Source organism: Acinetobacter terrae (assembly GCF_013004375.1).
GTDB classification, from domain to species: Bacteria; Pseudomonadota; Gammaproteobacteria; order Pseudomonadales; family Moraxellaceae; genus Acinetobacter; species Acinetobacter terrae.
The window spans coordinates 230,686-346,028 of the sequence record NZ_JABERI010000001.1; the positions used below are offsets into that span (position 1 = coordinate 230,686).

General features: G+C 41.8%; 100 protein-coding genes, 4 tRNA genes, 1 pseudogene and 1 riboswitch (2 of these 106 only partly in view). Of the genes and pseudogenes, 58 read left to right on the plus strand and 47 right to left on the minus strand.

Annotated features, from left to right (window positions below; genetic code table 11):
• The 3 genes from glyQ to HLH14_RS01085 form a co-directional block, all read left to right on the plus strand.
• Window positions 1-382 carry the 3' portion of a glycine--tRNA ligase subunit alpha gene (gene glyQ, locus HLH14_RS01075; protein WP_086193011.1) on the plus strand. 608 nt of this gene lie to the left of the window's left edge, so the window shows 382 of its 990 coding nt (coding positions 609-990); its start codon lies off the left edge, out of view; it ends in the stop codon at window positions 380-382.
• Complete coding sequence (glyS, locus tag HLH14_RS01080; protein ID WP_171532470.1) at window positions 382-2,451, plus strand: glycine--tRNA ligase subunit beta; 2,070 nt, start codon at window positions 382-384, stop codon at window positions 2,449-2,451. The genes glyQ and glyS overlap by 1 nt, the downstream gene beginning before the upstream one ends.
• A 70-nt stretch (window positions 2,452-2,521) precedes the next feature.
• Window positions 2,522-3,367 carry an OST-HTH/LOTUS domain-containing protein gene (locus HLH14_RS01085; protein WP_171532471.1) on the plus strand — a complete coding sequence of 282 codons (846 nt, stop codon included), beginning with the start codon at window positions 2,522-2,524 and terminating at the stop codon, window positions 3,365-3,367.
• On the opposite strand, the gene HLH14_RS01090 is transcribed toward HLH14_RS01085, so the two are convergent.
• Window positions 3,324-4,146, minus strand: a protein-coding gene (locus HLH14_RS01090; protein WP_171532472.1) for an IS5 family transposase whose coding sequence is annotated in 2 segments (ribosomal slippage) — window positions 3,324-3,764 and window positions 3,766-4,146 — 822 coding nt in all. Because the reading frame shifts where the segments join, the coding sequence is not laid out codon by codon here. The two genes, HLH14_RS01085 and HLH14_RS01090, sit on opposite strands and share 44 nt — an antisense overlap.
• A gap of 407 nt (window positions 4,147-4,553) precedes the next feature.
• Here HLH14_RS01090 and HLH14_RS01095 point away from each other — a divergent pair.
• Together HLH14_RS01095 and HLH14_RS01100 are read left to right on the plus strand one after the other, a co-directional pair.
• Window positions 4,554-4,943, plus strand: a complete 390-nt coding sequence (locus HLH14_RS01095; RefSeq protein WP_067722215.1) for a hypothetical protein — start codon at window positions 4,554-4,556, stop codon at window positions 4,941-4,943.
• 229 nt (window positions 4,944-5,172) lie between these two features.
• Window positions 5,173-5,676, plus strand: coding sequence for a hypothetical protein (locus HLH14_RS01100; protein ID WP_067722218.1), 504 nt, complete (start codon window positions 5,173-5,175; stop codon window positions 5,674-5,676).
• Window positions 5,677-5,738: 62 nt separating this feature from the next.
• On the opposite strand, the gene HLH14_RS01105 is transcribed toward HLH14_RS01100, so the two are convergent.
• On the minus strand, window positions 5,739-6,692 hold the full coding sequence (locus HLH14_RS01105) for a 2-hydroxyacid dehydrogenase (RefSeq protein ID WP_171532511.1): 954 nt from the start codon (window positions 6,690-6,692) through the stop codon (window positions 5,739-5,741).
• Window positions 6,693-7,164: 472 nt separating this feature from the next.
• On the minus strand, window positions 7,165-8,436 hold the full coding sequence (locus HLH14_RS01110) for a hypothetical protein (RefSeq protein ID WP_171532512.1): 1,272 nt from the start codon (window positions 8,434-8,436) through the stop codon (window positions 7,165-7,167).
• 123 nt (window positions 8,437-8,559) lie between these two features.
• Between HLH14_RS01110 and HLH14_RS01115 the strand changes: the two genes are divergently transcribed.
• Together HLH14_RS01115 and HLH14_RS01120 are read left to right on the plus strand one after the other, a co-directional pair.
• Window positions 8,560-9,336, plus strand: coding sequence for a class I SAM-dependent methyltransferase (locus HLH14_RS01115; protein WP_171532473.1), 777 nt, complete (start codon window positions 8,560-8,562; stop codon window positions 9,334-9,336).
• A gap of 15 nt (window positions 9,337-9,351) precedes the next feature.
• Window positions 9,352-9,951 carry a hypothetical protein gene (locus tag HLH14_RS01120; protein ID WP_171532474.1) on the plus strand — a complete coding sequence of 200 codons (600 nt, stop codon included), beginning with the start codon at window positions 9,352-9,354 and terminating at the stop codon, window positions 9,949-9,951.
• Here the strand turns inward: HLH14_RS01120 and HLH14_RS01125 are convergent.
• From HLH14_RS01125 to HLH14_RS01135, 3 genes and pseudogenes are all read right to left on the minus strand, one after another.
• Window positions 9,947-10,116 (minus strand): annotated as a pseudogene (locus HLH14_RS01125) (GFA family protein); the annotation flags it as partial. The gene HLH14_RS01120 and the pseudogene HLH14_RS01125 sit on opposite strands and share 5 nt — an antisense overlap.
• A gap of 65 nt (window positions 10,117-10,181) precedes the next feature.
• The gene (locus HLH14_RS01130; RefSeq protein ID WP_171532475.1) at window positions 10,182-11,384 is read right to left on the minus strand and encodes a TIGR03862 family flavoprotein; all 1,203 of its coding nucleotides are present in this window, start codon (window positions 11,382-11,384) and stop codon (window positions 10,182-10,184) included.
• A 7-nt stretch (window positions 11,385-11,391) separates the two neighbouring features.
• Entirely contained in the window at window positions 11,392-12,066 is a 675-nt protein-coding gene (locus HLH14_RS01135) for a class I SAM-dependent methyltransferase (RefSeq protein WP_171532513.1), read from the minus strand.
• A gap of 85 nt (window positions 12,067-12,151) precedes the next feature.
• On the opposite strand from HLH14_RS01135, the gene HLH14_RS01140 reads away from it, so the two are divergent.
• A complete protein-coding gene (locus tag HLH14_RS01140) occupies window positions 12,152-12,337 on the plus strand; it encodes a DNA gyrase inhibitor YacG (protein ID WP_171532476.1) in 186 nt (61 codons plus the stop codon).
• Between the two features lie 442 nt (window positions 12,338-12,779).
• Here HLH14_RS01140 and HLH14_RS01145 read toward each other — a convergent pair whose 3' ends face one another.
• The 5 genes from HLH14_RS01145 to HLH14_RS01165 all read right to left on the minus strand — a co-directional run bounded on the left by HLH14_RS01145 (window position 12,780) and on the right by HLH14_RS01165 (window position 17,217).
• Entirely contained in the window at window positions 12,780-13,424 is a 645-nt protein-coding gene (locus HLH14_RS01145; protein WP_171532477.1) for an MBL fold metallo-hydrolase, read from the minus strand.
• A 21-nt stretch (window positions 13,425-13,445) separates the two neighbouring features.
• On the minus strand, window positions 13,446-14,459 hold the full coding sequence (hemH, locus tag HLH14_RS01150; protein WP_171532514.1) for a ferrochelatase: 1,014 nt from the start codon (window positions 14,457-14,459) through the stop codon (window positions 13,446-13,448).
• 65 nt (window positions 14,460-14,524) lie between these two features.
• Complete coding sequence (locus HLH14_RS01155; protein WP_171532478.1) at window positions 14,525-15,553, minus strand: DUF4062 domain-containing protein; 1,029 nt, start codon at window positions 15,551-15,553, stop codon at window positions 14,525-14,527.
• A 131-nt stretch (window positions 15,554-15,684) separates the two neighbouring features.
• A complete protein-coding gene (gene murI, locus HLH14_RS01160; RefSeq protein ID WP_171532479.1) occupies window positions 15,685-16,557 on the minus strand; it encodes a glutamate racemase in 873 nt (290 codons plus the stop codon).
• A gap of 48 nt (window positions 16,558-16,605) precedes the next feature.
• Window positions 16,606-17,217 carry a DUF1285 domain-containing protein gene (locus tag HLH14_RS01165; protein ID WP_171532480.1) on the minus strand — a complete coding sequence of 204 codons (612 nt, stop codon included), beginning with the start codon at window positions 17,215-17,217 and terminating at the stop codon, window positions 16,606-16,608.
• Window positions 17,218-17,405: 188 nt separating this feature from the next.
• Between HLH14_RS01165 and HLH14_RS01170 the strand changes: the two genes are divergently transcribed.
• On the plus strand, window positions 17,406-19,118 hold the full coding sequence (locus HLH14_RS01170; RefSeq protein ID WP_171532481.1) for an electron transfer flavoprotein-ubiquinone oxidoreductase: 1,713 nt from the start codon (window positions 17,406-17,408) through the stop codon (window positions 19,116-19,118).
• Window positions 19,119-19,191: 73 nt separating this feature from the next.
• Here the strand turns inward: HLH14_RS01170 and tusA are convergent, their stop codons facing one another.
• Window positions 19,192-19,449: a sulfurtransferase TusA gene (tusA, locus tag HLH14_RS01175; protein WP_004649978.1), complete on the minus strand. Its 258-nt coding sequence runs from the start codon at window positions 19,447-19,449 to the stop codon at window positions 19,192-19,194.
• Between the two features lie 202 nt (window positions 19,450-19,651).
• Between tusA and HLH14_RS01180 the strand changes: the two genes are divergently transcribed.
• Both HLH14_RS01180 and lnt read left to right on the plus strand, forming a co-directional pair.
• Window positions 19,652-20,491: an HlyC/CorC family transporter gene (locus tag HLH14_RS01180; RefSeq protein WP_067722248.1), complete on the plus strand. Its 840-nt coding sequence runs from the start codon at window positions 19,652-19,654 to the stop codon at window positions 20,489-20,491.
• Window positions 20,488-22,047 carry an apolipoprotein N-acyltransferase gene (gene lnt, locus HLH14_RS01185; RefSeq protein ID WP_171532482.1) on the plus strand — a complete coding sequence of 520 codons (1,560 nt, stop codon included), beginning with the start codon at window positions 20,488-20,490 and terminating at the stop codon, window positions 22,045-22,047. Before HLH14_RS01180 ends, lnt begins: the two co-directional genes overlap by 4 nt.
• A 158-nt stretch (window positions 22,048-22,205) precedes the next feature.
• Here lnt and HLH14_RS01190 read toward each other — a convergent pair whose 3' ends face one another.
• The 3 genes from HLH14_RS01190 to gspF all read right to left on the minus strand — a co-directional run bounded on the left by HLH14_RS01190 (window position 22,206) and on the right by gspF (window position 24,506).
• Complete coding sequence (locus tag HLH14_RS01190) at window positions 22,206-22,541, minus strand: hypothetical protein (protein WP_067722253.1); 336 nt, start codon at window positions 22,539-22,541, stop codon at window positions 22,206-22,208.
• A gap of 281 nt (window positions 22,542-22,822) precedes the next feature.
• Complete coding sequence (gene gspG / locus HLH14_RS01195; protein ID WP_171532483.1) at window positions 22,823-23,260, minus strand: type II secretion system major pseudopilin GspG; 438 nt, start codon at window positions 23,258-23,260, stop codon at window positions 22,823-22,825.
• A 40-nt stretch (window positions 23,261-23,300) separates the two neighbouring features.
• Entirely contained in the window at window positions 23,301-24,506 is a 1,206-nt protein-coding gene (gene gspF, locus HLH14_RS01200; protein WP_171532484.1) for a type II secretion system inner membrane protein GspF, read from the minus strand.
• 152 nt (window positions 24,507-24,658) lie between these two features.
• On the opposite strand from gspF, the gene HLH14_RS01205 reads away from it, so the two are divergent.
• The 9 genes from HLH14_RS01205 to HLH14_RS01245 all read left to right on the plus strand — a co-directional run bounded on the left by HLH14_RS01205 (window position 24,659) and on the right by HLH14_RS01245 (window position 33,544).
• Entirely contained in the window at window positions 24,659-26,881 is a 2,223-nt protein-coding gene (locus tag HLH14_RS01205; protein ID WP_171532485.1) for a primosomal protein N', read from the plus strand.
• A 59-nt stretch (window positions 26,882-26,940) separates the two neighbouring features.
• The gene (locus HLH14_RS01210) at window positions 26,941-28,782 is read left to right on the plus strand and encodes a monovalent cation:proton antiporter-2 (CPA2) family protein (protein ID WP_171532486.1); all 1,842 of its coding nucleotides are present in this window, start codon (window positions 26,941-26,943) and stop codon (window positions 28,780-28,782) included.
• Window positions 28,783-28,832: 50 nt separating this feature from the next.
• Entirely contained in the window at window positions 28,833-29,708 is an 876-nt protein-coding gene (hslO, locus tag HLH14_RS01215) for an Hsp33 family molecular chaperone HslO (protein WP_171532487.1), read from the plus strand.
• A 216-nt stretch (window positions 29,709-29,924) separates the two neighbouring features.
• Entirely contained in the window at window positions 29,925-30,353 is a 429-nt protein-coding gene (locus HLH14_RS01220) for a DUF2147 domain-containing protein (protein ID WP_171532488.1), read from the plus strand.
• Between the two features lie 250 nt (window positions 30,354-30,603).
• Window positions 30,604-31,065 carry a DUF2147 domain-containing protein gene (locus tag HLH14_RS01225; RefSeq protein WP_086193037.1) on the plus strand — a complete coding sequence of 154 codons (462 nt, stop codon included), beginning with the start codon at window positions 30,604-30,606 and terminating at the stop codon, window positions 31,063-31,065.
• A gap of 185 nt (window positions 31,066-31,250) precedes the next feature.
• Window positions 31,251-31,718, plus strand: coding sequence for a DUF2147 domain-containing protein (locus HLH14_RS01230; protein WP_067722269.1), 468 nt, complete (start codon window positions 31,251-31,253; stop codon window positions 31,716-31,718).
• Between the two features lie 144 nt (window positions 31,719-31,862).
• The gene (locus tag HLH14_RS01235; RefSeq protein ID WP_171532489.1) at window positions 31,863-32,831 is read left to right on the plus strand and encodes a DnaJ C-terminal domain-containing protein; all 969 of its coding nucleotides are present in this window, start codon (window positions 31,863-31,865) and stop codon (window positions 32,829-32,831) included.
• A 10-nt stretch (window positions 32,832-32,841) separates the two neighbouring features.
• Window positions 32,842-33,180, plus strand: coding sequence for a chaperone modulator CbpM (locus HLH14_RS01240; protein ID WP_131287777.1), 339 nt, complete (start codon window positions 32,842-32,844; stop codon window positions 33,178-33,180).
• A gap of 97 nt (window positions 33,181-33,277) precedes the next feature.
• Window positions 33,278-33,544, plus strand: coding sequence for a YdcH family protein (locus tag HLH14_RS01245; protein WP_171532490.1), 267 nt, complete (start codon window positions 33,278-33,280; stop codon window positions 33,542-33,544).
• Between the two features lie 126 nt (window positions 33,545-33,670).
• Here HLH14_RS01245 and HLH14_RS01250 read toward each other — a convergent pair whose 3' ends face one another.
• The 6 genes from HLH14_RS01250 to HLH14_RS01275 all read right to left on the minus strand — a co-directional run bounded on the left by HLH14_RS01250 (window position 33,671) and on the right by HLH14_RS01275 (window position 47,991).
• Window positions 33,671-34,906: a magnesium transporter CorA family protein gene (locus tag HLH14_RS01250; protein ID WP_171532491.1), complete on the minus strand. Its 1,236-nt coding sequence runs from the start codon at window positions 34,904-34,906 to the stop codon at window positions 33,671-33,673.
• 257 nt (window positions 34,907-35,163) lie between these two features.
• Window positions 35,164-37,251: a polyribonucleotide nucleotidyltransferase gene (gene pnp / locus HLH14_RS01255; RefSeq protein ID WP_171532515.1), complete on the minus strand. Its 2,088-nt coding sequence runs from the start codon at window positions 37,249-37,251 to the stop codon at window positions 35,164-35,166.
• Window positions 37,252-37,504: 253 nt separating this feature from the next.
• On the minus strand, window positions 37,505-37,774 hold the full coding sequence (gene rpsO, locus HLH14_RS01260) for a 30S ribosomal protein S15 (protein ID WP_067722305.1): 270 nt from the start codon (window positions 37,772-37,774) through the stop codon (window positions 37,505-37,507).
• Window positions 37,775-38,772: 998 nt separating this feature from the next.
• A complete protein-coding gene (gene recD / locus HLH14_RS01265) occupies window positions 38,773-40,527 on the minus strand; it encodes an exodeoxyribonuclease V subunit alpha (RefSeq protein WP_171458614.1) in 1,755 nt (584 codons plus the stop codon).
• A 63-nt stretch (window positions 40,528-40,590) separates the two neighbouring features.
• Entirely contained in the window at window positions 40,591-44,292 is a 3,702-nt protein-coding gene (locus HLH14_RS01270; protein WP_171532492.1) for a UvrD-helicase domain-containing protein, read from the minus strand.
• Window positions 44,293-44,298: 6 nt separating this feature from the next.
• On the minus strand, window positions 44,299-47,991 hold the full coding sequence (locus tag HLH14_RS01275) for an exodeoxyribonuclease V subunit gamma (RefSeq protein ID WP_171532493.1): 3,693 nt from the start codon (window positions 47,989-47,991) through the stop codon (window positions 44,299-44,301).
• A gap of 182 nt (window positions 47,992-48,173) precedes the next feature.
• Here HLH14_RS01275 and HLH14_RS01280 point away from each other — a divergent pair, with 182 nt between their 5' ends.
• A complete protein-coding gene (locus HLH14_RS01280; RefSeq protein ID WP_067722313.1) occupies window positions 48,174-48,680 on the plus strand; it encodes a hypothetical protein in 507 nt (168 codons plus the stop codon).
• A gap of 53 nt (window positions 48,681-48,733) precedes the next feature.
• On the opposite strand, the gene pap is transcribed toward HLH14_RS01280, so the two are convergent.
• Window positions 48,734-50,152 (minus strand): polyphosphate:AMP phosphotransferase, encoded by a 1,419-nt coding sequence (gene pap / locus HLH14_RS01285; RefSeq protein WP_171532494.1) that lies wholly within the window; start codon window positions 50,150-50,152, stop codon window positions 48,734-48,736.
• Window positions 50,153-50,359: 207 nt separating this feature from the next.
• On the opposite strand from pap, the gene HLH14_RS01290 reads away from it, so the two are divergent.
• The 16 genes from HLH14_RS01290 (at window position 50,360) to HLH14_RS01365 (ending at window position 69,409) form a co-directional block, all read left to right on the plus strand.
• Entirely contained in the window at window positions 50,360-51,064 is a 705-nt protein-coding gene (locus HLH14_RS01290) for an FFLEELY motif protein (protein ID WP_067722332.1), read from the plus strand.
• 167 nt (window positions 51,065-51,231) lie between these two features.
• A complete protein-coding gene (ubiE, locus tag HLH14_RS01295) occupies window positions 51,232-52,176 on the plus strand; it encodes a bifunctional demethylmenaquinone methyltransferase/2-methoxy-6-polyprenyl-1,4-benzoquinol methylase UbiE (RefSeq protein ID WP_067722334.1) in 945 nt (314 codons plus the stop codon).
• Between the two features lie 11 nt (window positions 52,177-52,187).
• A complete protein-coding gene (locus tag HLH14_RS01300) occupies window positions 52,188-52,850 on the plus strand; it encodes a ubiquinone biosynthesis accessory factor UbiJ (protein WP_067722336.1) in 663 nt (220 codons plus the stop codon).
• A 12-nt stretch (window positions 52,851-52,862) separates the two neighbouring features.
• A complete protein-coding gene (locus HLH14_RS01305) occupies window positions 52,863-54,482 on the plus strand; it encodes an ABC1 kinase family protein (RefSeq protein WP_171532495.1) in 1,620 nt (539 codons plus the stop codon).
• Window positions 54,483-54,947: 465 nt separating this feature from the next.
• A complete protein-coding gene (locus HLH14_RS01310; protein ID WP_067722340.1) occupies window positions 54,948-56,459 on the plus strand; it encodes a hypothetical protein in 1,512 nt (503 codons plus the stop codon).
• A gap of 70 nt (window positions 56,460-56,529) precedes the next feature.
• Entirely contained in the window at window positions 56,530-57,633 is a 1,104-nt protein-coding gene (locus HLH14_RS01315) for a hypothetical protein (RefSeq protein ID WP_067722342.1), read from the plus strand.
• A gap of 134 nt (window positions 57,634-57,767) precedes the next feature.
• Entirely contained in the window at window positions 57,768-58,847 is a 1,080-nt protein-coding gene (locus tag HLH14_RS01320; RefSeq protein WP_067722344.1) for a patatin-like phospholipase domain-containing protein, read from the plus strand.
• 261 nt (window positions 58,848-59,108) lie between these two features.
• On the plus strand, window positions 59,109-59,900 hold the full coding sequence (gene hisIE, locus HLH14_RS01325) for a bifunctional phosphoribosyl-AMP cyclohydrolase/phosphoribosyl-ATP diphosphatase HisIE (RefSeq protein ID WP_067722346.1): 792 nt from the start codon (window positions 59,109-59,111) through the stop codon (window positions 59,898-59,900).
• A gap of 10 nt (window positions 59,901-59,910) precedes the next feature.
• A complete protein-coding gene (locus HLH14_RS01330; protein WP_067722522.1) occupies window positions 59,911-61,416 on the plus strand; it encodes a UvrD-helicase domain-containing protein in 1,506 nt (501 codons plus the stop codon).
• A gap of 29 nt (window positions 61,417-61,445) precedes the next feature.
• Entirely contained in the window at window positions 61,446-62,813 is a 1,368-nt protein-coding gene (locus HLH14_RS01335) for an ATP-binding protein (RefSeq protein ID WP_171532496.1), read from the plus strand.
• A 371-nt stretch (window positions 62,814-63,184) separates the two neighbouring features.
• Window positions 63,185-66,025: a monovalent cation/H+ antiporter subunit A gene (locus tag HLH14_RS01340; RefSeq protein ID WP_171532497.1), complete on the plus strand. Its 2,841-nt coding sequence runs from the start codon at window positions 63,185-63,187 to the stop codon at window positions 66,023-66,025.
• Between the two features lies 1 nt (window position 66,026).
• Complete coding sequence (locus tag HLH14_RS01345) at window positions 66,027-66,392, plus strand: Na+/H+ antiporter subunit C (RefSeq protein ID WP_086193053.1); 366 nt, start codon at window positions 66,027-66,029, stop codon at window positions 66,390-66,392.
• Complete coding sequence (locus HLH14_RS01350) at window positions 66,392-68,200, plus strand: monovalent cation/H+ antiporter subunit D (protein ID WP_171532498.1); 1,809 nt, start codon at window positions 66,392-66,394, stop codon at window positions 68,198-68,200. Before HLH14_RS01345 ends, HLH14_RS01350 begins: the two co-directional genes overlap by 1 nt.
• Before the next feature lie 2 nt (window positions 68,201-68,202).
• On the plus strand, window positions 68,203-68,724 hold the full coding sequence (locus tag HLH14_RS01355; RefSeq protein WP_171532499.1) for a Na+/H+ antiporter subunit E: 522 nt from the start codon (window positions 68,203-68,205) through the stop codon (window positions 68,722-68,724).
• Complete coding sequence (locus tag HLH14_RS01360; RefSeq protein ID WP_171532500.1) at window positions 68,721-68,996, plus strand: monovalent cation/H+ antiporter subunit F; 276 nt, start codon at window positions 68,721-68,723, stop codon at window positions 68,994-68,996. Before HLH14_RS01355 ends, HLH14_RS01360 begins: the two co-directional genes overlap by 4 nt.
• Window positions 68,997-69,007: 11 nt before the next feature.
• The gene (locus HLH14_RS01365; RefSeq protein WP_171532501.1) at window positions 69,008-69,409 is read left to right on the plus strand and encodes a Na+/H+ antiporter subunit G; all 402 of its coding nucleotides are present in this window, start codon (window positions 69,008-69,010) and stop codon (window positions 69,407-69,409) included.
• Window positions 69,410-69,550: 141 nt separating this feature from the next.
• On the opposite strand, the gene HLH14_RS01370 is transcribed toward HLH14_RS01365, so the two are convergent.
• From HLH14_RS01370 to tpiA, 10 genes are all read right to left on the minus strand, one after another.
• Window positions 69,551-69,955 (minus strand): ribosome-binding factor A, encoded by a 405-nt coding sequence (locus tag HLH14_RS01370; protein WP_171532502.1) that lies wholly within the window; start codon window positions 69,953-69,955, stop codon window positions 69,551-69,553.
• On the minus strand, window positions 69,955-72,660 hold the full coding sequence (gene infB / locus HLH14_RS01375) for a translation initiation factor IF-2 (RefSeq protein WP_067722364.1): 2,706 nt from the start codon (window positions 72,658-72,660) through the stop codon (window positions 69,955-69,957). Before infB ends, HLH14_RS01370 begins: the two co-directional genes overlap by 1 nt.
• Before the next feature lie 10 nt (window positions 72,661-72,670).
• Window positions 72,671-74,155, minus strand: coding sequence for a transcription termination factor NusA (gene nusA / locus HLH14_RS01380; RefSeq protein WP_067722366.1), 1,485 nt, complete (start codon window positions 74,153-74,155; stop codon window positions 72,671-72,673).
• 39 nt (window positions 74,156-74,194) lie between these two features.
• Window positions 74,195-74,719 (minus strand): ribosome maturation factor RimP, encoded by a 525-nt coding sequence (rimP, locus tag HLH14_RS01385; RefSeq protein ID WP_067722368.1) that lies wholly within the window; start codon window positions 74,717-74,719, stop codon window positions 74,195-74,197.
• Window positions 74,720-74,930: 211 nt separating this feature from the next.
• Window positions 74,931-75,007, minus strand: a tRNA-Met gene (locus HLH14_RS01390).
• A 92-nt stretch (window positions 75,008-75,099) separates the two neighbouring features.
• Window positions 75,100-75,176 (minus strand) — tRNA-Met (locus HLH14_RS01395).
• A gap of 74 nt (window positions 75,177-75,250) precedes the next feature.
• Window positions 75,251-75,327, minus strand: a tRNA-Met gene (locus HLH14_RS01400).
• Window positions 75,328-75,374: 47 nt separating this feature from the next.
• Window positions 75,375-75,459: transfer RNA gene (locus HLH14_RS01405), tRNA-Leu, on the minus strand.
• 53 nt (window positions 75,460-75,512) lie between these two features.
• Window positions 75,513-75,842 carry a preprotein translocase subunit SecG gene (gene secG, locus HLH14_RS01410; RefSeq protein ID WP_067722370.1) on the minus strand — a complete coding sequence of 110 codons (330 nt, stop codon included), beginning with the start codon at window positions 75,840-75,842 and terminating at the stop codon, window positions 75,513-75,515.
• Window positions 75,843-75,855: 13 nt separating this feature from the next.
• Complete coding sequence (gene tpiA, locus HLH14_RS01415) at window positions 75,856-76,647, minus strand: triose-phosphate isomerase (RefSeq protein ID WP_131270456.1); 792 nt, start codon at window positions 76,645-76,647, stop codon at window positions 75,856-75,858.
• A 280-nt stretch (window positions 76,648-76,927) separates the two neighbouring features.
• Here tpiA and pilB point away from each other — a divergent pair, with 280 nt between their 5' ends.
• The 4 genes from pilB to coaE are packed head-to-tail and all read left to right on the plus strand — an operon-like array spanning window position 76,928 to window position 81,386.
• Window positions 76,928-78,640 carry a type IV-A pilus assembly ATPase PilB gene (gene pilB, locus HLH14_RS01420; RefSeq protein ID WP_131270458.1) on the plus strand — a complete coding sequence of 571 codons (1,713 nt, stop codon included), beginning with the start codon at window positions 76,928-76,930 and terminating at the stop codon, window positions 78,638-78,640.
• A 29-nt stretch (window positions 78,641-78,669) separates the two neighbouring features.
• Window positions 78,670-79,896: a type II secretion system F family protein gene (locus HLH14_RS01425; protein ID WP_171532503.1), complete on the plus strand. Its 1,227-nt coding sequence runs from the start codon at window positions 78,670-78,672 to the stop codon at window positions 79,894-79,896.
• Window positions 79,896-80,756, plus strand: a complete 861-nt coding sequence (locus HLH14_RS16125) for a prepilin peptidase (RefSeq protein ID WP_067722378.1) — start codon at window positions 79,896-79,898, stop codon at window positions 80,754-80,756. The genes HLH14_RS01425 and HLH14_RS16125 overlap by 1 nt, the downstream gene beginning before the upstream one ends.
• A 15-nt stretch (window positions 80,757-80,771) precedes the next feature.
• The gene (gene coaE, locus HLH14_RS01435; RefSeq protein WP_067722380.1) at window positions 80,772-81,386 is read left to right on the plus strand and encodes a dephospho-CoA kinase; all 615 of its coding nucleotides are present in this window, start codon (window positions 80,772-80,774) and stop codon (window positions 81,384-81,386) included.
• Here the strand turns inward: coaE and HLH14_RS01440 are convergent.
• The 3 genes from HLH14_RS01440 to ppnP all read right to left on the minus strand — a co-directional run bounded on the left by HLH14_RS01440 (window position 81,383) and on the right by ppnP (window position 83,535).
• Window positions 81,383-82,300 (minus strand): DMT family transporter, encoded by a 918-nt coding sequence (locus HLH14_RS01440; protein ID WP_067722382.1) that lies wholly within the window; start codon window positions 82,298-82,300, stop codon window positions 81,383-81,385. The genes coaE and HLH14_RS01440 overlap by 4 nt on opposite strands.
• Window positions 82,301-82,331: 31 nt before the next feature.
• Window positions 82,332-83,081 (minus strand): 23S rRNA (guanosine(2251)-2'-O)-methyltransferase RlmB, encoded by a 750-nt coding sequence (rlmB, locus tag HLH14_RS01445; RefSeq protein ID WP_067722384.1) that lies wholly within the window; start codon window positions 83,079-83,081, stop codon window positions 82,332-82,334.
• 130 nt (window positions 83,082-83,211) lie between these two features.
• Entirely contained in the window at window positions 83,212-83,535 is a 324-nt protein-coding gene (gene ppnP, locus HLH14_RS01450) for a pyrimidine/purine nucleoside phosphorylase (RefSeq protein ID WP_067722386.1), read from the minus strand.
• 666 nt (window positions 83,536-84,201) lie between these two features.
• Here ppnP and recN point away from each other — a divergent pair.
• From recN to ruvX, 3 genes are all read left to right on the plus strand, one after another.
• Window positions 84,202-85,863: a DNA repair protein RecN gene (gene recN / locus HLH14_RS01455; protein ID WP_171532504.1), complete on the plus strand. Its 1,662-nt coding sequence runs from the start codon at window positions 84,202-84,204 to the stop codon at window positions 85,861-85,863.
• 120 nt (window positions 85,864-85,983) lie between these two features.
• Window positions 85,984-86,538 carry a YqgE/AlgH family protein gene (locus tag HLH14_RS01460; protein WP_067722388.1) on the plus strand — a complete coding sequence of 185 codons (555 nt, stop codon included), beginning with the start codon at window positions 85,984-85,986 and terminating at the stop codon, window positions 86,536-86,538.
• Complete coding sequence (gene ruvX, locus HLH14_RS01465; RefSeq protein WP_067722390.1) at window positions 86,531-86,974, plus strand: Holliday junction resolvase RuvX; 444 nt, start codon at window positions 86,531-86,533, stop codon at window positions 86,972-86,974. Before HLH14_RS01460 ends, ruvX begins: the two co-directional genes overlap by 8 nt.
• 80 nt (window positions 86,975-87,054) lie before the next feature.
• Here ruvX and HLH14_RS01470 read toward each other — a convergent pair whose 3' ends face one another.
• The 3 genes from HLH14_RS01470 to HLH14_RS01480 are packed head-to-tail and all read right to left on the minus strand — an operon-like array spanning window position 87,055 to window position 90,407.
• Complete coding sequence (locus HLH14_RS01470; protein ID WP_171532505.1) at window positions 87,055-88,062, minus strand: HlyD family secretion protein; 1,008 nt, start codon at window positions 88,060-88,062, stop codon at window positions 87,055-87,057.
• A gap of 48 nt (window positions 88,063-88,110) precedes the next feature.
• Window positions 88,111-88,317 (minus strand): DUF1656 domain-containing protein, encoded by a 207-nt coding sequence (locus HLH14_RS01475; RefSeq protein WP_067722394.1) that lies wholly within the window; start codon window positions 88,315-88,317, stop codon window positions 88,111-88,113.
• A 2-nt stretch (window positions 88,318-88,319) separates the two neighbouring features.
• The gene (locus HLH14_RS01480; RefSeq protein ID WP_067722396.1) at window positions 88,320-90,407 is read right to left on the minus strand and encodes an FUSC family protein; all 2,088 of its coding nucleotides are present in this window, start codon (window positions 90,405-90,407) and stop codon (window positions 88,320-88,322) included.
• Between the two features lie 479 nt (window positions 90,408-90,886).
• Between HLH14_RS01480 and HLH14_RS01485 the strand changes: the two genes are divergently transcribed.
• Entirely contained in the window at window positions 90,887-91,660 is a 774-nt protein-coding gene (locus HLH14_RS01485; RefSeq protein WP_067722398.1) for an IclR family transcriptional regulator, read from the plus strand.
• Between the two features lie 212 nt (window positions 91,661-91,872).
• Here the strand turns inward: HLH14_RS01485 and HLH14_RS01490 are convergent, their stop codons facing one another.
• Window positions 91,873-92,487 (minus strand): alpha-ketoglutarate-dependent dioxygenase AlkB family protein, encoded by a 615-nt coding sequence (locus tag HLH14_RS01490; protein WP_067722400.1) that lies wholly within the window; start codon window positions 92,485-92,487, stop codon window positions 91,873-91,875.
• A gap of 135 nt (window positions 92,488-92,622) precedes the next feature.
• Between HLH14_RS01490 and HLH14_RS01495 the strand changes: the two genes are divergently transcribed.
• Window positions 92,623-94,425 (plus strand): ABC transporter ATP-binding protein, encoded by a 1,803-nt coding sequence (locus tag HLH14_RS01495; RefSeq protein WP_171532506.1) that lies wholly within the window; start codon window positions 92,623-92,625, stop codon window positions 94,423-94,425.
• Between the two features lie 105 nt (window positions 94,426-94,530).
• On the opposite strand, the gene phoU is transcribed toward HLH14_RS01495, so the two are convergent.
• Window positions 94,531-95,250 carry a phosphate signaling complex protein PhoU gene (gene phoU / locus HLH14_RS01500; protein WP_067722404.1) on the minus strand — a complete coding sequence of 240 codons (720 nt, stop codon included), beginning with the start codon at window positions 95,248-95,250 and terminating at the stop codon, window positions 94,531-94,533.
• Window positions 95,251-95,345: 95 nt separating this feature from the next.
• The gene (abuO, locus tag HLH14_RS01505; protein WP_067722406.1) at window positions 95,346-96,698 is read right to left on the minus strand and encodes a multidrug efflux outer membrane protein AbuO; all 1,353 of its coding nucleotides are present in this window, start codon (window positions 96,696-96,698) and stop codon (window positions 95,346-95,348) included.
• 275 nt (window positions 96,699-96,973) lie between these two features.
• Here abuO and HLH14_RS01510 point away from each other — a divergent pair, with 275 nt between their 5' ends.
• The 7 genes from HLH14_RS01510 to HLH14_RS01540 all read left to right on the plus strand — a co-directional run bounded on the left by HLH14_RS01510 (window position 96,974) and on the right by HLH14_RS01540 (window position 103,727).
• Window positions 96,974-98,038: a hypothetical protein gene (locus tag HLH14_RS01510; protein ID WP_171255133.1), complete on the plus strand. Its 1,065-nt coding sequence runs from the start codon at window positions 96,974-96,976 to the stop codon at window positions 98,036-98,038.
• A gap of 90 nt (window positions 98,039-98,128) precedes the next feature.
• Window positions 98,129-98,257: riboswitch (TPP riboswitch) on the plus strand.
• A gap of 111 nt (window positions 98,258-98,368) precedes the next feature.
• A complete protein-coding gene (thiC, locus tag HLH14_RS01515; protein WP_086193071.1) occupies window positions 98,369-100,264 on the plus strand; it encodes a phosphomethylpyrimidine synthase ThiC in 1,896 nt (631 codons plus the stop codon).
• Between the two features lie 76 nt (window positions 100,265-100,340).
• A complete protein-coding gene (locus tag HLH14_RS01520; protein WP_086193072.1) occupies window positions 100,341-100,961 on the plus strand; it encodes an NUDIX domain-containing protein in 621 nt (206 codons plus the stop codon).
• 10 nt (window positions 100,962-100,971) lie between these two features.
• Window positions 100,972-101,781 (plus strand): 3',5'-cyclic-AMP phosphodiesterase, encoded by an 810-nt coding sequence (cpdA, locus tag HLH14_RS01525; RefSeq protein WP_086193073.1) that lies wholly within the window; start codon window positions 100,972-100,974, stop codon window positions 101,779-101,781.
• Window positions 101,782-101,990: 209 nt separating this feature from the next.
• On the plus strand, window positions 101,991-102,518 hold the full coding sequence (gene dksA / locus HLH14_RS01530; RefSeq protein ID WP_067722416.1) for an RNA polymerase-binding protein DksA: 528 nt from the start codon (window positions 101,991-101,993) through the stop codon (window positions 102,516-102,518).
• Between the two features lie 9 nt (window positions 102,519-102,527).
• Entirely contained in the window at window positions 102,528-103,442 is a 915-nt protein-coding gene (gene gluQRS / locus HLH14_RS01535; protein ID WP_171263045.1) for a tRNA glutamyl-Q(34) synthetase GluQRS, read from the plus strand.
• 51 nt (window positions 103,443-103,493) lie between these two features.
• A complete protein-coding gene (locus tag HLH14_RS01540; protein ID WP_086193075.1) occupies window positions 103,494-103,727 on the plus strand; it encodes a zinc ribbon domain-containing protein in 234 nt (77 codons plus the stop codon).
• A 15-nt stretch (window positions 103,728-103,742) separates the two neighbouring features.
• Here HLH14_RS01540 and ftsW read toward each other — a convergent pair whose 3' ends face one another.
• The 5 genes from ftsW to HLH14_RS01565 all read right to left on the minus strand — a co-directional run bounded on the left by ftsW (window position 103,743) and on the right by HLH14_RS01565 (window position 108,886).
• Window positions 103,743-104,939, minus strand: a complete 1,197-nt coding sequence (ftsW, locus tag HLH14_RS01545) for a putative lipid II flippase FtsW (protein WP_067722422.1) — start codon at window positions 104,937-104,939, stop codon at window positions 103,743-103,745.
• A gap of 21 nt (window positions 104,940-104,960) precedes the next feature.
• On the minus strand, window positions 104,961-106,307 hold the full coding sequence (murD, locus tag HLH14_RS01550) for a UDP-N-acetylmuramoyl-L-alanine--D-glutamate ligase (protein ID WP_131270476.1): 1,347 nt from the start codon (window positions 106,305-106,307) through the stop codon (window positions 104,961-104,963).
• Window positions 106,308-106,470: 163 nt separating this feature from the next.
• Window positions 106,471-106,722, minus strand: coding sequence for a DUF6587 family protein (locus HLH14_RS01555; RefSeq protein WP_086193077.1), 252 nt, complete (start codon window positions 106,720-106,722; stop codon window positions 106,471-106,473).
• Window positions 106,723-106,769: 47 nt separating this feature from the next.
• Window positions 106,770-108,626 (minus strand): ferrous iron transporter B, encoded by a 1,857-nt coding sequence (gene feoB / locus HLH14_RS01560; RefSeq protein WP_086193078.1) that lies wholly within the window; start codon window positions 108,624-108,626, stop codon window positions 106,770-106,772.
• Window positions 108,623-108,886 (minus strand): FeoA family protein, encoded by a 264-nt coding sequence (locus HLH14_RS01565; protein WP_131270598.1) that lies wholly within the window; start codon window positions 108,884-108,886, stop codon window positions 108,623-108,625. Before HLH14_RS01565 ends, feoB begins: the two co-directional genes overlap by 4 nt.
• Before the next feature lie 169 nt (window positions 108,887-109,055).
• On the opposite strand from HLH14_RS01565, the gene xerD reads away from it, so the two are divergent.
• From xerD to thrC, 4 genes are all read left to right on the plus strand, one after another.
• A complete protein-coding gene (gene xerD, locus HLH14_RS01570; protein ID WP_086193080.1) occupies window positions 109,056-109,973 on the plus strand; it encodes a site-specific tyrosine recombinase XerD in 918 nt (305 codons plus the stop codon).
• Window positions 109,974-110,081: 108 nt separating this feature from the next.
• Complete coding sequence (locus tag HLH14_RS01575; RefSeq protein ID WP_086193081.1) at window positions 110,082-110,897, plus strand: DsbC family protein; 816 nt, start codon at window positions 110,082-110,084, stop codon at window positions 110,895-110,897.
• 123 nt (window positions 110,898-111,020) lie between these two features.
• The gene (locus HLH14_RS01580) at window positions 111,021-112,325 is read left to right on the plus strand and encodes a homoserine dehydrogenase (protein ID WP_131270479.1); all 1,305 of its coding nucleotides are present in this window, start codon (window positions 111,021-111,023) and stop codon (window positions 112,323-112,325) included.
• A gap of 57 nt (window positions 112,326-112,382) precedes the next feature.
• Entirely contained in the window at window positions 112,383-113,522 is a 1,140-nt protein-coding gene (thrC, locus tag HLH14_RS01585; protein WP_171532507.1) for a threonine synthase, read from the plus strand.
• Between the two features lie 86 nt (window positions 113,523-113,608).
• On the opposite strand, the gene HLH14_RS01590 is transcribed toward thrC, so the two are convergent.
• Entirely contained in the window at window positions 113,609-114,661 is a 1,053-nt protein-coding gene (locus HLH14_RS01590; protein ID WP_143222497.1) for a serine hydrolase, read from the minus strand.
• 220 nt (window positions 114,662-114,881) lie between these two features.
• Between HLH14_RS01590 and gacA the strand changes: the two genes are divergently transcribed.
• Window positions 114,882-115,343, plus strand: the 5' portion of a protein-coding gene (gene gacA, locus HLH14_RS01595; protein ID WP_067722434.1) for a response regulator transcription factor GacA. The gene runs 174 nt beyond the window's last position; 462 of the gene's 636 nt are visible here — the first part of the coding sequence; its start codon is at window positions 114,882-114,884; its stop codon lies beyond the right edge, outside the window.

The window sequence follows — 115,343 nt, forward strand, 5'->3', positions numbered from 1 at the left end:
AAATGAAGTAGAACAATCGACTTATAACTTCGAATACGCCAACGTTGAAAAAATGTTTGAATTGTTCGACTTCTACGAAGCTGAAGCAACGCGTTTAATCGAAGCTGAACTTCCACTACCTGCATACGAACAAGTGATTAAAGCATCGCATAGCTTTAACTTGTTAGACGCACGTGGCGCGATTTCGGTGACTGAACGTCAGCGTTATATTTTACGTGTACGTACTTTGGCACGTTCAATTGCACAAAGTTATGTGGCAGCACGTGCGAAGCTTGGCTTCCCGATGGCTGAACCTGAATTACGTGATGAAGTTCTTGCGCAGTTAAAAGCACAAGTTGAAGCAGAAGCGGCTCAAGCAGAAAAAGCAGCGGAGAAGAAATAATGTCTAAACATACCGTATTGTTCGAATTGGGTTGTGAAGAACTTCCGCCAAAAAGCTTAAAAAAATTACGTGATGCACTGCAAGCTGAAACCGTTAAAGGCTTAAAAGATGCAGGCTTGGCTTTCGATGCCATCGAAGCGTATGCAGCACCTCGCCGTTTAGCATTGAAAATTGTCAATGTTGAAGGCGCACAAGCAGATACTCAAAAACGTTTTGATGGCCCTGCTAAACAAGCAGCCTTTGATGCTGAAGGTAACCCGACTAAAGCCCTTGAAGGTTTTATGCGTGGTCAAGGCATCACGGTTGATCAAGTATCAACTTTCCAAGCAGGTAAAGTTGAAAAGGTGTGCTACTTAAAAGACGTGAAAGGTCAAAGCCTTGATGTACTTTTACCGCAAATTTTACAAGCTGCGCTAGACAACCTTCCTATCGCAAAACGTATGCGTTCTGCTGCAAGCCGTACTGAATTCGTACGTCCGGTAAAATGGGTTGTATTGCTCAAAGACAACGATGTGGTTGATGCAACCATTCAAGATCACAAAGCGGGTAACGTGACTTATGGTCACCGTTTCCACGCGCCTGAAGCAATTACTTTAACCCATGCAGATGAATACTTAGCAAAACTCAAAGCAGCGCACGTTGTGGCGTCATTTGAAGAGCGTCAAGCAATCATTGATGGTCAAGTGAAAGCACTTGCAGATGAAGTGAATGCCATTGCGATCGTACCAAGTGACCTTCGTGACGAAGTGACTGCATTGGTTGAATGGCCTGTTGCACTTCGTGCAAGCTTCGAAGAACGCTTCCTTGCTGTTCCTCAAGAAGCACTCATCACCACCATGCAAGACAACCAAAAGTATTTCTGTTTGGTAAATGCAGACAACAAACTTCAACCGTACTTCATTACTGTGTCTAACATCGAGTCAAAAGACCCGACACAAATTATTGAAGGTAACGAGAAGGTTGTTCGTCCGCGTTTGTCTGATGCTGAATTCTTCTTCTTACAAGATCAAAAGCAACCGCTTGCATCGCGTAAAGAAAAATTAGCAAACATGGTGTTCCAGGCAGAATTGGGTACGCTTTGGAACAAGTCTGAACGTATCGCCAAACTGGCTGTAGCGCTTGCGCCAATCACTGGTGCAAAAGCTGAAGATGCTGAAAAAGCTGCACTTCTTGCGAAATGTGACTTAACTTCTGAGCTTGTGGGTGAATTCCCAGAACTTCAAGGGATCGCGGGTACTTACTACGCACGTCTTGAAGGTGAAAATGCTGAAGTTGCTGAATCTCTAGGTGAGCAATACTTACCTAAATTTGCAGGTGACGTTTTACCGAAAACCAAAACTGGTACAACCATTGCCCTTGCGGATCGTTTAGATACATTGACGGGTATTTTTGGTATCGGTCAAGCGCCTACAGGTTCTAAAGACCCGTTTGCACTGCGTCGTTCTGCGATTGGTATCTTACGCCTTGTGACTGAAAAAGAGCTTGATGTTTCAATCGAAGATTTGATCAAACTTGCTTTAGCGGCTTATGGCGATGTATTGAAAGATCACGACAAGACTTTGGCAGATGCAGTTGCATTCCTTGAAGGTCGTTACCGTGCGAAATACGAAGACCAAGGCGTTGCAGTTGATGTGATTCAAGCCGTTCAAGCGTTGTCTCCAAAATCACCACTTGATTTTGACAAGCGTGTAAATGCGGTCAATCACTTCCGCGCATTGCCTGAAGCTGCTGCACTTGCTGCTGCAAACAAACGTGTTGCGAATATTCTTGCAAAAGAAACAGCGCCTGAAGGTGCTGTGGTTGAAGCGAACTTGGTTGAAGATGCTGAGAAAGCATTGTTCGCTGAACTTGCGAAAATCACGCCTGTGGTTGAGCCGTTATTTGCTGCGAAAGATTACACTGCTGCGTTGTCTGCACTTGCTGCACTTCGTGTGCCTGTCGATGCGTTCTTTGACGGTGTAATGGTCATGGCTGACGATACTGACTTGAAAGCAAACCGTTTACGTATGCTTGCACAGCTTCGTGATTTGTTTACGAAAGTCGCTGATATTTCAGTGCTTCAGCATTAAGCCTTAATTGCTTGTAAATTAAAGAAGACCCCGCTATAAATGAGTGGGGTTTTCTTTTTTTGAAATTGATATGCATGAAAATTTAAGTCTTCTACAACAGCAGGTTTTTGAACTTATTGGTCGTTTAGTTTTAAATTATCAAGATATCGAAACACGTTTAAAAACCCTATTAGATGTGTCAAATAAGTCATTCCCTGTCAGAAAACAAAATGAAATCACTTCTATTTCTGCTTTTAGGAATCAAACCTTAGGCGGACTCAAGAATCACGCCTTACAGGATTTCTTTCGCAAGAATACTGAAACATATCAGGACTTACACCCTGAAATCCCTGATCATGTTCATTTTTCTACAAGTCTGACACTACAGCAGCAAAGCTGGGAACGCTTACAACAAGATTTTCATCAATTTGTAGAAAGACGAAATTTTCTAATTCATCATTTTTATTCAGAATATAGTTTAAATGATGAAATGAGCTGTACACGGGCTTTAAATAATTTACAGCATCATTATCAAGAGCAAATCCGTTTTATTGAGCAATTTAATAGTTATTGCACTGTTTTTGCTGAAGCAATGGATGAATATAAATGCTTTCTTGAATCACCTGTTGGACGAACAGCGTTTATATTTCCAGCAGATGAAATTTACCGACTCATTTGCAACCTCATTGAAAACAATAAAAAAAATGCAGGCTGGCTTTCACTCACTACAGCCCTTCAACAAATTGCAAAACAATTTCCTGACTGCCATTCGAAAATCAAACAAAAATATGGCTTTAAAAATCTTTCCGATCTAATTTTAAATAGTGGGTTATATCAACTAAAAATATTACCCACTCAAAATGGTGAAAAAATTAGATCTCTTGCGAAAGTCATTATTGCAAGTTTATCCGGTTTACGAGTGCAGCAATTAAGTTAATGCGTAAACCGAATCTTTTCCGTCTATTTCGATAGCGTTCACTTAATATTCTAAATCTTTTCAATTGACTATTAATGTGTTCGATCACAACTCGTATTTTCCCAATCATTTTATTGTACTTTTTCTCAACATCAAATAAGGGTAAATTCTTCTTTTTCTTTATTGGCATCAATAATTTAAAGCCATCTTGCTCTAATCCGTAGTACCCTAAATCGGTCATAACATATTCACAATGTTTGAATTTCTTAACCGTTTTTCTTGCCAATTTAATATCATGCTGACTGCCATTCGATATATCTAGCCCTATGATTTGTTTGCTGTTCGGATGATAGATCACTTGTGCTTTTAGCGTATGTTTCTTCTTTTTACCACTGTAGAACTTACTCTGATTTTTTTTTCGGACGTTCTATTGAACATTCTGTCGCATCAATAATGACCCAGTTAAAGTGTTCGTCTGCTGTGGTAATGCTTCGTTTTGGCAGAGTAAAACGTCTTGATTTCATCAATGCATCTTCAACCTTTTTAATGGTTCGATTCACATTACTTTCAGCGATATGGTAATTTGCTGCTAATTCCAGTTGAGTGCTGTAGTTCCGTAAGTAATTGAGAGTTAATAACAACTGATCCTCTATATCTAAAGTATGAGGACGACCTGATTTCTTTTTGAGTGATTCTGCTTTTTCTAAAACCTCTACCATTTCAGTAAAAACATGTCGAGGTACGCCAACCAAGCGTTTGAATTCAGAATCTGAAAAACGATTTAATTTCTGATATCTCATGAAATTTATATTGAGGTGGTTTTTACTTTCGCAAGAGGTCTATTTTATTTTGTTTAAATGATAAAGACATAACATTTATCAAAGAAGCATAATCTTTAATCCTTTTCATTTATCTCTAAAACTCCATTTATAGCTGAACCCTAATTTCTGCAAAGCAATCCATCAAACCATGACCATTGTGCTTTAGCAAAATGTGCCGGTTTAAATGAAGCTTTAAATCACTTAAAAACTCAATTACTCAGCTTACAAATATGGCATTATTTTTTCCAGTAAATCTTTTTCATATGCATTATTTATTTTTTCTGATTTTAAACTTAAGTAAATTGTTTTTGTAAAATCGTATCTCTAGTCAATTTCTCCCCAATTCCCTATACTCACCCTAACAACACTCAACAAGAAAGAATCATATGAAATTTAAAACACTTATTCTCTCTGGCTTCGCGTGCTTATCTCTTACTGCTTGTACTTCTGCACCAAAAATCCCGCAACTTGAAACCGGTGTATTACAAGAAGTTCAAAACCTGAAGGTCTATCCAGACACGGTCAATAACAAAGCCAAATTGACTAAAGTTATTGATAAATGCGTGATTGAATTTACCGGCAACCTAGAAGCAGGAAAATCAATAGAACATTGGTCATTTAAGGGTTTAACCCTTATTTCAGGTGGTTCTACAACATTCGCTCAAGACGGCTCAAGCACGGCAACAAATTTCGACCTGCATGCTCCAGACGTACAACACAATTTCCTTGCCTTACGCCACAACTTTCATAAAGACGCTTTAGCTCAATGTAACTAAGTGACCGAATACATTACCCGATTCATTTAATCAATCCCCCATCTTTCACCTGTAAAAGATGGGGGATTTTTTTGTTTCTCATCTTTCTAAAATACACAGCAAATGTATACAGATGTTGTAACGCTGTATTAATTTCGCCACATTTACACTTACTTAAAAAATTTACCATTACAATAAAAATAATGATGTAGAACCGAAACTACAGGCAAAAACAGGAATAAAACGTACAATGAAAAAGATGAAAACTGCATTAATTACGGGCGCAATTTTAGCTTCAACTCCACTTTTTGCTCAAACCACAACAGCAACCGAAACGGTGACTCAAACACAGAGTCAGGCTGCACCTTATGGTGACAACCCGAATATTTTTAAAGTGATTACCCACAAGGCTCAAGCCACGGTGCAAAACACGGCTGAAAAAGTTGATCATGCAGCGCAAAAAGGGATCGCGAAAGTAAAACCTAAAGTTGAAAATGCTTGGGAAGGAACTAAAGATTTTGCCAGTGAAAAATCAGTGATTGCGATAGAAAAAACTCAAAATGCTGCAGTAAAAGTGAATAAAAAACTGAATGAAACCAAAGATGGACTTATTGGCAGTCCAAATGACCAGCCTGCACCTATTGTTTCGCACCCTTTGAGTCAGTCATCGACAGGAGTCGAGTCTGCACCCGTTCAACAAGTACCGTCTACGCAAACACAGCCGGTACAAAATAATAGAACCACAAACTTATAATCAATATGCTCTCTCCCTTTTGGCAGAGGGCTAAATTGGGAGAAGACTAAAGTGAGAGTCGGTTAATTCACTTGTCGAATCGGCTGTCCGGCTTTAAATGCTTCAACATTGTCTAGCATCTGCTGCACAATACGTTGTCGTGCATCGACACTGCCCCACGCACTATGTGGGGTAATAATCAGGTTTGGAATATCATCCGCCAATAACACATTGCCATTCTTTGGTGGTTCAACCGTGAGAACATCGGTTGCAGCCCCTGCAATTTTGCCTTGGCGTAAAGCATCCGCAAGCGCTTGTTCATTAACTATACCACCACGGGCACAGTTAATTAAAAATGCCGTCGGTTTCATCGCATTGAAGGCTTGGGCATCTATCAAATCACGGGTATCTTCAGTTAATGGACAATGCAGACTGAGGAAATCAACTTGGGGCAGTAAATCCGCAAAAGGAATCCGACTGGCATCCGATGGACGATTAGGCAAAGATCCAACCAGTACTTTCATGCCAAATGCTTCAGCCAGCTTCGCAACAGCCTGTCCCAATTCACCATAACCTAGAATCCCTAAAATCTTGCCTTCCAGTTCAATAATAGGGAAATCTAGTAAACAAAATTGTGAGGCTTTATTCCATTCGCCCTGCTTTACGGCGCGGTCATATTTGAGCAATGAAGTGGCTAAAGCCAACATTAAAGCGAGTGTATGTTGAGCTACCGCAGAAGTGCCATAACCCTGACAATTACACACCACAATGCCCTGCGCACGCGCTTGAATCAGGTCAATATTGTTTGTCCCTGTTGCAGAAATTAAAATCAGTTTCAAATTCGGACATTGCTGAATCGTTGCGGCATCAATCACCACTTTATTACTGATGATGACATCTGCATGTTGTACACGTTCTAAAACCTGTGCTGGGTCAGTGCTTGGAAATAGGGCTAATTCATCAAAAGCCGCTTCGAGTGCACCAAAATCCAGATCATTTTTATCCAGTGATTCATAATCTAAAAATACGGCTTTCATCATGCATTCCTTGGCTGGTTTAGATAGGTACTGAAATTACTTCCCCAGATATTAAAAGCCAAATTTGCGTGCTTTTTCAACTAAATTTCGGTATGAGATATGAAAAAACCCACTATTTAGTGGGTTTATTAATATGGACTTGAATTGACTTCCGAATTTCACAAAATACATAGACAGCCAGGGCAAAAACCACAAGCAATCCCCCACCCATAATCATATATGTGGGATCTGTACTCTGGGCAAAAGCATAGGAAGGTATCGATATAGAGATGATGGTTAAAAGCACAGCCGGTATAAAATCACGTTTCATCCTTAAGCACCCTGTATTGTTTATTTGTTTATTCTTCAATATTTAGCAAATTTAACTTGCCTTATATTTTCTATCTTAGACCGATTAAAATATAAAGCAAGTGGTCAAAAATGAGACCAAAGTCGAGTTGGTTTTAAACAATAACAGAGTATTCAATAATGCTTAAGGCAGTTCTGGTTGAGTGACGAATTGGGCGGTTTCAGGCGTATCTTCAATAAAATCATGACTGCCAAATTCATTATTGCTTAAGTTTAATTGCTTATAACTGAGCAAATAAAAATCACTATATTTCTTGATCACAATGGGATGCATGCCCGCCGTTAAAGGCTCTTGCTCCTTAAACAACTTCATGACCTGTCGATCATTCATTGCCACAAGATAGCGTTCGTCATTTAAATTAATCTGCACCAGACCACTGCCCTTGGCAAAAATCGGGATCAGAAATTTATGATTTAACGCAATTGCACCGGCTGCATAGCTTTCAATTTTTTGGCTAATCACATTGAACACCAGACCATGACCGAAACAGTCCAATAAATGACTGCGATTTTCCTGTGGCAAATTCACCTGAATACCGAGTTTCAGTAAATCTTGCTGACTGACCTGCTTGTTGCTCAGTAATTCTCGCAGTAAATTCTGTTTCAACTTCGCATCAAAAAACTGGTTATCCAGCTGCAAATCATTGTTAATTAAAATTGAACCCAAGGCATTGCGGTGTCGCGGCAATAAATTTTCAATGACTTTACGATAATAGAACTTACTGTTCTTTTTGACCTGGCGGATTTTTTTATAGAAATAGCTTTCATCAAATTCATGCAATAAAAAGTCATACAGTAATTCTGAACTGGCCAACACAGCAATCGCATCATGGCCGGTAAAGGGTAACTTCAAAGTCCGAATTTGAGGCAAAACCTGTTCAAGTTTCAGATAGTGCGCGCGATCTTCCGGACAGTAAGGATCATAAACCACAATGTATTCACGCTCGGCCGAAACATCTTGAGGCCGCACTTGCATATTGGCATTTAGTTCCTCATGGAAAAACATGTTATAGCGCGGATCTTCCACATCTTCAGGATTAATTGAATACTGCGGCACCAGTGCAACCACACGTTTTAAATCGAGCAAATTGGAATACTTGATTGCGGCATAACCACCCATTGAACCGCCATAGCCAATCCGTGTTTTAAACGGCGCAATCAGCTCTTGAATCTCGGCAAACATCTGTTGCATTGAGCTTTCAGGAAACCACGATTTCTGCTTCGGCATAATACCAATCACATTAAAATCATGTTTATCCAGTGATTTTTCGGCATTAATCGACAGTCCCTTGGCACGGGTAATTAAATCGCCAAAAGAGAAAATCAGCTCATCCGATGAACCTTTTAGAAATATTGCACGAATTTGTTCGTCTTCAAAAATAATGTGTTTATCCATTTCCACACCGAAGCAAATCGGCCCTTGTTTTTTACGGTCAATAGAACAAATAGACACCTTGCCTATTTACGAAAAGCGACTATGTTATTTTATAGATGCCAAGAATATTAAAAAGCGCAAAATATGACACAATCACTCCATCCTGCCGCTCAAAAAGGCTTTAGTTCTGCTGCGGAACTCTATCAACAGGTTCGTCCCGATTATCCACAAGACATCGTGAACTGGCTGCAAGATCAGCTCCAACTTGGTGAAAAGTCACATGTCATCGATCTGGGTTCTGGCACTGGCAAATTCTTACCCTACTTACAACAAATTACTTCACACATCACCGCGATTGAACCGATTCAGGAAATGCTGGCACAGCTGCAACACGCCTATCCAGAGATTCAAACCCTGCAAGCCTCTAGCGAACACTTGCCTGTCACTGCAAATAGCATGGATGCCGTAATCTGCGCGCAATCCTTCCACTGGTTTGCCAATCTTGAGACTTTACAGCAAATTCATCAAGTCTTGAAACCCTCAGGACATTTGGCACTGATCTGGAATCAACGGGATATCCAAGTCGACTGGGTCAAGGCACTGGCAGATCTGATTGAACCTTTGGAGGGTAACACACCTCGTTATCATAGTGAAAAGTGGAAAGATGTGTTTGAGCAGCAATCGTTATTTCAGTTAGAAAATGTTCAGACTTTTCAGCAGCAGCATGTGGGTACAGTAGAAAATGTGGTGTCTAAACGTCTGCTTTCTACCAGTTTTATTGCAGCACTGCCTGAGCAAGAACAACAGCAATTAAAAGCCCTATTTGAACAGATTGTCTTCAGTTACACTGGTAAATATCCACAAGATGAAATCGCCTTCCCTTATATAACCCATGCCTATGATTTTATAAAAATTGATTAGAAATAAGGAATCATCATGAAAAAACTTCAACTGAAACAACTTGGTCTGCCTGTTTTATTATGTTCAAGCGTATTCCTGACTGGCTGTGATAACAGCAAAAATACAGCCACTCAAAATGATAAAATCCAACCTGAAGATAAAGTCATGCAGGAGTTGATTACCGAACCGGTCAAAGCGTTTGAGAAAACGCCAGATGATCAACATGATATTGCCTTACTCACCGACTTCGACACGCGCTTCACCCAAATGAGTGATGACATGGAAGATGAGCTGACCAAAATGCACGAGGAAGGCTCCTTAACCGATGAATTTGCGCATAATCGCAAACGTGACAATATTCGTTCGGCACTCAATATGCTGAAAGAACTGGACTTAAAAACCCAGCAAGGACGTTATATTCAAGGCTTAATTGCAGAATACTGGCAAACTCAAGCCAAACTGTATGATGAAAATAAAGATAACAAAACAGAGGAAATGAAAAATTCAGGTGATCGGGTTAAAGGTTTAGCTAATTTTTTACATGCCCAAGACCAGCTTGAACATTGGCAGTCACAATATCCAGAAATGAGCAAAACTAACACATTAAAAACTGAAGCAACTAAATCTGAGCCCTAAAATCAGCATTTTGAATTGGGGCGTTAGTAGCAAAAGCACTGCCATTGGCTTTACCACATCTTTGACAATGGCATTGCACGATTCGTCTATCTCACGCTGAATTTCATAGCATAAACCGCCACACAAACCACTTCCTGTAGAGGGTGTGGCTTCTGATACATGTATGCATTTTTATAATGGTTGAGTATTCACCCTAGCATGCGTCAAATCACAGTCCAAAATCTGTGCAATCATTTTTGTGCAGCAAGATAATCATGCACACCCTCACCTACAGCACGACCTGTGGCAAAACATGCAGTTAATAAATAACCGCCGGTAGGTGCATCCCAATCCAGCATCTCCCCACAACAAAACACATGCGGATTGGATTTCAACTGGAGTTGTTCAGACAAAACTTCTCGTTTGATGCCACCGGCACAGCTAATGGCTTCTTCAATTGGACGGAAGCCCTCTAAGGGAATGAGCAAATGTTTAATCTGCTGTGCCAAAGCCAGTGGATCATTCCATAGATCTTTAGCCACCAATTCACGCACCAGATTGGCTTTGGCATGATCTAAACCGGCTTTACGCCAGACATTACTTAAAGACTGCTTTTTGCTCGGTTGTAATTTTTGCGCGAGTTGCTCAACCGTCTGATCTGGAATTAAATCCAAATAGAGTTGCATGGCTTGACCATTTTTAACTTGCTGACGCAACGCACGACCCTGTTTATAGATCAAACCACTCTCTAAACCATAATGGCTAATCACAATATCACCCATGGTTTTGGCTTGATCACCCACCCAAGCTTCAACCCGTTTTAAAGGCTGACCAAATACCGGTTGCATAAACTTGGACCAAGCATGTTCCACGCCTGCATTACTGGCTTGAAAGGCTTCAATTTCATCCTGGGATAACCATTTCTGCCATGCCCCGTCACTGCCAAGTCTTGACCATGACACTGCACCACAGGCCATCACAATGGCATCAAACTGCTGAGTTTCAACCTGTTCTGTTACCAGGTTTTTAAACTTTAATTCGGAACTTCTTAAGTTCAGACATTGATGACGATAATGAAAAATCACACCATGTTCAACCAAGCGTTTTAACCAGGCACGAAGGAGTGGCGCAGCTTTCATTTCAACGGGAAAGACCCGACCGGATGAACCGATATAGGATTCTATCCCTAAACCTTTCATCCATTGTTGAATCCAGTTCGCATCCCACTGTTTTATCCAAGGGACAAGCCATTCTGCTTGATCATAGCGCTCTATAAATTGTGCTACAGGCTCGGCATGGGAAATATTTAAACCTGTTTTTCCAGCCATCAAAAACTTACGTGCAGCCGATGGTTTCTGTTCATAAACATGCACGTCATAGTCGTACTGGATTAAAACTTCCGCAGCCATCAGTCCCGCAGGACCTGCCCCAATAATTGCAACACGTTTTTTCATAGTAGACTTATTCAGCATCTTTTGGATCAGTTTCTAATGCAGTTTCGATCACCGCATTTTGACCTTGTAGCGGCATAAAATCATCAAAACGGGTGGTGTAGCCTTCTGGCTTGGTGATGATCAATTGTTGACACAACTCGCCGCGTTGCAAATATTTAATTTCAAAATGGGTACGTGCTGATGTACGTGGAATCACTTCTTTAACAAACGGTAATTTCCAGGTCTCAATCAGCTGTTGCTGCGCTTTTTCTATATATTCAGGAATATTACTCGCCAGAGTTACAGTTCCACCGACCTGTAAACGTGACAGTAAAAATTCAAAAAATGGCATATTCAACCAGCGCTGTGCCGGATTATGCGGTTCAGGATTGGGGTATAAAATAAAAAATTGCTGTACTTGCGCTGGCAATAAAGCATGCACGATCCATGGCATGGCATCGGCATGAATCGCTTGTAAATTGGCTTGCCCTTCTAAAGCATGCTGTTTTTGCATCGCCAGATATTTTTCACGGGTGCGTTCAATTGCAATCAGTTTATTTTCGGGATGCTGACTCGAAAAAAGCAAGGCATGCTTACCTTTACCCGCACCAATTTCCACACAAATTGGCTCTGGGCTAATCATTTGAAAATCACGAGGCGCATGCATACGCTGTGCTTGAAATTGACGAATTGGCATAATCAGATCAAACTAACAAAAATCCGCTCAAGTCTAGCAAGAGCGACTGAGTTTGACTAATCGAATCATCATTTTTATCCGGAGTAATCAGATGCCTCGCACTTTTCCTTGCCCGCGTTGTGGCAAACCTTCGACTTGGGAAGATAACGAGTTCCGTCCTTTTTGTTCAGAACGCTGTAAAATGATTGATCTGGGAGCTTGGGCAAATGATGAATATAAACTACCTACTCAAGATGCACCGCAAGCGGATGGCGGTCGTGAAGAAGATGAGTTTTAATGATCAATTACGCATAAAAAGTTACTGATTTAATGGATAAATGACTCTAATCTACTTTAATCAAAGTGGATTAGAGCACATCCTTTTATTAAAAAATAATCTAATATTTTATACAGAAGAAATACTCAACTTGCCGATAAAAACAATAACTACTGCTCATTTCCACCCTACAATTAAGCTATAAAAATTATCACAACAACTATAAAAAAGAGGAAATAAAAAATGGGAGTAGTGTTTCTAAAGATTCTATTTTTTCTATTTGTCTTACTGAGTATTGTTAGTTTGGGATTTGGAATTTATACCCATGATGTCATTATTATTTCAATTGGCATCTTATTTGTTTTTGCAGCGATTATCATTACCTTGGAATTAAAGCAGCTGCATAGTGGTCCTTTTCGCCGAGATTGATGAAATTCATTCATCAATCTCTGAAAAGCAAGTATTAACCCGCTTTACCTGCAACAAAAGGATTATGCTGTTTTTCAAAACCAATGGTACTGATTGGACCATGACCTGAAATAAATTGAGTTTCATCTGGCAAGCTAAAACATTCACGCTGAATCGAATCTAACAGTTGCTGATGATTGCCGCGTGGAAAATCAGTACGCCCGATAGACCCTTTAAACAGCACATCACCTGTCCATAACAGAGCATAATTTTTGTTATAGAACATCACGTGACCTGGAGTATGACCGGGTGCGAAACGTACTTCAAATTCTTCATCCCCCAGCTTTAACACTTCTCCGCCTTCAAGCCATTGGGTCACGTCTACCTTTTCTGGAACTGGGAAACCATAACGTGCTGATACTTCCTGAATCATGTCCAGCCAAAACGCATCTTCTTTATGTGGACCAATGACAGGAACATTCCACACTTTGGTTAATGCGCCCACTGCACCGGCATGATCCAAATGACCATGAGTCAACCATAAAGCTTTCACGCTCAAACCTAGAGCTTCAACTTCAGCTGCTAATTTTTCAGGCTCACCACCCGCATCAATCAAAACTGCTTCTTTACTTTCTGAATCCCAAACAATTGAACAATTTTGCTGAAATGCCGTGACAGGAACAATTTTGACTTGCAACATAATGGCGAAACCTCGGTGAAATTAATGGGCGAATGTCTGCGTTAATGCATCAAGATTAGCTTGAAGCAAAGTGGTGAGCAATACGATATGATCTGCACGGGTATTTAATGCAGGAATATAAGCATATTGTTCACCCCCTGCCGACTTAAAGGTTTCAGCATTTTGCAAAGCCAGTTCCTCTAAAGTCTCGAGACAATCTGCCGAAAATGCCGGACTCATAATCTGAACCGATTTTACCCCTTGCTCTGCCCAGTCTTTTAACAGTTGATCAGTATAAGGTTTAATCCACTCTTGCTTACCAAAACGCGACTGGAAACTGGCTGCCCACTGATCATCCTGTAAACCCAAAGCCTGCGCCACCAGTTGTCCGGTAATTCGACAACGATCTGCATACGGATCACCCTTATCGGCATAAGGCTGTGGAATACCATGGAATGACATCAACAGTTTTTCTGCACCACCATGCTCAGCCTGATAGTCCCGCACACTTTGCGCCAAAGCCTGAATATATAAAGGATGCTGATAATAATCACGAATGATCGACAAACCCGGTAAATTGCGCTGGGTCAATATCCACTTTGCAATCGCATCATAGAGTGGCGCGGTAGAGGTTGCCGAATATTGAGGAAACAGGGGAAGTAAAATAATGTGATCTTGAGCAGTTGTGCTTAATTTTTGAAGTAATTCTTGAATACCCGGATTGCCATAACTCATGGCAGGGACAATATTTAATTCAAATTGCGGATAGTGCTCAATTAATTGCTGTTGAACAGCTTTAACTTGTTCCAAGACAATTTCACGCATTGGTGAATCTTGCCCCCAGACCATTGCATAAGCATGGGTCACCCGTTTAGGGCGAAACGGTAAAATAAACAGTCTTAAAATGATTTGCCAAACAGGTTTTGGAATTTCAATGACCCGCTGATCAGATAAAAACTGCTTCAGAAAACGACGTACGGCAGGAACAGTGGGTTCGTCTGGCGTACCCAAATTGGCTAAAATAATGGTGACTTTCGCTTTAGGTGCAGAAAACATCAAACCCTTTCCAACATATATGAACTGGTTTACTTTAACAGTTTTCTGCACTTTCTCTATATAGATTAATAGTTAGACTTAAATTGAAAAACACGATTATTATCCAGCAAATTACTTTCTAAAAGCTTTTGCCCTTTGGAGGTGATTTGCCACAACATACGCTGACGGTCGTCACGTCCAGATTGCACAATCCAGTCATTTTGACGCATTTGCATTTTAATACTGTGCAAAGCACGAATATTAATTTGCGCACGTGCCACTGCATGTGCACGCGGCATTTCCACACGTGCATCTTCAAGGCCAGTGTCATTTAAATAGTCATTCATACATTTAGAAAAATATTCTTCTGGCGTTGGATTGACAAACATGCTGCCTAAAATATTCAGTAACTGTGCCCAAGTCAGTTTCTTTTGAATTTTCAGTTCTTTGAAATTGCCATCTTGATAGGCATGCATTCGATATTCAAAAGAAAATAATTCATGCATTGAAACTTTGGGTAAAGATAAAAACGGATCAACTTCTCGCTTGCCCACTTCTGTTTCAAGTTGCTCAATTTTAGCTTTGAGTTGATCAATTTCATCATGCAAGGATTGCGTGTTCTGCGGTCGAACCCAACCTGAAACAGGATAGCGTTCCAGCATTTGCGGCATATTAAAGCGCACTGCCATTTCCAAATCACGAATGCTACGGTAAGTAAAAATTTGATCCGCTTCTTGTTGTAATAATTTGCGGAATTCTAGGAATTTTTCACGAAGTTCCGGCTTTTGATCCTGTAAGGCTGGATCCCGCGATGCCGGATCTTCATGCATAAAGACAATAATCGGCTTCTGTTTGGTGACAGCATAAATATATTCGAGGTGCATATACCCGACACCTGACACAGATTGCTCACCGTATTGGCTGCCCAAAAGAATCACCACATAGTCGCAGTCATCAATTTGACGACGTGCAAATGCCGTACTCAGCGGTGTGCGTTGTTCTAATCCCCAAGAAAAGAACCCCATTCCCACTAAAGTTTGAGCTAAAACGATACGTTCTGGTTGCATTTCACTGCCAGACGTAGAAATAAAAACCTGATAACGCTTATCGAGCATTGGTTATCCTCTTCCAATTGCATATTACATCCCCAACTGTAGCCATGCTGATCAGTTGTGCTGTAATCGACCACCCCAATCTAAAATTTAATTTTTTTCTATATTTCAAAAGACTAGCTGCGTTTCTTTGCTTATTCAACAATAATGTTGCGAATATCCCAAGTTAAATTCTCTTGAATCAGGTACTGCAACACAGTTTTTAAATTTTCTGCGTTATTGCCACTGACATGACATTCAATTCTTAAGCCGTCTTTTTGATCTTGTTCAAATAATAACTCATTTTTAATCAAAATTCGGGCTGTTTGTCGCGCAACTGGTACACCGGAGTCAATTAATGTCAGTTTCTGACCAAAAATCGATTCAATCGCAGGTTTCAGGAAAGGATAATGAGTACATCCCAAGACCAAATAATCTGCGCCTTGGTCCACCACAGGTTGTAATATTTCTTTTAAGGTCGCTAAACATTCCGCGCTCATTTGTGAACCACTTTCCACAAAAGGCACTAAATCCAGACAGGTCACAGGAATGACATTCACATTGGCAGGCAATGCAAAACGCTGCATCACATCTTGAATCAGCTTGCCGCGAAAAGTCGCGGGCGTTGCAAGTACTGCCACTATTTTTGATTTGGTTTGTAATACAGCAGGTTTTAATGCAGGCACCAAACCGATAATCGGAAAGTCTTCGCCATAATAATCACGCAAATAATCCAGGCTAAAAGCAGAAGCGGTATTGCATGCCACCACTGCCACTTTACAGCCTTGACGATACAACCATTCAATTGCATCGGCGGTTAGCTCACGAATATTTTGATCTTCACGCGGTCCATAAGGCACATTTGCAGTATCGGCATAATAAAGGATGCGTTCTTTGGGTAAATAATTCGCAATTTCCTGTGCGATAGACAATCCACCTATTCCAGAGTCAAAAATCCCAATCGGCGCATCAGGTTGCGCCTTAGGCATTGGATTTGTTAAAGGATAAATAGGATGAATGGCTGTCATAGCTTCACTTTCAGCAGTTCAAAAAACGGGGTGAACAAAGCTTAAACCTCAGGTGCCTAATTGCAAGTAAAAATCGCCACTTTGTAAGGTTAAAATGGTTTCATTTTTGTCATTTTCAAGCAGCTGTCCCATTTCAATTAAATGAAAAAAAGCAGAACGTTGAATTAAGGCATTGATGCCAAAACGAACATGCACATAAGGACGCAGTTCACCTGAATATTCACGCATAAAAACAGCATGTGCCTGATCCACAATCACAATATCATGGGTGGTAGTGGTGAGTTGAATATAGGTTTTGCCCTCAATTTCGACCTGATCCACCTGATTGACGAATAAAGGTTCATCTTCAACCTCTATTTCAATTTGTTCTACCGGGGTCTTTAAGTAGAACTTGCCGTCTTCTTTCCAGAGTACGGTCGAGAACAACTCAATCAAGGCTTGTCGTTTGATCAATTGACCTTCGTGCCACCATTCTCCATTGGCTTTTACCTTTAAATCCATTGCGCCACAATGCTTTGGGTTAAACTGGTCCAATAGGGGAATTGACCTTTTGTGACCGGTCTGTGCATCTTTTAAGTATTGTGTAATACCCGTTAAATTTTTATCATCAGGAATAGCGACATTTTTCGTCTGATTTGGTGAATTATTTTGATTAACCATACGGAATACCCCTGCTGACGGAAAAATAATATGATTCAGCCAATTGGCTAGATCAAGGTTTAAAACTATACTAGCCCACAATATAAAAGACACGATAATAAAATTGTGTCTGGGCATTAAGAACACTCATGGCAGCACCGAGTGAAATCATTACGGTTGCCACCTTCAAATCATATGAGGAGTCCTACATGGAACACATCGAACGTGAATCGATGGAGTTTGACGTCGTTATCGTAGGCGCAGGCCCTGCGGGTCTTTCTGCGGCGATTAAAATTCGTCAACTTGCAATTGAAAACAACCTGAACGATCTGTCCGTTTGTGTGGTGGAAAAGGGCTCCGAAGTTGGTGCGCACATCTTGTCCGGTGCGGTGCTTGAACCGCGTGCCATGAATGAACTGTTCCCGAACTGGAAGGAAGAAGGTGCGCCTTTAAATGTCCCAGTGACTGAAGACAAAACTTTCTTCTTGCTGTCTGATGAAAAATCACAAGAAGCGCCGCACTGGATGGTGCCGAAAACCATGCACAATGATGGCAACTATGTCATCTCGCTTGGCAACGTGGTGCGCTGGTTAGGTACAAAAGCGGAAGAACTGGAAGTGTCAATCTTCCCGGGCTTTGCTGCGTCAGAAATTCTATACCATGAAGATGGAACCGTTAAAGGTATTCAAACTGGTGACATGGGCATCGGTAAGGATGGTGAACCGACGCATAACTTTACTCCGGGTTATGAACTGCATGCCAAATACACCATTTTTGCAGAAGGCTGCCGTGGTCACCTCGGTAAACGCCTGATTGCGAAATACAACCTGGACAAAGATGCCGATCCGCAGCACTACGGCATCGGGATTAAAGAACTTTGGGAAATTGATCCGGCCAAGCACAAACCCGGTTTGGTGATGCACGGTGCCGGCTGGCCTTTAAATGAGACCGGTTCTTCAGGCGGCTGGTGGCTCTATCACGCTGAAAACAACCAAGTGACTTTGGGCATGATCGTGGATCTTTCCTACACCAACCCGCACATGTATCCCTTCATGGAAATGCAGCGCTGGAAAACCCACCCTTTAATCAAGCAATATCTAGAAGGCAGTAAACGTATTTCTTATGGCGCACGTGCCGTGACCAAAGGTGGCTTTAACTCACTACCGAAGTTCACCTTCCCGGGTGGCTCTTTAATTGGTGATGATGCAGGCTTCCTCAACTTTGCCAAAATCAAAGGCTCACACACTGCGATGAAATCCGGCATGCTCTGCGGTGAAGCGGTGTTTGAAGCGATTGCTGCCGGTGTGGAAAAAGGCGGTGACCTGGCTGTTGCACGTGTTTTAGAAGGTGAAGATTTCTTCACTAAAGAATTGACTGCTTACACAGACAAGTTTAACAATAGTTGGCTGAAAGAAGAGCTGTATAACTCGCGCAACTTTGGCCCGGCGATGCACAAATTTGGTCAGTGGATTGGCGGTGCGTTTAACTTTATCGACCAGAACGTGTTTAAAGTCCCTTTCACTTTGCATGATCTGGTACTTGACTATGCGGCACTGAAAACCCAGGCTGCGGAAACCTTCAAGCCAAACTATCCAAAACCGGATGGCAAGCTGACCTTTGACCGTTTGTCTTCCGTGTTTGTATCGAACACGGTACATGAAGAAAACCAGCCGGCGCACTTGAAACTGACCGATGCCTCGATTCCTGTCAACGTGAATTTGCCGAAATGGGACGAGCCTGCTCAGCGCTACTGCCCTGCCGGTGTTTACGAGATTATGGAAGAGAATGACGGCTCGAAACGCTTCCAGATCAATGCAGCCAACTGTGTGCACTGCAAGACCTGTGACATCAAGGATCCCTCTCAGAACATCACCTGGGTAACACCGGAAGGTGGCGGTGGTCCGAACTATCCAAACATGTAATTTTTAATAAAAAAATCCCCTTTCGAGGGGATTTTTTATTGTCACCTTAAAATGAAGACTAAAATATTCTGAATTAGCCTTTCTTGACTAAATAATGAAATTCTTTATTACCCGCTTCATCCAGCACTTCTTCTTGTAAGAGTAACTCATGACCTAAATGCATACAGAATTTCGGAATATCCCAAGAGGTCGAATTATCTGTGGCAAACACTTCAACCACATCACCCGATTTTGATTTACGAATCGCTTGATGCAACATCATTACAGGTTCAGGACAACGTAGTCCTCGTGTATTCAGCTGAATAGTGGGAGTAACAAGCGGTTCAGACATTCTTAAACTCGGTATCAAAAAATGATCGCCATTTTAACATAAACTTAAATGCTGTCTTTTGCTTTCAAAGCCCGGATCCAAATGATAGAAAATGATGACTCATGCATTCATGAATTACAGCTATTTTATAGATAGACATCTATATTTTCTCGAGTATGATAAAATTTGTTTTTTTAGATATTAAGAGTCTTTAGGAAAGATCATGCACGAGGAATCAGGCCCGTCGTGGGGCATGCGTGGCTTACGTAAATGGTTAAGCACCGCACCCGAAACTCGCGACGAACTGCTAAAATTAGTACAAGATTCACGTCGTTTTTTAGAACCCGATACTGTTGCAATGCTTGAAGGCGTACTTGACCTTCCTGCGACAAAAGTCCGTGAGGTCATGACCCCACGTACATCGATGATTAGCCTGCAAGAAGATGATCAGCTTTTAGACATCTTGCATACCCTTGTAGAGTCTGCACATTCTCGCTTCCCGGTATTTTCATCCGATCAACCCGATAATGTGGTCGGCATTTTATTGGCCAAGGATTTACTGCCCTTTTTGACAGAACCGAACAATAAGGTCGATATTCGCGCGCTTATGCGTCAGCCGATCTTTGTGCCTGAAAGTGCCCGTTCCGATCAAGTGCTTCGTATGTTAAAGAACACTCAAACCCATATCGCTGTGGTCATTGATGAATATGGCACAACATCTGGACTGGTGACTTTAGAAGACATTTTAGAAGAAATTGTCGGTGAAATTGAAGACGAACACGATACGGTGGATGAAGAGGCTCAATACATTATTCCGGATAATGATCCTCAAACGGCGAATACCTGGCTCGTTCAAGCACTTACACCAATTGAACACTTTAATAATGTTTTAGATGCTGATTTTTCTGATGATGAAGTAGAAACTGTCGGCGGTTTATTGCTTCAAGAAATTGGTTTAGTCAGCGATTTACAAGGTCAAGTGATTGAGCTTAAAAATTGGGAATTCACCATTGTAGAAGCAGATGCACGTACTATTCATCTGATTCGAGCTGTCCGTAAATGAGAACATACTTTAATAAGCTGTTAAATTCATCCCAACAAAAAAATCAGCTCCCATTTATTTACCCCTTTTTAATTTCGCTCTTTTCAGGTGCCATGTTCAGTTTTGCGCTGGCACCTTATTATTACTGGTGGCTTGCGCTCCTGTCCCCGGCTTTGCTCTATGCTTCACTTCGTAAACGTTCGGCACGCCAAGCCTTTGGCATTGGCTGGGCTTACGGCTTTGGCTTATGGTTTGTCGGGGCATTTTGGCTATATACCTCAATTCATGTTTATGGTGATACCAGTGCCTTTTTAAGTGTACTGATGATTGCCATTATGGCCTTGCTGATGGGTTTATTTACAGCCCTGCAAACCTGGATCTACCGTCGATTCTTCCCGGAAACGCCACTGACGTTTGCGCCGCTTTGGGTATTCTTTGAGTGGGCAAAAACCTGGGTATTCACGGGTTTTCCATGGTTATTTGTCGGCTATGCCTTCACTGAACGCTTCTTAGATGGCTATGCACCATTATTTGGGATCTTCGGCGTATCGTTTGTTGTGATTATTTTAGCCTGTGCACTGGTTGAAATTCTGAATAAACGTGTGTTTTGGATTGTCCCTTCCGCGATCTTATTGCTAGGTGCCTGGGGAGCTTCATATCTCAACTTTGTGGAACCAAAAGATGAGAAGCCGCTTTCAGTCTCTTTGATACAAGGCAATATTCCACAAGACCTGAAATGGCTGACAGAGTATCAAGTGAAAACCTTGATGATCTATGCCAATTTAAGTCGAACTGAATGGGGTCGTGATCTGATTGTTTGGCCGGAATCTTCAATTCCAATGTTCCAGACCGATATCCAACCCTTTTTGGATGCCATGAAAGTTCAGGCAGAAAAATCTGGAACTGCATGGGTCACTGGTCTTCCCTATTGGGATTTGAAAGAATCAAAAATCGAACAGCACCCGATGTACTACAACAGCATCATGGCTACAGGTGATGAGACTGAAGGCTTATATAAAAAGCAACGTTTAGTCCCGTTTGGTGAATATATTCCTTTATCTGGCTGGCTCAGCTGGGTATTGCCCGCATTGCAGAATGACCCCTCGATGAGTGGTTTCTCTCGTGGTGCACGTGACCAAAAACCGTTGAATGTGAAAAACCATGCGCTGGGTGCGGCTATTTGTTATGAAGTTGCTTATCCAAACCTGACCCGTCGTAATGCCAGTCAAAGCGATTACTTGGTCACGGTATCCAATGATGCATGGTTTACCGGAACTGCGGGACCTTGGCAACATTTACAAATGGTGCAAATGCGTGCCAAAGAAAATGGACGCTGGTTTATTCGTGCCACCAATACCGGTGTGACTGCATTTATTGATCATAATGGGCATATTGTAAAACAGGCTCCGACGGATCAAACCGCTATCCTTCGTGGTGATGTTCCAGCCATGCAAGGTGAAACCTTATACATGCGCCTGAGTGATTGGCCAATTCTGGGTTTCTCATTGTTGTTATTGATTCTAGGCTGGATTTATCGTCCACGTAAGGTTGATGTTTCGTTTAAGTCACGACGTTAAGCATTATGGTGTTCCCTCTCCTTCTAGGAAACGGCTAGGGAGAGGTAAATTGTTTATGATAATCGCCCTCATCCTAACCTTCTCCCAAAGGGAGAAGGAATAAAAAGGCTATAAAAAAACCCCGAGGTCAATGCCTCGGGGTTTTTATTCAATTGATTTTATAATTGGGTCACTAAATAAGACATCATTGCGGTTAAAAACAGCATCGGGATATAACGATAAACTTTCACCACACTTTGTTCTAAACTTGAAATCTGTTCTTGTTGTAATCTTAATACAGTGGCTTTTAATGCAGACCAAAAGCACAATACAAATAATGCACTGAATAAACTGATTGCAAAAAAGCCCACCATAATCTGGCTACTTCCTTCCGTCGCATTCCATAAAGTTAAAATGCCCTGACTCATTGGAAGTAAGCTTAAAATTAAAAGAACAGACTTGAGCATTGCCCCATGAAATTGGTTAATTTCATCCGATATGATTAATGCTTTCATTCCACCCTCCTTGGCTAAAAAAGTGCCATAAAGGATATTATGCGCAGTTTTAATTAAATAAAAAGACTATATTTCTTCATACCTTACCATTATTGTAACCATTACATATGCTAATCATTCTTATTATAAGTCTCAAACAGAGATTATTATATAATTTCAATAAATCCAATAACTTAATGTATATTTTATAATCAAGATGTATTATCACTTCACTTAGTATTGCGGAGCATCATTCAGTGAAGTGATCTATTTTATATGCTTAAAATAATTAAGGATTTTAATTAAGGCTGATAATAAATATCGGCATCTGTACCTTCGCCGCCTTCTTTACCATCGGCGCCAAAAGAATATAAATCGAATACACGACCTTCAGCACCAGGAATCACATATTGAATATCATTTTCCCAACTGTCTTTCGGATAGCCACCTTTCACATAACCACCTTGCATCCAGTTTTTTGCAGAAGCCGGCTGATTAACCAGTGCATCTAAACCACCGTCTTGCATGGATGGATATTTACCATTATCGAGCTTGTACTGATCTAAAGCACCAGCCACACCTTTTAGAGTAATTGCAGATGTATCTACTTTGGCTTTTTCACCACGCCCCATCACATTAGGAACAATCAGTGCCGCTAATACACCCAAAATCACAATCACCACCATCACTTCAATGAGGGTAAAGCCAGACTGCTTGACTTGATATAGTTTCCCTTGCATCTCACTCTCTCGCAAAAATCATTATCTTTATAAAAATGGGTTAAATCATATTATTCATATTGACTATCGGCAGCATCACCGCAATCACAATCACCAAAACAATACTTGCCATTAATACCAACATGAGCGGCTCAAGCAGGGCAAGTAAAGTTGAAATCAGGGTGGTGACTTCTCGATCCTGCATGGTTGAAGCACGCTCCAGCATACGATCCAGCTCACCTGATGCCTCACCACTTTTGATCATTTGTACCATCATCGGTGGGAAATAACCACTGCGCTCCAGTTGCGTTGCAAGGTTGCCACCTTCGGTGACTTTCTCGGCTGCCAAATTGACTGAATCCCGAATCACCCAGTTATTACTCACCGCGGCACCAATTTTAAGTGCATCCACCAACGGCACGCCAGACTGTGTCAAAATCGATAAGGTACTGGCAAAGCGTGCTGCATTTATACCACGCGATAATTTACCAAATAATGGCAATTTGAGCGTTAAATGGTCAAATGCATAATGTCCTGCAGAGGTTCTTAAAAAGCGAACTAAAGCCGTAAAACCCACTACACTCGCGACTAACAAAAATGGCCATGCCACACGAATAAAATCACTGGTTTTCATCAGCGCCACGGTAATCCAGGGCAATGCATCTTTATTTTGATCAAAAGTCTTGACGATATCGGGAACCACGTAGGTCATTAGTCCCATTACAATCGCAAAAGACATCAGCATTAAAATAATCGGATAAATCATCGCGCCCTGCACTTTCTTTTGCATGGCAAAGCGGTTTTCGGTGTAATCTGATAACTGGTCTAGAATTAAATCGAGATGACCTGAGCGTTCACCGGCGGCGATGGTGGCGATATATAAATCTGGTAAACGCCCCGCTTGCTGCAAGGCACTGGCAAGTGAATGCCCTTCCATGACTTTTGAGCGCACTGACATCAACAAATTTTGCACATGGGCTTTTTCACTTTGCTTGCCCACAGCACGTAGTGCTTCTTCTAGAGGAATCCCTGCCGCCACCAAAACTGAAAGTTGGCGGGTAAACAATGCCAAATCATAAGCAGTGATTTTTTTCTGAAACCAGCGTTCTGAGTTATGCTTATCTTTTTGCTCAACAGGATCAACGGTCACAGGAATGAGCTCTTTGTCTCTTAACTGTTGACGAATTTGACGTGCTGAATCCCCTTCTAACACGCCTTTTTGCTGCTTCCCTGAAGCATCAATGGCAGTAAATTGATATGCAGGCATTGTGATGCTCTAATTTTCTAAAATTTGCTTCAGCGCTGTTGCGTCTGACCACCAAAATCATTCATATTCTGAGATATAAATGATTTGCTCACTCTAACATAACTCTATCTTTAGCACGACGAAATTTGATCAGGACGCTTTGACCCTAATTTATGCCAAATATACCATCGACTCCATCCGACATTTATCGCATTCGTGTTGCTGTACCGGTCTATATTTATGACTGTTTTGATTACACTTTAACGGCTGAACAATACCAGCAAGCTGAAGTAGGGGCACGTGTTGCCGTATCATTTGGACGGCAAAATCTGGTCGGCATTATTGTTGAAAAATTAACAGCAGATACTCCGATTGATCCACGTTTTAAGCTCAAAGCCATTACCGAACTGCTGGATGAGCAGGCAATTTTAGATTGGAAAACTTTAAGTTTATTGACCTGGTCAGCTCAATATTATCAATTTCCGATTGGTGAAGTTTTTCAAAGTGCCTTACCGACATTCTTGCGTCAGGGAAAACCGTATAATTTATTGGCGCGGATGTGGAAAGTTCTGGATTTAGCTGCTGAAGCCAAAGTTACACGCTCTGAAAAACAACGAGAAGCTTATAAAGTCCTGAAATTACATCCTCAGGGAACCACAGAAAATATTTTAAATTTGGCCGGCATTGAAACAGCAACACTGAAAGCTTTAGAAAAAAAAGACATTGTTGAATGTGTTTTAGAAAATCAGGATTTCAGTCCACAGCCTGTCACACTGGCTCAAATGCCGTTAACGGCGAATGAGGACCAAAAGAAAGCGGTACAACAGGTACTTAAAGCACAGAAAAAATATCAGGCCTTTTTACTTGATGGCTTAACCGGTAGCGGTAAAACCGAAGTCTATTTGCAAATCATGCAAGAGGTGTTGAAACAAGGCAAACAAGTCTTAGTTCTGGTTCCTGAAATTGGTTTAACCCCACAAACCATTAGCCGGTTTCAGTCGCGTTTCCACGGCAATATTGTGCTGCTGCATTCAGGGCTGAATGATTCAAAACGTCTGCAAGCCTGGCAAGCTGCCCAAACCGGTAAGGCCTCAATTATTCTCGGTACACGTTCTGCCATTTACACCCCGCTGCCGAATTTGGGCTTGATCATTCTAGATGAAGAACACGACCTCTCCTTCAAGCAACAAGAAGGCTTTAGATATCACGCCCGTGATGTCGCGATGTATCGTGCACACCTAGAAAGCTGTCCGATTATTTTGGGTTCAGCAACGCCCAGTATTGAAAGTTATGCACTGGCTGATTCAGGAAAAATGATGCGTTTGGAATTGAATCAGCGTGCGGGTATCGCGCTGATGCCAAAGATTCATCTCATTGATCTAAAAATTGCCCAAAAACAAAATGGCATTAGCCAAAGCCTGATTGATGAAATTCAAAAGCGGCTGGATAAAAAAGAACAGGTGTTGGTGTTTTTAAACCGCCGTGGTTATGCACCGGTACTAATTTGTGAAAGCTGTGCATGGCAGGCGAAGTGTCCACATTGTGATGCCAACTTTACCGTGCATCGGCAGCCATATCAGCATTTGCATTGCCACCACTGTGGCAGCATTCATCGTCTGCCAGAGCAATGCCCGCAGTGTAAGCATACCGAATTAAAACCGATTGGGATGGGCACAGGCAAAGTTGAAGAAAATTTACAAGCATTGTTTCCCAACTTCGATGTGATTCGCGTAGATCGCGACTCCACCAGTCGGGTCGGCAGCTGGCAAAAAATTTATGACAAGATCCAGAAAAGTGAACCGATTATTTTGCTCGGCACACAGATGCTGGCTAAGGGACACCATTTTCCTTATGTAACTTTGGTGGCGATTCTCGATATTGATTCCGGCTTGCTCAGTGTGGATTTTCGCGCTACCGAACGTACGGCGCAATTGATTATCCAGGTCGCAGGTCGTGCTGGACGGGGTGAACGTAAAGGTGAAGTGTATTTACAAACTCTGCGACCTGATCATCCACTTTTGAATACCTTAATCCAAGAGGATTATCGTCATTTTGCCAAGCAGACCTTAAAAGAACGTCAAGCCGCTTTGTTACCCCCTTTCCGTTATGCGGCACTTATTCGCTGTGAATCGAAAAGTCAGGAACAGAATCAGGAGTTCTTACAACAACATGCCCAAGCGCTAAGACAGATTTCTGAAAACCTGATTGATATCTGGGGACCGATTCCAGCACCGATGGAACGTAAAGCCGGACGCTATCAGGCACATATGGTGCTATTGTCGCAGGACCGTGCCCGATTACACTTTTATATTCGTGCGTGGTGGCAAAATATGTTGCATCAAAAGCCCTCAACCATGAAACTTACACTCGATATAGACCCTCAGGAATTAAGCTAAGTCAAAGTTCATGCTTTGCTTAACATTTTTGAATTTAAAATAAATTCTAGGACAGGCTGATGTCGCTACTGTTACAAATTACGATTTTCCTGGGAGCTTCCCTACTCTTGGTGCCACTGGCCAAGCGCTTTGGAATCGCCACCGTACTCGGCTATTTGTTTACAGGAATTTTGCTCGGTCCCAGCGCATTAAATCTGGCCAGTGACCCTGAATCGATTCAAGAACTGGCTGAATTTGGCGTTATTTTATTGATGTTTATTATTGGCTTGGAGCTACGTCCACAACGATTGTGGGAAATGCGTAAATCCATCTTTTTAATGGGCAGTCTACAAGTCGGCATCACCGGCATTATTCTTGCCATCCTGATCTTTTTTGCCTTAAACCAAAGCCTCTCTGCAAGTTTTGTAATTGGAACGGCATTGGCTTTATCCTCTACCGCCTTTGTCCTGCAACTGCTTTCTGAAAAACAACAACTCAACACCACCTTTGGGCAGCAATCCTTTTCTATTTTACTGTTCCAAGATATTGCTGCCATTCCTCTGCTGGCAATTATCCCCTTATTGGCCGGCACTGAATCGACCCATCATGGCGTTGCCTATTTTGCCGCGATTATTGCGACCTTTAGCGGTTTGTTCCTGTTTAGCCGCTATATGATGCGTCCATTTTTCCGCTTTGTGGCAAAAAGTGGCGCACATGAACTGATTACTGCAGTAGGTTTGTTTATTGTCTTGGGTGTGGTTGCGCTGATGGATGTACTCGGGATCAGTACGACATTGGGGGCTTTCTTAACTGGGGTTCTACTGGCAGATTCTGAATTCCGTCATGAACTTGAAGCCAGTATTGCGCCCTTTAAAGGACTGTTACTCGGGCTATTCTTTATGACAGTCGGCATGACCACACAACTCTCCTTATTGGTGGATATGCCTTGGCTGATTATTGGCGGCGCACTCACTTTAATGCTGGTCAAAAGTCTGACTCTCACTGCAATCGCCCGTTATTTAAAATATTCATGGCGCAACAGTTTGCTGCTTGCCACCTGCTTAGCTCAAGGCGGTGAATTTGCCTTTGTAGTGCTGAAAGTCGCCAGTAGTGAAAAAGTATTAACCCAGGCTATTCTTGAGCCTTTAACATTGATTGTTACACTTTCAATGGTGCTCACCCCGATGCTGTATTGGCTGATTAGCGCCTGGTTTATTCCATTGATCGATAAAGAAAAAGCACCTATTTATGATGAAATTCCAGATACCCATAATCCGATGATCATTGCGGGATTTGGGCGTTTTGGACAGATTATTGCCCGTATCGCCCATTTACAGCATCAATCTTTTACTGCAATTGACAGTAATTTAGAAAAAGTTGATTTCGTGCGAAAATATGGCGGTACGGTATACTATGGTGATGCCACACAACCGGATATCTTACGTTCTGCAGGTGTTGAACACGCCAAAGTTTTTGTTCTGGCGATTGATGATATTGAAGACTCGATGAATGTCGCACGTCATATTCGCTTAAACTATCCGAATCTAAAACTTTTGGTGCGTGCACGAGATCGCCATCATGTGCATTTACTGCGTGATTTAGGCGTAGAACATATCTGGCGTGAAACCTATTTGTCATCACTGGGTATGGCCTATCGTGCCTTGCGTGAATTGGATATCAGTGAAGAAGATGCTTATAAAAGCATTGAATTGTTTCGTGATTACGATGAAAAATTATTGGTTCAGCAACAACGGGTCTATACCGATGAACAAAAGATTTATGAAACTCATCGTAATGCTTTGGCAGAGCTGGAACACTTATTTGAAAGTGATGCTCAAATTCGTCAAGAACCGACTGGCGTCAATTTACAACGCGGCTTAGAACATCAGCGTATTGATGTCACAAGAGATGATAGTAACTAGCTTGTGTTTTACAATGTAGACACCATTAACACGGGCTATTGGAGAAATTTATGTCTGAATTACGTCAACGCTTTTATATTGAAAATTGCCCGATTCGTGGTGAAGTGGTGCATCTTGAAAGTGTTTTGCAAACCATTCTTGCCCAACGTGACTATCCGCAAGCAATTCAAGTACTTTTAGGTGAGATGCTCAGTGCTACAGCCCTACTTGCAAGCACTCTTAAAATTAAAGGGCGTATTAGCCTGCAAATTCAGGCAGCCGGTACATTCAAATGGGCCATGGCGGAATGCAACCATTTAGGTGAATTACGTGCTTCAGCAGATTACGAAGAAGATCCACGCTTCTTTCAAGCAGAGAGCAGCAGCACGGTTTTTAAGGCTCTCGTCAGTCCTGTACTGTTTATTAATATTGAACCTGAATTTGGTGAGCGCTATCAGGGCATCGTTCCAATTGAACACGACACCTTAGCTGGTTGTTTAATGCAGTATTATGATTTATCTGCACAAATTCCAACAAAAATTCGCTTAGCCAGTACCGCAGAAAGCTCAGGTGGTTTACTCATTCAACTGTTACCGCGTATTAATGAAGAAGAACAGCAACTTGTCGATGACGATCTCTGGCCACGCCTGACCATGTTGACTGACACATTAAAGCCAGAAGAACTGACCGACCTCGAAGCTACAGAAATTCTCTACCGTTTATACAATGAAGAAGATGTTCGTTTACCAGAAGTGGAACAGTTAAGCTTTGGTTGTACCTGTTCTAAAGATCGTTGTGCCAATGCACTGATTCAAATTGGCGTTGAAGCGGTACGTGAAACCTTGGAGTTTCAAAATCCGATTACCATGGATTGCCAATTCTGTAGCACCCGATACAGCTTTACAGCCGAAGAAGCCTTTGGATTATTTGGTAAACATCTGAGTTAATTCAACTTAAGTCCGTAAAAAGAGTAGCGATATGGCTGCTCTTTTTTTTAATGCTAAATTTAACTCCCCTCCTGTCTGTTTCCTGATTTAGATGCAGGTTTGTGACTTGTAATCTGGTTGTTTTTAAGTAAAATTCCATACCGAAATAAAGCAAATAATGTCAATAAAGCTTTTATTTCTACTACATAAAAATAAATTAATGAGTGGAATATTTACATGAACACAAAAATAACTTTGAGTGGATTAGTACCTATTGCCAGTAGCATGATTCACGCAGAAACAGCTGACTTAGCCGGATCATGGAAAACCATTGACGATAAAACAGGATATGCCCGTGCAGACGTTTTAATCACCAAACAAAAAAATGGAATTTACCTTGGAAAAATTATCAAAGTTCATGCCATTCCAAACCGCCCTGCTATTGATAATTGTGAAAAATGTAAAGGAGCATTAAAAAATGCAGCGTTGATTGGTCTTCCTATCTTTTCAGGCTTTAAGCAGAATCCTAAAAATAAAGATGAATTTATTGACGGTCATGTTCTGGATCCACTTTCAGGTCATGTCTATCAGGGCAAAGGACGCCTCAATGCACGTGGAAATGTGCTTACACTACGCGAATTTATTGGCACAAGCCTGTTAAGTTAAACAGTGTCATGGATTAGGACTGAATAAAAATAATCTTCAGTTATCACAGGTTTTCATATAAAAACTTGTGCTTTTATCCAACCCATTTCTTAATTTATTTTTATAGCCTTATTCACATAATAAAGTTATTAATTTTTATTTATTTAACTGGTAATAACCGCTTAAATTCGTTATAAATAAAACCATAATTTTTTTATGCCTTTATTATGTTAGGTATTTTTCTCTCGTTTTACTTGGGGTTAAACGGTTTATGAACTCAAAATCACGTACTTCTCTTTTTATGCTGTTGACTGCAACAATCAGCTTTTCTAGCTTTGCTTCTACCGATCCTTTAATTGGCAAATGGAAAACCATTGATGACCGAACTGGCTACTCATTATCGGATGTGATCATTCAAAAAGATAAGAATAATCATTATTCAGCCACAATTGTCGATGTTCGTGCTGTACCCGGTGCTTATCAAAATACGGTTTGCGCAAAATGTATCGGTACCAATAAAAACAAACCTCTTGTTGGCCTGACTACGCTTTCTGGTTTAACCCTGCATCCTGATAAGAATAATGAATTTATTGACGGTACTTTTTTAGATCCTGTCACAGGACAGCAATACCCTGCTCGTGCACGACTGGGCAATCATGGAAAACATTTGATTATTCGCGGATCTAAAGACGGCTCCGCCGTCGGTCGAAATATTACCTGGGTCAAAAATTAATCCTCTAAAAGCCCTGTTCTGGGCTTTTTTTTAATATCAATTAATCTAAAAAATAAAGCAACAAACATAATTTATTGTTTTTGTGAGATATTTGGCTTTTATTTGTTTGATTTTTCAAGTAATTATCGCTATAAATTAGATGTTTTACTCTAAAACTAAAAATATTTCATTTTAAGGGGAGATTAATGAAGAAGTTATATAAAGGTATTTTCGCAGGGATAATTTTGGCAACACTTTCTTCATCAAGTTTTGCTGAAAGCGAAAATGATCCTTTAGTCGGCAAATGGAAAACGATTGATGACCGTACCGGTTATTCGCGTGCCGATGTTGAAATTAGTAAAAAACCCGATGGGACTTATGAAGGCATTATTGTCGCGACCCGCAACGTTCCGGGATCAGAAAAAATGGGAATCTGTTCCAATTGCCCGGGCAACTTGAAAAACAAACCCTTTCTCGGTTTACCTTTTATCTGGGGTTTTAAACAGAATCCGGATAACCCGCGTGAATTTAATCATGGCCGCGTACTTGATCCTATTGGCGGTAAAGTCTACAAAGGTAAGGCACGTATAAGTGCAAGTGGCAGGCATTTAAATCTTCGTGGTTATGTGGGAGTTTCAGTGATTGGACGCAGTGTAACCTGGATTAAATATTGATCTTATTCAAGATTTCTAAAGGCTCCTAATAAGGAGCCTTTTTTTTGTCATAACTTGAAACAATAAGGTACATATCTACACTATTTCAGTTTCATGAAAGGCACAATAATGATTAAAACCTAACCAATTCTAGCTTAAGATTTTATGTCTAAAAGTCATTATGAAGTTCTTGGTATTACGCGTAATGCCACACCCGATCAAATAAAGAAAGCCTATCGAAAATTGGCTCGAAAATATCATCCGGACGTAAGTAAAGAAGCGGATGCAGAAGAAAAAATGCAAGCCATTAACGTTGCTTATGACACTTTAAGCAATGAAGAGAAAAAAGCCGAATATGATTTTCAGCTTGATCATCCTGAAGCTTTTTATCAATCTGGGGCACAGACAGGGACAGGCGGTTTTGATAATACCCGCTTCTACCGTCAGGGATTTGACCAACAGGGTCATTCAGACTTTAGTGGCTTTGAAGATCTTTTCGGACGTTTCGGTTCTGGCTTTGGTGGAGGGAATTATCAATATCAAAAGCAACAAAGACAGCAGCAGCGCAGCTATCAAGGTGAAGACCAACACGCCAGTATCGAAGTCGATGTGGCGATTGCATACCACGGATCAACCCAACAGATCACCTTGCAAATTCCGACTTTAAATGCTTTTGGTGAAGCTGAAGTTCAACGCAAAACCTTACAAGTAAAAATCCCGAAAGGGATGAAAGAAGGTCAACACATCCGCCTTGCGGGACAAGGTCAAACGGGAGTCAATGGCGGGAAAAATGGCGATCTTTATATTGAAATTCACTATAAAGATACCGAAAAAATTCGAGTTGAAGGCGCAGATATTTACTACACCATCAATGTTGCGCCATGGGAAGCAGCATTAGGACAAAGTATTGAAACTTCAACGCCTGAAGGGACGAAAGTTCAGGTGAATCTGCCTAAAAATGCAAAGACAGGTCAGCAACTTCGGCTAAAAGGTAAAGGGATACCCAGCAAAACACCAGGTCATTTATTCCTGGTTTTAAATATCGTGTATCCAGCTGCGCAAACTGAACATGAACAGCAGGCTTATCAAGCTTTTGCGGAAGCTTTTTCAGCATTTAAGCCTCGCAATGCTTAAGGAGAGAATCATGACCACTATTCATTATCGTGAAATTATATGTGATGGGTTTAATCATGCGGAAGTCATTGATGAGCATCATAGTTTTGATTTAAAGCACTTTGCTGATGCCTGTGGACAAAGTCCGGAATGGGTTTTACAACTTCTCGAATACGATATTTTAGATACCCGCCCAGAAGAACGTATTCACCAGTTTTTTGGTGATGATGTTTCTCGTGCACGTCGGGCTTATCGTTTACAACGCGACTTTGATGCCAGTCTTTCTGCGGTGGCGATGATGCTGGATTTAATTGATGAAGTGCAACAATTACGCAAGCAAGTTAAACATATGAATGTAAAAGACTCTTGATTGAGCTTTTAAAACTGAATCGTACTGTTCTATATGAACAAGTACGTGGCTGTTATTTTTATCCTAAACACCCACTTTGTGAGAATAATCTAGGCTTATGAAAACCAAAGAATGTAATAAAAAAGTAAAAAAGATGTTCCCTGAACATCAGGAACTGATCCATAAACTACGTCATGATGACCCTCATTTTGCCAAGATATTTGAGAGTCATCAGGAACTGGATAAAGAAATCGCTCAACTTGAACTCAATCCGGTCAATCTGATCAATGATGATATTGAGTCAATGAAGCGCAAAAAACTAAAAATAAAAGATGAAATATATAAAATACTGACGCGAAATTCTCAAGTGGTTGATATTTCTTAACTTTTAATCTTAATAAGAAAAGACAGATCATTCCACTTATCTGAGTTTAAGTTTAGGGCAACTTATTTGGTTGCGCTTAAAAATAGGATTTCTTTTTATAAAAAGCGATTTATAAAAAGCAAACCTCTATTTTAACTTGGTCAGTTTTTCGACTTCTTTCATGGTTTCTTTAACCGATTGCTTAATCGGCTCATAATCCAGAAACCAGAAGAGATTCACGTGTTGATCTTTATGTTGTTGTGCCAACAAATCAATCACGCTCCTTTCCCCTCGTCCAACCAAATGTCTACGATAAAAATAATAAACCAACAATACAGTGGTGATGAGCATAACAATCAACATACTCCAAAATCCGGTTGGAGATTTCAAACCTGGAATAAACTCAAAGTTCATCCCATACACTCCGGTCAATAAAGTCAGCGGTGCAAAAATGGCGGTAATAATCGCCAGGATGCGCATATTTTCATTGGTTTGGTTGGCAATGGCTGAAAAATGCAAGTCTATTGCGGCTTGAATGGAAGCACGAAGACGAATGGTATGTTTTTGAATTCTTTCCACATGGCTGACTAAATCATTCATACGAACCAACATAATATCCTGTCGTTCGGACTTCTTCTTGCCTTTTAAATGTGGGTAATTATCGATAATTTCATCACGCAGTTCTTGTAAAGAATCAATTTGTTCTTCACAGAGATTTTCCACTTGTTGAAAAGACATGCTTTCTTGCAACAATTGATTCCATTTCGTAAACCGGCGATGACCTTGTAACAATTCCTGCTGCCAAAACTCAACCCGGCGGGTCAGCGGCACACGCAAATCCAGATAACCATCCACCATACTGTTTAGCAAGCGCAAAGATAAATCGAGTGGTGTAATAGGAAGTTTTCGTGACTTATTTTGTTCTTGAGTAGAACGGATAAAATTGGTTTCAATACGGGAAATATAATTTTCTATCGCTTTATTACCTTGCTCACGCACCGTAATCAGCACTTGATGCGTCATGATAAAACTAATCGGTGTGGTGGCTAAACCAAACATGTTTTCATGTAGTTCAAGCGCCTGCTCACCCGTTTCTATTTCATCATCTGGGGTAATGAGTTTACGAAAAATAAGTAAATCATATTCATCCATAGTATCAAATGCGCAGGGATGCTCTAAATTTAGAATATCTTTGACATGAAATTCGTTTAAGCACACAGGTGTATGCTGATATATCTCTTTTTGCCACGCCTCCGCACGAGTGACCACATCACCCCGAGTGCAATCGATCCAGATAAATTCAGGTTCGGCTTCAGCATTGAGCTCTTTTTGTACAAAAATATGATGGTCTGTTGGATGTTGGTAGAAATAATAAACCTGCATTAAAACAATTCTCTATTCACAATTTTGCTTTTTTGTTGTTACTCGATAGAAACCTGAGCAACCCAATCTATCGGTCTTAAAATTATGAGCTGCGCTGAAAACTTAAGCAATCAAATAACGTTTTATTTCCAAATCTCAATCTAAGTTAAATTCCCAAAAAAAAGCCCTGAGCCAGCCAAAGTGATGACTTTGACGAAGCTCAAGGCTTTTCATATATTTTCATTCACATGAGTTAACTCATGTGAATATTCAAGACATTAAACTTGTTCGATGTCTTTCATAGTCAATTTAATACGACCACGGTTATCAACGTCAGCAACTTGTACTTTAATTTCTTGGCCTTCTGTCAATACGTCTGCAACATTGGCAATACGTTCGTTAGAAATTTGAGAAATATGAAGTAAACCGTCAGTACCTGGCATGATGTTTACAAACGCACCGAATTCAACGATACGAATCACTTTACCCACGTAAATAGTACCTGGTTCGATTTCAGCAGTAAGCGCCTGGATTTTAGCAACCGCAGCAGCTGCAGCCGCTTTAGTTTCACCAAATACGCGAACTGTACCGTTATCTTCGATATCAATTGCCGCTTTAGTTTCTTCAGTGATTGCACGAATAGTCGCGCCGCCTTTACCGATTACATCACGGATTTTGTCCGGGTTGATGTTGATCACTTGGAATGTAGGCGCATGCATAGAAATTTCAGGACGAGCGCGTGAAATCACTTGGTTCATTGCGTTAAGGATGTGCATACGACCCGCATAAGCCTGGTTTAATGCAGCTTCCATGATTTCTTCAGTGATACCTTCGATCTTGATATCCATTTGAAGCGCAGTAATACCATTTGCAGAACCGGCTACTTTAAAGTCCATGTCACCTAAGTGATCTTCATCACCCAAGATGTCAGAAAGAACTGCGAAACGCTCGCCTTCTTTCACTAGACCCATTGCGATACCCGCAACTGGCGCTTTCAATGGAACACCTGCATCCATAAGTGATAATGAAGCACCACAAACAGAAGCCATTGAAGATGAACCGTTAGATTCAGTGATGTCAGATACAATACGGATTACGTACGGGAAGCGATCAGCTGGTGGAAGCACGGCTTGAACACCACGGCGCGCCAAACGACCATGACCGATTTCACGACGTTTAGGACCAGATTCACGACCCGTTTCACCTACAGAGTATGCAGGGAAGTTGTAGTGCAACATGAAGTTGTCAGTTTTAGTACCTGACAAAGTGTCAACCATCAATGCATCACGTGTATTACCCAAAGTTGTTGTTACCAACGCTTGAGTTTCACCACGTGTGAATAATGCAGAACCGTGAGCGCGGTCAAGAACGCCAACTTGTACGTCTAAGCCACGAACAGTTTTCGTATCACGGCCATCAATACGTGGTTTACCAGACAAGATATTGTCACGAACTGTACGGTATTTTAAGTCTTCGAATAATTCGTTAACTTCATCAGCAATACCAGTTTCGTCATTTTCTGGAACGAACTGTGCAACTGCTTCAGCATAAAGTGCATCAAGTGCCGCATAACGGTCTTGTTTCACAGCAATTGTGTATGCTTCAGAAATTTTCGCTTCGAAAGCTGCTTTTAATTGTTCAAGCAATGCTTCGTTTTTAACTGGAGCAGTCCAAGTAGATTCAACCGCGCCTGCTGCTGCAGCAAACTCTTTAATCGCTTGAATCGCGATTTGCATTTCGTCATGACCGAAAAGTACAGCGCCAAGCATTTGGTCTTCTGAAAGTTCTTTCGCTTCAGATTCAACCATAAGCACTGCAGATTCAGTACCCGCAACAACAAGATCAAGATCACTTTCTTTCAATTGTTCGTGGTTCGGGTTAAGAATGTATTCGCCGTTGATTAAACCAACACGCGCACCCGCGATTGGACCACGGAATGGAGTACCAGCAATTGACATTGCAGCTGAAGTACCGAGCATTGCAGCAATGTCAGCATCCATGGTTTTGTCAGAAGAAATAACAGTTGCTGTTACCTGGATTTCGTTGAAGTAACCTTCTGGGAACAACGGACGAATTGGACGGTCGATTAAGCGTGAAATTAAAGTTTCAGCTTCAGACGCACGGCCTTCACGTTTACCATAACCACCTGGGATGCGACCGGCAGCATATTGTTTTTCTTGATAGTTAACAGTCAATGGGAAGAAGTCCTGACCTGCTTTTGCTTTTGGTTGAGCAACAACAGCAACAAGTACAGTTACACCGCCCATAGTGATTACAACTGTGTTTGCTTGACGTGCAACACGACCAGTTTCAAGTACAACCTGGTGTTGACCGAACTGGAATTCTTTACGAATAATATTAAACATCGACATGTATTTTTGTTTCCTGATTTTATTCTAGTGGAGACCCCTAAGGTTTGGCATTCACATTACTCAGCTGTAAGTATAAATGACAAAGCTTAGAAGCCGACCTCACCAGATTTTCAAAACACTAATTTAAGACACAAAGAAGGAGCGAAACAATCGCCCCTTCCCCTTACCTGGTTGGAGCCAGGTAGACTTTCTTTTTCAGTCTGACAGCATTCAAAATGCAATAGTCCGAAAAATAAGTTTAATCGAATTAACGACGTAAACCTAAAGCAGCGATCAAAGCGCTGTAACGAGTAGTGTCTTTACCTTTAAGGTAGTCAAGAAGCTTACGACGTTGGTTAACCATACGGATAAGACCGCGACGGCTATGGTGGTCGTGTTTGTGTTCTTTAAAGTGACCTTGCAAATCATTGATTTGTGCAGTCAACAAAGCTACTTGTACTTCAGGTGAACCAGTGTCGTTTTCAGCGCGAGCATATTTAGCAACGATCTCTGCGCGATCTGCGTTTGTTAAAGCCATTCGATTTCTCCGAGATGCTTAAAAAATTACATATGATAGGAATCAATCGATCACTCAATTGACTGCCGTGCATCACTACAGCAAGTGCGCTATTTTAAGGGAAAAGTCAGGTGATTGCAAAAATAGAAACATGTTTTCATCTTTTTATTTCAATTCGCTGACCAGTTACAGTGTTTATTTTTCTATCTTTAAATTTAGCTTAGCAATCCAGCAATAAAATCATGTCCTACACATCCGTTTTTCATTCTTTTTTTTATATTTTGAGAAGCATCATCTCAAGCATCTACATTGCATACATCCCCATACAGGATAAAAAAAAAGCCCAAGCTAGGCTTGGGCTTTTTTTTGCGCTGTAGTTTCTTATGTTTTAATAATTATTATTTTATTTATAGTAATAATGTTCGCTGTTTCGCGGTTATTATTATAAACAATCCCTGTGTAACTGGTACTTCCTTGTGTGATTGATTTTGCCATAAAGCTTTATGTAAAGAAGACGCCTTTTGCGTATCTGTTTGTAAGCTTTTACGTACATTAATTATTTTTTTATTACCGATTTAATGTGACTCAATTAACAATTTTATTTAAATACAATAACTAATAGGTAATTCAAGATCTATTGAATACAAACCCTGACATTCGAACCCAATTTAAAATAAACCAACTTATATTTTTAATGTCCATGACAGATTAAGCAAATCATTTTGTGAAAAGCGATATTTTTTACATATAAAAAAGCCCTGTAGTCTCTCCCAAAACTACAAGGCTTAGCGGCTGTAAGTTTCCTCTTTTTACTTACTTCACTGTAAGTTCGCTGTCTCTCGACATTATTATTATATTTTATGGCGATTTTACCCAACTTTCCGTGTTGAGCTTTTTATGTGCAGCCATCATCTCAAAAACATTCATAAAGCTCTATGCGGCAATTTCTCGAATCACTGTAAGCAATTTCGTACAAAATCAAAGTTTATTTATTTATAGTTAATAATTTAGTCAATAACTTAGAAATTATTAATCTTCTCTAACAACCCGCTTTTTCTCATAGTTTTAACGGTTAAAGATTGTACTAATGCCTCTTGATCAGCCAAAAGACTCACCACCTTTTTGGCACGGGTAATCGCGGTATACAATAATTCTTTACTTAATAAATCCTTTGCCGTTTCATCTAAAACCACTGCAGTATGGGTAAATTCCGAACCTTGCGATTTATGAATCGTCAGCACAAATGCCGTTTCAATACTTTTCGGTAAGCGGGTAGCAGGTACCCATTTTTCCAGACTGGGGAAATAGACCTCAAACTGCGATTGCCCATCTCGACTGCGTTTAAAACAGATCCCGATATCACCATTCGACAAGCCGAGTTGGTAATCGTTATAAGTCATCATTACTGGACGACCAACATACCAATCCCCTTGCTTACTCATCTGTAATGATAAAGCATCGAGTAAGCGCTGTTCGATGTGTAGATTCAGCTGGGTCAAACCCAAGGCACCATGTCGAATGGCAGCCAAAATTCGATAATCATCAAAAACCTTGACCACGTGTGGCACCCAAAGTTCAGGCTCATCGGCAGTTAAATAGCTTTTCAGTACCTCAATATAATGCTGATAACCCAACATCAGTTTGTCGTAATACGCGGTTCGATCAAATTGCTTGGACATATGCTGGGGCAGATATTCCAGTTGAATTTGATCCTCCATATCAGATTGAAGGGGTACAAATTTGATTTCACTCGGATGAACCACTTGCTCGGCAAACTTCTCTAACAATGCTGCGCCATTTTGAGTGGGTTGTTGCGCTTGAATAAATTTCGCCATTTGACCAATCAATGCACCCTCTTTAAAACGGCGACTGGTAACCAAATTCACTCGATTCTCAGCTAAAGCGGGGACTTGCTGTAAATCTGCCAGTACAGAACCAACATCTACCGCTGCCAATTGATCTGCATCACCGAGTAAAATTAACCGCGCATGATCAGGCACCGCAGACAACAACATATTGGCCAAACTTAGGTCCAGCATTGAAGCTTCATCGACCACAATCACGTCATAAGGCAAAGGTTGTTTGGTATGGAAACGTGGCTGATAAGTCGTTCCCAAACCCAATAAACGGTGAATGGTAATCGGATTGAGTTGTTTTAAATCATCACTGACCAAGTCTTGCAGTTTTTCATCATTCAGCGAGTTTTGCAGCGCCTCTTTCATACGCTGTGCCGCTTTACCGGTCGGTGCTGCCATCGCAATGCGGATATTCGGCATCGCTTGATTCAGTACTGCAATAATACGGGCCAGCGTGTAGGTTTTCCCTGTCCCCGGGCCACCGGTAATAATATTCAGCGCTTGCTTCGCCACCATACTTAAGGCTTGAATTTGATGTTTATCAGTTAATAAATTGGGATAAGCCGAAATATCAACGGCTTCGATATTTTGCTGTTTTAAACGTGCAACTTGCTGAACCAAAGACTGTTCCAATGCCCAATAGCGATATAAATACAAACGATTGTCTTCATAAACAAAGGGGGCAATCTGCTGCTGAATATTGGCTACCGAAACCACTAAATCATTCAGAGTATCGGCTTGCGCTTGAGTTGCAGAAATACAACTATCGCCTTGTTGAATCGCTTCCAGAACTTGCTCGATAATGTCGCTGCTATTTTCCTGCTGTGATGCATGACTAAAGGGCTTCTGGCGAATAAACTGACTCCAAGTGCTGATCCATTCAGCGCTTTGATCATCTTTATATTGTTTATTTTCCACACAGTTATCCTCAAAGTTATCCACAACTTAATCTATTGTTTAAAATCTACTAATTTCGACAAATTAGGCAATTTTGCTGCTTTTATCTTCAGCAAAATAGCCCAAAATAGCATCAAGACGCAGGACAAATTCGGCATCCGGCTTCCAGTGATAAAAACCGTGTTCAGCTTGCCCATTCATGCCGCGTAAATACAAATAACTGGCACCGCCCAAATGCGTCTCAATGTCATAGTCCTGCATTTGAACCGTTAAATAACGATGCAACGCCACCAGATACAGGCCTGCCTGCAACCAGTAACTGGCTTGCGACATACTTTGCCTGATTTCCGTTCCGGCATAATGCGTTTGATCGGTGCCTAAAAAGTTACTTTTATAATCGGCAATATGATATTGCTGACCATCAAAATAAACCAGATCGATTGAACCTGTTAGATAACGTGCAGAATTGGCCTGATTGAAATCCAGCATGTCGATGCCATATTCTGCATACAATTGATGAATACGTTGAATCGCCAGGACATGATCTGACAGAGACAAATAAAATGGAAACTCGGCCAGATGTTCATGTTCAGTCAGTTGATTCAGCTGAAAATCCTGATGCAAAGGTGTGACTAAAACCTGTTGCAACCATTCACTCATCCAGGCAATCAGCTGTTCTTCATCCTGTTGCTGAAACTCTTGTTCATATTTATTTGATAATTCCAACCATAAACCTGGATAGTCATTCTTGAAACGACGACGAATTTCCAAAGACCAATCCTGTTGATCTTTGAAATCGATATGTTCGAAAATTTCATGCAGGAAGGTTCCCGCCACGGTACCCATCGGAAAATTACGCTTGATCCACGACAAGGGTTGGTTCGAAACAGTTTCAATCGGTTCAATGATGTGAATTTCATCTGCCGCACTCAGCATGTGTTCGGTATTTACTGCTAGGGCGTCGATGGCTTGTTTACGCGTTAAATGCTGAGCCAATGCACTGAAACTGGTTTTGGAACGTGGATAAAAACGTTGCGTGGGAAATTCCAATGCCTGTAACGGTAAGGGTTGTTGCTGTTGTTTGAGCTGTAGCTTGATCGGCTTTTCATTCAGCAAAGCTTCTTCTGCACAGGCCGGATGATTAAAGTCCTGTCCACGCCAGAATGCCAAGCCATGATTCGATTTGCTGTCCTGATCCTGCAACATTGCATAAATACGATGACTGGCTCGGGTCAGTGCCACATACCAGAGTCGATGTTGCTCTGCGACTGCACGTGCATTGTGCTGATCAATTGCAGCTTGTTGCAGCAGATTCTTGTCATTCACTGCAACCACACGCTGCACTTCAACTTTTCCCGTCACCGGATGCACATGATCTACGGTAGAAAAATTCAGGGTTTTGTTCATTTCCCTGAAGTCTTTATCTGCGCCGAGCAAGAAAACAATTTTAAACTCCAACCCTTTGGACTGATGAATGGTCATCAGTTGCACTCCTGCCTCATTCGACAGTTTGCGCTCAAGTTCCCATTCCCTTTCCGCAGGAGATTGCAGTTGTTTTAAATACCAGTGATAGAGCTTTTGTGCGCCTTGATATTGCTCACTGTGCTGACTGAGCAATTCGGTCAGATGGCGCAAGTTCACCACCGTGCGTTCATTATCTCGGCTTTGGGTGGCGACCAGATTTTTCCAGACTTGAAATAAATTCAGACAGTACTGCCATGCCGTTAAAAAGCCCTTTTCCAGCCACATTTCACGAATGCAGTCAAAGTCGTAAATGAACTGGCTTAAACCATCGGCTTGAGCTTCAAGCTGAATCAGTTGCTGTAAATTAAAACCCAGTAATCGGCTCAGCAAAGCACGTTTAATTTTGCCTTCATCATAGGGATGCATGATCGCAGTCAGCACCGCACCAACATCTTTCGCGACCTGATGATCAAATACGCTGCGTTTCGACGGGCGATTGACCCGAATCCCTAAACGCTCCAATTCATATTGGACCTTGTCCAGACCATCATGGTTTTTCGATAAAATCGCGATATCATTTTCAATCAGATATTTCGGGCCAGTTTTTTCTGCCAGATACAGTTTTTCTTCAATGCCCTGATTGAGTAAATCCCGGATTTTCCACGCCACCTGAATCGGCTCTGCTTTTTTATCGTTCAATTGCAACCAGCGTAGCGGTTGATGATTTTCACCTTGTCCATCAATAAGCGGTGGATGGGGACGAACACCGACTTCAACTGGACTGTAAAACACCTCTTCACCAAAATCCATCTGGCGCTGGAATAAAGCATCGACTGCTTCCACCAACGCTTTAACTGAACGATGGTTGTGTCGCAAACTGTATTCCTGACCTTGTTTGGAAAGCACATCGGCACGGGCTTTGTTATAGGTCAGCATGTCGCCACCGCGAAAGCCGTAAATCGCCTGTTTCGGGTCACCGACCATGATCATGCAGCCTTGCATATAGCGCTTCTGATCCCGCCAGATCCGCGCCAGCATATCGTCCTGATCCTGGTTGGTATCCTGAAACTCATCCACCAAAATCAAGGGATAATGGGCCTGCACAAACTTGGCAAAACGTAGCCCCTGCTCGCCTTGCAGTGCTTCCGACAAAGTCCGAATTTGCTGAGCAAAAGTCGTTTCACTTTTCTGCTGCAGCACTTGTGGTAAGCGCTTTTTGACTTCGCGGCTTAAATAAAATTTCAAATAGGCATCGAGTAAATCCAGATCCATATTGAGTTTGGACAAAGCCTCACAGAAACTTTTCAGCGCTTGAATCACCACATGTTGATCAAACTGATTCAGTATATCTTCGGCACGTTTATTCAGGACTTTTTTAGTCGCCAGATCGGTCAGGTTTTTCAGGGTCTTTTCAAAATGCGGTGCAAATAAAGCATAGCTACGCTGTTCAGCTAAAGCTTGGATAAATGCAGGCAAATCATCACACAACGTACGTTGCATCAAGCCATCGGTACGCCATTTTTTACCAATCACCGAATGATATTGTCCATCAGCCGAATAATATTCACTCAGGGTTGGAATCAGGCTTAAATCCAGCTGAATAAAGTTATCCACCAGCTGTTCAAACTGGTTTAAATCCAGTTCTGGCGCAGTCACTTCCTGAAACTGTGCCGAGGCAAAGTTCAGGGTATTTCCCACCACTGGAACATAGGCATCTTGTGATTTTAACTTTTGATTGAGCAGTAGATAATTCACCACATTTTGTGGCTGCAGTTGAATCCATTCACGTAATACATCATGGATCAGTTGATGGGTATAACTCTTGGCATCATCGGTAATATCGGCCCGTTCAATCTTGCCACTTTCAAAAGAAAATTCACGCAATAGCTTTTGACTGAAACTGTCCAGTGTGCCCACGAACAGTTCATCCAGTTGATCAAGCACCAGCTTTAAACGCTCACGGGCAAAATCCACCCGCGTAGCATAATCGCTCAGCACTTTTTGAAATAAAGGATCGGTTTCAGCGGCAATTTTGGCCTGAATTTCAGCATCGGTTAATTTTTGGCAGCTTTCAAAATAACGCAAGGTTTCAACCAGACGCAGTCGAATCCGGTTTTTCAGTTCTGCTGCAGCTTTACGGGTAAAAGTGGTGGCAATCACCTGATTCGGCAAATACTGATTCAGAAAAATCCGCACCATCAGACTCGACAGAGTGAAGGTTTTTCCTGTGCCGGCCGAAGCCTCAATCCAGTGCAAGCCTTTGAATTGCATATCCACAATGGGATTAAACGACATCTTTCTTAATGTTTGAGGATGATTCATTTATTTTTATTCCTCAATCACTTGTTGATGCATAAATACCGGCTGATAAAGCTGATAGGAAAATTGTGCGCAGGCATCTTCTAATAAAGCGGTGGCATCCTGTTCCTGCAAAATAAACTGCCAGTCACGGTGCATTTTGGTGGCTTCATTATCCGCGACAGAAAAGCCAGTGAACTTGCCATCTTCATGCCAGTCTTTATAAATCACATCCATATCGTCAATGCACATCTGGTTCTGTTCATTGGCTTGCCAATCATGCTCTTTATCTTTTTCTGCAATTTTCAGCAGCAATGCCGCAGGTAAAACCAAAGGTTGGCTTTGCCCATATTTCCAGGCCGCCAGCCAATGATCCAGCCACTCGCGCGCTTTATTGGACGTCACCCCATGACATAAAATGGTTCGGTCACTGAACACCACAATCCGTGCCAGTTTTTCTCCGCCCTCACCCATATTCAGATAAGCCAACCAGAGTAAATATTCCAGCCAGACTTTGGCGCGACGCTTGGCACGTGCACTCGATGCTTCCAGACTGACCCATTTTTCAGCGCTATTTTTTGGCAGGTTGATGTTCATATAAACATGATTATTGATCTTCCACACCTGTTGCGTGGTCGGAGTCACCTCAGGCGCATATTTCAGCAACCGCGCTTTTAAACGTTCTTGCTCCACCACGCTCATCTGCCAGCTACTGTGTTGCAGTTTGCCAATCGGCAATTGGTCCATCAATAACTCAGGCTGTGCCGCACCGTCCTGCTTTTGCAAGAACTGGCGCACGGCATAACGTCCTAAACCATCGAGTAACAAAGGTTCTTGCACCGCAGGTAAATCTTCGGGGCGCAAATTTTCCACGCCTAAAGTTTTTAAATAGAGGCGTGCCGGGAAAGTCACATCCTGAATCCATTGATGACTGTCCAGTACCTGAACCTCTTGCTGAAGGTTTTGATACGGCGTATTCACCCAAGATGAGCGCTGTCCCGTAGCATGACGAAGCTGCCCGGCCACACAAAACCATTGATCCTGATAGCGCACCGGTCGAGTCGACTCAAAACCCACAGGGTCGAAAGGCAATAAAGGATGGACATGATAAAGTGACTGCAGTTGTTCAGGCACTTCCACACCATTGATCTCCACGGTTGCATCCGCTGCTGTATCGGGCTGTTGAGCCTGAACAATAAAGGCCAGATGTTGCACCAGTTCCTGTAACACGGTGGATGGATCACGCACTTCACCATCATTAATATCAAAGCCGTTATAAAACAGCCACAGGTTATCCTGCGCCAACAGCAGATTATCTAAAAATGCACCCTGATCATCTTCCAGACGTGAACGGTCACCCAACTGCGGTTTCAGCAAATCCATCAAATCGAAAGGCAAATGCTGGGTGCGATTCGGAAATTTACCACTATCTAAACCAAGCATCACAATCAATTTATACGGCACAGGACGGATCTGTCCGATTTGGCTAAAGGTAATTTGCCCAGTCGGTTCAGCATGATCCAGTTGTGCTTCCAAAGTGGTGTTAATTTCCGCCAGCAAATAAGGCAACGGCAAACTTAAACTGCGCAAGGCATGATGATCGTGTTCATCATAGAAACTTGCCAGTGTCAGCATCCGTTCTTGTTTTTTAATAATTTTATAAACAGCCGTTAAGGATTCGACCCCTGCCTGTTCAAACTCGGCAATGTCCTGCATCAGATGTTTTAGCCATTGTTCCACAGGCACAGTTCGACCTTGTTCATGCGCAATCATCCAGTCACGGCGTGCATCAAAATCCTGATAAATCTGAATCAACTTGGCAATCAGTTCAAAGTCGCTTGGCAAGACTTTGGCAAAACTCAGCGTGCCTTGAAACAAGGTATGTTCGGGAATGGCAATCCCCAAAGCCAGACGATCAAGCGCGAATTTAAAACTAAAACGATAGTCTTCATCGCCTGCGGACAAACTGCGCTGTAAATGCTGGGCATCCAGTCCACGTTTAAAGCCGGCATCCACCAGCAATTCTGTGATGCGTTCAATCGAATTGACTTCTAAACCGTAGAGCTGCTGGGTAGCACCCAGACTCAGCCAGTCGGCAAAATCTTCAATGGTAAAACGCCTTTGAATCAATTCAATTCGCCCTAGCACGGCTTTCCAGGCATTCAGCGCATCTAGCTGGGTCACGCCGGCAATTTTAATCGGTAAATAAACACTGTCTTTGGAGAGTTGATGACTGCTCCCCGTTTTTTGCTGAATCAGATCGCGTTCACTTGGTGGCGGTGCAAATACACTACGAATTAGCGGTTCAAGTTCACTCAAACTTGGGCTTAAAACCAAAATATCACTTGGCCTGCGTGGTGCATCTTTTGTGCCTTGTGCTAACCAGTGAATCAGTTGTTCCTTTAAAACTTCCAGCTGTCTTAAACTGGAATGACAAACATGAATCTGAATCGAATCATCCTGTTCATCCAAGACATATTGATGCTTTTCAGGCTCGACCAGATACAAAACATCGGACTGGATTTTACCGAGCAGGTTATCTTTATATTCATCGACAAAGGCATCTGCCCAGACCCCATCTTCACCTGAAGACAAGTTGGACAACAAAGAAAAATGATCACGTGCCTGTTTACCAAAACGGGTCAGTAAGGGATGTCGAGATTCACGCTGTTCTGCATTGAAATTTAAGGTAAATTCCTGAAAGAATTTTTCAATGTCGGCATCACTGGCTTTCGGGTTTTTGGCAATAAAACGTTCTTTCACGCGTACGTCGTAACGCGCTTTCCAGTTCGGATCGACGCTGTCTGCCCAATACTCTTGCGAAGGGTTGTAATGCAGAATATAGATGTCAAGGTACTGCCCCAAACGGCGTAAAAACTCCAGTTGCATCGGTGGCAAATCGAGTAGGGTAAAAATCACCAATTGTCGCGGCAGTTTTTTTAAGGCCACTTTACGTGTTTCTGGATTGTCCAGAATTTCCCAGAACATCGCGTCAATACTTTGCATTTGCTCAAAATCTTGATGAAACACTTCCTGCCATAACCAGCGCTGCCATGCTTCCAGTTCACGTGCCTGATTTAAGGTAAATTCAGAAATTTCAGTATTGGTTTTAAAGAACATGTCTTCAATTGAGAGTTCTTTATTTTTCCCCCAAGCCTGTAACCAGTTGGTCTGGCAATTGCACATATTAGCTGGACAATTTTTCTGGCAATGCCCCCGATATTCCATGTAATGGCTAAATAGGCGTGACACCTGCTCCGCCACCCAATACAGCATGCCCTGCTTTTTCAGCTGTTTTTCGATGCCTGGTTCCAAACGGTCAGCACTGTCATAAATCCGCTGCACAATGGAATGTAAAGGATGGTCTAATTCTAAAGGATTTTGTTCGGCCTGAATAAAGCTTTTCAGTGCCTGAAACACGCGCCATTTAATAATAATGCGGGGAATATTGGCTTTACGGACTTGTTCTTTTTGATCGACCAGCACCCATTGATAGGCTGACCATTGAAAACCGCGAATACGGTGATGAAACTGGGTATTGGCACTGATGCCCTTTTGTTCTGCCAGTTTTTGCGTGAGCCATGTTTCCATAGCATGCGACGGTACAATAAAATGTTGGGTTTGCAGAACCTGAAAAGGCGTATGAGCAGGCTTATTCACGGTCGTCAGCATTGCATGTACAAGTACATCAATACGCTGACTTTGAATCACATGAATTGCCATTAATTACCTACTCCTGTTTTTTTCAAAATGAAATATCTACAAAACCACAAAGATTATTTACTATACATCTGCATCTGTCTATGTCACTTTTAGATTTCGATTCGATTCAAAAATGCTTTTAAATTCGGATCTTAATAATGATTGAATAGAAAAACCAACACCAAGTTCAAGGTATTTACATTATGAAAATAGATAAAATTCCAGACTCAATAGACCCAGCATTAGATTTGGAAGCCATTCGTGCAGAATGCTTAGAACTTGTCAAAAAACGTGCTTATTTTTCTGCTGGTGCTGCCGTCGTGCCTGTTCCATTTCTAGATGTCGTCATCGACGTCGGGATTTTGTCACAACTCATTCCAGAAGTGAATGCACGTTTTGGTTTAGCCCCTGAACAAATCAGTGTCTATGATTCAGAAACCAAACAAGTACAGTGGAACGAACTGCGTAAACGCGGGGTCGAATTTTCTGGCTTGGTGGTTGCCCGTACCGCTGTCAAAAAATCCCTCAATAATGTAGCAGCCAAGGTCATCACCAAACAGGTGACTAAATTTATTCCTTTAGGCGGACAAATTGTTGCAGCAAGTTTAGGCTATTTTGTGATGAAAAAAGTGGCTGAAGCGCATGTAGAAGAATGTTACAAAATTGCCAACGGCATTCAACAAAAACAAAAAGCACATGTGGTGAATTAAATCATCTGTAGTAAGTATTGGCCTATCAAGGCAAATATCTCACAGCTGAAAGCTTAATTCGCTCTCAGCTGTTTTAAAATGGCCCGTAATACTTCTAAACGTGCAGTATTTTTATCATTGGTGGCAATAATATACCAAGGGGCATGGGCTGTACTTGTTCTTTCAAACATATCTGCTGCGGCACTTAAATATTCATCCCATTTTTCACGATTACGCCAATCATCCGCGGTAATTTTGAAGCGTTTATGCGGGGTTGCTTCACGTACTTTAAAGCGCGCCTCCTGTTCATCCTTACTAATCGCCAGCCACAATTTAATCACCACCGTTTGACTATTGACTAAATCTTTTTCAAAACGGTTAATTTCATCATAGGCACGTTGCCATTCTGCCTCGTTGACAAAACCCTCAACACGCTCAACCAATACCCGGCCATACCAGGAACGGTCAAAAATGGTAATGTCTTCCTCAGTTTGTAACTTGGTCCAAAAACGCCATAAATAGGGATGACGCATTTCATACGTCTCAGGCGCTGAGATGGGGTGAATATCATATTCACGTGGATCAAGATTTTTAACAATGCGTTTAATCGCTCCGCCTTTACCTGCAGCATCCATTCCTTCCAGAACCACAATGGCCTTAAGATCATCAAAACGTAGGGCTTCTGCCACTTTAAGAGACAGGTTTTTCAGCTCTTTTTTATAGTCTTCTTTGGTAATCGGCTGATTTTCAGGATGCAATAATAGTTCTGGAATAGCAGCTTGTTTCCATTTGGCTGTGCTTTGACTTAAATGTTTAGGACAATGCTTCATGGCCGCCAAAATGGTCTGTGCAAATTGCTGATCTCGCGCTTTTTCATCTTCACAATCGATAATCGTCCAGTCTTGGGTAAAGCGCTGACGCAGTTTTTGCACGTTGTCATATTGTTTTTTATTGCGCCAATCTAGACCATGCAATTTATGCCAATGCACTTCACTCGGATCCATATTGTCGAGTCGTTTCTGCAAAGATTTCCATGACAAGTCAAACCAGACTTTAATCACGTCAACATGATTGTTTTTTAAGTCCTGCTCAAAAGCACGCATATCTTCAATGTACACATCAAACAGCGTTTCATCTAAGGGCTTGGACACATGCAAGGCGGTGACCAGCAAATCACTGTACCAATTACCAAACATCACCATAATTTCACCTTCAGCAGGAATAGAAGGTGCATAAGGCTGCCAAAAAGTTTGCTTCTGATTCAACATGATTGGCGGATCTGCTTTGACTCGTAAATAACGGGGATCGACCCATTCACGCAGTTGCTTGACTGACTCCCCCTTGCCCGCCAATTCAATTCCATTGACTAAAATCAGCACGCTTTTGGCATTCTTTTGATCGCGGGTATTTTTTAAAAAATATTGCGCTTCAATCAGATTCAAGGAGAGCTCACTTTCATCCAGCAGCTGACTTTCTATTTTTTCTGAAGGCATATTATTCTCAAATCTATCGTTCTTCATTGCAGTATAGCGAAGCTAAAAACCACACAACATAGCAAGATGTGCAATTTATGTTGCTTAAAATTGCTTATTTCCAGATCGAACTGACCTATTTAAAGTCATTTTTTTATCATTTTGTCATAGCGACTTTGCCAATCTACCTCTAAGATTTACCCATCTGAAAAATAATAGAGACGCATGATGTCGAAACTGGCTGCATTGGATGATTTGTTAGAGTTGTACTATCAATTGAATTATCATCAAAATCCTGACATTTTCCAACGTCTTCAAGATGTGCAAGCCTGGCAAAAACAGCGCATGCAAAACACGCATGTCAAACAGTTTGCAGAAAAACACAATATTTTAATGTCCGAATATTTTCTGAATCGTCTGTATGGTGGTCCAGATTTCGATGCTTTGGCAGAGCAAATTGCACGTTTAGCAAAATATGCACATAAAGCAGAAAAAATCATTCCTGAAAATGCCATTAAGACCGGTACCTCTGGTGTTGAACTCGCAATTTTAGCGGTGCAACTGGATGAACAAGTGGCGATGCAACTGCTCGAAGATTATCATCCCTATGAAAGCTTAACCGATGAGATGATGCGTCTGACTTATCTTAAATTGGATCAAGGACAACAGCGTTTAAAACAGCTGGACTTACTGGATCAACTGGGCTTGAGTCTAGATAAATATATGCGCTCATTTGTGGTCTACACTGCGTTTAAAATGTGTAAAGGCACCGCTCATAAATACAACTTTCAGGTGATGTATGAATTTATGCAGGATGGCTTTTTAGCCATGAAACCGTTAAAGTCGGCAGAGAAGTTTGTCAAAGATTTTACTGCGGTTGAACGTCAAATCATTCATAAAGTTCATGCCGGTGATCCCCATCCATTTCAATAACGTCATGCTGTGATGGAAATAACACAATGAGCCGCGAATAAAAATACAGGACAGATTTCTGTATATTATTCATAACAATTGCATGCGGATTGCTGTACAACGTCTTAGAATCTGTCATCATGCAAGCACTGCAATATTAACCCTATTTTTATGTTAGGAGTGACTCTATGTCTAACGAAAATCAAACGCCTACCTCGACACCTGAGTCGGCACAAAATATAGACAAAGTGAGTCCATTCTTAACTGAACCATTACCGCAAGGGACAGCACAAGGTCAGCAACAAACCTTACAACAACAGTTGGCCGATACGCCTGTCACCGGTTCAGTTCCTAAATACAATTTGCCACGTGGCGCAAACACCGGCAATGTGGGCGAAACCACACACTTTGGCTTTCAAACTGTAAGTAGCCAAGACAAAGCACAAAAAGTGGCGGAAGTGTTCCACTCTGTAGCGAGTAAATACGACATCATGAATGACTTGATGTCATTCGGTATTCACCGTTTATGGAAGCGCTTTGCCATTAACATGTCTGGCGTACGTCGTGGTCAGCATGTACTTGATATTGCAGGCGGTACAGGTGACTTGGCTAAAGTCTTCAGTCGTGAAGTCGGCCCTACCGGTCATGTGGTTCTTTCAGACATTAATGAATCAATGCTCAATGTTGGCCGTGACCGTTTAATCGATGCCGGCTGTACCAATGTGGACTTCGTTTTAGCCAATGCTGAAACTTTAGAGCCATTTGCAGACAACAGTTTTGACTTACTGACCATCAGCTTCGGTTTACGTAACGTGACCGACAAAGATGCTGCACTTGCTGCGATGTACCGCGTACTTAAGCCAGGCGGTCGCTTGTTGGTGCTTGAATTCTCGAAACCTGTGTTTGAGCCATTCTCTAAACTATATGACCTGTATTCATTTACCGCTTTACCGATCATGGGCAAAATCATTGCCAATGACTCGGAAAGCTATAAATACTTGGCCGAATCAATTCGTATGCACCCTGACCAACGTACCCTTAAAGGTATGATGGAAAATGCGGGCTTCCAGAACTGTGATTACCACAACTTAACCGGTGGTATTGTAGCGGTTCACCGCGGCTTTAAACTTTAAGGTTTTATGCTATGTGGTCGATTCTGGCACTGGGTGCAGTTGAACGATTAATTCATCATGTGATTGATCTGGATGCGATTACTCGTATCCAATTAAATGAACTGCAAGGCAAAATATTGCGGGTGGTCATTGACTCACCGCAACTGTCTGTCGATGTATTCTTTGACCAAAACAAAGTTCGCTTAGAACCGACAATCACAGGTCAAAGTGATACGCCATCTATCTTCGAACAACGTCCATTCGATAAAAATGAACAGGTTTCTGAAGCGACTGCCACTTTGCAGGTTAAAAATGTGGTCGAGCTTTTGAAGCTGTTACTGGCTGATGATGTCGGTAATATTCCGCTGCAAGGTGACTATCATTTGTTGCAGGATATTCAGCGCATCATGCAACAGGCTGAACCCGATTTAGCTTCGCATTTAAGTCCTTGGATTGGTCCTGGTCTGGCACATGAACTGGGTAAGATTCAACTTGCACCGAAACATTTAAAACGCACGCTTGAAAGCTATGCATTTTTTGCTGAAGATGCATTAAAAGAAGATACCGGTTTGTTTGCCTCACGCTGGCAGATGGATGATTTAAACCAAGACACTCGAATTTTCAATCAAAATTTAGATCGTGCTGAAGCTAAAATTCAACAACTTCAGGCACAGATTGATTCAACTCAAAACTAGGTATAAGCATTTATGATTCCGCACGTTTCACGTTTACTCGAACTTTGGCGCATCGCCGCGCACTATAGACTCGACACGTTGTTTCCTGCGGAAGAATTACCTGAAAAAGCCCGTCATGTTTTAAGCTTAATTCGCATGCACCCTGCGGCATGGTCCAGTCGTGAACGTAAAAATCCACTGAAGCTGAAACAAGCTTTAGAGGAAATGGGACCACTTGCGATCAAACTGGGGCAATTATTATCCACCCGTCGTGATTTGATTCCACCTGAAGTTTTACAACAACTGGTACTGCTGCAAGACCGGGTAAAACCTTTTGATAACGATGTTGCCAAAATGCGTATTCAGGAATCATTGAAAGCCGATGTGAATACCTTGTTTGCCCGTTTTGACACACAACCGCTTGCTGCGGCTTCCATTGCTCAGGTGCATACTGCGGCTTTACATGATGGTCGTGAAGTGGTGGTAAAAGTCACCCGCCCCAATATTCGTCAGCAAATTTTACAAGATTTTGAAATTCTCGACTGGTTAGGTGCTGCCTTAGAAAAACGCCTGGAAGCGGCACGTGCACTGCATTTATCTGAAATTATTCAGAACTATCGTCAAATCATTTTAAATGAACTTGATCTGACTTTAGAAGCCGACAACACTCGTCGTATGCGCCATTACTTCACTGGCTCAAGCATGATGTATGTGCCTGAAGTGTATATGGATAGCAAAGATGTGATGGTCGCTGAACGCATCACTGGTGTACCAATTTCAGACATTGCCACTTTTGATCGCATGGGGATGAATCGTGCGGAATTGGCAGAGAAAGGTTTAACCATTTTCTTTACCCAAGTGTTCCGTGACAACTTTTTCCATGCCGACATGCACCCCGGTAACGTATTTGTCGAAACCATTAATCCAAGCAATCCACGCTTTATTGCACTGGATTGCGCGATTATGGGTGAGCTGTCTAAACACGATCAAATGACCGTGGCGCGCATGTTACTGGCGGTGATGAACAGTGACTTTATGCAGCTTATTCTGGTGGTGCATCAAGCCGGCTGGATTCCGCCTGGTACAGATCAGGATGCTTTAGCACGTGAAATGCGTCGTACCGTGGGGCCAATGGTATCGAAGCCGATGCATGAATTGGACTTTGCCGGCATTTTGATTCAAGTGATGGATATTGCGCGTCGTTTCCATCTGGAAATTCCACCACAGTTGATGCTATTGCTGAAAACACTGGTTCATGTCGAAGGTTTGGGAACAGACCTTTATCCGGAACTGGACATTTGGAAACTGGCAAAACCAATTCTCAGGGATTGGATTAAAGCGCAAATGAATCCTCAGAAGAATCTGAAGGAATTGGGACAAAAAATTCCTGATCTTCTTCTGGGTGCACAAGACTTGCCAAGCTTAATGATCGACAGTTTAAACGGTCTAAAAAATCAATCGGCTTGGCATTCCAAGCAGTTGCATGAACTGCAAAGCATGCGTTTGCAGATGGAACATCAGCAAAAACGCAGCTGGATTTTCGGCAGCATGATGGCAATTTTCTTATCGATTGCGATTATTGCACCTTGGTATGTTTCGATTCTTTTGATTGCATTTTCCAGCTTACTTGCTGTTTGGCGTGTATTTAAATAGAGTTATTCTTTAATTAACTCTATTTAAAACAATTAAATACCTTCCTATTCAAGTCTATTTCGACACAAAGATCGGAATAGATTTTTATTTTAATATTCTCGTATTATTAAGACTATTTACAAGATTAAAATAGACAAAAAATCAACCAATCTATTTCTTTATTTTTATGATCAATAAAAAATTTATTCTTCATACCAACTTAAAAACACCTACGCATTAATATAAATAAAAATTATTTAACCAAGAAATTAAAACACTATTTTTATTTAAAATAAAAATACCACCACCAAATAACCAATAACAACAATTAGATATAAAATATAAACCATAATATTATCGATATTTAAATTTTTAAAACAAGAATACATGTAAATGTAATAATTAATAGATATATATATCAATACTTATTTTGATCCTTTTTTTTGATATAAGAGAAAGAATAACAATAATACTCGGATAAGAAAAATGTTAACTAAAATTTCAAAAATTCATGTATTTACAATTGCCATTTCAAGTTTTTTAACTGCTTGTGGTGATGGAAGCGATAATACAGAAAGTAGCAATTTCACTCCTACCCCCATTAACGGTACGGCCGTAGATTTTTATTTAAAAAATGCGGATATAAAATTTGATGACTGTGAAAACAAGTCCATAAAAACAGATGCAAAGGGTAATTTTTCATTTACAACAACCGCTGCTTGCAATGAGTCTGCTCTTACCATTACAGGTGGTATAGATATTGGTACTAACCTGCCGTTTACGGGTACATTAAAATTTAAAAAAATGGATTTAAAAAATCTAAAAAATGGAACCCTCGTTGTTAGTCCTTTAACGTCATTAGAATATTATTTAGAAAAAGCAGGACAATCTGGCAAATTAGATAAAATTTTAACGAATTTAGGCTTGAGTAATATTAACAATATTTCGCAATTTGATCCGGCAAAAGATGGTGATGCTCATACGATGGCTGTGGTATTTATTTTCCAGCAACTTGCCACTCAAATTGAGGATCGTCTACAAACAATCAATAAAAGTGATGGCTCAACTGCATTTACTCAGGAACAAGCGGCTCAAATTACTTTCGACACATTGATTAGTCAATTATCAACTCAACCATTATTTGCTACAAACTCGGCTAAAATTGATTCTGCTGTATTAAAAAATATTATTAATAAGGCTATCGATAATGCAAAAGCTAAAATGAATGATTCAAATATCATTATAGATACAACATTTACAGATCAAATTAGCAGCAATATCATTGCTGTTTCAACTGCAATTGCTAACATTGCTCAGAATGGTGGAACAAGTGCTAATTTATTATCAGAATTGCAAAAAAATCCTGACGTACTTGAAACCATTACAGAGAATTTAAAATCCCCTATATATAATGATTTATTTTTAGCAAATTACGATATTGCTGCCATTAAAGCTTCTAGTGCGACCAACCCACTAAATATCAATTTTGCAAATTTGAATAATACTCTGGCTGTACAATTTAAGTTGGCAAATACAAAATCAGAATTAAATGATACTGTAGCATTGGCCTTCAAATTAGAGGGAAGTAAGGGCTCATATCGCGAAAATTTAAATGTAAGTATTAACAACATTCAAGTTAAATTTAATAATCAGGGTTCAATCATATCGGCAAAAATACCTAAAAATACCATTATTAATATTTCCTCTTCTTTTAAAAATATCCAGCAGTTTCAATTTAGTGTTCCACAAGATCTAGTTATCAATTCTAATGGTAATATTTCTGTAAATTATTTAATCCAAAGTCATGGCGCATTAAAAGATTATTACAATAATTATATCAACAAATTGCCAACTGGAAGTTTAATCCAAGTAACTGCTTATATATTACCTAGCACTTATACAATTAATCCCCAACTAAATCTACCCCAAGAAACTGTCACTATCGGTACTTCAACATTCAAAAGTTCTGCATTGACTGGCTATTTTAAATTAAATTAATTAATGAAAATCCAACCTTAAAGCTGGATTTTTTCTTGTGTAATAAAAATTATTTTAGTGATGTGGCTATATGAAATTTAATTTTTTGCCTTTATGTCTCGGCCTAATATATGGATCTTCAATATATGCAGCACCTGAAGATCTCTTTCTTCAAGCAGATAATTTTACGGAAAAGACCTCATCTCCGTTTAAATTAACACTGGGTTTGGATGCAGTTGATGAAACGATTGATTTTTTTGATATTCGACAAAATGAAGGTGTAACAGATAATAGTACCGGTGATTATCTTGGTGCCCACCTTGCCGCTGAATATAAGTTCCATCCTCAATGGTTATTAGAAGGATCTTACTGGTATAGAGAGATTGATTATTCTCAAGATACCAATACCATTCATAGCACGCTATTAGGTATACGCTATTTTCCTGACTTTCAACTTGATAAAAATAATACATTATTGTTTAGGGCCAGTGTTTGGAAAAATGCAGCTGATGAATTAAACAAATCAACACCCACAGCAGTGAACCAAAAAACTTTTGAACAAGTGACGGTTAACCAGCCACAAGACCTTAACTTTCAGCTAGATACTGTTTTTTCACGCAAAATTGACCACATGAATCAAATCAATATATTTACTTCATTTGGATTTAGTAAAGTCGAGGTAAAAAATTTAAATATCCAGGCCCAATCTAATGGGTGCTTAATGAATATAAATATTCACTCAAACAATCAATTTACTGGGAATTTAGTTCAACCATGCTCTATCGGTAATATACCAATCACTCAATTAAACGTTTCTGGCGATGCGAATGAATACGGTATTGATATACAAAAAGATTTAAATTATGAGAGTTACTATGCAAGCTTTGGGGGGTCTTGGAACTTGCGCTTTCAAAACTTTGAAAGTCAACTTGCATACCAGTATCAATATTTATGGCGTAACGACATTGATGATCGTGTAAGCAACTTTGGCAATCAAGCTATTAGAGATAACCATAGTTTAGGTGGGAAATTTAGTTACGATTTCACACCCAAAATTACGGCTTTTATTAAAGGCGAACTATATCACCATAACTTTGTCGGGCACATACCCTTTTTATACAATGCAGTTACAGCCTCGCGACTTGATAAGCGCTATGGCCTTGCCTCTTTAGGTGTGCAATTTAAAGGTTTCTGAGTTATTGAATAACTTCATTTTTTACGGTTTTAAATATGTAATGACTTTAAAGTCATTTTTGGGTACTTCTCGCCATTGGGTCAAAAAATGTTTGCCCTAGAATAAACAAACACTTGTCTTGTATTGATTCTGCCATGACCCAGATTTTGCAAAAACGTGCCCCTGCCCTGAGCGTTCGTGCCGGATACCTCGCACGTCAACTGATTAAAAAAGAAGGTTTACAGGCAAGCTTTGTCGATACTATTCCCGGCGCTGCAGGTGGTCCGAAAGGTATTGGCATTCAAGGTTTAGATCAGGCCATTTTTGGCGATTTCTTTGCACAAGCACCACAACGCAGAACCCTGATTGGTTCTTCGATTGGTAGTTGGCGTTTTGCCAGTATTTTGGCGTGGGGTGCTAAAGAAGGGACTGAACGTCTTTCAGAACTTTATACAAACCTATATTTTCATAAAAAAATGTCGCGTCAAGATGTCGGTAATATTTGCCGAGGCATGTTGATTGATCTGATTCAAGGCAAAGAACAACAACTGGTTAATCATCCTGACTATCATCTCACTGTGATTTCAATTAAAGCACAGCATATTTTCCAAAGTGATAAGAGCTTTCCCCTCCTTGCCTCTATCGCGGGCATTGTTGGTAGTAATGCACTCGGTCGCAAACACAATCGTCTGTTTATGCAGCGCGTGATCAGCCAACCCTCATCCGGTCAGCAATTTAAAGTGGAGGATGACTTTGTCACCCATTATCAAACTTTAAATAGCGACAATGTCACGCCTTGGCTCATGGCTTCTGCGTCTATTCCAGGTGTTATGGCGGCTATTCGTGATATTCCTGATGCACCCAAAGGCAGTTACCGTGATGGCGGTTTAATTGATTATCACATCGACCTGCCTTTTGAGAGCCAAGGCATTGTGCTGTATCCACACTTTAGCGACCGCATTACACCAGGCTGGTTCGATAAAATGTTTAAAAATCGTAAAGCCAATCCTGAAAATCAGGCACGAACTTTATTGCTATCCCCGTCTGCAGAATATTTGCAATCCTTGCCGCTCGGACGCCTGCCCGATCGTAAAGACTTCACTTTAAAGGATTTAGATCAGAAACAGCGCATTCAAATGTGGAACCAGTGTGTAGCCGAAAGTCAGCGCTTGGGGGATGAATTTTTGGAAATGGTGGAAAAACAGAACTTCCCGCAGTTTATGCAGGATTTATAAAACCACTTTGAGTTGAGCCTATCCATCGATAGGCTTAATCTTACTTAAGATACATGTTTTCAATCATTTGGTTTTTAATCAATTTTTGCATATAAAAATAAAGAAATACATTTGCACGAAAAAAACATGCAACTGCGTGATGAGTAAACCAAATGATCATAGGCATATTTTTTTCTCAAACAGTCGCTAATCACGTACACTATGTAGTTGCGATTTTAATTCGCTCTTTTCCATTTTGAACATATTTTTGGTGAAATTCTCATGAACAACTTGCAATGGCTCGATGAAGTAAAATTTAACGAACAAGGTCTAATCCCTGCCATTGCACAGCATCATCAAACCGGTCGTGTGCTCATGGTCGCATGGATGAATCGTGAAGCTTTGGCTTTAACTGCAGAAAAAAACCAAGCAGTTTACTTCTCACGTTCACGCAAAAAATTATGGCATAAAGGTGAAGAATCAGGTCATTTCCAAACCGTGCATGAAATCCGTCTAGACTGTGATGCGGACGTGATTGTATTGCAAATTGAACAACATGGCGGCATTGCCTGTCATACCGGTCGTGAATCGTGTTTCTACCGTAAATTGACCTCAAACGGCTGGGAAATTGTCGATGCGCAATTAAAAGATCCAAGCCAGATTTATGCTGAAAAACCTGCCCATTCACATAATCCACATACTCTGGCCATGAATGCCTCAACTGCCCAATCTGAACAAGTGGAAGTGCTGGATTATTTAGGTCAGATGATGACCGAGCGCAAAGCGGCAGATCCGGACTCCTCATATGTGGCGAAGCTGTATCACAAAGGCTTAAACAAAATCTTAGAAAAAGTCGGTGAAGAAAGCATTGAAACCATCATTGCAGCCAAAGACTTTAAAGCTGAAGCGCATGAAGATAATAAAAATGACCTGATTTATGAAGTGGCTGATTTATGGTTCCATACCATTGTGATGTTGGGCTATTTCGATCTTGAACCACAAGTGGTTTTAAACGAACTGGCGCGTCGCCAAGGCTTATCCGGATTGGTTGAAAAAGCCAATCGTCAACACTAAGCCGGTGACTGTGTCTAATTCGCAAAAACCGAGTGCAACCTATGAGCAAGCCATTGCCATAGATAATGCGCGTTTGGGCAAATCCTTTAAAGTGATTGCTTATGCAGGCACAGGTAAAACCACCACTTTACAAATGATCAGTGATGCCATGCCCGAGCGGCGTGGCATGTATCTGGCGTTTAACAAAGCCATTGCCTCAGAAGCGCAAAGTAAATTTCATCGTGGTGTCGACTGTCGTACTTTTCACTCGCTGGCTTTTCGTAGTGTTCCACGTGGTGTGACTGATAAACTGCGTTTACCGCGTTTAAGTCCAAGTTTTATTGCCAAGGAATATCGACTGCAACCGATTACCTTGCGCCGAATGATGGGTGGACGTTATGAAAAATACGTCATGATGCCGAGTCGTTTGGCCAGTTTAGTTGCCAATGCAGTGAGCTATTTCTGTTCGACCAGTTCGCAATATCCTGCGCCACGCCACTTGCAAGCACCAAGCTGGTTACATCCAGATGATATCGTTGAATTGCAAAAGCATCTTTATCCAGCAATTGAGCGGCGCTGGTTAGAGTCGATTGACCAGAATCATCAAGCCGGGATTGGTCACGATATTTACCTGAAACTTTGGGCTTTATCTGAACCGAATATCCCCACAGATTATGTGTTGTTTGATGAAGCACAAGATGCCGACCCACTGATGCTGGGGATTTTACTGCGCCAAAGAAATACCCAGGTGATTTATGTTGGTGATGCTCATCAACAGATTTATGCATGGCGCGGTGCAGTCAATGCCATGAAGCAGCTGCCCTTGCCTGAATCTCGTTTAACCACCTCATTTCGTTTTGGTGAAGAGATTGCCTTAAATGCCAATGCGATTTTGGGTGCTTTAAATGAAACCGTGCCTTTGCTCGGTAATCCGCATCTCCATTCTAAAGTAGTCAATAAACCGCATACCAAACAACGCGATGCGATTTTATGTCGTACCAATGCCCGTGCGATGGAGTTATTGCTTGCCGGTTTGCTGCATGGCGAAAAAGTCAGTTTGCAAGCTGACCATGTCAAACTGAACCGTTTTGTCGATGCCGCCAGCATGCTGAAACAAGGCAAACGAGTAACTGATGTGCCTGAACTGGCGTGGTTTAATTCATGGCATGACGTGCATGAATACTGTGAAACCAATGACGGCAGTGACATTAAACCTTTGGTGAAACTGGTCGATGATCACGGTACCGATCCACTCAAAAGAGCCTTGGCAAAAATCACCCCGATTGAACATGCCGACTACATTATCTCGACTGCACACAAAGCCAAAGGTTTGGAGTGGGATCGCGTGCATATCGAAGATGACTATCAATTTAAGGTTAATGAAAAAGACCATAAAATTAGTGACGAAGAGTTAAGATTGCTTTACGTTGCCTGTACACGTGCTAAAGTAAGTTTAAATATTCACCACATTTACGATTTGGTGCAACAACTTAAAAAGCAAATGCCATTATCGTTGCGTAAAGCCGTGGGAGAATAATTCAGCTCATTTCGCAATGTAGGTGTTTTATGAAAATCGAATCTGTTCAACTCAAACACGCACTTCATTTTGCCGATCTCAAGCTGAAATTTAACGATAAACCTATCACCCTGATTCTGGGCGATCAAAGCTCGGGTAAAACCGCGATTTTAAAATTCACTTATCAAGCATTAACCTGGTTTGCAGCGCGTTATAAAGACTTTCGTGCTGCAGGTGTAGTGATGCTTGATCAGGACATTATGTTCACGCGCCTGCAATCCAAAATTGATATTCGGGTTCGAATCCCCAATGATATTGGTACTTTAACTGAAGCCAGTGAGCCACAAGACAAAGCGCTTTCTTACTGCGATTGGCAACTCTATAAAACCTTAAATAGTCATGGTATTGCCACCAGCAAAGCGGAAACCCAACAATTAGAAAATTTGATCGAACTTTATCAAAATGCGATCAAACATGATCAACTGCAAGGCTTACCCTTAATTGCCTATTATCCTGCAGAACGCTTCGTCAATGAAATGAATATTCTGAGCAAGAATAATCCTGTCATTTTCCAAGCCTCACACGCATATGAAATTTCAACTATTCCTTACACCACCTTTACCCGTTTTTTTGAGTGGTTTCGTGAAATCAGTGATATTGAAAATGCCCAGATTGCACAACTGTTTCAACAATTGCTGTCCAACCCATCCATCCAGAAAAACAAAGATAATGACTTCCTGCAGCAATTGATCAATGCCCAAAAACAAATGAATGCACCGAGCCTGGATGCTTTAAAACAAGCCTTAAGCACGGTCATTCCTGCTTTAGAAGACATTTATATCCAGTACCAACCTAAATTACAGTTGATGGTGAGCTACCAAAATAAAACCATGCTCTATCAACAACTCTCCAATAGCATTAAAAACTGGGTTGCTTTGGTCGGTGATATCGTGCGCCGCTTATGCTTGCTCAATCCGAACAGTCTGTATCCGTGCCTTGAAGGGGATGGGATTTTATTGATTGATGCGATTGATCATCAGCTCGATCAAAGTACCTGCCAAGTGATATTACAACGCTTACATCAGGCTTTTCCCCGTCTGCAAATTATTGCTACAGGAAACCGGACTGAATTACTGGAACATGCAGCAGACTATCAATGTTTAAAACTGGAAAATAAACAGATCTTTGATATGCAGCTACAACCTTTGCAAGACAAGTTTGATACCATTTATGAGCAACTGGTTTTTAATGAAGAAGTGATTGAAACAGATACATTGCTTGAACCCGAATTAGAAAGCATCACGCCACAAACTATCATGCAACAGATTCAACAGCATTTAAGCGTAGAACAACAAACTGAATTGCGTCGTTTAATGGATCAGTCAGATGATACGTCTTCATCCCATCCCCTGTCATAATCCCTAATATTGAATTTAATTACAAAACAGATTCAATATTTCAAAGCGCCATTTTCAAGATTCATTTTTAAGTTTTCATCTGTCTAAACACTCGACGCCCAGAAAGAATTGATGCGCGTATAATATGTTAGGTGTGCGCAAAAATAATTGATGTTGTTTTCCTCATGTAATAAGATCAAGTATATTTAAAGTTTTATAGTAAAATCCGATTTTACTATCGCTTTTTACAAGTTGCGCAACACAGCTTGTTTTTCCATATTTTTAATTTAATTTGGCTTTCAAGATTGAGAAGTTTGGATGGTTCTTTGCTGTCCTGTAGTCCTTGAAAGATAAGATTCACCCTTAGGTTTTTACAAACCTGATTCACGACAATGGATATGAGTGTGCTACCGATTATTATATTGTTACCGTTAGTACTGGGCACTACCCTTGTCTCGTGGCTGAAGAAATTTTCACGCGGGGTAACGGCTTTAGCGGCTATTGGAGTCAGTTTAAGCAGCCTGATCTTGTTACTGACTCAAACAAAACATGTCTTTAATGGTGGAACAATCACCCAAACCTGGACGTGGTTACCCCAGTTAGGTATCGATTTAAGCTTCCGTATGGATGCCTTAGGCCTATTATTTTCTTTGCTGATTAGCGGTATCGGCACCCTCATTTACATTTATGCTTATTATTATTTAAGCCCTAAAAGCTCCCTGAGTAAATTGTATGTATTGCTGATGCTGTTCATGGCGGCAATGCTGGGAATATCACTTTCTAACAATTTAATTTTATTGCTTATTTTTTGGGAACTCACCAGTATTTCCTCGTTCCTTCTGGTTGGTTACTGGAATAATTACGAAGCTGCGCAACGTGGTTCACGTATGGCACTGACCATCACCGGGATGGGCGGCCTGTCGATGCTCGGTGGCTTTATTCTGCTCGGTCAAATTACCGGGACTTATCAGATAGACCAAATTTTAACAATGAAGGATCAGATTCAAAACCATTCGTTATTTGTACCTACCTTACTGTTTATTTTAATGGGTGCTTTTACCAAAAGTGCCCAGTTCCCGTTTCATTTTTGGCTGCCGAATGCCATGGCAGCACCGACCCCAGTATCGGCATATCTGCATTCTGCGACCATGGTCAAAGCGGGGATTTTCCTGCTTGCACGTTTTACCCCTATTTTTGTCGGTGCAGCGCTTTATCATAATATTGTGACTTTTGTGGGGTTGTTTACCCTCTGTATGGCGGCCTTTTTTGCCATTTTTAAAGAAGATTTAAAAGGCTTACTCGCCTATTCCACCATCAGTCATTTAGGTTTGATTGTCTGCCTATTGGGGCTTGGATCACCGCTCGCGATTGCCGCCGCCATTTTCCATATTATTAACCATGCGACCTTTAAAGCGGCATTGTTCATGATTGCCGGAATCATTGACCATGAAACCGGAACCCGTGATTTACGCAAGTTAAACGGGATTTGGCAACTGCTACCGTTTACTGCAACCCTGACCATGATCACCGCTGCCTCGATGGCGGGTGTACCACTGACCAACGGATTCTTGTCTAAAGAAATGTTCTTTACTGAACTACTAGCCAATCTTTCTGGTCCAGTGATGATTTTCTCGGCGATTGTAGCTACGTTGGCGGGAATCTTTGCGGTCGCCTATTCGGTGCGTTTGGTTCACGGGGTATTTTTCGATGGCCCGCTGGGACCACAAGTCCCCAATAAAAATGCCCATGAACCACCTTTTGGCATGCGTGCACCTGCGCTTCTGCTTGCAGTTTTATGTATTTTGGTCGGTCTGGCACCTGCCCTTTTGGTTGAAAAAATTGTCAATTCGACTGCGCGCGCCAGCACCCAACTCCCTGACTTTTCCGGCACACATTTAGCCATTTGGCATGGCTTCAATCTGCCTTTAGTGATGAGTATTATCGCGCTGTTTGGTGGGGTGATTTTCTATTTTGCTTTTGCCAAAAACGGTAAAATTCGTGAAATTGACCTTGATTTGGTGCTGGGTAAATTCCAAGGCAGAATCTTGTTTGATTTGTTTTTAAAGCATCTGTTACTGAATTCACGCAAGTTCAAACGTAAAACTGAAAATGGTTCACTGCAAAGCTATTTAATCTGGATTGTGTTATTTAGTGCCGCTTTGCTTGCCATGCCACTCATTAATCAGGGACTCACCACAGGTACGCGTGAATTAACCCACGCGCCTGCGCTTGCCATTGTACTTTGGCTATTATTGTTCTCTGCATGCTGGATGATGTTGTGGTTCCACCATGAACGGATTAAAGCGGTGCTGATTAGCGGTGCGGTCGGTTTAGTCGTGACCATGGTTTTTGTGACCTTGTCTGCACCGGATTTGGCTTTAACCCAAATTACCGTTGATGTGGTCACCACCGTACTCTTGCTGATGAGCTTATCATTACTGCCCCAGCTTACGCCTTATGAGTCCAGTGTTTCACGTCGCTGGCGTGATGCGCTGATTGCGATTGGGGGCGGTCTCGGTATTGGCTGGATTAGCTGGTTAATTTTGACCCGTGATCACAACTCGATTTCATGGTTCTTCATGCAGCAATCGATTCCACTGGGTGGCGGCACCAATGTGGTCAATGTGATTCTGGTCGACTTCCGTGGTTTCGATACCTTTGGTGAAATTACTGTACTTGGTATTGCTGCCATTGGTGCCTTATGTTTAATGGATGGCATGCGTACCCACGGTACAATTATCACCCAAGGCTTGACCTACCGTTTTAATCCATCTCCCTTGATGTTCCGTATTACCGCATCATGGGTTTTACCTTTGGCACTCGTGGTGAGCCTATATATCTTCCTGCGCGGTCATAACTTACCAGGCGGCGGATTTATTGCCGGCTTGATTACTGCTTTAGCTTTAATCATCCAATATATTGCCCTGGGTCAAGATCAGGCAGAGCAAATGCTGAAAGCCCAATCTGGACGTTTATATGAGATCTGGATTGGTTCTGGCTTAGTGATTGCAGGACTGACCGGATTAGGTGCCTGGTTTTGGGGACGTCCATTCCTCACCAGCGCACACATTTATATCTCACCACCAGTTTTAGGTGAAATCCACCTCGCTTCTGCTGCCTTATTTGATGTCGGGGTCTATGTCACTGTTGTCGGTGCAACCATGCTGATGATTTCAGTCTTAGGCGACTCACGTCACTCCAGCATGGCTGGCCCAGTACTCAAGGGAGAATAAAATGATCAGTATAGAATTTTTACTCGCCTCAGCTATTGGATTACTGACTGCAACGGGAATTTATCTTATTTTACGTGCCCGTACTTTCCCGGTGGTTTTAGGTCTCGCCATGATTGGTTATGCGGTCAATTTATTCCTGTTCGCGATGGGACGGATTCAGATCAATGCCCCAGCGGTTCTGACTGAAACCACCAAAGCCACCGATCCCCTGCCCCAAGCCTTGGTGTTAACTGCCATTGTGATTGGTTTTGCAACCACGGCTTTTATTGTGCAACTGGCTTTACGCAGTCGCTATGAAACAGGCACAGATCACGTTGACTCTAAAGAAGATATTGTGCCGATTGACCCGCGTGAGGATCAGCCTTAATGAATGCTGTTATCCAGTTTTGGACTGAACACACCCCTATTTTTAGTATTTTAATTCCAGCTTTTACTGCTTTTTTATTGGTTATTCTGGGGAATCCAGGCGCAGGTGCATTGTCTGGCGATTGGCGTCAACCTTGGCGTCGTGGAATTAGTTACGTTTCTTCAATTCTAGGTTTAGCCACCGCGATTGTTTATTTGATTTCGGCCAGCAGCGGTCAAATCAGCACCTACAATTTAGGTGAATGGTCTGCACCCTTCGGCATTGTCCTGGTTTTGGATCAACTCTCTGCATTAATGATCGTGCTGACTTATGCCTTGGCAACCCCAATTTTATGGTTTGCCAGCCATGAATGGGATATACGTGGCCGTTATTTCCATGCCATGTTCCATTTCTTGCTGATGGGCTTATGTGGTGCATTCCTGACAGGCGACTTATTTAACTTATTCGTATTCTTTGAAATTTTGTTGATGGCATCTTATGTGCTGCTGGTACACGGACAAGGCAAAGCACGTTTTCAACTCGGCATTCATTACGTCACCATTAACTTACTGGCCTCAGCCCTGTTTTTAATTGGACTCGGCATCATTTACGGCAGTGTCGGTAGTTTAAACATGGCAGATGTCGCACGTCTAATCCCCCTATTAGAACACGATCAGCACAAACTTGCCGTAGCGGGTGGCTTACTGTTATTTGTGGTGTTTGGAATTAAAGCAGCCATGTTGCCGGTTGGTTTTTGGTTACCGAAAACCTATGCCGTGGCAACAACACCTGTCGCAGCGATTTTTACCATTATGACGAAAGTGGGTATCTACGCCATCTTACGGATTAATGGCACCATTTTTGAAGATGACTTGAGCCACAGCATTTTGGCAAACTGGTTACTTCCGATTGGTTTAATTACCTCTATTTACGGTGTAATTGGAGCGATTGGGGCAGAACGCTTACGTCGCTTCGTCGGTTTTATGATTCTGTCCTCGATCGGAACCATCTTAATCGCGATTTCCCTGTTTAATACCTTGGCATGGGCTGCAGCACTTTATTATTTAGTGCATAGCACCCTGATTGGGGCTGCATTTTATTTGCTCTCGGGCTGGATTACTTCACAACGTGGAGCATTCAAGGACCATTTCAATATTGCACCGCAAATGAAACAGCACAAGGTGGTGTCATTAGTCTTCTTTTTAATTACTTTGATGATGGCAGGTTTACCTCCATTTAGTGGCTTTTTGGGCAAGGTCTTTATCTTGCAAGCCACTTCACACTCACCTTATCAACTGGTGATTATTACTGTCGTGCTGATAGTCAGTTTACTCAGTATTATTGCGTTTACCCGAATTGGCTTTGTGCTGTTTTGGCGTGCCACAACACCCGAAAACAATCCAGACACGGACGAGTTTAAGGCCTATCAAGCTTTGCCTGAGCAATCGCCTGCACGAAATGACAAAACCATCTATTTACTGCTTTCAGGTTTAATCGTATATATGGTCTGTGCGGGTCCTATTCAGCAATATATGTTTAAAACGGCTGAACAAATACAAAATAACGCCTTATATGAAGAGATTATTCTGCATAAAGATAATCTTAATCAGGTGATTAGCGTTCAACCCTATGATGCTGAAAACCTGCCTGAAACCAAATATGGTGGTGAAACCGTGGATCCGAATGCGCACCTTATTCCTTACATTATTTCGGAAGATACTTTAGAAGGTGAGCACATTTCAGAGTATAAGCAGCGTCAAATTGAAGAGCAGCAAGTGCAGGAACCTGCTCATCAGGATGATGCCAAGCTCAAGCCGACGGAGCCTTAATCATGCAAAAAACATCTTTCTGGGAAAATTGGTTACCGCATCCATTTGTATCGGTGATTGTGGCTTTAAGCTGGATTATGCTGGCGCATAGCCTCGATGCAGCAACACTGCTTATGGCGTTGTTGCTCGGGCTTCTGATTCCGCGAATGGTCAATCCGTTTATTACCCGTACCCCTGATATCAACTGGCGAATGGCGGTAAAATTATTTTTTGTGGTGCTGTGGGACATTATTGTTTGTAATATTCAAGTGGCTAAACTGGTTCTTGGACCAACACGTAATCTGCATCCCAAATGGTTCCGGGTACCCTTAGAAACTCAGCATGAACAAGTCAATGTCTTACTGGCGCTGATTATCACTACTACTCCGGGTACAGTGACCGCAGGAATTGATGATGATCGCGGTGATATTTTAGTGCATGCCTTAAGTACTGATAATGCTGAAGTAGACATTCTAGAAATTAAAAATCGTTATGAAAAGGCACTCATGGCTATTTTTGCTGTAGAAGTAGGAGAGGATTCATGACCATTTTGCCTTATGCACTCGGCATATGCATGGTGGCTATCACCATCTCAATGTTTCTTTGCCTGGTCCGTTTAGTTATGGGTCCATCCATTGTGGATCGTCTTTTAGCCTTGGATACGCTGTTTCTAAATGCCACTTGCCTCGTGGTGATCCTTGGCATTTATTGGGCAAGTAGCTCCTTATTTGAAGGGGCTTTATTGGTTGCTATGCTGGGCTTCGTATCTACCGCAGCCTTAGCCCGCTACTTTACTACTGGCCATGTCGTAGATTAGGAGAAACAGTGATGCAACTCGTGATGGAAATTCTGGTCTCAATTTTTTTATTGATTGGCTCATTCTTTATGTTGGTCGGGGGCATTGGTATGGTTCGCCTTCCCGATTTATTTATGCGCCTGCATGCTCCGACAAAATCAAGTACCTTAGGCTTAGGTAGTTTTTTAATCGCTGCCATGATTTTTTCAGCATTTCAGGGACGTTTTGGTTTTGCCGAAATTTTATTGACTTTATTGGCATTCATTACCGCACCTGTATCTGCAAATTTAATGGCGCAAGCCGCACTGCATCTACGTTTACGCTCAACCGGTGGTGAAGTGCCTGAAGCGATTGAGCGCCCTTTACCTTGGCAACGCAGCCGTCGTCGTGCTCCGACTCAAGACAAAAATAACTCACATGATGATCCAACCTAAACGGAGGTTAGCTCCTTTATTATTTCAGTTATTTAGCTATATTCAATTCAGCCTTCTGCAATGTCCTAATATCAAACTTGCTCTAAACAAGGTTTCAGCACATAAAAAAGCCACCCGAAGGTGGCTTTTTTATTAGATCAATTATTCATCATCTTGCTTTGCTTCAGCAGGTGGTAAATCCTTCACTGCTTCTGCAATCAGACCGAACATATAATTGCCGTACGCATTGGTTTTGTCATAATGGAAACGCAAACGTGGCGTAATACGTGTCTTGATACTACGACTCAATTCGTGACGCAAGAAACCAGATGCTTTGTTTAAAACATCTAAAGTTTCTTTATTCGCGGCTTCGCTTTGGTCATCACCAAGTTCACGACCCATTACAGTCACATAAACTTCGGCATATCCTAAGTCTGCGCTAACTTTCACCGCAGAGATGGTCACCAGACCACCTAAGCGTGGATCTTTAAGCTCTTGACGAATCAGTTCAGAGAGTTCTCTCTGAACTGTATCAGCCATACGCTTAAGACGCTGACTACCCGCCATTAAAGACTCCGTTTAATCAATTGAACATCGTACACTTCGATCTTATCGAGCGCTTTGATGTCTTTATAGCCTTTCACCGCAAGACCACATTCCATACCGGCACGAACTTCTTCAACCACTTCTTTATAGCGACGAAGAGATTCAAGCTCACCTTGGAACACAACCACATCATCACGAAGGACACGGATTGGTTTATTACGGTGTAGCATGCCTTCAAGAACCATACAGCCCGCTGCAGCACCAAATTTGCTTGAGTGGAACACTTCACGTACTTGAGCAACGCCCAGAATCGTTTCACGATGCTCAGGAGCAAGTTTACCGCTCATTGCCGCTTTCACATCATCAATCAATTCATAGATGATGCTGTAATAACGAATGTCGATGCCGTCTGCATCAGCTTTTTGACGTGCAGTGTTATCAGCACGTACGTTAAAGCCTAGAAGTACCGCTTCTGAAGATTCAGCAAGGGTAACGTCAGACTCAGTGATTGCACCTACGCCAGAACCGATTACACGAACGCGAACTTCATCTGTTGCCAATGCTTGCAAGGCTACAGTCAATGCTTCCAAGGTACCGCGTACATCAGTTTTAAGCACAACGTTCACATAAGGAACATCTTTTTTGCCCATAGACGCCATGATGTTTTCAAGACGCATCGCACTTTGACGCTCAAGACGTTTTTCACGCTCACGTGCCATACGTGCATCAGCGACTTCGCGTGCTTTCTTCTCGTCGTTCACAACAAGAACTTCGTCACCCGCCATTGGCGCTTCAGGAAGACCCAAGATTTCTACTGGAATCGAAGGACCTGCTGATTTAATACGTTTACCGTTTTCATCCACCATCGCACGAACACGACCGTAAGATGCACCGGCAAGCACTAAATCACCTACATTCAATGTACCGTTTTGTACAAGAATAGAAGCAACTGCACCGCGGTCTTTGTCTACACGCGCTTCAATTACTACACCTTGCGCAGCACCTTCTTCAGATGCTTTCAATTCAAGCATTTCTGATTGAATTAAAATAAGGTCAAGCAGTTCATCGATACCTTGACCCGAATGTGCAGAAACCATTGCCACAGGTACGTCACCGCCCCATTGTTCAGGCACGATTTCTTTGGTGGTCAATTCGTTCAATACGCGATCTGGATCGGCAGATTCTTTATCCATCTTGTTGATTGCAACAATGATTGGCGTACCTGCAGCACGTGCATGGTCAATTGCTTCAGCAGTTTGTGGCATTACACCATCATCAGCAGCAACAACAAGAACCACGATATCAGTCGCTTTCGCACCACGTGAACGCATTGAAGTAAATGCTGCGTGTCCCGGTGTGTCTAAGAAAGTGATAATGCCTTTATCCGTTTTAACGTGATATGCACCGATATGCTGTGTGATACCGCCCGCTTCGCCCGCAGCCACTTTGGTACGACGAATACGGTCAAGAAGCGATGTTTTACCATGGTCAACGTGACCCATGATGGTAACAACAGGAGCACGAGTCGTTTGAACACCACGCGCTTCTTCAGCTGCTTCAAGTAAGTTATCTTCAGCTTGAGTATCAGAAACCAGAACTGGGTTATGCCCCATTTCTTCAACCACAAGTGCCGCAACTTCTTGCTCAATGGCTTGGTTTTGAGTCACAAGCTCACCCATTTTCATGAGTGATTTGATAACTTCGCGAACCTTGATCGCCATTTTTGCAGCTAAGTCAGCAACAACGATGGTTTCACCAATTTCAACATCATAAACTTGTTTTTTAACAGGTTTTTCAAAGCCATGCTTGTTGCCTTGGCTGGTTTTCAAACCACGTTTAGGCTGTTTACTGAAGCTTTGCTCTTCTTGACCACGACGTCCACCTTTTTTCGGTGCACGTGCAGTTGGCGTATTGGTACCACGTTTGATTTCGCGGTCTTCTTTCGCAAATGAATCTTCATAAGCCTGACCAACAAGGCCAGCAGCCAACGGAGAATCATCGACAACACGAATCGTTGCAGTAGTATCTTCAGTGGTATATTTCGACGCCATTTGACGCATTTGTTCAAGCGTACGTTGTTGCGCTTCTTCAGCCGATTTACGACGTGCTGCTTCTTCAACTGCTTTTAATTGCGCTGATTGAGCTTCACGTAATTTTTTCTGTTCAGCTGTTTCAACTTGTTTAACCGTTTGTTTTACAATCGGTTTGTTGTTTGACTTACGCGTCACGACAACAGCAGCTTTCGATACTTCTTGTTTGTCGCTTGTTTGCTTCGCAGCAGCACGCATTGCTTCTAAAGCTTGTTTCGCTTTAGATACGCCTGTTTGAGGTACGTCATCCGCTTTTTGTTCTGCATTAGCAGTAGATGCAGTTGCATTCTTGTCTGCCTGTGCTTTCGCTAAAGCTTCAGCTTTAATTTGTTCAGGATCTGGCTTAACGAATGTATGCTTCTTACGAACTTCCACATTAATTGTCTTCGCCTTACCTGATGTACTGGCTACTTTAGCAGTACTGGTTGTTTTACGTTTCAACGTGATTTTTCCTGCATTCCCATCGTCTTGACCATGAAGTTTCTTCAAATGGTTAACGAGGGTATTTTGTTGTTCAGTGGAAATAATATCTTCAGCTTTACGTTGTGGTAAACCTGCGTCACGAACCTGCTCTAGGAGCTTCTCAACTGGACGTTCTACGCTGAGAGCTAACTCTTTAATCGACTTGTCCGTCATATATTTCCTCCTAGTTAAACCATGATTCGCGCGCTTTCATAATAAGTTGACCTGCTTTTTCAGCGCCTAAACCTTCAATATCTTCAATATCGTCAGTTGCTTGGTCAGCCAAATCATCTACTGTTACCACACCGCGAGCTGCAAGTGCATACGCGATTTCCTGTGTCATCCCAGCCATTGCAACAAGTTCTGCACTTGGTTCTTGGATGTTTTCTTGTTGTTTTAATGCATCTGCCAATGTAATTTCTTTCGCACGGCTTTGCAATAATTCAACAGTTTCAGCATCAAGTTCAATCTCATCGAATGTTTCAGCTGGAACATAAGCAATCTCTTCAAGAGAAGTAAAGCCCATTTCAACCAAAGCCATTGCCAAATCTTCTTCAATATCAAGACGTGTCACAAACATGTCGAGGTATTGTTGAGCTTCATTTTGTTGACGCGCGTAGAATTCTTCTTCGAGCATCATATCCAATTTGTAGCCAGTCAATTCAGATGCTAAACGAACATTCTGCCCTTGTGAACCAATGGCACGTGCCAACTGATCCGTTGCGGCGAAAATGATATCAGCGCTATGTGCATCTTCATCAATCACAATACTTGATACATCAGCAGGCTCTAAAGCGCTTGCAATATACTGTGCTGGATCATCAGACCATACAACAACATCAATACGCTCACCGTTCAATTCTGATTGTACTGCCTGGATACGTGTACCACGCATACCAATACAAGCACCGACAGGATCAATACGATGATCGTTCGTTTTCACAGCAATTTTAGCACGAACACCCGGTTGGCGTGCAGCTGCTTTAATTTCAATGATTTCTTCAGAAATTTCAGGAATTTCTTTCTTCATCAAAGCAATCAGCATTTCAGGACGCGCACGTGACAATAATAATTGTGCACCACGACCTTCACGGTTCACGCTATATAAAATGGCGCTCATACGTTGCTTAGGGCGAAGAATTTCTTTAGGAATCATTTCTTCACGAGCAAGATATGCTTCAGCATTGTCACCTAAGTCAATAATAAAGCCATCTTTGGTTTGTTTTTTAACTTCACCGTAGATGAGTTCACCAACTTTCGATTCGTACGCATCAGCAACTAAAGCACGCTCAGCTTCACGAATTTTTTGCACAATCACCTGTTTTGCAATTTGTGCAGCAATTCGACCGAAGTCAATCGACTCAACTTCAAGCTCACGAATATCACCGATTGCCCATTGTTCCGGGTCAAGATCCGAGATCGCATCCTGACAAGCAGGCATTTCGTGATCTTCGTCAGCTACCACTTCCCATTGACGGAAAGTACGGTAGTCACCGGTTTTACGATCGATTTCCACACGTAAACGTGCTTCTTCTGCATGGGTGCCTTCGTAAAATTTCTTTTTAGTCGCAGCAACTAAAGCTTGTTCAAGCGCTTCAAAAATTGCATCACGACTTACACCTTTTTCGTTACTAACCGTTTCTACTACGGTAAGAATTTCACGAGCCATAAGTCACCTATTCGTTCAGATTCTTATTTATTGAATGAATTAATCTTGAAAGATCAAATTTGATTTGTCGATATTATGACTGTCGATTTCAAGTACTTGTTGATTTTCAACTTCGACTTGAATGACTTCATTTTCAAGATCAACAGCAATGAGTTTTGCTTGAAATTTACGACGGTTATCTACCGCACTAATCAGACGTAAAGCAATTTGATGTCCAATATATGCTGGCATTTGGTCAAGCTGAAAGAATGGTCGATCCCATCCTGGAGAAGATACTTCAAGTGAGTATTCGCCAGAAATTGGATCATGCACGTCAAGCATTGCGCCAACTTGCTGGGTTACGCGGACACAATCTTGCACGCCAATACCACGACCTTCTTCAAGCTCGCCATCTTCATTCATGACAGGTTGCGTGTTGTTTTGGTTGGTTTTATCAATATAGATACGTAATAAAGAACGTTTACCCTGAGGAAGGAATTCGATTCCCCAAAGTTCTACATTACAAGCTTGCACTGCAGGAGCTATAAGGTCTTGGAGTGCTTGAGTTTTATTTGATAGCTTCATTTACTCTCGTCATTGTTGTGCGATTCAATAGTCGCTGTGACCGGTTCAGACTAACTCAACTATATTAGTAGTGAAACATGACAATTTGACCAATGGATGTCGACACTACACGATAGCCAATAAAAAAGGGCGTAATCGCCCCTGTGTACACAGAAAAACCAAAGTCCACTGTGCAAAAAGGCCCACCATTTTTGTGAGCCTTTTAGAAACTTGGTAGCGGGAGCTGGATTTGAACCAACGACCTTCGGGTTATGAGCCCGACGAGCTACCAGACTGCTCCATCCCGCAACAACGTGCAAAAATTATATACAATTCACTGAGCATTTTCAATCAAAAACTGTTCAATGGTTGCTTGATTAAGTTGCACCCTAATCAAAAAGTGGTAGCGGGAGCTGGATTTGAACCAACGACCTTCGGGTTATGAGCCCGACGAGCTACCAGACTGCTCCATCCCGCAACAACAACATGCAAAAATCAATCACCATTTAAATATTATTTAAATCGCCTATTTAGTTTGCTTCTAAATAGTATTGGTAGCGGGAGCTGGATTTGAACCAACGACCTTCGGGTTATGAGCCCGACGAGCTACCAGACTGCTCCATCCCGCATCAACAGATTTGCTGCACAACACCAACTTATGTTCTGGATTACAAGTTGGTGCGGAAGGGGGGACTTGAACCCCCACGCCCGAAGGCACTACCACCTCAAGGTAGCGTGTCTACCAATTCCACCACCACCGCAGCTGTGTCGCATTCTAGTAGGATCAAGTCCAAAAAGAAAGAACTAAATCAGGTTATTCACCTGTTTTCGGTGCGACTGGCGAAGTTTCATTCGAATTCGCCGGAGCAGTCGTGGTTGTTTGCACTGATTTTAAGCTATAAGCATCTGTAGTTTGTTTTTTGGCAAACACTGCTAAAGTTAAACTGGTGACAAAGAATAAAGCCGTCAAAACGCCAGTTAAGCGAGTCATGAAATTCGCTGAACCTGAAGCACCAAATACAGTTGCAGCACCGCCACCACCAAATGATGCGCCTGCATCTGCACCTTTACCATGTTGTACCAGAATCAATACAATCATTAAAACGGCTAAGATAATATGTACTACCAGCACAAAAGTTTGCATGCTGAACTCCTAATTATTTTGTATTTGCAAAAGCCTGAGCAATTTTATAGAAAGACTCTGCATTTAAAGACGCACCACCAACCAGTGCACCATTAATATCTGGACAGGCAGCCAACTCTACTGCATTTTCAGCTTTAACACTACCGCCATACAGAATGGCGATACTTGGGCCGAACGATGTAATTTGAGTTAAGCCTTCACGAATCTTGGCATGCATGGCCTGTGCATCTTCAGGTGAAGCTGTTTTACCAGTTCCAATTGCCCAAATCGGTTCATAGGCAATTACAATCTTTTGCCACTGTTCCGCTTGCACAACCGAGGCAATATCACAGATTTGTTGCAATACCACCTGCTCTGCTTGACCATTTTCACGTTGCTCCAGACTTTCACCCACGCAGTAAATAATGGTTAATCCTGCATTTAAAGCATTTTTAACTTTTTCATTGAGTATTTGCGCAGTTTCGCCAAAGATCTCACGACGCTCTGAATGACCAATCAGTACAAAATCAATTTGATGATCTTTCAGAAGTTCAGCACTCACTTCACCGGTATATGCACCCGTACCTGCGATACGCGAAACATTCTGTGCAACGGTATAAACAGATCGAACTGAATTTGCTAATTCCGCCTGAACACTGACCAAGGCAAGCATGGTAGGCGCAACACCTAAATGACAATTTTCTTCTTTAATTTCATTATTTTGCAATAATTCTTTAAAACTACTTACCAGCTCTTTGGCATCTGCCTGCATTGGGTTCATTTTCCAATTGCCAACAACCCAAGGAGTAATAGCCGAACCCGACATACAGTAACCTATTAAAAACAATTCATTTAACCGCGCACATTCTACACGGAATTCAGTATTTTTTAGAAAATTTTCACTTGGCTTTTTTACGCCATTGTTAATTTTTGCAAGTCATCACGGCATTCTCAAGAAAAACTTCAGCATGTAATTACGACTGGTTCAAAGTTTTATCTAATATTAAGTAGATGACAACGTTTTCAGATATGGTATTTTTATATAACAAAAGTATAATTTAAAGATACCAATTATAAACAAATTGATTGAGCAGGCATATTAAAGCATGGCAGCATTACAAGGTTCACCAAGATTCACTGGTTTTATTCGCCGTTTGGTTGAAGATGGCTTAGTTTCTGCTGAAAACATGCAGAATGCAGTATTAAGTGCAAAAAAAGCCAATCAAGATATTGTTCCTTTTTTAATTGATCAATTAAAAATTTCGTCTTTGGATATTGCAGAAAAAATTTCTCAAGAGTTTGGGGAGCCACTTTTCGACCTCAGTGTTTATGATTCTGCACAAATTATTCGTGAAGGAATCGATGAAAAACTGATTACCAAACATCGCGTGCTGCCTATTTTTAAACGCGGTAATTTACTTTATGTAGCCACCAGCAATCCAACCAATATGGATGCAATGGATGCGATTCGCTTCAGTAGCAAAATGAATATTGAAGCCGTAATTGTTGAACATCAAAAATTAATAAAACTGATTGAACAAAACTTTGCTGAAGCAGATAGCTTTGAATTCTCTGATGATGATATCGACTTAAATCTTGAGCAAGAAGATCTCAGTCAAAAAGATGATGAAGATAATAATCAGCAGGCGGATGAAGCACCGATTGTTAAATATATTAATAAATTACTGATTGATGCCATTCGTATGGGGGCTTCAGACTTACATTTTGAACCTTATGAAAAAAGTTATCGTGTACGTTATCGAGTTGATGGTGTGTTACGTCAAATTGCTACCCCGCCATTACAACTTGCTACCCGCTTAGCCTCGCGTTTAAAGGTCATGTCCCAAATGGATATTTCTGAAAAGCGCTTACCTCAAGATGGACGTATTAAACTCAAACTTTCCAAAAGCAAAGCCATCGACTTCCGTGTCAACTCATTACCCACGTTGTTTGGGGAAAAATTAGTACTGCGTATTCTTGATCCATCAAGCGCGATGCTGGGTATTGATGCATTGGGTTATGAACCAGAGCAAAAAGAGTTATTTATGCAAGCTCTGGACAAACCTCAAGGCATGCTCCTCATTACAGGTCCGACAGGTTCTGGTAAAACGGTTTCTTTATATACGGGTTTGAATATTCTTAATCGTGAAGATACCAATATTTCAACGGCCGAAGACCCGGTGGAAATTAACCTGGAAGGTATTAACCAAGTCAATGTCAATGCTAAAGTGGGCTTGACCTTCTCTGCTGCTCTCAAGTCATTCTTGCGTCAGGATCCTGATATTGTGATGGTCGGTGAGATTCGAGATTTAGAAACGGCAGAAATCGCCATTAAAGCGGCCCAGACGGGTCATATGGTGATGTCAACACTCCACACCAACAGTGCACCTGAAACATTGACGCGCTTAAGGAATATGGGCGTACCTTCTTTTAACATTGCAACTTCTGTAAACTTGGTGATTGCACAACGTTTAGCTCGACGTTTATGTCCACAATGTAAAATTCCTGCTGATGTTCCCGAACCAAGTTTGTTGGAAATGGGATTTAAAGAAGAAGATCTTAAACATCCAGATTTTAAAGTTTATCAACCTGTCGGCTGTTCAGAATGTCGGGAAGGTTATAAGGGTCGTGTCGGTATTTATGAAGTAATGAAAGTGACACCTGAAATTTCGAAAATTATTATGGAAGATGGCAATGCACTCGAAATTGCTGCAGCATCTTTAAGGTCGGGGTTTAATAATTTACGTCGTTCAGGATTAATCAAGGTCATGCAGGGGGTGACTTCTCTTCAAGAAGTCAATCGTGTGACTAGCGAATAAATAAAGTATTTAAAAATAAGGATAAATTCATGGCTGTCAAAAAAGCACAGATGATGCCAACCTTCAGTTATGAAGGGGTTGATCGTAGAGGGGAAAAACTTAAAGGAGAATTACCTGCACGTAACATGGCACTGGCGAAAGTGACCTTACGTAAGCAAGGAATTACCATTAAGACTATTCGGGAAAAGAGAAAAAATATTCTCGAAGGCTTAATGAAAAAAAAGGTATCTGCACTCGATATCACCATCTTCACGCGCCAACTGGCGACCATGATGAAAGCGGGTGTCCCTCTGGTACAAAGCTTTGAAATTGTTGCTGAAGGGCTTGAAAACCCGTCGATGCGTGAAGTAGTCTTAGGCATTAAAGGTGAGGTTGAAGGCGGTAATACCTTTGCAGGCGCACTTAAAAAATATCCTCAGTATTTTGACAATCTTTTTTGCTCACTCGTTGAATCCGGTGAACAGTCCGGTGCATTAGAGACCATGCTAGACCGGGTCGCAATCTATAAAGAAAAAAGTGAACTTTTAAAGCAAAAAATTAAAAAAGCCATGAAATATCCTATGGCTGTTATTGTTGTTGCACTGATCGTAACCATTATTTTGATGGTGAAAGTTGTTCCCGTATTCCAAGATTTGTTTAGTTCATTTGGTGCAGATTTGCCGGCATTTACAAAAATGGTGGTCAATATGTCTGAGTGGATGCAAAAATACTGGTTTATTCTGATTATTGCGATTGGTGCCATGATTGCAGGCTTTATGGAAGCAAAAAAACGCAGTAAAAAATTTCGTGATTTCCTCGATAAAGCAGCGCTCAAAGCCCCTATTTTTGGTGACCTAGTTTATAAAGCCATTATCGCGCGTTACAGTCGAACTTTAGCGACCACATTTGCTGCCGGTGTACCCCTGATTGATGCATTAGAATCTACTGCTGGTGCAACCAACAATTGTGTCTATGAAGCAGCAGTAATGAAAATTCGTGATGATGTTGCCACAGGTCAACAATTGCAATTTGCCATGCGTGTAACCAATAAATTCCCTTCTATGGCCGTGCAAATGGTCGCAATTGGTGAAGAGTCAGGTGCACTCGATGCCATGCTTGATAAAGTAGCCACCCATTTTGAAAATGAAGTCGACAATGCAGTCGACGGCTTAACCTCAATGATGGAGCCGTTAATTATGGCTGTGCTTGGCGTCCTCGTTGGCGGTCTAGTTATCGCCATGTACCTCCCAATTTTCCAAATGGGTTCTGTCGTTTAATGCAAGAATTTATCTCTTATTTTATCAATAACCCAACTGCACTTTATCTTGCAGTTGGGCTTTTTAGTCTTTGTATTGGTAGTTTTCTCAATGTCGTCATCTACCGTACACCCAAGATGATGGAGCAGGAATGGCGCACCGATTGCCAATTGTTTTTGCATCCCGAACAGCCCATTATTGATGAATCCAAACTCACCCTGAGCAAACCTGCATCGACCTGCCCTAAATGCCATACTGAAATTCGCTGGTATCAAAATATTCCTGTGATTAGCTGGCTTGCTTTAGGTGGAAAATGTGGTTCTTGCAAAAATCCAATCAGTATTCGTTATCCATTGATTGAGCTACTCACTGCAGTCTGTTCATTGGTTATTGTTACAGTCTTTGGACCGACCCTACAAATGCTCTTTGGTTTGCTTTTGACCTGGATACTCATCGCACTCACCTTTATTGATTTTGATACCCAGCTTCTACCGGATCGTTATACCCTGACTTTAGCAGCACTAGGTTTAGGTATTAATAGTTATGCTATTTATACCTCTCCTACCTCTGCAATCTGGGGCTATATTATTGGCTTCTTGTGTCTTTGGATCGTGTATTACCTGTTTAAAATCATTACCGGCAAAGAAGGCATGGGCTATGGAGACTTCAAGTTACTTGCTGCTTTAGGTGCCTGGATGGGTCCTTTAATGCTGCCACTGATTGTGCTACTTTCATCAATGGTCGGTGCAATCATTGGCATTATCCTGCTCAAAATCCGCAAAGAAAACCAACCTTTTGCTTTTGGTCCCTATATTGCCATTGCAGGCTGGATTGCATTTATTTGGGGCGAGCAAATTATGAAAGTTTATTTAGGACAATAATTTTTAGGTGAGTACATGACTTTTATCTTGGGTTTAACAGGTGGTATTGGCAGCGGGAAATCTGCAGCAAGTACATGGTTCGAAACTCAAGGAATCACCGTTGTTGATGCCGATATTGTGGCACGCGAGATTGTTGAAAAAGGGCAACCTGCGTTACAACAAATTCACGCTGCTTTTGGGGATTGGGTTCTTTTAGACAATGGAGAACTTAATCGCCGTGCTTTACGTGAACATATTTTCAAAGATCCAGATGCACGTAAAATGCTAGAAAGCATCACCCACCCTGCCATTCGCCAATCGATTATTCAGCAGCTGCAGGCTGCAACCAGTCCTTATGTGATTCTGGTCTCTCCCCTGCTGTTTGAAACCAACCAGCATGAACTGACCGATCATACCTTGCTGATTGACGCATCGATTGACTTGCAAATCCAGCGGGCTGCCATGCGTGATCACCAATCGATTGCTCAGATTCAGAAAATTATTCAGTCACAAATGCCACGTGAAAAAAAGCGGAGTCTCGCTGATGATATTGTGCTCAACGATGGACATCTCGACCATTTATACAGCCATTTAAAACCCCTGCATGAAACTTATTTACAACGCAGCAAGCAAAAAAAAGCAGTCAATTAAGACTGCTTTTTTTGTTGATCAAGTTGCTGCTGCAAACTGTCTTTATGCATGATCCAGCGCCATGGTTGCAAAGCACCAATCGCCATCCCAATCAAGCCACAAATAATTGCCAGACTTAAGGGTTCACCTAAAAGCGGCACAGCTAAAATTGCTGCCATAAACGGTGCCAAAGTCACGATACTGCCGGTCTTAAATGCACCTAGTCGCTTGATGGCTTCCACATAAGTCAGTGTCGCCACAATCACCACAAAGATACCGTGAAAAATCACCTGCATCAGTAAATGGAGCGGCTCAGGTTCAGTTAAATTTTTTGGTAAAAACAACAGATAAATCGGCACATAAACGATCGCAGACCAGATTGCGACACCGGCCATGGAATGCCAGGCAGATAGTTTCCATTGACGGAGTAATACGGTAAATACACCCCACCAGATTGCGCTCAACAAAAACAGCATGTCGCCAAAACCAAAAGCGATACCTGTTTCCTGATACATTAAGAAGCTCATTGCACTGATTGCAGCCAGCATAATGATCAGGCTGATCCAGGTATGTTTATCAAAAGGCTGTTTAAACAGAAAAAATGCGGCAAGCGCTGTACATAGAGGAAGACAGCCATTTAGAAAGATGGCTGCATGGGCTGCAGGCACATAGTGAAATGCGCTGTATGAAGTCAGACAGTATCCGACCCCACCAATCATTGCCAAAAGAAACGGTTCTTTTTTCCATAAAAAGGCGAGGTCTTTCTTATAGATCAGGATCGGCATTAAAATACAAAATGCCAAAGCAAAACGTAAAGCCGTGATATCCCAAGCGCTGATTCCCCACTGTGCATTTAAGCGGGAAGTAATGGTAAATCCCCCCCAGATGCACATGGTAATGGCGACATAGAGATAACCTTGAGACCGGGGAGACATAGCAAACAACTTTTAAACTTAGATAATAAAATTACACATTACGCTGACGGCAAGCTTCATACAAAGCCATACCTGTTGCCACACTGACATTTAAACTTTGCAAGTTTCCTGCCATCGGAATGTAAACTGTCTGATCGCACTGTGACTGGGTAATTGGACGCAAGCCCGTATCTTCAGCGCCCATCACGATACATACACCAGTTCCGGTGAAATCAAACTGTTGCACAGGTAATGCTTTTTCATCCAGCATGGTGCCGACAACACGCACATTGAATTCATCCTTGATGTTACCCAAGGTACGTGCAAGATTGGTCACTTGGATAAACTTCACTTTCTCTGCGCCACCTGCAGCAATTTTACGTGCTGTCGGGGTTAAGCTTGCAGAACGATCACGCGATACAATCACTGCTTCAACACCCATAGCCGCTGCTGTACGGATACACGCACCCAGGTTATGTGGATCAGTGACTTGGTCTAAAGCCAACAACAGTGCTTGAGGATTCTGTTTCAGCAAATCATCCAGATCTTCTTCATTCAGTGTGGGATGCGGACGAACTGCGGCAACCACACCCTGATGAAAAGGCTGACCCGCCAATTTTTCCAGTTTGTCACGACTGGCTTGTTGTACACTGATCCCGAAAGGATCAGCCAAAGCCAAAACGTTTTTCAAACGTTGATCGTCACGACCTTTTAGCGTAAATAAAGTAAGTACACGCTCTGGCTCAAGCTCAAGTAATGACTCCACTGAGTGAACGCCATAAAAATATTCGGTTTTTGCCATGAACGGCCTCTAAAATGTATATATACAATGCAAAAAGAAAAATCCTGCAAAGCTGACTTTACAGGATTGATGCTTAAATCTAGTTTAACTGATTCAGGCTAAAATTTCTTTGCCTTAATCCGACTTATGCTCAGCCTTCTAAATGGCAGATATAATCGAGTACTTCATCAGTCTCGATTTTAAAACGGCTATTGCCTGGGACATAAAAAGACTGTCCAGCACGGAACAATTCACTCTCGATTTTATCCGCGATTTGTACACGGCATTCGCCTGAAATAATTTCCATACGTTCAGGTACATGCGTTTCGAAAGTCAGTGCTTGTTCAGTCGGTAAAATTACCCCTAAGGTCTTTTTTGTGCCATCTTCGAATTGCACGGTATGACTAATACATGAACCGCCGAAATAAACATTCGATTTTTTGATAACAGAAACATGATCAAACTGATTTGACATGCGTATTCTCCAGATAATGCGCATTTATAATTTTTGATTGATGTAGTTTAAATGTCTGTATTCAACTAATCAATCGGTGTTTCATACGGCTAAATCAATATTTTACAAATTGTTGCAGTTATTTTTTTGCATCAATAAGAGCACGATTTAGCACGAATTTGCGAGAGTCTAAATCAACCTTAGCATAAGCACAAATAAGTTTTTGTATTGTATCGACTAAAGGTCTATCTGCTTTTCTACGTAGCAAATGTTGTACCAAAACAATGACAATCAACCAAGCAATTCGCTATAGACCTAAAGCTTCGTTGGATGACTCAATTCAGTATTTAAACCTCAACCCAAGATACTTATTCAGAGATACCGATCCATGACTTGTCTCAAGAGATATTTAGCCATTTTTGTATCATCATGAAACATGTTTTCAATATGATGAAAAAGATCGCAGCTCAAAAATATTTCTAAAATTAACCGAGCATGTAGATAAAAATCACGCAGACTATTCAAGCAGATGTTGTTTTTATAGCGTATCTTGGTTAAAAGGTATTTTCATCTTGAATATCAGGTAAAATAGTGATGTTTTACGTCATCTTAAAATAAAAGCTGGCTTGTGACCAAAACAAAATTTCACTATCTTAGATTAAAACTTTTCGCAGCTCGGATGCGTTTATGCTGACACACTTAACTCTGATCAACTTTGCTTTAGCCGATCATTTAGCCATTGATATTGAACCAGGTTTCAATGTCCTGACCGGTGAGACAGGTGCGGGTAAATCTTTATTATTGGATGCCCTGTCTGCCTGTTTAGGTGAGCGCACCGATACCAATTATGTGCGTTTTGGTTCAGATAAAGCCGATGTTACCGCTGTTTTTAGTTATAAAGAGCAAAGTCCCGAAGCTGAATGGCTTAAAGCACATGAGTTGGATGATGAATCTGGCGAGATTCATTTAAGACGGGTAATTTTTGCCACTGGTCGCAGTAAAGCGTGGATTAACGGTCGCCCAAGCAGCTTGGCTGAACTGAAAGAAATTGGTCGTTTACTGGTGCAACTGTATAGTCAGCACAGTCAGCAACAATTGTTGGAACATCCTTATCCCAAGCATTGGTTAGATCGTTACAACAACTTTTATCAACCTGCACAAGATGTCCGTGATGCTTATAGCACCTGGCAAAAAGATATTCGTCAGCATCAAGCTGCATTGGATGCGCAAGCGACCCGCAAACAACGCATCGAAACTTTAGAGTTACAGCTTGAAGAACTCGAAGAAATTACTCAAATTGACTATAAAGAGATTGAGCAAGAGTTCGACCGTTTAAGCCATCATGAACATATCATGCTGGATTGTAGTTATAGTTTAAATGCGTTGGATGAAGCGGAACAAAATATCACCCAAGAAGTTTCTGCGATTATTCGCCGCCTGGAATCACATGCCGGTCGCAGTGAGCAACTCGCAGAAATTTATAATTCGCTAGTGAATGCACAAAGTGAACTTGATGATGCAACCGCCAATTTGCGTCAATTTATTGACCGTCAAAGTTTTGACCCCGAACGCGTCGATGAACTGAATGTACAACTGGAAATTTTCCATCGTTTAGCACGTAAATATCGCACTCAGCCTGAAATGCTGAAACAAGAATATGAAGCTTGGCAAACTGAGCTTGAACAGCTGCATCAGCTGGAAGATCCTGAAACTTTAGCTGAGCAAGTCGAATTGTCTCATCAAGACTTTTTAGCCAAAGCACAACACTTAGATGATATCCGCCGCGAAGCAGCTGTTCCTTTGGCTAAAAAACTTACAGAACAGGTGAAACAACTGGCATTACCTGAAGCCTATTTTGAATTCAAGTTTGAGCCGTTGGAACAGGCATCATCAGAAGGTCTTAGCTTTATTCAACTGCTGTTTACCGCAAATAAAGGCATTCCTGCGCAACCGTTGGCACGTGTAGCTTCTGGGGGTGAACTGTCACGTATTGCTCTGGTGATGCAAGTGATGAATGCGGAAAAAACAGAATCTGAAGTGTTGGTGTTCGATGAAATTGATGTCGGGATCAGTGGCGGTACGGCAGAAATGGTGGGACGCTTATTGGCAGATTTAGCTCAACACGTGCAAATTTTATGTATCACCCATCAAGCACAAGTGGCTGCACAATCAGACCACCACCTGCTGGTTAAAAAGCGCCAAACGGATCCTGCGAGCAGCACCATTATCGACCTGAGCGAAGAACAACGGATTGATGAGTTGGCGCGCATGACTGGCGGTGTCGAAATTAACGACACGACACTGCAACATGCCAAGCAATTACGTCAACTTAAGTTTCATCAGGTATAAGTTTGTAGGCTAAATCACAAAAAATGATTGGCTAAACCCAATTAGTTTAGTAATTTGGTTATAAGAGCATTATTATTAATTTAATCAATTTTTTTGATTGTAAGGGGGGGAATGGCTTAGATGACTAAACAATATCTGACACATCGCTGTCTGATTGCACCTCCTGATTTAGCCGATGATTTTTTTGCCAATACAGTAATCTATTTGGCACGACATGATGAAGATGGTGCTCAAGGCATTATCATTAACCGCCCTTCCGGTCTTTCAATCAAAGAGTTATTGAATGATCTGGAAATTGAAGCGGATAATGTAAATCCCCATGATGTATTACAGGGTGGGCCTTTACGCCCGGAAGCAGGCTTTGTGCTGCATACCGGTCAACCGACCTGGCATTCATCCATTGCGGTGGGTGAAAATGTCTGCATCACCACATCTAAAGATATTTTAGATGCCATTGCACATAACGAAGGCGTTGGACGTTATCAAATTGCCTTGGGTTATGCGAGTTGGGGTAAAAACCAACTTGAAAAAGAACTGGCACGTGGTGACTGGCTCATCTGTGATTCAGATATGGATTTAATTTTTAACTTACCTTACGACGACCGCTGGGATGCTGCCTATAAAAAAATGGGCGTAGACCGCACCTGGCTTTCATCAGAGATTGGACATGCCTGATTTATCACAACCCCAGCTGATTATGGCATTCGATTTTGGTACACAAAAAATGGGCATGGCGGTCGGTCAATCATTGATTGAAAGTGCCAATCCCCTTGCCCTGTTTCCGATGAAAGATGGTATCCCTAACTGGGATGAATTACTAAAAATTGTGAAACAGTATCAACCGACTCTATTTTTAGTCGGTTTGCCGCTGAATATGGATGATAGTGAATCTGAACTTTCGACACGTTCACGCAAGTTTGCCCGCCGTTTGCGCCATCAAACCAATATTGAAACCTTGATGGTCGATGAACGCTTGACTACTCGTGAAGCGCGTGATGAATTGGGTCATTATCAAGCCCAAGGTCGCGCAAAAAAACTATCTGCGGATAGTGTTGCGGCTGCACTTTTTATTGAAAGCTGGTATCGTAATCCTGAAGGGCTTACACCTTAATTTTCTGAACAGCTATTAATGCAAAAAAGCCATTCAAAACTGAATGGCTTTTTAATTGAAATGAATAAAGACAAACGCAATTACTTGGCTGATTTTTCAATATGAATGGTTGCGGTACGCCCTGCCACAAAAGCCAATTCATTTTTTGGCATTTCATCGAGGATAATTTTCACCGGCACGCGCTGTGCCAAACGCACCCAGCTAAAAGTTGGATTTACATTGGCTAAAAGCCCAGAAGTCGATGTGCGTTCACGGTCTTCAATACCCGATGCAATCCCTTGTACATGGCCTTTTAACTTTTCAGAATCACCCATCATTTGAATGGTTGCAGGCGCACCGACATAAATTTTATTCAGTTTGGTTTCTTCAAAATAACCCACAATGTATAACTGCTGACGGTTTAACAGTGCTGCAACCGCTTGCCCCACTTTGACATAATTCCCTTGCTGCAGTTCAAAATTGGACAAGGTGCCATCGGCAGGTGCAACCACTTCAGAGCGATTCAGATTCAGTTGTGTCAGGTGCAGATGACTGGTCGCCACTTCAATGAGCGCTTTTTGCTGCACAATATGCGCTTTGGCTTGTGCAATGGCTGCAACTATTTGCTCATGTTCTGCATGGGATTGATCACGAGTGGCAAACATCTGATCTTGTTCTTGTTTTGAAATCGCACCCTCCATCAGGTTGGAATAGCGATTAGCATTTTTATCTGCTAGGTTGATATTGGCTTCCGACTTCACCACATTGGCTTGAGCTTGGGCCAATTCTGCTTCGGCTGCGGCTAAACCGGCTTTAGCTTTGGCTAAATCAGATTTGGCTTGTTCGACATCAATCGCTTGACGGGCGACATCAATTTTAAATAGCACCTGCCCTTTTTTAACGCTTTGGTTATCTTGTACCAAGACCTCAATCACCAGACCTGAAACGTCAGAAGAGACCTGAATAACATCGCCACGTACACGACCATCACGCGTCCACGGTTCGGAATTGTAATAATTCCAGATATGGATAATGGCGAAAATCGCGATCAGCGCCACCACCAGCAAAATAATCGGTCGGATTATTTTGCGTAGATCAAAGGATGTCATTTCAGCTTTACCTCATTCATTTCAATTTGGGAAGTAGTGATGTTCATCTTAGATGGCACACAGAATAAAGAGCCCATGCACCAGAAAAAGTAGCACGACATACAGGCACAAATTGAATATGCTCGGCCATGCAATCCAGCCCTGCTCAACCAGTCGATCTGTTCCAATCATGACGATTTTAAGCAGCACATAAGCAAGAATGCTTTGGATTAAAAGGATCGGGACATAGACCCCGTAAAGATTAAGTTCACCCATGCTTAGCTCCCTGCCAAAATTTTCTGTTCAGCCTTATTTACTGTGTTTTGATGACACAGACTGCTGCGAATATTGTTGAGTGAAATCTTCAGGCGCTGTGCAACATCCTGATTTTCCACCTCATCTGTTGCCGACTGAACCACGGCAAGGCTATGCAATAAATTTTGTAAAATATCGGCATGGGGTCGCTGCATTTCTTTAGCGCGAAAATAGTCATCAAGCGACTGCTGTAAATCTTCTATTGAAGAAACGATAGATTCTTGCTCGGGCAGTTTTTCGATTAATTCCTGCAGTCGCGTCAGGTCAACCACCGCACTGGTTTCAATCAGTGCCAAATGAATTTCTTTGTTTAAACTTTGCGACTGGACAGCGGCTTTACTATTGAGCACGCCAATCCGATCCAGCATGCTACGTAAATGCCGTTTAAAATCTGCACCATAAGGCAGATATAAGGCCTTTCTGACCGCTTTATAATGCACAGCTAAAATACGTTGTACGGTAATATCGGGAGACATTGCCCGAACGAGGTGAATCACATACACCGAAATCATCGGACCAATCAGCGAAGCAATAGACGCATCAAAAAATGTAATCTGATCTAGCGCATAAGTGTTCTGAAAATTCAGCCCCATCACCGTTCCCATCAGTAAAGGCAGACTCAGTCCTGTTAAGGGGGGATGAGGAAATAACATCAGACAGAAGATGATGAATGGCGCCAGAACCAACATCAGTTCCCAAAAGGTCGTAACATGCGGAAAAATCCCGTAGGCATAAATAAACACCATCACAACCGCATAAATACTGGCACGAATAAACATTTTTAAGGCCGGTACCGGATTATCCATGGCAGTTAAAATGCAGGCCGTGATTGCGGCCATTTCCGCCAACATGAACCCTGCTTTCCAGCCACTTAAAATCCAGAAAGCGGTGGCAATCATAATAATAATAAATGCCGAAACTCCCCCACGTACTGCCACACCATGATCCCGATGCAAACTCGGATAGGTCGTGGTTAACGGGGTAATACTTTCAGGCAAGGAATCATCCCCTTGCTGAATTCGCTGCCAAATCAGTTTCACTGCACGGACATTCTGAATAAAATGCCGAATATCCATCTTTAAGCCATTTAAAATAATTCCTTGTTCAGGTCGTGCTGATGTCACCAAGGCATCAAAATCGGATTCAAACTGGCTGGGTAAAAGATTGAGTTCTTGTTGTTTGATCTTATGTTCATCTTTTAAAAATTCTGAAATATGGGCATGCACAGCTTTTAGATGGGCACGATAGGTCATATCAATTTGATCGAGCTGTTTCAGGCGCTCAGACATCGCCACCAGATTTGCCACCAATACGGTTAATTGATGCAGCATTTCCTGCAGCGGTTTGGTCATGCCCTGAAGGCTGGATTTTTCATACGATAAATGCACCGCCATCGCATGGATATCCGAGGTATCCCGGGTGATATTCCCCAACAACTGGTTGTAGCTATCCAGTTGTTTTTGATCCAGCAAGATCTGATCAAATAATACACTGGTATCCTGAATGGTTTTTGCAACACGGGTTTCCACAGCCGGCCCGATATGCAGCGGGAAAATGGTGGTGCTGACAATCGCACTGCAGACTACTCCTACAGTGATTTCCAGAAAACGCCCAATCGCCATATCAAAGATAGATACCGTATCGGCATAATAAACAATGTTGTAGCAAATAATGACCGTGGTATAACCCGCCAGCATGGAAACATAACTGCGTGGTGTTCGATCCAGCAGTGAAATATACAGGCAAAATCCCACCCAAGCCGCCAAGAAAAAGGTAAATAACCATGGTGTATTCATCAAAAGTGGGGTGACTGCAATCGAGACAATTGCACCCAACAAGGTTCCCAAAACCCGATAAATACTTTTTGAAGAGGTCATACCAGAGTATGGGTTGGCAATGATAAATACGGTACCAATGGCCCAAATCGGATAAGCCAGATTCAAAGAAAATGCGATATAAAGGGCCAACATGCCTGCCACAAAAGTTTTAGTCGCAAAAATCCAGTCCATTTTGTTTGGACGAAATGCGAGTAATTGTTTGGTTAGCAGCATGGGTTTATCTCAGATTCAGGTTTAACGCTTCACTCCACAGATTTTTTAACGACGACTAAAGTGCACGAAATATCTTAAAGATACACCGTGTAAAAAATATACATGGGTAAACATGTCATCAGAAATGATCGTCATTCAAAATGAATGGAGAAATTTTCGCATCGTGTTCTTTATGCGAAATAAAATAAAAAAACAGTCAGCCCAAGCAGACTAAAAATTCATCATTGGATATTTATTTGGCCTATTTTTCCAATAAAATCACAATAAGTCAATAGTAATATCTTATTATGATAATTTAACTAAAATTAATAGAATATATTTAACCCGCAGTCATTAAATTTCTCATACTGGATATAAAATATTTTAAATGCTGACAAATACAGCATTGCCCCAACAAAAGCTCTCCTCCCGCTAATTTTTTGTTATAAAGTAATACATGTTACTTTCTCTTTTTATATGCTTTGACCAAGCAGGTACTTATGGCAATTTCTAGTTTTGGTAAGATTCTCACCGTTTTAGATCTATTTTCGGTGTCTCGCCCTATCATTAATGTCGATATCATTAGTGAGGAATTAGGACTGTCTAAACCCACCAGTTACCGGTATTTGAAAGAACTCGTATCCTCAGAATTATTACAACGCTTAAGCGGCACTTCGGGTGACTATACGCTGGGTTCCAAAATTGCAGTACTGGACTACATTTCCCGTACCACCGATCCTTTGGTGCAAATTAGCATTCCGTTTATGCAGCAAATTGTGGAACGTACTGAATTTAGCTGTCTGCTCACGCATTTGAATTATGATTCATGTATCGACATTCATCACGAACTGTATAAAGACATGACCACCCTGATTTATGGTCGTGGTTGCCCTCGCCCCATCTATAAGGGTTCCTCTGCTAAAGTGATTTTGGCGCATTTGCCCAAACAGCGTATTTTGGATTACTACCAACGCTTTGCGACTGAACTGTCTGAAATTGGATTTGCCCATAGCGAAGAAGCGTTCATGTTGCAGATGAAACAGATTAAAAAGCAGGGTTATTATTTTTCCCATGGCGAAGTGGATCCGAATTTGGCCAGTCTTTCTATTCCTGTGAAATTTTCTAGCAAAGAACCGCCTTTGGCTTTGACCTTACTGGCTTCTAAAAATCGCTTTGAATTTATTAACTTCCACAAACTGGTCGAAATTTTGCAGGAAAATGCTGCACTGATTGAGAAAAAATTTGCTGAATTATCTAAAGATGAAGATCTTTAAAATTTTATGTAGATTCAATCAAATATCAATTTATGTTAAATAAAGCCTATTTCAAGGATTGTAATATTAAAGCCATTCTCATAATATGATTATTGTTCTTCATGTGGCCCATTGTATTCCATGACAATTTGAGCGACATCCTCAGAGAAAAAGCTTGTGCCTATGCATGAGCTTTTTTTTGCCTTTATTTTTAGCCGATTAAATACATCTGTTTAGAAAAAATAACGAAAAGTTAGATTAATCCGCGGTTCTACAATTTTTGTCGATTTCATCAAGGCATGCTTCCAATATTGCTGCGTCTTGCCTCGCATCACAATCAGCTGACCACTGTGTAGAAGCAAATCGACTTTTTCTGCCTTGTGTTTATGCTTAAAACTAAATTTACGTGTGGCGCCGAAACTTAAAGACGCTATTACGGTTTCTTGACCTGCTTTTACAAGCGCAGGTTCATCATCGCTATGCCAACCCACTGCTTGAATGCCATTTTCATATAAATTGGCTAAGCATGAATTAAAAGAATGCCCGACCAATTTTTCAATATGCTGCTTTAGACGAAATAATGCCGGATTCCACAAATGTGCCTGCTTAAAGGTGCCTGAATAGTGATATTGATAGTTTTCATCGCCATACCATGCCACTTTACGCGCAGTTTTATAATATTGACCATGCAAAATCACTTCATCATGTTGCCAGGCCAAATGTGCTAAAAAATAGCGGAGATATTGTTCACTCTGTTCCGACGTTAAAATCAGGCCATAATCTTCTACAATCCCGTCACAGGGCAATAGATTGGCTTGAGCATTAGGCGCAAACAATTCAAAGTTCATGGTCAAAAATAAGTTTAAGATTCACTTTTATTTTAGCGGATGATCTCTGGTCACAATTCAAAACATTGTATGCGCTTGTGACATCAGAAAATCAGGCTTAGACTCAAATCAAGCTGAACAATAAAAAAATTGCATATGAATTTATGGCACTTATTTCAAAAACTTCGACCTTTTGTGCGTCCCTATCGCTTACTCGTCATCGCAACGCTGGCTTTAACCCTGATTGGTTCCTTAACCGCACAGGTTAATGCACTGACTTTGCAATATGCGGTTGATAGCATTAATCGCCTGATTGAAGCCGGTTCAGGGCTGTCTGAAGGCTGGCATATTCTGATCACCATCTCTGCCATTTTATTGGGAAAAGAAGTCATTAACGCCTTCGTGCAATTTGGACAAAAATTTTATGGCGAAAAGCTGAGGATTTTCGTCTCGCAGGATTTAGCTCAAGGCATCATTGAAAAATTCCTGACCTATCGACTGGCTTTTTTTAATGAAGACAATAATCAGGCCGGTAAATTGCAAACCCGTATCGACCGTGGTATTGGCTCGCTCACGCGTCTGGTTCAAATCTTTTTTATTGATATTTTACCGTTATTTACCAGTGCTATTGTAGCGCTCGGCCTGATGTTCTATGCCAATTTCTATGTCGGATTGGTGGCTTTAAGTATTGTGCCCATTTATTTTTGGCTGACCTATAAACAGGCACAAAAACTGGGGGGATGGCGACGTAAGCTGCGTGATGGACGTGAAAAAAAGAGCCAAGGCATCCTCAGTATTATTAACTCTATTACCGTGATTAAATCCTTTAACCGTGAATCGATTGAATCCGACAAACAACTCAAACTACAAAAAGAACTGACCCAAAATCAAATGCAGACCCGTCAAACCAGTTTCCTATTTGACGGCTTAAAAACCTTTATCGAACAGATTGGTATTGTGCTGATCATCATTTTGACCGCTTATTTTGTGCTGGATGGGCAAATGAGTATCGGTATGATTATGTACCATGTGCTGTTATTCAATAACGTCTCTGCCCCGATTCGTTCGCTACATCGTATTTATGATGAAGTGAATGATGCAATGATTTACTCGGAAAGCTTCTTTAAAATATTGGAAGCCGATCATGAAATCGAGCCAAGTGGTGCACAAAAACCTACCATCACCGGTAAGTTCGAACTTAAAAATGTCGAATTTTATTATCCCAATGGTCATCATGCCTTAAAGAACATCAACATGGTGATTCAACCGAATAAAATCACCGCTTTGGTGGGTTTATCCGGTGCGGGGAAATCGACATTGATCAGCTTGCTGGATAAATTCTATCAGCCAGCATCAGGGCAAATCCAACTCGATGGCATCAATCTGGAAGACATCGACACTCAATATCTACGTGATCATATTGGTTTAGTGCTACAAAAAAATCATATTTTCCAAGGTTCTATTTTTGAAAATATTCGCTATGGTAAAACCGATGCCAGTATCGAAGATGTCATGACGGCTGCCCAAAAAGCCTCGATTCATGAGCAAATTTTACAGCTTCCGCATGCTTATGAAGCCGATGCCTTGATGCTTTCAGGCGGTCAACAACAACGGATCGCCCTTGCGCGAATGTTCTTGAAAAATCCACCAATTATTTTTCTGGATGAACCGACTGCCAGTTTAGATGCGATTGCTTCGGAGCAAATCAAACAAAGTCTGGATCAAATCAAGCAAGGGCGCACCGTGATTATGATTTCACATAGTTTGTCGCAAATTATTGATGCAGATTATACCTATGTGATGAAAGAAGGCTGCATTGCCGAACACGGCGAACATGATGCGCTCTATCATCAAGAAGGCGTGTATAAAGAAATTTTTGATGCGATGGCCAAGAGTTTAAACATTGAAAAAATTGCCAAAACTTTTGAAGAGGATCCCGAGGAAGAAACGCATAGTTAGACCCAAGCTCTTTTTTGAATCTGTTCTTCAAATTTGATTTCAATGAAGCTGATACTGATAAAAAAGCCTGCAATAAGCAGGCTTTTTTGAGAATTGATTTAGAAATTAACGTTCTTGAACTTTTTCTTCAATTTCTGCAACGCTGGTATGGCGTACGTCTAAACCTTTGACCATATAAATCACCTGTTCAGAAATATTGCGTGCATGGTCACCAATACGCTCTAAAGAACGCAGCACCCATAACACATTAATCACCCGTGAAATATGACGCGGATCTTCAATCATATACGTCATTAAGGTACGTGTTGCCGATTGATATTCACGGTCAATGTCGGCATCGGCAAGTAACACCCGCAAAGCCTGATCGACATCTAAACGCGCAAATGCATCTAGGGCATCATGAATCATCACTCGCACTTGATTGCCAATATGACGGGTTTCCATGTAGCCGCGCGGTGAATTACCTTCTTCACACAAATTCTGCGCAATACGTGCAATCTTTGCCGCTTCATCACCAATACGCTCTAAATCTGTATTGGCTTTAGACATGGCTATTACCATACGCAAATCAATTGCAGCCGGATGACGGCGCGCCAAAATCAGCGTTAAGGCTTCATCAATTTCCGTCTCTAAACGATTGACGGCATTGTCTTGGAATTGAACATCAATCGCCAAGCTTGCATCGGTGTCCAATAAAGCACGAATACCATTGGCAACTTGTTGTTCAACTAAACCGCCCATGGTCATAAATTTAGTATTTACATCCTGCAATTCTTCATTAAATTGCGAAGAAATATGGTGATTCAACACCGGATTATTTGGCAAGGGGCTTACTCCACAACAGCGATTTTAGGATGATAAATCTTGTTCAATATTAAATCACATCTAACATGAAACTTTCATGACAAAAATCCAAATGTTTAGCTTGGTTGCGTGGCTGCTTTATCGATCAGCCAAGCATTCATTTCTTTAATATCTTGTTCTGTTAATTTTCCAACCGAGGCTTTTAGGCGCAATACATTAATTAAATAATCATATTGTGCATTCACGTAATCTTGTTTGGCAGAAAAAGCATTTCGTTGTGCCAACAGCACATCTACCATGGTTTTTAAGCCTTCCTGATATTGCGCCTTGGACGCTTGAGATACGACATTGGATGAATCCATTGCCGCTTTACGGGCTTGTAATTTGGCTTGATCGGTTTCAACCTGCATATAGGACTTTTTCACATCGGTATTGGCTTTTCGAATCGCGGCATCCAACTGAGCTTCACTTTTTTTCACATTCACAGCAGCTTTTTGAATGGATTTTTGCGTTCGCCCACCGTTATACACATTCCAGTTCATCTCCACGCCGATCTGATCAAACTGACCATCACTCGATATGACATTTTGTGGAGATTGCTTGGCATAACCATAGCTGCCTACCGCCTCAATTTGTGGATATAGCGCGGCTTGTTCGACGCGTTTTTGATCTTCTGCATAATGCTGTTGTATCCGTGCTTGCTGAATTGACAGATTCTGACTTTGTGCTAAAGCCGTCCAGGCCTCTAAATCAGCTGGATACGGTTTTTGAAATTGAAAGTCGTCTCTGAGTACCGCTAAATTTTCACGATAGGGTCCAATAATTTGCCCCAGTTGCTCTTGTGCCAAAATCAATTGCACGTGAGTGGCAATACGATTGGCTCGTGCACTTTCATATTGCGCATTGGCTTCACTGACATCACTTTTTGCAACCAGACCTTCTCGCAATTTTGCATTCATCAAGTTGAGCTGTTCCAACAAGGCTTTTTCTTCTTGCAGATTTGCAGTGGTTAAACTCTGTTGACGTAACACATTAAAATAAGACTCAGAGACATTTAAAATATGTTCCTGGCGTTGTAGTTGTAAATTGACTTCACTCAAACTCACCGAAGTTCTCACCTGCTTTAAACCTTCCCACGCATCCCAACGGAAGATCGGTTGGCGAACAGTCATGGCAATTTGTTTGGTGGTAGTAGATGATGAGCTAAATGCATCCGCAGGAAAACCCGGAACACTGGTCTGGTTCGCATCTTGGCTTTTACGCATGACATTTCCAGAAACAGTAATGGTTGGAAGTAAATTACCTTTCGCAATCCCCAGATTTAATTGGTCCGCTTCATACTGTAAAAGATTGGCTTGCCAGTTTGGATCTGTACTTTTTGCACGTTGATAAGCCTCAACCAAATCCAACGCATAACTGCATGGACTTATCAGTAAAACACATGCACTGATGACTATTTTTATATTCATTTTTTATGGTAAATCCCTGCACCGTACCTGACCATCTGCAAACATGCATATTTCAAAGGAAACTATCCAATATTAGAGTGATCTCCTTAATTTTCCGTATGATTTTTATTAATTTTTACAATCCGCCCATGCTATATCGATTCATCTATAAAATGCTAGTCAATGATCACACCGCGTAACTAAACTCCTGCACAATACTACACAGACAAAATCCTTTTCAGCTATAAAATAGCCGCAATCCACCAAAATCATTGCCGCATGTATCCAGATATCGAATGACTGTGCCTTTCAAAAAAAAATCCTCTGTAAAGCGATGCCTTCCTTTTGTCATTTTTATGCTTTTGCTCGGCTGTCAAAAACATGAACCTCAGCCTATTCCAGAACAGCTACAAAAACAATCACAGCAAGATGAAACGGTGGATTTATCTTTATTATGTAAAAATATTGAAAAGAATATGGCGGAAATTAATGCGGAACGTACCACTTTTGCATTAGAACAGATCAATCAAGATTTAAAATTATGCCTGCCGCTCTCTACATTTGCTGAACAACAGCATTTGTTGGCACTGTCTACTCAAATGTATAACAATTTCTTAACAGTAGATAGAACACCGCCACAACAAGTGGCTTTTGAAGCCTATGCTTTTGATTTATCCCAGCATCCAACCATTCAGCAAAGCCATTTTGAACAGCTGACTTTACGTGACCAATATTTATTAAAACATAAGGGAGCCTATATCGAGCTGTTTGATGCAGGCAAAGGTTTGGTCAATTATCGTCGTAGCCCTGAATATTTAGCCAAAATTTTTGCCCCCTATCTGCCACGAGCAGAACAGGTCTTTATCGAAAATTTGGCGACACAGAATATGATGCCCGTGTTTGTTGAAGACACCTTAATGATTGAACCGCACGAGATCGCAACCCGTGCCTTATTTTGGGAGGAATATTTAAATCAATACCCTAAAAGCAGCTATCGCAAAGATGCAGAGTATCTTTTGCAGATGTATACCCTGTTTTTATTTAAGGGTATGAATGACTCGCCTGTCTCTGACACTTATACGGATAAATATACAATTCAAAGTAACTCGATGGATGAAATTGAAAAATTAGCTCGAGTCAAAAATTCGTATTTAGCGCTTCAAGCGACAAAGTTTCTACAATTTCTACAATTATCCGAACAGCAGCGCTTAAAAGAAATTCCTGTTCAGTTAAGCCCCAAAGAACAACAATCGATGTCTGAAAATCAGCTCACACTCAAACAGTTAGATCAGTATTTAGCTTTGCAAAATTTAAGCCTGTCTAAAACACGTGATTGTTTTAGTGATGCGGTATGTCTTTAATCCTTGCTTTAAATTAAAAGTCCATAGAAGCCTATAAAAGCGATATTTAATGTGAATGATTTTTAGTGCTTAGGCGTGTTAATATTTGTCCATCGCTTGACGGAGCGCGAGTAATTCCTCGCTGAGATTGTGTCAGTTCGTTTTATAAAGAACTTAAGCACGAGTACCGTTGAACCTGATCAGGTTAAGACCTGCGTAGGAATCAAGCATCTAAAAACTTAAGCCCCCAATTTATCTGTTTATTGATTTTCTCAATGAATTAAACCAGATAAATCTGCCACGTTTTTGGTCGTGCTTGATTCGTTGATGTCATTCATAAGGATCATTGCAATGAACCAGTTAACGAATCTATCTGCAACAGATATTTCTGCTCAACATGAGCAAGATGCTAAAGATCTCACCCGTATTTTACCCGCTTCAAAAAAAGTCTATATCCAGGGTTCCCGCGCGGACATTCAAGTACCGATGCGTGCCATTGAACTGACCGATACCCCGACCGGTTTAGGCGGCGAACAGAATCCGGATATTCTGGTTTATGACACTTCAGGTGTGTATACCGATCCTAAAGTTGCAATTGACCTGAATAAAGGTCTGCCGAATGTGCGTGAAGCCTGGATTGAAGAACGTCAAGATACCGAACGCCTAGATACTTTAACTTCTGCCTTCGGACAGGAACGCTTAAAAGATATTCGCACAGCAGAGATTCGCTTTGCCCATATTCAAAAGCCGCGTCGTGCCAAATCAGGCAAAAATGTCACTCAAATGCATTATGCACGTCAGGGTGTGATTACCCCGGAAATGGAATATATCGCCATCCGTGAAAATCAGCGCCAGCTTGAAGGGGTCGATGCACGCCAACATGTCGGTCAAAACTTCGGAGCGAAAAACCTAACCGAAATTACGCCTGAATTTGTGCGTCAGGAAGTGGCTGAAGGTCGTGCGATTATTCCGGCAAACATTAACCATCCTGAAATTGAACCGATGATTATTGGGCGTAATTTTCTGGTCAAAATCAATGCCAATATTGGTAACTCGGCACTCGGTTCAAGCATTGATGAAGAAGTGGCGAAGATGACCTGGGCGACACGCTGGGGCGCAGATACCATCATGGATTTATCGACCGGTAAAAACATCCATGAAACACGGGAATGGATTATCCGTAACTCCCCTGTTCCGATTGGTACCGTTCCGATCTATCAAGCACTGGAAAAAGTCGATGGTGTGGCTGAAGACTTAACTTGGGAAATCTTTAAAGACACCCTGATTGAACAAGCTGAACAAGGCGTAGATTACTTCACCATTCATGCCGGTGTACTGCTTCGCTATGTTCCCCTCACCGCAAATCGTTTGACCGGTATTGTCTCGCGTGGTGGTTCCATCATGGCGCAGTGGTGTTTAGCTCATCATCAAGAAAACTTCCTGTATACCCATTTTGATGAAATCTGCGAAATCATGAAAGCCTATGACGTATCGTTCAGTCTAGGCGATGGCTTACGTCCGGGTTGTATTCAGGACGCCAATGATGAAGCACAATTTTCAGAATTACGGACTTTAGGTGAACTGACCCATCGCGCGTGGCAACATGATGTTCAAGTGATGATTGAAGGTCCGGGTCATGTGCCGATGCATATGATTAAAGAAAACATGGATCTGCAACTTGAAGTGTGTCAGGAAGCACCTTTCTATACGCTAGGACCTTTAACTACAGATATTGCTCCGGGCTATGACCATATTACTTCAGCAATTGGTGCTGCGATGATTGGTTGGTACGGCACAGCTATGTTGTGTTATGTCACACCGAAAGAGCATTTGGGTTTGCCGAACAAGAAGGATGTTAAAGATGGCATTATCACCTATAAAATTGCTGCTCATGCTGCCGATTTAGCCAAAGGTCATCCGGGTTCACAAGTGCGTGACAATGCCTTATCCAAAGCACGTTTTGAATTCCGTTGGGAAGACCAGTTCAACTTGAGTCTTGACCCAGATACCGCACGCAGCATGCATGATGAAACCATGCCGAAGGAAGCCCATAAATCAGCGCATTTTTGTTCGATGTGCGGACCTAAGTTCTGTTCGATGAAAATCACCCAAAATGTGAGAGATTATGCGAAAAATCAAAGCAATGCGGAGCATACCCAAGAACAAAATGCAGAGATAGCAGCGGGATTCGAAACGATGAAAACCACCTATCAAGAACATGGTCAAAAATTGTACCATAAGCTTTAATCTGGAAAAAAAATCTTTTATTTTCATAAAATTCTCGGTTAGGATGAATGATTGCTTTTCATCCTGACTGAGCTATATGAATATTATTAGACAAGCAACATATAACAGCGACGAAGTCAAAATCCAGTCACGCGAATATCTTTTCCGTGGCTTCATTCAGGTTGAAAAAGTCAGTCTCCAACATCGTTTATTTAATCAAACTGAATACACGCCAGTGATTCAACGTGAACTTATTCACCGACCTGAAGCTGCCGGGGTACTGATTTATGATGATGCCCAACAAAAATTTGCCTTAATTGAACAATTCCGTGTCGGTGCGATGGATGATTCAGATTCAGCCTGGCAACTGGAAATTATTGCCGGTGTGCTCGATGGTGATGAATCCCCTGAAAGCTGTATTCGCCGTGAAAGTTTAGAAGAATCTGGTTGTGAAATTGATGAATTACAGCATCTATTCAGCTTTTATCCATCTGCAGGTGCCTGTTCTGAACTGTTTCATTTATACAGTGCACACGCGAATCTTCCTGAACAAGGCGGGATCTTTGGGATGCCTGATGAAGGCGAAAATATTCAATTGCATCTAATTGACTACAGTGAAATTACAAATTTATTTACCAATAGTCGATTAAGAAATGCACCGGTCATTATGGCATTGCAATGGTTGCAACAACATATTAAAACTACAAGGAATGTCTAAGGAGTCAGACATGACTTTATCCAATTACAATGAAACCCAGCAAGACTGGACCATTATTCAAATTTCAGATACACACTTGATGAATCAGGAAGATTTAGAATTTGTGGATATGAATCCTGAACAGAGCTTTCATGCCGTGATCGAGAAAATTCAGCAGCAATATCCAAATGTGGATGCGATCATTCATACGGGCGATTTAGCACAAGTGCCTGTGAAAGAAACCTATACGCGTTATTTGGCATTTATGCAGCGTTTAGGTATCCCGTTTTATCAAATTCCGGGCAACCACGATGATATGGATCTCTTCCCTTTCTATCACAATCAAAATCAAGTTCATGCTATTCATTTTGGCCCATGGAGCATGGTGTTATTAAATAGCGCTGTGCGTGGCAAAATTGATGGCTGGATTGAGGAAGAGCAACTGCAACAACTGGATCAAATTTTATCTAAATTCCAACAGCAATTTGTGATTGTTGCGTGTCATCATCATCCTTTCGATATGCAATCAAAATGGATTGATCAACATAAATTGAAAAACACTGAAAATTTAACCGATATTTTAGCCAGGCACACTAATGTCAAAGCGGTAATAAGTGGTCATGTTCATCAAGACTCCTTGAATGAATGGAAAAATATTCAGTTTTTTTCAACCCCTTCAACCTGTGTTCAGTTCAAACCTTTAAGTGATGATTTTGCGCTAGATGAAGAAGCACCGGGGTTTCGTGTACTACATTTGAAAGCAAATGGTGAGTTACAAACTGAAATTTATCGTACTGAAAAGGCGTCACAAAAAATTAATGTTGAAATTTCAGGTTATTAACTTTTCATTTTGCTTTTTTTCTATTACTTTATGGCTTCAAAAGGAAGCGTGATAGATTGAATCCAAGCATCAAAGACTATCAAAAAGCACAAAAAGTCTATATGATGACGCCCCTCGAAGGAGAATCTCCTAAGAGTTGGATAAAAACACTTGCATATCACCATATTTTTTGCGTATAGATAATACGTATATGATGAGGAATGCCCTATATGGCGAATGACAACCAAAATCAAGTCTTGGACGAACAAACTGATGTTGTAGACGAAAAGTCTACAAAACGCGTGCGTAAAACAAAGCCAAAAGCGTCAGAAAGTGGTTCTACTGCTAGCTTATTTGGTATTGCACCTTATCAGCCGAAAAAAAATGAAGAATACATGTCCGAAGGACAGCTTGAACATTTCCGCCAAATTCTGTTGGCATGGAAAGAAGAGCTAATGTCTGAAGTGGATCGTACCTTAAATACAATGCAGGATGAAAATACTGCATTACCTGACGTCAATGACCGTGCGACACAAGAAGAAGAGTTTGCAATTGAACTCCGTACACGTGACCGTGAACGTAAATTAATTCGTAAAATTGAGCAATCAATTGAAGCGATTAAAAACGATGATTATGGTTTCTGTGAAACTTGTGGTATTGAAATTGGTCTGCGCCGTCTTGAAGCGCGTCCAACTGCAACCCTTTGTATTGACTGCAAAACTTTAGCAGAAATCAAAGAGAAGCAAAATAACGGTTAATTGCAGTTAATGCTTAATAATCCTCCCCTAACCCCTCCTTTAATCAAGGAGGGGGACAGGATGGCTTATGTGGGCCGGTTTGCGCCATCGCCAACCGGCCCTTTGCATTTTGGCTCACTGATTACCGCTGTGGCCAGTTACTGCGATGCACGTGCGCATAATGGCAAATGGCTGGTTCGGATTGAAGATACCGACATTCCGCGTATTTATCCCGGCAGTGAAGAGCATATCCTGCGCTGTATAGATGCATTTCAGTTCGAAGCTGATGATGCCATCATCTTTCAAAAAGACCGCTTAGACCTCTACGATGCAGTAATCGATCAACTCAATCAAAATCATCTGGTGTATGCCTGCCAATGCACCCGCAAAATGCTGGGTTCAAATCATATCTATGCTGGAACGTGCCGCGATTTAAATCTGCCTTTTGAGCAGCAAGCCATTCGTGTCAAAGTATCCGATCAAGAAATTTGCTTTAGCGATCGTCTGCAAGGAACACACTGTTCCAATCTGCAACAGGACTTAGGCGATTTTGTCCTCAAGCGTCGTGATGGCATTATTAACTATCAACTGGCTGTGGTGGTGGATGATTATCTGCAAGGCATGACCCATGTGGTTCGTGGTGCAGATCTGCTTGATAACACTGAACGGCAAATCTGGCTCGGTTCGATATTGAATTATCCAAAACTTGAATATATGCACCTGCCGCTTGCGATGAATGATCAGGGACAAAAGCTCTCTAAACAGAACATGGCGCAAGCACTCGATCTCAGCCGTGCACCAGAACTCTTACAACAAGCGATTCGTGCTTTGCATCAGCCAGAAGTTGATTTAGACACCCCAACACATATGCTAAAACAAGCCATTGACCAGTGGGACATACAACATATTCCCCACACAAAGGAACTAGAAGGCACTTATTTATAAAATAAAAACTGGGCTAAGCTCAAAGAGAGTCTTCAGGAAAGAGACAGGTCTATGTTTTTTATTTTTGGAATTGGTCCTAAAACCAAAGTCATTCAGAAAAGTCAGTTTCTTTGTCCGGTATGTAGAACCAGAAGTACATATGAATTAAAACAACAGCGTAATTATTTTTCTTTATTTTTTATCCCACTGATTCCCCTTTCAAAAGCGAAAGGAGAATTTGTGAAATGTCTGAATTGTGGAACTGAAATGCCAAGCACAGTGTTAAACCATGCTCAGCCAGATTAGGAATAATAGCCAAGCTTAGAAGCTGGATTCTTCTTTACTTGGATTGGCTTTTTGCGTGGTGGCATCAATTTTTAAAATCAGACTGATCATCACCGCACACATAATTAACGATGAACCGCCATAACTAATAAACGGCAGGGTCAAACCTTTGGTTGGCAGCATACCCATATTCATCCCTGCATTCACCAGAATTTGCAGCAAGAAAATAATACTGATGCCATAAGCCAAATAGCCTGCACGTAAATATTGATGCTGCAACGCACGATGGCCGATCTTGATACAACAGACCAGCATCACGAAGGACAAGATCAATACGGTGCTGATTCCAAAGAAGCCAAACTCTTCACCTAAAATTGCCAACATAAAGTCAGTATGCGCTTCAGGAAGATAAGACATTTTTTGGATACTGTGTCCTAGACCGACTCCGACCCATTCACCCCGACCAAAGGCCATCAGTGCATTGGAAAGCTGGTAACCGGTACCTAAGGGGTCAGCCCAAGGATCGGTAAAAGACAAGGCCCGTTGTAAGCGGTAGGGCTCAAAAATAATCGCGGCCGCTAAGCCCAGAATAATCGCCAGCATGAAACCAATAAACTGAATCGGTGGTGCGCCTGCTAAAAAGAACACACCCAAAATCATCAAAACAATAACCGCAGTTGCACCCAAGTCCGGTTCAGCCAGAATTAAACCGACAGTAATCACCATAACCCCGCCTAAACGGAACAGACCGGAAAGGTTATTTCGAACCTCTTCTGCCCTTCGTACCACATAGTCTGCAGTGAAAATAGCCATCATGACTTTGGCCACTTCGGATGCCTGTAAAGTAAAGCCGGCAATACGAATCCATCGGGTTGAACCATTTACCTCGGTGCCGACAACCAAAACCACAGCCAGTAACAGAATGGTCATGATCCACAAAGGGAAAGTATTATTGAACCAGATATTCAACGACACTTTATAGGTTAAAAATGCGGCTACAGCGGCCACAAAAATTGAAATCCCATGTCGGATCACATAGTGAAATGCATTTTCATGTAAACGGTCTGCATAGGGCATCGATGCTGATGCCACCATGATTGAACCGATACACAGCAAGGCAATCACGCAAAAAATCAGCACATTACGCGGTGTAACTTCAGCGGGGATTTTTGCTCCCCACTCATTATAGACCTGATTAATTTTACTTATGGTCGTCTGAGCTAACCCAGCCATACAACTTTCCTTATCATTCTTCTAAGCAAGTGTGTTCACACATTCAACAAACTGGTGCCCACGTTCACTATAACCTTTAAACATATCAAAACTTGCGCATGCAGGTGACAATAACACCACATCATTGGCTTGGGTATGTTGCTGGCATAATTCCACAGCTTCTTTTAAAGAGTCCGCATGAATCAAAGTCGTTGTTCCTGCAATGGCTTTTTCAATCACTGGACAATCTTCACCAATCAATACCGCAACTTTTGCATATTTGCTTAAGGCATCACGTAAGGCAGTAAAATCCTGTCCTTTACCTTGCCCGCCTAAAATAATCGCGACTTTGCCATGTTGCGGCTCAATAGCAGCACCCAAACCATCAATGGCAGCCAATGTTGCGCCAATGTTGGTACCTTTAGAGTCATTGTAATAACGCACACCATTCACTTCTTTCACGAATTCACAGCGATGCTCCAAGCCTTTAAAGGTTTTCAAAGTTTCAAGCATAGACTCAAGTGGCAAACCAATCGCTTCACCCAAAGCCAAACATGCCAAAGCATTGGCAACATTATGGGTGCCTTGAATGTACATCTCCGAGCTTTTCAGTAAACGCTCACGACCACGTGCCAACCAGATGGTGCCATCGGTATCTCTCAATACACCATATTGATTGATATCGGGTGCATTTAAACCAAAGCTTTGCATGGGTGTACTATCTGGAACCAGTGGACGAGTGAGCGAGTCATCACGGTTAAATACGACTTTTTTGACAGCTTGGAAAATACGGTGTTTTGCAGTGTGATAGCCCATCATATCGCCATGACGGTCCAAGTGGTCTTCACTCAAATTAAGGACTACAGCGACTTCCGCGGCCAAGTTGGATGTGGTTTCTAACTGGAAGCTTGAAAGTTCCAAGATATAAAGTTCCGGATCATCTTTGATTAAATCCAGTGCAGGACGACCGAGATTGCCACCGACTGCCACCTTGATTCCCGCATCTTTCGCCATTAAACCAATGAGCGTAGTGACGGTACTTTTTGCGTTTGAACCGGTGATTGCCATAATCGGCTTATCAGTCGCACGGCGTAAAATCTGGATTTCACTGACCACAGGAATGCCTTTGGCAACTGCTGCCTGAATTTCAGGAAGTTTTGGATCAAGTCCCGGGCTAATCACAATTTCCTCAGCTCCTAATAACAGCTCTTGATCGAGCTGACCAAAACTGGTTTGAACTTCGCTTGGAATTTGATCGTGTCCCGGAGGCGTCTTTCGAGAATCTGTTACTGCAACGCGGTAGCCATTTTCATGTAAGAAATTTACTGCTGCAACACCTGAAATTCCGAGTCCTGCAACGACTTTTAATCCACCACGTTGAATTAACATTTTTACCCCATATTTTGGTATGTTTTAAAACTGACAAAATGTTAGCACTTTGCTCTTTTGAATGCTTTTTCTGTTTTAACTTTATGCGTCTTTTTTTGTGTCCGCGCGTAAAAAAACCGTCATAAAAAAGACGGTTTTTTTAAATTGGGCGAAAACTCGGAATTTATTTCCATTTTACTGCTTGGACTTCTGGTTTTTTCTGCGCACTGTCCTCAGTTGCCGAACAACCACAGCTTCCACCGCAACCCAAAACTGTAGCAGGTTTTAACCATTTGGCTAAAGTGAGCCAGCCCTGCTTGGCACAGGCAGTGGATAATTGCATGAAGACTGAGTTTGCCGTCTGAGGAAACACTTTTTTGAAGACCACAACAGCGCTCCAAAGCACCAATGCCGCAACAATTACAACTTCAATCATCTCAATCTCCCGTGCAGATTATTTTTAGTCAACTGAACCCAGTCCAGTTAACCCAAATAGTGCGATGCAATTTGATACGTCAGAAACGACATCAAATAAGCCAAACCAAATAAATAAGCCGTCATAAAGCTCACGGTTTTCCATGACCCGGTTTCACGTTTCACAGTTGCCAAGGTTGCAAGACAATGTGGCGCGTAAATAAACCAGACCAGAAGGGATAAACCGGTAGCCAGTGACCAGCCAAGGCGACCATCACTGCTAATAATGGATGCCAACCCTTGTGATATTGCATCATCATTGGTCGCAGACAACGCGTAAACCGTACCCAGTGCAGCCACCACCACTTCACGTGCTGCCATGGCAGGAATCAAGGCAATACAGATCTGCCAGTTAAAACCTAGCGGTGCAAAAATCGGTTGCATGAGGTGTCCGAGCATCCCTGCAAGAGAATAATCAATAGCAGGTAAAGTCGCGCCTTCTGGGGGTTGCGGGAAGGTACACAAGAACCAAAGCAGAATAGATAACGCGAAGATGATGCCACCGACACGTTTCAAGAAAATTTTGGCGCGGTCCAGCAAACCAATCCAAATACTTTTCACGTCAGGAAAGCGGTAGCTTGGCAATTCCATCAGCAACATATGTTGCGATTTATCTTTTTGGAAGAATTTCAATATGAAAGACACAATCAGCGCACTGACAATCCCTGCCATATATAAAGCAAACAGCACCAAACCTTGCAGGTTAAAAACGCCCCAAACCATATATTCAGGAATAAATGCGGCAATCAATAATGCATATACAGGTAAACGTGCGGAACAGGTCATTAACGGCGCAACAAAAATCGTGGTTAAACGATCTCGTGGGTCGCTAATACTGCGTGTTGCCATAATTCCGGGTACAGCACATGCAAAGCTTGAAAGTAATGGAATAAAGGCACGACCACTTAAGCCGGCTTTAAACATCAGTTTATCCAGCAAGAACGCAGCACGTGGTAAATAACCCGATTCTTCCAGGACTAGAATGAAGAAGAATAGAATCAAGATTTGTGGCAAGAACACCACCACTCCACCGGCTCCGGCAATCACCCCATCCACCACCAAGCTGTTCAGTAATGGATGTGATATGTGCTGTCCGACATATTCACCGAGCCAGCCGAAGAAGGCTTCAATGCCATCCATAAAAGGGGCAGCCCAAGCAAATACCGCCTGGAAAACCACAAACATCATCAGCGCGAGACTAACCAGCCCCAAAACAGGATGTAAAAATATTTTATCGAGGAAGTCAGAGCGTTTATCTTCTTGATCGACTGAATGCACCACATCATGCAAAATCGTGGTGATTTTATGATGATTATCGCCAGTTAAACCGCTGAGTTCGGTATGTGGGATCGAATATTTACCTTGATCGAGCGCATTCATCAGGTTTTCAATACCTGAATTACGCACGGCAACGGTTTCCACCACAGGAATACCTAAACGTTCCGCCAACTTTTGCGTATTGATTTGCATGCCACGGCGACGTGCTTCATCCATCATGTTCAGCACAAGTAGAATCGGACGACCCAGCTCGATCATTTCCAAAACCAGACCTAAATGCAATTTTAGATTGGTGGCATCAACCACACACAAGAACGCATCTTGCTGCTCTTCTTCGGCAATTTTGCCTTGCACCACATCGCGGGTAATCGCTTCATCCGGACTGGTCGCATTTAAACTATAAGTTCCGGGTAAATCCAGAACACGAACCGGTTTACCGGATGGCAATGTGAACTGCCCCACTTTACGCTCAACTGTGACACCGGCATAGTTCGCGACTTTCTGACGGGTACCAGTAAGATGGTTAAATAATGATGTTTTACCGCAGTTTGGGTTACCTACCAGGGCAATACGCAGCGCATCACTCATGCAGGTGCTCCCTCAAGATTAATTTCAATTTTTTCAGCTTCAACTTTACGCAGTGCGAATCGGGTAAATCCAACTTGAATCAAAATCGGGTCTCCACCAAAAATACCTTTGGTAATGACCTGTACTTTTGTGCCCGGAACAAAACCTAGAGTCTCTAAACGACTTGCGACCAAATCATTTTGAGAATTATTGCCATCTAAAGTTCTGTTGACTTTGCTGATGATGGCCGTTTGTTTCACTTTTAAATCAGATAAACGCACCGCATCTAATCCTAAAATATTTTGAACAGTATACAAACAAATGAGAATAATTACCAAGTAAGGTTTGATTCCAATTCTCATCTTCTCTCACATCGACATTGGCAAAGAATTGTTCTAAATTGATCCAAGCCAAGAAAAACTTGGATTTTTCATTCAATGTAGAAGTGACATGCTTAATAAAAAACCTCGTATTCCTGCTCCGGTGAGCATTCCTGAACATTTAAGTTTTTTACAGGGTTTCCGAGATTATTTAATTGCACAAACCGTAAGTCCGCATACACGTAACGCCTATCTGTCTGATTTGGTTCAATGTAGTCAATGCAATTCCAATTCAATGCCGAATTGGTCCAGCGATGATGTGGCTGATGTTTTACTGGCATTAACAAAACAAGGCAAAAGCCCGCGCTCGATTGCCCGATCACTTTCTGCACTGCGTTCTTTTTATAAATTTTTACGTGAACAAAAACTTCGCTCCGACAATCCGGTTGCAACCCACAAAACGCCCAAAATTGGTCGTTCACTCCCCAAAGATATTTCTGAACAAGAAGTTGAAGCCTTAATTCATGCCCCCGATGTCGAAACGGCTTTGGGTTTACGTGATCGTGCCATGCTTGAAGTGCTGTATGCCTGTGGGTTACGGGTGACTGAATTGCTCAATTTGCGTCTTGAATTGATTAATTTAAAACAGGGTTATTTACGTATTGTTGGTAAAGGCAATAAAGAACGCTTGGTGCCTTTGGGACAAGTGGCTTGTGAATGGATTGAAAAATACCTGAATGAGGCACGTTCCAGTTTATATAAATCTGCCACTGACTATGTGTTTTTAACCCAACACGGCGGCATTATGAGTCGGCAAAATTTTTGGTATGCTATTAAACGCTATGCGCTACAGGCAGGTGTACAGGCTGAATTGTCACCGCATACTTTAAGGCATGCTTTCGCCACCCATTTACTCAATCATGGCGCGGATTTGCGTGTCGTTCAGATGTTATTGGGTCATAGTGATTTATCTACCACCCAAATTTATACTCACGTTGCTCAAGTTCGAATGCAGCAACTGCATGCCACACATCACCCTCGTGCTTAGTCTGGTCTTCATTCATCATCTAAGACCAAGAAGTGTTAACGAGCCTGGCTTTTTTTTTGTTATGCTAGGCCATCAATTTTTATCTATAGCTAAAAGAAAGGGTTACTTATGTCATTTACCCGCTCAAAACTTTTTATTGCATGCACTTTGGCAAGCAGCCTGGCAATTACTGCGTGTTCCAACTCAAACAACGATGAAAAAAAGCAAAGCACTTTAACCGCTAGCGCACCTGCAACCGGACAGGCATCGAATCTTTCCGAACGCAATGCACAGCAGCGTCTGATTAACACCCTGCAACAGCACTTTAAAAAAGCCAATATCAACGCCAAAGTTCTAGATATTAAAGCCACTGAAGTACCAAATCTGTATTGGGTCACTCTTGAAGGCATGTCCTCTGTTTATGCAACCGCAGATGGTAAATACATTATTCAGGGGGATGTGCTTCGTTTAGGTGACAGCAAAATTCACAATGTCAGTGAAAACCTGCAATCTGCTGCCAATAAAAAGCTTCTGGCGGGCTTAAAAACCGAAGACCTGCTGGTTTATAAAGCGCAAGGCAAAACCAAACATATTGTGTATGTGTTTACTGATGTTAGCTGCCCGTATTGCCATAAACTGCATGAACATATGAGCGAAATTAACGCCAAAGGCATTGAAGTGCGTTATATCGCATGGCCACGTGGCGAACAGTTCATGCCAGCCATGGAAAGTGTCTGGTGTAGTGAAGATCGTCAGGCTGCCTTTAATCAAGCCATTGCAGGTACACCACTTGCTCCAGCAACATGCAAGAATCCCGTTAAAGATCAGTATCAACTCGGTCTGAATATGGGCGTGAATGGCACCCCTGCTATTTACAATGAAGAGGGTGTTTACCTGGGTGGATACTTGTCTCCTGAAGAATTAGCAGAACGTTTAAATAACTAATTTTTATTCGTTAAATTACTGTTTTTTATAGTTGAAGATAAAGTGATTTCTTTCCTAGAGTCTCATGCTTTTTTTAGCTATGATCTAGGTTCGCTTAAAATTGATTAGATATTGGAGTGTGACGTGAAACCAGTTCGTCTGGCAATCCTCGGTCTTGGTACTGTAGGTGGTGGTGCCCTTAAACTTTTAAAAGAAAACGCTGCTGAGATCAGACGTCGCACCGGTCGAGAAATTGAAATTACCCATGTGGGTACACGTCGTCCGCGTCCTGATTTGGATCTTCCAGAATCAATTAAACAAAGTGCTGATCTTCTAGAAATTGTACGTCAGCCAGATGTTGACGTTGTGGTTGAAGTGATGGGCGGTATCCACCCTGCCTATGAAGTCATCATGGAAGCCATGAAACATGGCAAGCATATTGTTACTGCAAATAAAGCTTTACTGGCTGAACATGGCAATGAGCTATTTAAAGCGGCCGAAGACAATGCCGTGCAGATTGCCTATGAAGCAGCGGTTGCCGGCGGCATTCCAATTATCAAAGTGATTCGTGAAGGCTTGGCAGCCAATAAAATTGACTGGCTGGCAGGTATTATTAATGGCACAGGCAACTTCATCCTCAGTGAAATGCGTGAAAAAGGTCGTGCTTTTGAAGATGTGCTGAAAGAAGCGCAAGAACTCGGTTATGCCGAAGCAGATCCTACCTTTGATGTAGAAGGGATTGATGCTGCACATAAACTGACGATTTTGGCTTCATGTGCATTTGGTATTCCGCTACAGTTTGACAAAGTATTTACTGAAGGGATTGGCAAAGTCACTGCACAAGATGTGAAATATGCAGAAGACTTAGGTTTCCGTATCAAACACTTAGGTATTGCACGCCGTACCGATGCCGGAATTGAATTACGCGTACACCCGACCCTCATTCCAGATGATCAACTGATTGCCAATGTCAACGGCGTGAAAAATGCCATCTTGGTACAAGCCAATGCCGTCGGTCCAACACTGTATTACGGTGCAGGCGCAGGTGCAGGTCCAACAGCTTCTGCTGTGGTTGCTGACGTCGTCGATATTGTCCGCGACATCATTTATACCGAAGATGGTGCCGGAACCATTCCGCAATTGGCCTTTGAAGCGCTCACGGATTTGCCAATTTTAACGCGTGAACAAATGACCACTGGCTACTACATTCGTATTAATGCCGAAGATCAAATGGGCGTCCTTGCAGATGTAACGACTATTTTAAGTCGTGCCGGAATCAGTATTGATGCCATCATGCAGCAACCGCGCTTAAAAGACCTTATTCCGATCGTGATTTTAACTGATCCTATCGTTGAATCAAAAATGGATGAAGCGTTAAAACAGATTCAAGCATTGCCTTTCATTCATGGCGAAATTGTACGGATTCGTTTAGAATCGCTTGATAATTAATCGGGTTGAGGGGAGTATTTCCCCTTGCCAAGCTCTACACACAATTGGAACATCATCATGTCTAATGCCAATCGTTATACTGGTTTAGTTGACCGTTATCGTGACCGTTTACCAGTATCTGCAACCACTCGTGCAATCTCTTTAGGCGAAGGTAATACGCCACTGATCAAGCTTGAGAACATTCCACGCATTATTGGTAAAGATGTTGAAATCTATGTGAAGTACGAAGGCTTAAACCCGACTGGTTCATTTAAAGACCGTGGTATGACCATGGCCGTAACCAAAGCGGTTGAAGAAGGCTCTAAAGCCATTATTTGTGCCTCTACCGGTAACACCTCAGCTGCAGCTGCTGCTTATGCTGCACGCGCAGGCATCAAAGCATTCGTTTTAATCCCGGAAGGCAAAATTGCCATGGGTAAAATGGCACAGGCAATGATGTATGGTGCAATCACTATGCAAATTCGCGGCAACTTCGATGACGGCATGCGTCTTGTTAAAGAAGTGGCTGATCAAGCACCTGTAACCATTGTAAACTCAATCAACCCTTACCGTTTGCAAGGTCAAAAAACCATTGCTTACGAAATCGTTGAAGCTTTAGGTCGTGCGCCTGATTACCACTGCTTGCCAGTCGGTAACGCAGGTAACATCACTGCACACTGGATGGGTTATACCGAAGCAGTTGCAAATCAGCCGAAAGAACAGTTTGAGCAAGTGATTTACGACGCTGAAACAGATGCTTTCACTGGTCCTAAACCTGCTGGCCTTCCAATTATGGCAGGTTATCAAGCATCTGGCGCTGCACCGTTCCTACGTGGTGGCCCTGTTGCAAACCCTGAAACTGTTGCGACTGCCATCCGTATTGGTAACCCACAAAGCTGGAACCATGCGAAAGCGGTTGTTCGTGACTCAAACGGTTGGTTTGATGAACTGACTGATGCTGAAATTCTTGAAGCACAGCGTTTACTTTCAATGTACGAAGGCGTGTTCGTAGAACCTGCTTCTGCAGCGTCTGTGGGCGGCGCAATTCGTGACATCAAAGCTGGCAAAATTAAAGAAGGTTCAGTGATTGTTTGTACTGTTACAGGTAATGGTTTGAAAGACCCTGATACTGCGATCAAACAATGTTCTGATGCTGTCATGCTGTCTATTGATGCAACAATGAATCAAGTGAAAGAATCGATTCTTTCTAATATGTAATTCTTAGCATCATTAGAAATAAAAAAAGTCCTGCAATTGCAGGACTTTTTTTACGTTATGAATAAAGCGATATTAGATCAACGAAATTAGATACGTTTTGGTAACTGGCTTGCCCAACTCATTAAACGGGTTGCATCATTGGTACGTGCTTGTGAAGAATCTGCACCCAGCAACACTACAACCGCCGGACGATTATTTAAGGTGGTATGCATCACTACACAACGTCCTGCTTCATTGATATAACCAGTTTTTGAAATATTGATATTCCAGCCCCCATTACGAACTAAAGCATTGGTGTTGTTTGATTTCAATACCCGATAACCTAAATTGAAGTCATAGTTAGGTGTAGTCGAGAATTGACGAATCAAACTATATTGTGATGCCGCATTGACTAAAATACCCAAATCACGTGCTGAAGCGACATTACGTGGATGTAGGCCTGTGGATTCCATAAAATGTGCAGAATTCATACCCAGAGATTTGGCTTTGGCATTCATCGCACTCACAAAAGCGGCACGACCACCTGGATAAGTCCGGGCTAAAGCAGCTGCTGCTGGATTTTCAGATTTCATCAAAGCAAAAAGCAAGGCTTCTGCACGGTTCATGCTGTCACCGGCACGCAAGGTTGAACTTGAGCTTTTACAACCTGAACAGGAAAAGTCTGCTTGTTGCAAAGTGATCTTTTCCGACATATTCAAACGTCCGTCAGAGATCACCACTGCGGTCATGAGTTTAGTAATGGATGCAATCGGGAAAGCGGTATTACTGTTTTTGCTATATAAAACTTCGCCTGTTTGACCGTCCATCACTAAAGCAGCACGTGCATTGACAGAGGGTTGATCGCCAAAGCTTGAATTATTCAGAATTTGCACAGTTTTAGGTGCAGAATGACTAACCACACCATTAGAACTACGTACCGAAGTGGTAATTTTAGTTGAACCTTGTGGCGTGGGTTCTTCGGTCAATGCCGAACCATCACCATTGAGTAATTGTTTGGCATCTTCAGAAGACCAATTTAACGCAGCTTGACCTGTGCCTCCAGAAGCATCCATGATGAGTTCTGCAAAACTACTAGAACTCATGCTAAGTAAGATGGACATACCCAGCACATGCATTAAAGACTTGTTCGAATTTTTCACGATGGTTTACTCAACTCATGGAGGCAAGATACATTTGTGTATTACCTCAAATATGCCTTACATTTAAACATAAAGGTGAACATTTTTTACGCATAAACCTTTATGCTTAACATTTCACTTAAAGATTGATAATAGGATTGCTAATTTTGTCATTTCATTGCAAGCTTATTTTGCTTTATGTAACAAAAAAATTGCTTTTTTTATATGAGGGGAGAAATAGGTGATCACAGTTTTAGTAGTAGATGATCATGAGTTAGTACGTACCGGGATTTGCCGAATGCTCGAAGACCATGCGGATGTTCAAGTGATTGGTCAGGCTGAATCTGGGGAAGAAGCGATTACCTTAGTCCGTCACCATCATCCCAATGTGGTTTTACTTGATGTGAATATGCCGGGCATCGGTGGGGTAGAAACCACCCGCCGTCTGTTGCAAACCGCACCTGAAACCAAAGTTGTCGCTGTGAGTGGCTTGGCTGAAGAACCCTATCCGTCATTATTGCTTAAAGCAGGCGCAAAAGGTTATATCACCAAAGGCGCACCTGTGACTGAAATGGTTCGTGCCATCAATAAAGTCATGCAAGGTGGCAAATATTTTAGTGCAGACATTGCCGAGCAACTGGCCAGTTCATATCTTTCAGATACCCAGCAATCACCATTTGATGCACTCTCTGAACGTGAAATG

Coding starts and splice junctions, on each gene's coding strand:
- glyS (WP_171532470.1), top strand. CDS start 382: ATGTCTAAACATACCGTATTGTTCGAATTGGGTTGTGAAGAACTTCCG.
- HLH14_RS01085 (WP_171532471.1), top strand. CDS start 2,522: ATGCATGAAAATTTAAGTCTTCTACAACAGCAGGTTTTTGAACTTATT.
- HLH14_RS01095 (WP_067722215.1), top strand. CDS start 4,554: ATGAAATTTAAAACACTTATTCTCTCTGGCTTCGCGTGCTTATCTCTT.
- HLH14_RS01100 (WP_067722218.1), top strand. CDS start 5,173: ATGAAAAAGATGAAAACTGCATTAATTACGGGCGCAATTTTAGCTTCA.
- HLH14_RS01105 (WP_171532511.1), bottom strand. CDS start 6,692: ATGAAAGCCGTATTTTTAGATTATGAATCACTGGATAAAAATGATCTG.
- HLH14_RS01110 (WP_171532512.1), bottom strand. CDS start 8,436: ATGGATAAACACATTATTTTTGAAGACGAACAAATTCGTGCAATATTT.
- HLH14_RS01115 (WP_171532473.1), top strand. CDS start 8,560: ATGACACAATCACTCCATCCTGCCGCTCAAAAAGGCTTTAGTTCTGCT.
- HLH14_RS01120 (WP_171532474.1), top strand. CDS start 9,352: ATGAAAAAACTTCAACTGAAACAACTTGGTCTGCCTGTTTTATTATGT.
- HLH14_RS01130 (WP_171532475.1), bottom strand. CDS start 11,384: ATGAAAAAACGTGTTGCAATTATTGGGGCAGGTCCTGCGGGACTGATG.
- HLH14_RS01140 (WP_171532476.1), top strand. CDS start 12,152: ATGCCTCGCACTTTTCCTTGCCCGCGTTGTGGCAAACCTTCGACTTGG.
- HLH14_RS01145 (WP_171532477.1), bottom strand. CDS start 13,424: ATGTTGCAAGTCAAAATTGTTCCTGTCACGGCATTTCAGCAAAATTGT.
- hemH (WP_171532514.1), bottom strand. CDS start 14,459: ATGTTTTCTGCACCTAAAGCGAAAGTCACCATTATTTTAGCCAATTTG.
- HLH14_RS01155 (WP_171532478.1), bottom strand. CDS start 15,553: ATGCTCGATAAGCGTTATCAGGTTTTTATTTCTACGTCTGGCAGTGAA.
- murI (WP_171532479.1), bottom strand. CDS start 16,557: ATGACAGCCATTCATCCTATTTATCCTTTAACAAATCCAATGCCTAAG.
- HLH14_RS01165 (WP_171532480.1), bottom strand. CDS start 17,217: ATGGTTAATCAAAATAATTCACCAAATCAGACGAAAAATGTCGCTATT.
- HLH14_RS01170 (WP_171532481.1), top strand. CDS start 17,406: ATGGAACACATCGAACGTGAATCGATGGAGTTTGACGTCGTTATCGTA.
- tusA (WP_004649978.1), bottom strand. CDS start 19,449: ATGTCTGAACCGCTTGTTACTCCCACTATTCAGCTGAATACACGAGGA.
- HLH14_RS01180 (WP_067722248.1), top strand. CDS start 19,652: ATGCACGAGGAATCAGGCCCGTCGTGGGGCATGCGTGGCTTACGTAAA.
- lnt (WP_171532482.1), top strand. CDS start 20,488: ATGAGAACATACTTTAATAAGCTGTTAAATTCATCCCAACAAAAAAAT.
- HLH14_RS01190 (WP_067722253.1), bottom strand. CDS start 22,541: ATGAAAGCATTAATCATATCGGATGAAATTAACCAATTTCATGGGGCA.
- gspG (WP_171532483.1), bottom strand. CDS start 23,260: ATGCAAGGGAAACTATATCAAGTCAAGCAGTCTGGCTTTACCCTCATT.
- gspF (WP_171532484.1), bottom strand. CDS start 24,506: ATGCCTGCATATCAATTTACTGCCATTGATGCTTCAGGGAAGCAGCAA.
- HLH14_RS01205 (WP_171532485.1), top strand. CDS start 24,659: ATGCCAAATATACCATCGACTCCATCCGACATTTATCGCATTCGTGTT.
- HLH14_RS01210 (WP_171532486.1), top strand. CDS start 26,941: ATGTCGCTACTGTTACAAATTACGATTTTCCTGGGAGCTTCCCTACTC.
- hslO (WP_171532487.1), top strand. CDS start 28,833: ATGTCTGAATTACGTCAACGCTTTTATATTGAAAATTGCCCGATTCGT.
- HLH14_RS01220 (WP_171532488.1), top strand. CDS start 29,925: ATGAACACAAAAATAACTTTGAGTGGATTAGTACCTATTGCCAGTAGC.
- HLH14_RS01225 (WP_086193037.1), top strand. CDS start 30,604: ATGAACTCAAAATCACGTACTTCTCTTTTTATGCTGTTGACTGCAACA.
- HLH14_RS01230 (WP_067722269.1), top strand. CDS start 31,251: ATGAAGAAGTTATATAAAGGTATTTTCGCAGGGATAATTTTGGCAACA.
- HLH14_RS01235 (WP_171532489.1), top strand. CDS start 31,863: ATGTCTAAAAGTCATTATGAAGTTCTTGGTATTACGCGTAATGCCACA.
- HLH14_RS01240 (WP_131287777.1), top strand. CDS start 32,842: ATGACCACTATTCATTATCGTGAAATTATATGTGATGGGTTTAATCAT.
- HLH14_RS01245 (WP_171532490.1), top strand. CDS start 33,278: ATGAAAACCAAAGAATGTAATAAAAAAGTAAAAAAGATGTTCCCTGAA.
- HLH14_RS01250 (WP_171532491.1), bottom strand. CDS start 34,906: ATGCAGGTTTATTATTTCTACCAACATCCAACAGACCATCATATTTTT.
- pnp (WP_171532515.1), bottom strand. CDS start 37,251: ATGTTTAATATTATTCGTAAAGAATTCCAGTTCGGTCAACACCAGGTT.
- rpsO (WP_067722305.1), bottom strand. CDS start 37,774: ATGGCTTTAACAAACGCAGATCGCGCAGAGATCGTTGCTAAATATGCT.
- HLH14_RS01270 (WP_171532492.1), bottom strand. CDS start 44,292: ATGAATCATCCTCAAACATTAAGAAAGATGTCGTTTAATCCCATTGTG.
- HLH14_RS01275 (WP_171532493.1), bottom strand. CDS start 47,991: ATGGCAATTCATGTGATTCAAAGTCAGCGTATTGATGTACTTGTACAT.
- HLH14_RS01280 (WP_067722313.1), top strand. CDS start 48,174: ATGAAAATAGATAAAATTCCAGACTCAATAGACCCAGCATTAGATTTG.
- pap (WP_171532494.1), bottom strand. CDS start 50,152: ATGCCTTCAGAAAAAATAGAAAGTCAGCTGCTGGATGAAAGTGAGCTC.
- HLH14_RS01290 (WP_067722332.1), top strand. CDS start 50,360: ATGTCGAAACTGGCTGCATTGGATGATTTGTTAGAGTTGTACTATCAA.
- ubiE (WP_067722334.1), top strand. CDS start 51,232: ATGTCTAACGAAAATCAAACGCCTACCTCGACACCTGAGTCGGCACAA.
- HLH14_RS01300 (WP_067722336.1), top strand. CDS start 52,188: ATGTGGTCGATTCTGGCACTGGGTGCAGTTGAACGATTAATTCATCAT.
- HLH14_RS01305 (WP_171532495.1), top strand. CDS start 52,863: ATGATTCCGCACGTTTCACGTTTACTCGAACTTTGGCGCATCGCCGCG.
- HLH14_RS01310 (WP_067722340.1), top strand. CDS start 54,948: ATGTTAACTAAAATTTCAAAAATTCATGTATTTACAATTGCCATTTCA.
- HLH14_RS01315 (WP_067722342.1), top strand. CDS start 56,530: ATGAAATTTAATTTTTTGCCTTTATGTCTCGGCCTAATATATGGATCT.
- HLH14_RS01320 (WP_067722344.1), top strand. CDS start 57,768: ATGACCCAGATTTTGCAAAAACGTGCCCCTGCCCTGAGCGTTCGTGCC.
- hisIE (WP_067722346.1), top strand. CDS start 59,109: ATGAACAACTTGCAATGGCTCGATGAAGTAAAATTTAACGAACAAGGT.
- HLH14_RS01335 (WP_171532496.1), top strand. CDS start 61,446: ATGAAAATCGAATCTGTTCAACTCAAACACGCACTTCATTTTGCCGAT.
- HLH14_RS01340 (WP_171532497.1), top strand. CDS start 63,185: ATGGATATGAGTGTGCTACCGATTATTATATTGTTACCGTTAGTACTG.
- HLH14_RS01345 (WP_086193053.1), top strand. CDS start 66,027: ATGATCAGTATAGAATTTTTACTCGCCTCAGCTATTGGATTACTGACT.
- HLH14_RS01350 (WP_171532498.1), top strand. CDS start 66,392: ATGAATGCTGTTATCCAGTTTTGGACTGAACACACCCCTATTTTTAGT.
- HLH14_RS01355 (WP_171532499.1), top strand. CDS start 68,203: ATGCAAAAAACATCTTTCTGGGAAAATTGGTTACCGCATCCATTTGTA.
- HLH14_RS01360 (WP_171532500.1), top strand. CDS start 68,721: ATGACCATTTTGCCTTATGCACTCGGCATATGCATGGTGGCTATCACC.
- HLH14_RS01365 (WP_171532501.1), top strand. CDS start 69,008: ATGCAACTCGTGATGGAAATTCTGGTCTCAATTTTTTTATTGATTGGC.
- HLH14_RS01370 (WP_171532502.1), bottom strand. CDS start 69,955: ATGGCGGGTAGTCAGCGTCTTAAGCGTATGGCTGATACAGTTCAGAGA.
- infB (WP_067722364.1), bottom strand. CDS start 72,660: ATGACGGACAAGTCGATTAAAGAGTTAGCTCTCAGCGTAGAACGTCCA.
- nusA (WP_067722366.1), bottom strand. CDS start 74,155: ATGGCTCGTGAAATTCTTACCGTAGTAGAAACGGTTAGTAACGAAAAA.
- rimP (WP_067722368.1), bottom strand. CDS start 74,719: ATGAAGCTATCAAATAAAACTCAAGCACTCCAAGACCTTATAGCTCCT.
- secG (WP_067722370.1), bottom strand. CDS start 75,842: ATGCAAACTTTTGTGCTGGTAGTACATATTATCTTAGCCGTTTTAATG.
- tpiA (WP_131270456.1), bottom strand. CDS start 76,647: ATGTCGGGTTCGGCTATTACTCCTTGGGTTGTTGGCAATTGGAAAATG.
- pilB (WP_131270458.1), top strand. CDS start 76,928: ATGGCAGCATTACAAGGTTCACCAAGATTCACTGGTTTTATTCGCCGT.
- HLH14_RS01425 (WP_171532503.1), top strand. CDS start 78,670: ATGGCTGTCAAAAAAGCACAGATGATGCCAACCTTCAGTTATGAAGGG.
- HLH14_RS16125 (WP_067722378.1), top strand. CDS start 79,896: ATGCAAGAATTTATCTCTTATTTTATCAATAACCCAACTGCACTTTAT.
- coaE (WP_067722380.1), top strand. CDS start 80,772: ATGACTTTTATCTTGGGTTTAACAGGTGGTATTGGCAGCGGGAAATCT.
- HLH14_RS01440 (WP_067722382.1), bottom strand. CDS start 82,300: ATGTCTCCCCGGTCTCAAGGTTATCTCTATGTCGCCATTACCATGTGC.
- rlmB (WP_067722384.1), bottom strand. CDS start 83,081: ATGGCAAAAACCGAATATTTTTATGGCGTTCACTCAGTGGAGTCATTA.
- ppnP (WP_067722386.1), bottom strand. CDS start 83,535: ATGTCAAATCAGTTTGATCATGTTTCTGTTATCAAAAAATCGAATGTT.
- recN (WP_171532504.1), top strand. CDS start 84,202: ATGCTGACACACTTAACTCTGATCAACTTTGCTTTAGCCGATCATTTA.
- HLH14_RS01460 (WP_067722388.1), top strand. CDS start 85,984: ATGACTAAACAATATCTGACACATCGCTGTCTGATTGCACCTCCTGAT.
- ruvX (WP_067722390.1), top strand. CDS start 86,531: ATGCCTGATTTATCACAACCCCAGCTGATTATGGCATTCGATTTTGGT.
- HLH14_RS01470 (WP_171532505.1), bottom strand. CDS start 88,062: ATGACATCCTTTGATCTACGCAAAATAATCCGACCGATTATTTTGCTG.
- HLH14_RS01475 (WP_067722394.1), bottom strand. CDS start 88,317: ATGGGTGAACTTAATCTTTACGGGGTCTATGTCCCGATCCTTTTAATC.
- HLH14_RS01480 (WP_067722396.1), bottom strand. CDS start 90,407: ATGCTGCTAACCAAACAATTACTCGCATTTCGTCCAAACAAAATGGAC.
- HLH14_RS01485 (WP_067722398.1), top strand. CDS start 90,887: ATGGCAATTTCTAGTTTTGGTAAGATTCTCACCGTTTTAGATCTATTT.
- HLH14_RS01490 (WP_067722400.1), bottom strand. CDS start 92,487: ATGAACTTTGAATTGTTTGCGCCTAATGCTCAAGCCAATCTATTGCCC.
- HLH14_RS01495 (WP_171532506.1), top strand. CDS start 92,623: ATGAATTTATGGCACTTATTTCAAAAACTTCGACCTTTTGTGCGTCCC.
- abuO (WP_067722406.1), bottom strand. CDS start 96,698: ATGAATATAAAAATAGTCATCAGTGCATGTGTTTTACTGATAAGTCCA.
- HLH14_RS01510 (WP_171255133.1), top strand. CDS start 96,974: ATGACTGTGCCTTTCAAAAAAAAATCCTCTGTAAAGCGATGCCTTCCT.
- thiC (WP_086193071.1), top strand. CDS start 98,369: ATGAACCAGTTAACGAATCTATCTGCAACAGATATTTCTGCTCAACAT.
- HLH14_RS01520 (WP_086193072.1), top strand. CDS start 100,341: ATGAATATTATTAGACAAGCAACATATAACAGCGACGAAGTCAAAATC.
- cpdA (WP_086193073.1), top strand. CDS start 100,972: ATGACTTTATCCAATTACAATGAAACCCAGCAAGACTGGACCATTATT.
- dksA (WP_067722416.1), top strand. CDS start 101,991: ATGGCGAATGACAACCAAAATCAAGTCTTGGACGAACAAACTGATGTT.
- gluQRS (WP_171263045.1), top strand. CDS start 102,528: ATGCTTAATAATCCTCCCCTAACCCCTCCTTTAATCAAGGAGGGGGAC.
- HLH14_RS01540 (WP_086193075.1), top strand. CDS start 103,494: ATGTTTTTTATTTTTGGAATTGGTCCTAAAACCAAAGTCATTCAGAAA.
- ftsW (WP_067722422.1), bottom strand. CDS start 104,939: ATGGCTGGGTTAGCTCAGACGACCATAAGTAAAATTAATCAGGTCTAT.
- murD (WP_131270476.1), bottom strand. CDS start 106,307: ATGTTAATTCAACGTGGTGGATTAAAAGTCGTTGCAGGACTCGGAATT.
- HLH14_RS01555 (WP_086193077.1), bottom strand. CDS start 106,722: ATGATTGAAGTTGTAATTGTTGCGGCATTGGTGCTTTGGAGCGCTGTT.
- feoB (WP_086193078.1), bottom strand. CDS start 108,626: ATGAGTGATGCGCTGCGTATTGCCCTGGTAGGTAACCCAAACTGCGGT.
- xerD (WP_086193080.1), top strand. CDS start 109,056: ATGCTTAATAAAAAACCTCGTATTCCTGCTCCGGTGAGCATTCCTGAA.
- HLH14_RS01575 (WP_086193081.1), top strand. CDS start 110,082: ATGTCATTTACCCGCTCAAAACTTTTTATTGCATGCACTTTGGCAAGC.
- thrC (WP_171532507.1), top strand. CDS start 112,383: ATGTCTAATGCCAATCGTTATACTGGTTTAGTTGACCGTTATCGTGAC.